At 62.8% G+C, this 115,343-nt stretch carries 101 protein-coding genes and 1 tRNA gene (2 of these 102 cut by a window edge); 60 read left to right on the plus strand and 42 right to left on the minus strand.

Features of this window, described 5'->3' with window-relative positions:
- From accC to ACP146_RS06505, 5 genes are all read right to left on the minus strand, one after another.
- Positions 1-892 carry the 5' portion of an acetyl-CoA carboxylase biotin carboxylase subunit gene (gene accC / locus ACP146_RS06485; RefSeq protein WP_422365952.1) on the minus strand. 452 nt of this gene lie to the left of the window's left edge, so only the first 892 of its 1,344 coding nucleotides appear in the window; it begins with the start codon at positions 890-892; the stop codon falls past the left edge of the window.
- Positions 893-906: 14 nt separating this feature from the next.
- On the minus strand, positions 907-1,353 hold the full coding sequence (accB, locus tag ACP146_RS06490; RefSeq protein WP_422365953.1) for an acetyl-CoA carboxylase biotin carboxyl carrier protein: 447 nt from the start codon (positions 1,351-1,353) through the stop codon (positions 907-909).
- Complete coding sequence (aroQ, locus tag ACP146_RS06495) at positions 1,353-1,811, minus strand: type II 3-dehydroquinate dehydratase (RefSeq protein WP_422365954.1); 459 nt, start codon at positions 1,809-1,811, stop codon at positions 1,353-1,355. The genes accB and aroQ overlap by 1 nt, the downstream gene beginning before the upstream one ends.
- A 142-nt stretch (positions 1,812-1,953) precedes the next feature.
- Positions 1,954-2,703 (minus strand): DsbA family protein, encoded by a 750-nt coding sequence (locus ACP146_RS06500; protein WP_422365955.1) that lies wholly within the window; start codon positions 2,701-2,703, stop codon positions 1,954-1,956.
- A 206-nt stretch (positions 2,704-2,909) separates the two neighbouring features.
- Positions 2,910-4,265, minus strand: a complete 1,356-nt coding sequence (locus ACP146_RS06505) for a M48 family metalloprotease (RefSeq protein ID WP_422365956.1) — start codon at positions 4,263-4,265, stop codon at positions 2,910-2,912.
- A gap of 148 nt (positions 4,266-4,413) precedes the next feature.
- Here ACP146_RS06505 and ACP146_RS06510 point away from each other — a divergent pair, with 148 nt between their 5' ends.
- On the plus strand, positions 4,414-5,919 hold the full coding sequence (locus tag ACP146_RS06510) for a gamma-glutamyltransferase (RefSeq protein ID WP_422365957.1): 1,506 nt from the start codon (positions 4,414-4,416) through the stop codon (positions 5,917-5,919).
- Between the two features lie 21 nt (positions 5,920-5,940).
- On the plus strand, positions 5,941-7,101 hold the full coding sequence (locus ACP146_RS06515) for a pyridoxal phosphate-dependent aminotransferase (RefSeq protein WP_422365958.1): 1,161 nt from the start codon (positions 5,941-5,943) through the stop codon (positions 7,099-7,101).
- A gap of 120 nt (positions 7,102-7,221) precedes the next feature.
- Here the strand turns inward: ACP146_RS06515 and ACP146_RS06520 are convergent.
- Positions 7,222-7,991, minus strand: a protein-coding gene (locus ACP146_RS06520; protein ID WP_422365355.1) for an IS5 family transposase whose coding sequence is annotated in 2 segments (ribosomal slippage) — positions 7,222-7,670 and positions 7,670-7,991 — 771 coding nt in all. Because the reading frame shifts where the segments join, the coding sequence is not laid out codon by codon here.
- Positions 7,992-8,070: 79 nt separating this feature from the next.
- Entirely contained in the window at positions 8,071-10,869 is a 2,799-nt protein-coding gene (locus ACP146_RS06525; protein ID WP_422365959.1) for an Rne/Rng family ribonuclease, read from the minus strand.
- Positions 10,870-11,525: 656 nt separating this feature from the next.
- Between ACP146_RS06525 and ACP146_RS06530 the strand changes: the two genes are divergently transcribed.
- From ACP146_RS06530 to ACP146_RS06545, 4 genes are all read left to right on the plus strand, one after another.
- The gene (locus ACP146_RS06530; RefSeq protein WP_422365960.1) at positions 11,526-12,839 is read left to right on the plus strand and encodes an N-acetylmuramoyl-L-alanine amidase; all 1,314 of its coding nucleotides are present in this window, start codon (positions 11,526-11,528) and stop codon (positions 12,837-12,839) included.
- A gap of 261 nt (positions 12,840-13,100) precedes the next feature.
- Complete coding sequence (locus ACP146_RS06535; RefSeq protein WP_422365961.1) at positions 13,101-15,527, plus strand: penicillin-binding protein 1A; 2,427 nt, start codon at positions 13,101-13,103, stop codon at positions 15,525-15,527.
- 51 nt (positions 15,528-15,578) lie between these two features.
- Positions 15,579-16,704, plus strand: a protein-coding gene (gene prfB, locus ACP146_RS06540) for a peptide chain release factor 2 (protein WP_422365962.1) whose coding sequence is annotated in 2 segments (ribosomal slippage) — positions 15,579-15,647 and positions 15,649-16,704 — 1,125 coding nt in all. Because the reading frame shifts where the segments join, the coding sequence is not laid out codon by codon here.
- A 322-nt stretch (positions 16,705-17,026) separates the two neighbouring features.
- Positions 17,027-18,346: a phenylacetate--CoA ligase family protein gene (locus tag ACP146_RS06545; protein ID WP_422365963.1), complete on the plus strand. Its 1,320-nt coding sequence runs from the start codon at positions 17,027-17,029 to the stop codon at positions 18,344-18,346.
- 29 nt (positions 18,347-18,375) lie between these two features.
- Here the strand turns inward: ACP146_RS06545 and ACP146_RS06550 are convergent, their stop codons facing one another.
- From ACP146_RS06550 to ACP146_RS06565, 4 genes are all read right to left on the minus strand, one after another.
- Entirely contained in the window at positions 18,376-19,311 is a 936-nt protein-coding gene (locus tag ACP146_RS06550) for a DMT family transporter (RefSeq protein WP_422365964.1), read from the minus strand.
- Positions 19,312-19,402: 91 nt separating this feature from the next.
- Entirely contained in the window at positions 19,403-20,230 is an 828-nt protein-coding gene (locus ACP146_RS06555) for a ferritin-like domain-containing protein (RefSeq protein WP_422365965.1), read from the minus strand.
- Positions 20,230-20,691 (minus strand): thioredoxin-dependent thiol peroxidase, encoded by a 462-nt coding sequence (gene bcp / locus ACP146_RS06560; RefSeq protein ID WP_422365966.1) that lies wholly within the window; start codon positions 20,689-20,691, stop codon positions 20,230-20,232. The genes ACP146_RS06555 and bcp overlap by 1 nt, the downstream gene beginning before the upstream one ends.
- Before the next feature lie 101 nt (positions 20,692-20,792).
- Positions 20,793-23,783, minus strand: coding sequence for a bifunctional [glutamine synthetase] adenylyltransferase/[glutamine synthetase]-adenylyl-L-tyrosine phosphorylase (locus ACP146_RS06565; RefSeq protein ID WP_422365967.1), 2,991 nt, complete (start codon positions 23,781-23,783; stop codon positions 20,793-20,795).
- Positions 23,784-23,859: 76 nt separating this feature from the next.
- Here ACP146_RS06565 and ACP146_RS06570 point away from each other — a divergent pair, with 76 nt between their 5' ends.
- From ACP146_RS06570 to ACP146_RS06580, 3 genes are read left to right on the plus strand one after another with little or no spacing between them, the layout of a single operon-like run.
- On the plus strand, positions 23,860-27,321 hold the full coding sequence (locus ACP146_RS06570) for an AsmA-like C-terminal domain-containing protein (RefSeq protein ID WP_422365968.1): 3,462 nt from the start codon (positions 23,860-23,862) through the stop codon (positions 27,319-27,321).
- Between the two features lie 60 nt (positions 27,322-27,381).
- A complete protein-coding gene (locus tag ACP146_RS06575; protein ID WP_422365969.1) occupies positions 27,382-28,461 on the plus strand; it encodes a bifunctional transcriptional activator/DNA repair enzyme AdaA in 1,080 nt (359 codons plus the stop codon).
- A complete protein-coding gene (locus ACP146_RS06580) occupies positions 28,462-29,226 on the plus strand; it encodes an isocitrate lyase/PEP mutase family protein (RefSeq protein WP_422365970.1) in 765 nt (254 codons plus the stop codon).
- 12 nt (positions 29,227-29,238) lie between these two features.
- On the opposite strand, the gene tyrS is transcribed toward ACP146_RS06580, so the two are convergent.
- Positions 29,239-30,492 (minus strand): tyrosine--tRNA ligase, encoded by a 1,254-nt coding sequence (gene tyrS, locus ACP146_RS06585; protein ID WP_422365971.1) that lies wholly within the window; start codon positions 30,490-30,492, stop codon positions 29,239-29,241.
- A gap of 193 nt (positions 30,493-30,685) precedes the next feature.
- Here tyrS and ACP146_RS06590 point away from each other — a divergent pair, with 193 nt between their 5' ends.
- On the plus strand, positions 30,686-31,795 hold the full coding sequence (locus ACP146_RS06590) for an anhydro-N-acetylmuramic acid kinase (RefSeq protein WP_422365972.1): 1,110 nt from the start codon (positions 30,686-30,688) through the stop codon (positions 31,793-31,795).
- A gap of 33 nt (positions 31,796-31,828) precedes the next feature.
- On the opposite strand, the gene ACP146_RS06595 is transcribed toward ACP146_RS06590, so the two are convergent.
- Positions 31,829-32,494, minus strand: a complete 666-nt coding sequence (locus ACP146_RS06595) for an alpha/beta hydrolase (RefSeq protein ID WP_422365973.1) — start codon at positions 32,492-32,494, stop codon at positions 31,829-31,831.
- A gap of 327 nt (positions 32,495-32,821) precedes the next feature.
- Between ACP146_RS06595 and cysE the strand changes: the two genes are divergently transcribed.
- The 6 genes from cysE to ACP146_RS06625 all read left to right on the plus strand — a co-directional run bounded on the left by cysE (position 32,822) and on the right by ACP146_RS06625 (position 38,445).
- A complete protein-coding gene (gene cysE / locus ACP146_RS06600) occupies positions 32,822-33,586 on the plus strand; it encodes a serine O-acetyltransferase (RefSeq protein WP_422365974.1) in 765 nt (254 codons plus the stop codon).
- A gap of 53 nt (positions 33,587-33,639) precedes the next feature.
- The gene (locus ACP146_RS06605; RefSeq protein ID WP_422365975.1) at positions 33,640-34,152 is read left to right on the plus strand and encodes an Rrf2 family transcriptional regulator; all 513 of its coding nucleotides are present in this window, start codon (positions 33,640-33,642) and stop codon (positions 34,150-34,152) included.
- A 14-nt stretch (positions 34,153-34,166) separates the two neighbouring features.
- Positions 34,167-35,276 (plus strand): cysteine desulfurase family protein, encoded by a 1,110-nt coding sequence (locus tag ACP146_RS06610; protein WP_422365976.1) that lies wholly within the window; start codon positions 34,167-34,169, stop codon positions 35,274-35,276.
- A 10-nt stretch (positions 35,277-35,286) separates the two neighbouring features.
- Positions 35,287-36,489, plus strand: coding sequence for an IscS subfamily cysteine desulfurase (locus tag ACP146_RS06615; RefSeq protein WP_422365977.1), 1,203 nt, complete (start codon positions 35,287-35,289; stop codon positions 36,487-36,489).
- Positions 36,490-36,536: 47 nt separating this feature from the next.
- A complete protein-coding gene (locus ACP146_RS06620; protein WP_422365978.1) occupies positions 36,537-36,866 on the plus strand; it encodes a ferredoxin family 2Fe-2S iron-sulfur cluster binding protein in 330 nt (109 codons plus the stop codon).
- 280 nt (positions 36,867-37,146) lie between these two features.
- A complete protein-coding gene (locus ACP146_RS06625; protein WP_422365979.1) occupies positions 37,147-38,445 on the plus strand; it encodes a hemolysin family protein in 1,299 nt (432 codons plus the stop codon).
- Positions 38,446-38,479: 34 nt separating this feature from the next.
- On the opposite strand, the gene ACP146_RS06630 is transcribed toward ACP146_RS06625, so the two are convergent.
- Positions 38,480-39,664, minus strand: a complete 1,185-nt coding sequence (locus ACP146_RS06630; protein WP_422365980.1) for a carboxymuconolactone decarboxylase family protein — start codon at positions 39,662-39,664, stop codon at positions 38,480-38,482.
- Positions 39,665-39,909: 245 nt separating this feature from the next.
- Here ACP146_RS06630 and ACP146_RS06635 point away from each other — a divergent pair, with 245 nt between their 5' ends.
- Complete coding sequence (locus tag ACP146_RS06635; protein WP_422365981.1) at positions 39,910-40,839, plus strand: LysR family transcriptional regulator; 930 nt, start codon at positions 39,910-39,912, stop codon at positions 40,837-40,839.
- 135 nt (positions 40,840-40,974) lie between these two features.
- Here the strand turns inward: ACP146_RS06635 and ACP146_RS06640 are convergent, their stop codons facing one another.
- A complete protein-coding gene (locus ACP146_RS06640) occupies positions 40,975-42,285 on the minus strand; it encodes an adenylate/guanylate cyclase domain-containing protein (protein WP_422365982.1) in 1,311 nt (436 codons plus the stop codon).
- 80 nt (positions 42,286-42,365) lie between these two features.
- Positions 42,366-42,839 carry a DUF302 domain-containing protein gene (locus ACP146_RS06645; RefSeq protein WP_422365983.1) on the minus strand — a complete coding sequence of 158 codons (474 nt, stop codon included), beginning with the start codon at positions 42,837-42,839 and terminating at the stop codon, positions 42,366-42,368.
- Positions 42,840-42,977: 138 nt separating this feature from the next.
- Between ACP146_RS06645 and ACP146_RS06650 the strand changes: the two genes are divergently transcribed.
- From ACP146_RS06650 to ACP146_RS06675, 6 genes are all read left to right on the plus strand, one after another.
- Positions 42,978-44,378: an alpha/beta fold hydrolase gene (locus ACP146_RS06650; RefSeq protein ID WP_422365984.1), complete on the plus strand. Its 1,401-nt coding sequence runs from the start codon at positions 42,978-42,980 to the stop codon at positions 44,376-44,378.
- Between the two features lie 81 nt (positions 44,379-44,459).
- Complete coding sequence (mnmA, locus tag ACP146_RS06655) at positions 44,460-45,626, plus strand: tRNA 2-thiouridine(34) synthase MnmA (RefSeq protein ID WP_422365985.1); 1,167 nt, start codon at positions 44,460-44,462, stop codon at positions 45,624-45,626.
- A gap of 31 nt (positions 45,627-45,657) precedes the next feature.
- A complete protein-coding gene (locus ACP146_RS06660) occupies positions 45,658-45,969 on the plus strand; it encodes an SCP2 sterol-binding domain-containing protein (protein WP_422365986.1) in 312 nt (103 codons plus the stop codon).
- A 215-nt stretch (positions 45,970-46,184) separates the two neighbouring features.
- Positions 46,185-46,261, plus strand: a tRNA-Met gene (locus tag ACP146_RS06665).
- Positions 46,262-46,583: 322 nt separating this feature from the next.
- Positions 46,584-46,973 carry a TIR domain-containing protein gene (locus ACP146_RS06670; protein WP_422365987.1) on the plus strand — a complete coding sequence of 130 codons (390 nt, stop codon included), beginning with the start codon at positions 46,584-46,586 and terminating at the stop codon, positions 46,971-46,973.
- A 25-nt stretch (positions 46,974-46,998) separates the two neighbouring features.
- Positions 46,999-47,769, plus strand: coding sequence for a caspase family protein (locus ACP146_RS06675; RefSeq protein ID WP_422365988.1), 771 nt, complete (start codon positions 46,999-47,001; stop codon positions 47,767-47,769).
- 166 nt (positions 47,770-47,935) lie between these two features.
- On the opposite strand, the gene ACP146_RS06680 is transcribed toward ACP146_RS06675, so the two are convergent.
- Positions 47,936-48,136 (minus strand): hypothetical protein, encoded by a 201-nt coding sequence (locus tag ACP146_RS06680; protein ID WP_422365989.1) that lies wholly within the window; start codon positions 48,134-48,136, stop codon positions 47,936-47,938.
- A 471-nt stretch (positions 48,137-48,607) separates the two neighbouring features.
- On the opposite strand from ACP146_RS06680, the gene xsc reads away from it, so the two are divergent.
- Together xsc and pta are read left to right on the plus strand one after the other, a co-directional pair.
- Positions 48,608-50,386, plus strand: a complete 1,779-nt coding sequence (gene xsc, locus ACP146_RS06685; protein ID WP_422365990.1) for a sulfoacetaldehyde acetyltransferase — start codon at positions 48,608-48,610, stop codon at positions 50,384-50,386.
- A gap of 17 nt (positions 50,387-50,403) precedes the next feature.
- Positions 50,404-51,402: a phosphate acetyltransferase gene (gene pta / locus ACP146_RS06690; protein ID WP_422365991.1), complete on the plus strand. Its 999-nt coding sequence runs from the start codon at positions 50,404-50,406 to the stop codon at positions 51,400-51,402.
- A gap of 72 nt (positions 51,403-51,474) precedes the next feature.
- On the opposite strand, the gene ACP146_RS06695 is transcribed toward pta, so the two are convergent.
- From ACP146_RS06695 to ACP146_RS06730, 8 genes are all read right to left on the minus strand, one after another.
- Positions 51,475-53,430: a PAS domain-containing sensor histidine kinase gene (locus tag ACP146_RS06695; protein ID WP_422365992.1), complete on the minus strand. Its 1,956-nt coding sequence runs from the start codon at positions 53,428-53,430 to the stop codon at positions 51,475-51,477.
- A 178-nt stretch (positions 53,431-53,608) separates the two neighbouring features.
- Positions 53,609-54,499, minus strand: coding sequence for a peptidoglycan-binding protein (locus ACP146_RS06700; RefSeq protein ID WP_422365993.1), 891 nt, complete (start codon positions 54,497-54,499; stop codon positions 53,609-53,611).
- Between the two features lie 68 nt (positions 54,500-54,567).
- Positions 54,568-54,909: a c-type cytochrome gene (locus ACP146_RS06705; protein WP_422365994.1), complete on the minus strand. Its 342-nt coding sequence runs from the start codon at positions 54,907-54,909 to the stop codon at positions 54,568-54,570.
- A 71-nt stretch (positions 54,910-54,980) separates the two neighbouring features.
- Positions 54,981-56,240 carry a PQQ-dependent sugar dehydrogenase gene (locus ACP146_RS06710; protein WP_422365995.1) on the minus strand — a complete coding sequence of 420 codons (1,260 nt, stop codon included), beginning with the start codon at positions 56,238-56,240 and terminating at the stop codon, positions 54,981-54,983.
- 243 nt (positions 56,241-56,483) lie between these two features.
- Positions 56,484-57,341, minus strand: a complete 858-nt coding sequence (locus ACP146_RS06715; RefSeq protein WP_422365996.1) for a hypothetical protein — start codon at positions 57,339-57,341, stop codon at positions 56,484-56,486.
- A gap of 117 nt (positions 57,342-57,458) precedes the next feature.
- Complete coding sequence (locus ACP146_RS06720; protein ID WP_422365997.1) at positions 57,459-58,358, minus strand: alpha/beta fold hydrolase; 900 nt, start codon at positions 58,356-58,358, stop codon at positions 57,459-57,461.
- Positions 58,359-58,495: 137 nt separating this feature from the next.
- Positions 58,496-58,933, minus strand: coding sequence for a YbaN family protein (locus ACP146_RS06725; protein ID WP_422365998.1), 438 nt, complete (start codon positions 58,931-58,933; stop codon positions 58,496-58,498).
- A gap of 142 nt (positions 58,934-59,075) precedes the next feature.
- Entirely contained in the window at positions 59,076-60,104 is a 1,029-nt protein-coding gene (locus ACP146_RS06730) for a hypothetical protein (protein WP_422365999.1), read from the minus strand.
- A 267-nt stretch (positions 60,105-60,371) separates the two neighbouring features.
- On the opposite strand from ACP146_RS06730, the gene ACP146_RS06735 reads away from it, so the two are divergent.
- On the plus strand, positions 60,372-61,079 hold the full coding sequence (locus tag ACP146_RS06735; protein WP_422366000.1) for a DUF3313 domain-containing protein: 708 nt from the start codon (positions 60,372-60,374) through the stop codon (positions 61,077-61,079).
- Positions 61,080-61,119: 40 nt separating this feature from the next.
- Here the strand turns inward: ACP146_RS06735 and ACP146_RS06740 are convergent, their stop codons facing one another.
- Positions 61,120-63,006 carry an SLC13 family permease gene (locus ACP146_RS06740; RefSeq protein WP_422366001.1) on the minus strand — a complete coding sequence of 629 codons (1,887 nt, stop codon included), beginning with the start codon at positions 63,004-63,006 and terminating at the stop codon, positions 61,120-61,122.
- Between the two features lie 255 nt (positions 63,007-63,261).
- Entirely contained in the window at positions 63,262-64,197 is a 936-nt protein-coding gene (locus tag ACP146_RS06745) for an aldose 1-epimerase (protein WP_422366002.1), read from the minus strand.
- Positions 64,198-64,621: 424 nt separating this feature from the next.
- Here ACP146_RS06745 and ACP146_RS06750 point away from each other — a divergent pair, with 424 nt between their 5' ends.
- On the plus strand, positions 64,622-66,220 hold the full coding sequence (locus tag ACP146_RS06750) for a flavin monoamine oxidase family protein (RefSeq protein ID WP_422366003.1): 1,599 nt from the start codon (positions 64,622-64,624) through the stop codon (positions 66,218-66,220).
- A 116-nt stretch (positions 66,221-66,336) separates the two neighbouring features.
- Positions 66,337-67,212: an SMP-30/gluconolactonase/LRE family protein gene (locus ACP146_RS06755; protein ID WP_422366004.1), complete on the plus strand. Its 876-nt coding sequence runs from the start codon at positions 66,337-66,339 to the stop codon at positions 67,210-67,212.
- A gap of 4 nt (positions 67,213-67,216) precedes the next feature.
- Here ACP146_RS06755 and ACP146_RS06760 read toward each other — a convergent pair whose 3' ends face one another.
- The 3 genes from ACP146_RS06760 to ACP146_RS06770 all read right to left on the minus strand — a co-directional run bounded on the left by ACP146_RS06760 (position 67,217) and on the right by ACP146_RS06770 (position 70,080).
- Positions 67,217-68,200 (minus strand): NAD(P)-dependent oxidoreductase, encoded by a 984-nt coding sequence (locus tag ACP146_RS06760; RefSeq protein WP_422366005.1) that lies wholly within the window; start codon positions 68,198-68,200, stop codon positions 67,217-67,219.
- Positions 68,201-68,264: 64 nt separating this feature from the next.
- A complete protein-coding gene (locus ACP146_RS06765) occupies positions 68,265-69,110 on the minus strand; it encodes a fumarylacetoacetate hydrolase family protein (RefSeq protein WP_422366006.1) in 846 nt (281 codons plus the stop codon).
- A gap of 31 nt (positions 69,111-69,141) precedes the next feature.
- Entirely contained in the window at positions 69,142-70,080 is a 939-nt protein-coding gene (locus ACP146_RS06770) for a 2-hydroxyacid dehydrogenase (protein ID WP_422366007.1), read from the minus strand.
- 323 nt (positions 70,081-70,403) lie between these two features.
- Between ACP146_RS06770 and denD the strand changes: the two genes are divergently transcribed.
- The 3 genes from denD to ACP146_RS06785 are packed head-to-tail and all read left to right on the plus strand — an operon-like array spanning position 70,404 to position 72,973.
- Entirely contained in the window at positions 70,404-71,384 is a 981-nt protein-coding gene (gene denD / locus ACP146_RS06775) for a D-erythronate dehydrogenase (protein WP_422366008.1), read from the plus strand.
- Positions 71,381-72,325, plus strand: coding sequence for a 2-dehydro-3-deoxygalactonokinase (locus ACP146_RS06780; RefSeq protein ID WP_422366009.1), 945 nt, complete (start codon positions 71,381-71,383; stop codon positions 72,323-72,325). The genes denD and ACP146_RS06780 overlap by 4 nt, the downstream gene beginning before the upstream one ends.
- Before the next feature lie 9 nt (positions 72,326-72,334).
- A complete protein-coding gene (locus ACP146_RS06785) occupies positions 72,335-72,973 on the plus strand; it encodes a 2-dehydro-3-deoxy-6-phosphogalactonate aldolase (RefSeq protein WP_422366010.1) in 639 nt (212 codons plus the stop codon).
- Positions 72,974-72,988: 15 nt separating this feature from the next.
- Here ACP146_RS06785 and ACP146_RS06790 read toward each other — a convergent pair whose 3' ends face one another.
- Together ACP146_RS06790 and ACP146_RS06795 are read right to left on the minus strand one after the other, a co-directional pair.
- A complete protein-coding gene (locus ACP146_RS06790; RefSeq protein WP_422366011.1) occupies positions 72,989-73,645 on the minus strand; it encodes a division plane positioning ATPase MipZ in 657 nt (218 codons plus the stop codon).
- 73 nt (positions 73,646-73,718) lie between these two features.
- On the minus strand, positions 73,719-75,308 hold the full coding sequence (locus tag ACP146_RS06795) for a CHAD domain-containing protein (protein WP_422366012.1): 1,590 nt from the start codon (positions 75,306-75,308) through the stop codon (positions 73,719-73,721).
- A 331-nt stretch (positions 75,309-75,639) separates the two neighbouring features.
- On the opposite strand from ACP146_RS06795, the gene ACP146_RS06800 reads away from it, so the two are divergent.
- The 3 genes from ACP146_RS06800 (at position 75,640) to ACP146_RS06810 (ending at position 78,794) form a co-directional block, all read left to right on the plus strand.
- Positions 75,640-76,149: a SixA phosphatase family protein gene (locus ACP146_RS06800; RefSeq protein WP_422366013.1), complete on the plus strand. Its 510-nt coding sequence runs from the start codon at positions 75,640-75,642 to the stop codon at positions 76,147-76,149.
- 111 nt (positions 76,150-76,260) lie between these two features.
- Complete coding sequence (locus ACP146_RS06805) at positions 76,261-78,027, plus strand: IlvD/Edd family dehydratase (protein WP_422369625.1); 1,767 nt, start codon at positions 76,261-76,263, stop codon at positions 78,025-78,027.
- 26 nt (positions 78,028-78,053) lie between these two features.
- A complete protein-coding gene (locus ACP146_RS06810) occupies positions 78,054-78,794 on the plus strand; it encodes an SDR family oxidoreductase (RefSeq protein WP_422366014.1) in 741 nt (246 codons plus the stop codon).
- Here ACP146_RS06810 and ACP146_RS06815 read toward each other — a convergent pair.
- The gene (locus tag ACP146_RS06815; protein ID WP_422366015.1) at positions 78,784-79,731 is read right to left on the minus strand and encodes a homocysteine S-methyltransferase family protein; all 948 of its coding nucleotides are present in this window, start codon (positions 79,729-79,731) and stop codon (positions 78,784-78,786) included. The genes ACP146_RS06810 and ACP146_RS06815 overlap by 11 nt on opposite strands.
- A 76-nt stretch (positions 79,732-79,807) precedes the next feature.
- Between ACP146_RS06815 and ACP146_RS06820 the strand changes: the two genes are divergently transcribed.
- Positions 79,808-80,473: a LysE family transporter gene (locus tag ACP146_RS06820; RefSeq protein WP_422366016.1), complete on the plus strand. Its 666-nt coding sequence runs from the start codon at positions 79,808-79,810 to the stop codon at positions 80,471-80,473.
- Positions 80,474-80,483: 10 nt separating this feature from the next.
- Here ACP146_RS06820 and ACP146_RS06825 read toward each other — a convergent pair whose 3' ends face one another.
- A complete protein-coding gene (locus tag ACP146_RS06825) occupies positions 80,484-81,383 on the minus strand; it encodes a DMT family transporter (RefSeq protein WP_422366017.1) in 900 nt (299 codons plus the stop codon).
- A gap of 415 nt (positions 81,384-81,798) precedes the next feature.
- Here ACP146_RS06825 and ACP146_RS06830 point away from each other — a divergent pair, with 415 nt between their 5' ends.
- The 9 genes from ACP146_RS06830 to ACP146_RS06870 all read left to right on the plus strand — a co-directional run bounded on the left by ACP146_RS06830 (position 81,799) and on the right by ACP146_RS06870 (position 91,758).
- Positions 81,799-82,866, plus strand: coding sequence for an ABC transporter ATP-binding protein (locus ACP146_RS06830; protein WP_422366018.1), 1,068 nt, complete (start codon positions 81,799-81,801; stop codon positions 82,864-82,866).
- Between the two features lie 83 nt (positions 82,867-82,949).
- On the plus strand, positions 82,950-84,266 hold the full coding sequence (locus ACP146_RS06835; RefSeq protein WP_422366019.1) for an ABC transporter substrate-binding protein: 1,317 nt from the start codon (positions 82,950-82,952) through the stop codon (positions 84,264-84,266).
- A 101-nt stretch (positions 84,267-84,367) separates the two neighbouring features.
- Entirely contained in the window at positions 84,368-85,360 is a 993-nt protein-coding gene (locus tag ACP146_RS06840) for a carbohydrate ABC transporter permease (RefSeq protein ID WP_422366020.1), read from the plus strand.
- Positions 85,353-86,288 (plus strand): carbohydrate ABC transporter permease, encoded by a 936-nt coding sequence (locus ACP146_RS06845; protein WP_422366021.1) that lies wholly within the window; start codon positions 85,353-85,355, stop codon positions 86,286-86,288. Before ACP146_RS06840 ends, ACP146_RS06845 begins: the two co-directional genes overlap by 8 nt.
- A gap of 36 nt (positions 86,289-86,324) precedes the next feature.
- Positions 86,325-86,861 (plus strand): GNAT family N-acetyltransferase, encoded by a 537-nt coding sequence (locus ACP146_RS06850; protein ID WP_422366022.1) that lies wholly within the window; start codon positions 86,325-86,327, stop codon positions 86,859-86,861.
- 77 nt (positions 86,862-86,938) lie between these two features.
- Positions 86,939-87,796 carry an N-formylglutamate amidohydrolase gene (locus tag ACP146_RS06855; protein WP_422366023.1) on the plus strand — a complete coding sequence of 286 codons (858 nt, stop codon included), beginning with the start codon at positions 86,939-86,941 and terminating at the stop codon, positions 87,794-87,796.
- A gap of 91 nt (positions 87,797-87,887) precedes the next feature.
- A complete protein-coding gene (locus ACP146_RS06860) occupies positions 87,888-89,441 on the plus strand; it encodes a Do family serine endopeptidase (protein ID WP_422366024.1) in 1,554 nt (517 codons plus the stop codon).
- A 255-nt stretch (positions 89,442-89,696) separates the two neighbouring features.
- Complete coding sequence (locus tag ACP146_RS06865) at positions 89,697-90,368, plus strand: winged helix-turn-helix domain-containing protein (RefSeq protein WP_422366025.1); 672 nt, start codon at positions 89,697-89,699, stop codon at positions 90,366-90,368.
- Entirely contained in the window at positions 90,361-91,758 is a 1,398-nt protein-coding gene (locus ACP146_RS06870; RefSeq protein WP_422366026.1) for an ATP-binding protein, read from the plus strand. The genes ACP146_RS06865 and ACP146_RS06870 overlap by 8 nt, the downstream gene beginning before the upstream one ends.
- A 73-nt stretch (positions 91,759-91,831) precedes the next feature.
- Here the strand turns inward: ACP146_RS06870 and ACP146_RS06875 are convergent, their stop codons facing one another.
- Together ACP146_RS06875 and ACP146_RS06880 are read right to left on the minus strand one after the other, a co-directional pair.
- Positions 91,832-92,623: a hydroxyacylglutathione hydrolase gene (locus ACP146_RS06875; protein WP_422366027.1), complete on the minus strand. Its 792-nt coding sequence runs from the start codon at positions 92,621-92,623 to the stop codon at positions 91,832-91,834.
- A gap of 98 nt (positions 92,624-92,721) precedes the next feature.
- Positions 92,722-93,108 carry a hypothetical protein gene (locus ACP146_RS06880; protein WP_422366028.1) on the minus strand — a complete coding sequence of 129 codons (387 nt, stop codon included), beginning with the start codon at positions 93,106-93,108 and terminating at the stop codon, positions 92,722-92,724.
- A 90-nt stretch (positions 93,109-93,198) separates the two neighbouring features.
- Between ACP146_RS06880 and ACP146_RS06885 the strand changes: the two genes are divergently transcribed.
- Positions 93,199-94,107: an isocitrate lyase/PEP mutase family protein gene (locus ACP146_RS06885; protein WP_422366029.1), complete on the plus strand. Its 909-nt coding sequence runs from the start codon at positions 93,199-93,201 to the stop codon at positions 94,105-94,107.
- On the opposite strand, the gene ACP146_RS06890 is transcribed toward ACP146_RS06885, so the two are convergent.
- On the minus strand, positions 94,108-95,754 hold the full coding sequence (locus ACP146_RS06890) for a DUF427 domain-containing protein (protein ID WP_422366030.1): 1,647 nt from the start codon (positions 95,752-95,754) through the stop codon (positions 94,108-94,110). It abuts the gene before it with no gap.
- Positions 95,755-96,011: 257 nt separating this feature from the next.
- On the opposite strand from ACP146_RS06890, the gene ACP146_RS06895 reads away from it, so the two are divergent.
- The 9 genes from ACP146_RS06895 (at position 96,012) to ACP146_RS06935 (ending at position 105,236) form a co-directional block, all read left to right on the plus strand.
- On the plus strand, positions 96,012-96,830 hold the full coding sequence (locus tag ACP146_RS06895; RefSeq protein WP_422366031.1) for a DeoR/GlpR family transcriptional regulator: 819 nt from the start codon (positions 96,012-96,014) through the stop codon (positions 96,828-96,830).
- A gap of 214 nt (positions 96,831-97,044) precedes the next feature.
- A complete protein-coding gene (glpD, locus tag ACP146_RS06900; RefSeq protein WP_422366032.1) occupies positions 97,045-98,568 on the plus strand; it encodes a glycerol-3-phosphate dehydrogenase in 1,524 nt (507 codons plus the stop codon).
- On the plus strand, positions 98,568-99,647 hold the full coding sequence (locus ACP146_RS06905; RefSeq protein ID WP_422366033.1) for an ABC transporter ATP-binding protein: 1,080 nt from the start codon (positions 98,568-98,570) through the stop codon (positions 99,645-99,647). The genes glpD and ACP146_RS06905 overlap by 1 nt, the downstream gene beginning before the upstream one ends.
- Positions 99,648-99,657: 10 nt before the next feature.
- Positions 99,658-100,731: an ABC transporter ATP-binding protein gene (locus ACP146_RS06910; protein ID WP_422366034.1), complete on the plus strand. Its 1,074-nt coding sequence runs from the start codon at positions 99,658-99,660 to the stop codon at positions 100,729-100,731.
- A 2-nt stretch (positions 100,732-100,733) separates the two neighbouring features.
- Complete coding sequence (locus tag ACP146_RS06915; RefSeq protein ID WP_422366035.1) at positions 100,734-101,597, plus strand: carbohydrate ABC transporter permease; 864 nt, start codon at positions 100,734-100,736, stop codon at positions 101,595-101,597.
- On the plus strand, positions 101,594-102,394 hold the full coding sequence (locus tag ACP146_RS06920; RefSeq protein WP_422366036.1) for a carbohydrate ABC transporter permease: 801 nt from the start codon (positions 101,594-101,596) through the stop codon (positions 102,392-102,394). The genes ACP146_RS06915 and ACP146_RS06920 overlap by 4 nt, the downstream gene beginning before the upstream one ends.
- 2 nt (positions 102,395-102,396) lie before the next feature.
- Positions 102,397-102,678: a DUF2160 domain-containing protein gene (locus tag ACP146_RS06925; protein WP_422366037.1), complete on the plus strand. Its 282-nt coding sequence runs from the start codon at positions 102,397-102,399 to the stop codon at positions 102,676-102,678.
- A 94-nt stretch (positions 102,679-102,772) separates the two neighbouring features.
- Positions 102,773-104,518 (plus strand): ABC transporter substrate-binding protein, encoded by a 1,746-nt coding sequence (locus tag ACP146_RS06930; protein ID WP_422366038.1) that lies wholly within the window; start codon positions 102,773-102,775, stop codon positions 104,516-104,518.
- Positions 104,519-104,738: 220 nt separating this feature from the next.
- On the plus strand, positions 104,739-105,236 hold the full coding sequence (locus ACP146_RS06935) for a fasciclin domain-containing protein (RefSeq protein ID WP_422366039.1): 498 nt from the start codon (positions 104,739-104,741) through the stop codon (positions 105,234-105,236).
- Between the two features lie 73 nt (positions 105,237-105,309).
- On the opposite strand, the gene ACP146_RS06940 is transcribed toward ACP146_RS06935, so the two are convergent.
- The gene (locus ACP146_RS06940; RefSeq protein WP_422366040.1) at positions 105,310-106,347 is read right to left on the minus strand and encodes a trypsin-like serine peptidase; all 1,038 of its coding nucleotides are present in this window, start codon (positions 106,345-106,347) and stop codon (positions 105,310-105,312) included.
- A gap of 216 nt (positions 106,348-106,563) precedes the next feature.
- Between ACP146_RS06940 and ACP146_RS06945 the strand changes: the two genes are divergently transcribed.
- On the plus strand, positions 106,564-107,073 hold the full coding sequence (locus ACP146_RS06945) for a hypothetical protein (protein WP_422366041.1): 510 nt from the start codon (positions 106,564-106,566) through the stop codon (positions 107,071-107,073).
- A gap of 357 nt (positions 107,074-107,430) precedes the next feature.
- Positions 107,431-108,264 carry an LOG family protein gene (locus ACP146_RS06950; protein WP_422366042.1) on the plus strand — a complete coding sequence of 278 codons (834 nt, stop codon included), beginning with the start codon at positions 107,431-107,433 and terminating at the stop codon, positions 108,262-108,264.
- A gap of 10 nt (positions 108,265-108,274) precedes the next feature.
- Here ACP146_RS06950 and ACP146_RS06955 read toward each other — a convergent pair whose 3' ends face one another.
- Positions 108,275-109,531 (minus strand): MFS transporter, encoded by a 1,257-nt coding sequence (locus ACP146_RS06955; RefSeq protein WP_422366043.1) that lies wholly within the window; start codon positions 109,529-109,531, stop codon positions 108,275-108,277.
- A 124-nt stretch (positions 109,532-109,655) separates the two neighbouring features.
- On the opposite strand from ACP146_RS06955, the gene ACP146_RS06960 reads away from it, so the two are divergent.
- The 3 genes from ACP146_RS06960 to ACP146_RS06970 all read left to right on the plus strand — a co-directional run bounded on the left by ACP146_RS06960 (position 109,656) and on the right by ACP146_RS06970 (position 111,629).
- Positions 109,656-110,528 carry a LysR family transcriptional regulator gene (locus ACP146_RS06960; RefSeq protein WP_422366044.1) on the plus strand — a complete coding sequence of 291 codons (873 nt, stop codon included), beginning with the start codon at positions 109,656-109,658 and terminating at the stop codon, positions 110,526-110,528.
- Positions 110,529-110,658: 130 nt separating this feature from the next.
- Positions 110,659-111,054 carry a rhodanese-like domain-containing protein gene (locus ACP146_RS06965; protein WP_422366045.1) on the plus strand — a complete coding sequence of 132 codons (396 nt, stop codon included), beginning with the start codon at positions 110,659-110,661 and terminating at the stop codon, positions 111,052-111,054.
- A complete protein-coding gene (locus ACP146_RS06970; RefSeq protein ID WP_422366046.1) occupies positions 111,051-111,629 on the plus strand; it encodes a DinB family protein in 579 nt (192 codons plus the stop codon). The genes ACP146_RS06965 and ACP146_RS06970 overlap by 4 nt, the downstream gene beginning before the upstream one ends.
- Here ACP146_RS06970 and ACP146_RS06975 read toward each other — a convergent pair.
- Positions 111,626-113,086, minus strand: coding sequence for a cryptochrome/photolyase family protein (locus ACP146_RS06975; protein WP_422366047.1), 1,461 nt, complete (start codon positions 113,084-113,086; stop codon positions 111,626-111,628). The genes ACP146_RS06970 and ACP146_RS06975 overlap by 4 nt on opposite strands.
- A 297-nt stretch (positions 113,087-113,383) precedes the next feature.
- Here ACP146_RS06975 and ACP146_RS06980 point away from each other — a divergent pair, with 297 nt between their 5' ends.
- Positions 113,384-113,872, plus strand: coding sequence for a fasciclin domain-containing protein (locus tag ACP146_RS06980; protein WP_422366048.1), 489 nt, complete (start codon positions 113,384-113,386; stop codon positions 113,870-113,872).
- Positions 113,873-113,997: 125 nt separating this feature from the next.
- On the opposite strand, the gene pdeM is transcribed toward ACP146_RS06980, so the two are convergent.
- Positions 113,998-114,681 carry a ligase-associated DNA damage response endonuclease PdeM gene (gene pdeM, locus ACP146_RS06985; protein ID WP_422366049.1) on the minus strand — a complete coding sequence of 228 codons (684 nt, stop codon included), beginning with the start codon at positions 114,679-114,681 and terminating at the stop codon, positions 113,998-114,000.
- 6 nt (positions 114,682-114,687) lie between these two features.
- Positions 114,688-115,343 carry the 3' portion of a LysR family transcriptional regulator gene (locus tag ACP146_RS06990; protein ID WP_422366050.1) on the minus strand. It continues 271 nt past the right edge of the window, so 656 of the gene's 927 nt are visible here — the last part of the coding sequence; the start codon falls outside the window, past its right edge — the gene reads right to left on this strand; its stop codon occupies positions 114,688-114,690.

Here is a 115,343-nt window from a genome sequence, read left to right on the forward strand (position 1 = left end):
TGGGATGCTCGACCTGAATCCGGGTGTTCATTTCGATGAAATAGAACTCGCCGTTCTCGTAAAGGAACTCGATGGTGCCGGCGCCGCGGTAGCCGAGATTGCGGATCGCTTCGGAGACCCTGTTGCCGATGGCCGAGCGTTCCTCGGCATTCAGCGCCGGCGACAGAGCTTCCTCAAGCAGCTTCTGATGGCGCCGCTGCAGCGAACAGTCGCGCTCGCCCAGGTGAATGGAGCCGCCTTGTCCGTCGGCCAGCAACTGCACCTCGATATGGCGCGGCTTGCCCAGGTACTTCTCCATGTAGACGATGTCGTTGCCGAAAGCGTTCTTGGCTTCGTTGCGCGCCAGGCGGTAGGCCTCTTCGACCTCGCCGGCGTTCTGGGCCACCTTCATGCCGCGCCCGCCGCCGCCGGCGGTCGCCTTGATCAGGACCGGATAGCCGATCTGGTCGCCGAGAGCCCGGGCCTCCTCCGCGGTGTCGACGGCACCGTCAGAGCCGGGAACCACCGGAATGCCCAGATCTTCCGCCGCTTTTTTCGCCGCCACCTTGTCGCCCATGAGACTGATGTGTTCAGGCGTGGGGCCGATGAAGACAAGGTCATGCTCTTCCACCATGGCGGCGAAGTCGGCGTTCTCCGACAGGAAGCCGACGCCCGGATGGATCGCCTCGGCGCCGGTGATGTTGGCGGCGGAGAGGATGGCGGGGATATTGAGATAACTGTCCTTGATGGGTGCCGGCCCGATGCAGACACTTTCGTCGGCGAGGCGCACATGCATGGCATCGGCATCGGCGGTCGAGTGAATGGCAACGGTCTGAATGCCCATCTCCCGACAGGCGCGGTGAATCCGAAGCGCGATCTCGCCGCGATTGGCGATCAGGATCTTTTCGAACATGGTCGGGCGGCGGCCTATTCGATTACCAGCAGCGGTTCACCGTATTCCACCGGCTGGCCGTCACTGGTCAGGATCTGGGTGACAGTGCCCGCGCGCGGAGCAGCCAGAGGGTTCATGACTTTCATCGCCTCGATGATCAGCAGCGTCTGGCCTTCGCTGACCTTGTCGCCAACCTTCACGAAGGGGGGCGAGCCCGGACTGCTGGCCAGATAGACGGTGCCGACCATGGGTGCGGTAACGGCACCGGCAGGCACCGCATCGCCGCCGGCGGCAGGGGCCGCTGCCACGGCTGCCGGCGCGCAGGGCGCTGCCGGCGGGGCCGCATAAGTGACGGCGCCGGCGCCCTTGGCCACACGGATACGATGATTGTTGATCTCGTACTCGATCTCGTTGAGGCCGGTTTCCTGCAGCAGGTCGGCAAGCTTGCGGACCAACTCCTCATTCACTTCAAACTTCGCCATTACGTCTCTTGCTGTGCGTTCAGGCGCAGCGCCAGAGCATCCAGGGCCATCAGGTAACCGTAGGACCCAAAGCCGCAGAGGACAGCGTCTGCTACCTTCGAAACATAGGAGTGGTGCCGAAAGGCCTCACGCCGGTGAATGTTGGATAGGTGAACCTCGATCACCGGCAAAGCGGAGGCCAGCAGAGCGTCCATGATTGCGATGGAGCTGTGCGAGTAGCCGCCGGGATTGATAATCAAGGCATCCTGGTCGTCGCGGGCAGCCTGAATCCAATCGATCAGCTCACCTTCGCTGTTCGATTGCCGGCATTCCACCGAGAGGCCCAGGCCTTCCCCATGCTTGCGGCTCTTCGCTTCGATATCCGAAAGGCTTTCCCGACCGTAGACATCGGGTTCGCGTTTACCAAGCATGTTCAGGTTTGGGCCGTTAAGGATGAGGACCTTTGGCGCCTTGGCCACCCGTGCTTCCCCAGTGATGAAGTCAAACAAGCGTTAACATAGGCAGCCGTTGCCGCGCAATCGCCTCTTCGCCCGCCAGGGCCGCGACGGGAAGGCGGCACGGACCGGATTCCGGTCTAGGGGATGGCTGCGTTGCCGCGGGTCAGCTTGCCTCGGCGCGGGCCTCGGCGACGAGATTGCGCAGACGCTCCAGACTCACCACGCCGGGGACCAGGGTATTGCCAACCACCATGGCGGGCGTGCCGTTGACGCCGATGGCCTCGGCCAGGGCGTAGTTGCGGCGCAAGGCCTCTTCGATCTCCGGCAACTGCAGATCCTGCTGCAGGCGCGCCATATCAAGGCCGGAGGCCTCGGCGATGGCCATGACCTCCGCCTCGCTCATCGAACCGCCCTTTTCCATCAGGGCGAAATGGAAAACCTCGTAGCGATTCTGCTTGGCCGCCGCCAGGGCGATGCGGGCCGCTTCGACCGATTCCTGGCTGAGGATGGGGTATTCCTTCATGACCAGACGGACATTCGGGTCCACGGCCACCAATTCCTGCAGAACTTCGGCCGCGCGCCGGCAGTAAGGGCAGCGATAGTCGAAGAACTCGACCACCGTGACATCGCCTTCGGGATTGCCGAGCACCGGCGAGAGGGGGTCTTCGATGAGGTTGCTGCGCTGTTCGATCAGGGCGACGCGCTGGCGTTCGGCCTCGGCCTCTTCCTGGCGCCGTTCATAGGCCTGCAGGGCCTCGACGATGACCTCGGGATGTTCCAGCAGGTACTCCCGCACGCGCTTTTGGAAAGCCTCGGTTTCAGCGGCGGAGACCTTTTCCGCCGCGTCCTGTGCCTGGGCGATGCCGCTGGTCGCAAAACCCATGGCCAGTGCCAGGGCGACAACCGCTGCCATGCCGGAAATTCTCTTAAAGATCAGTTCTCTAGAAAGCATCTCGCCCGATTCCTCTGAGGTTTACTGCACGCGTACTGAGGGCTTGAAAACCCGCACCGACTGTAATGCATGATGCCACAGTGATACCTGAAGTTACGGGATCCGGGCAAATCACGGGAAGTTCAGCCGCTGTATTGTTTTCGGGTCGTCTGGCGCCGGATGCGGGTTCACTCGGCGCGTTTCACCCGGCGTTCGGCCTCGTTCTTCAGGTCCTGGGCGCGCAACCACGAGGCGGAATTCTTTTCCAGCAGGCCGATAGCATGATCCGCGCGGTCCCTTGCTTCTGCAAAGCGGCCCCGGGCAAGAGCACCTTCGGCTAGCGCCAGGGCCGTCATGCCCTGATCGCCGAGACGGCCGTGGGCCACGGCGGCGAGGCGCCAGGCGCTGGGGTTGCTGGGCTCCTGACGCAGGGTTTCTGCGAGGTTGACCAGTGCCGCCCGGTCCATCTCGGGGTCATTCATCTGCACCTGGGCTTTGGCCAGGGCCTGTCGGATCTGGGGCGCATTCGGCAGCGCGTTGGCGGCCGCTTGATACTCGGGCAGCGCTTCAGCCACCCGCCCATGTTCAAGCAGCATCTGGCCCCTCAACTCACGGAAGTAGGGATCTTCGGGGTTTTCCGCCAGCAGGCCGTCGATTTCCACTAGTGCCTTGTCGATGTCCGGTACCCGGTAGTAGGCGATCGCACGGGCATAGCGCGCCGGCAGGCTGACGTCGTCCTCCGGATAGACGCGCAGAACCTGCGACAAGGGGCGCAGGAAGCCGATGAGCTTTGCCCGCATGCGGTCATGCATCATCGTCAATTCGGGCGTTGCGGGGAGGTCGGCAAAGGGCGATTCACTGACCGCATTCTCAAGAAACGTAATACGCTCCTGGGTCAGTGGGTGGGTCCGCAGATAGGGGTCCTGGTTGTCGGTCAGCAGCACTTCCTGACCCTCCAGTTTCTGCATGAATTCCAGCAGCCCCCGGGGGGACTGGCGGGTGGCTTTCAGCAGCGTTACGGCAGCCTGATCGGCGGCGCTTTCCTGGGTTCGGGTGTACTGCAGCAGTCCGCGCAGAGCAACGTCCTGCCCGCCGGAAATGACGGCGGCACCGACGCCGGGTTCGCCGGTCGCCAGGGCGGCGCCGAGGCCCAGCAGATACGTGGCGATCAGGGCGCCGCGGGTCTGCTCCAGCGCCGTACCTCGGGTGGCCAGATGACCGCCTGAAAGGTGGCCCGTTTCATGGGCGATCACACCGATCACCTGACCGGCGTGCTCGGCGTCCATGAGCAACCCGGTGTTGATGAACATGTTGAGGCCGCCCGCCACAAAAGCATTGAGTGCACGATCCTGAACGAGGTAAAGCCTGATGCCCTGAGGGCTGAGGCCGGCCGCCTGGAACAGTGGCGTTGAATAGGTGCGGATGATAGTTTCGATCTCCGCGTCGCGAATCAGCCGCAATCGGTCTGCTTCGGCCCGCTGCGGCAGCAGGGCGCCGAGCAGTAGAATGACAACCAACAGCAAAGGGATTGGCGGTTTGCGCACAGGTCTTTCCTCGCCTTTCATCATCATAACTAACCACCTCCGGCAGGCATTTCAACGGAAGCCATCCGCATCGGCTTTGAAGTTCGGCGGAGTCGCTGCCCTGAGCCTGACCTTGCTGGGGGCTTGTGAGGCTCCGCGGGAGCCGGGGGTGATTGCCACCGTAGAGGGTTTTGCCGGCCTAGTGGCGGGCGATGAGCCGCGCGCCGTGATTGTTGGGCGCGACATCCTCGGCAACGGCGGCTTGGCCGCCGATGCTGCCGTGGCCATGTACTTTACGATGGCCACCACCCTGCCGTCGCGCGTCGGCTTTGCCGGCAATGGCGTTTGCATCGCGCACAAGAGCGGTTTGGTGCGGAACGACGGGCAGGTTTCCACGGAGGTTATCGAGTTTCTGCCGGATCCTGCGGACCCGGCCCGCCTGCAGATGGCGGGGCCGCGCGCCATGGCCCTGCTTCACGCGCGCCATGGGCAGCAACGATGGCAGTTGCTGCTCAACGATGCCGAACGGTTGTCGCGGCTCGGCAACGGGGTCAGTCGCGCCTTCGCCAAGGACCTCTCAGCCGCCGCCTCTTTCGTCGCCGCCGACCCCGAGCTACGGCGGGTCTTTGCCAACAAAGCCGGGGAACTGGCGGGTGAGGGCGATCAGATCGTTCTGTCCGAGCTCTCGGGCCTCATCTCGGGCCTGCGCCGGCAGGGGGCCGGCTATCTCTACAGCGGCGCCTTTGCGACCCGCTTCGTCGAATCCGCCCAGGCGGCCGGCGCCGCGATCACCGTCGAGAGCCTGCGCCAGAGCAGCCCCGCGGTCCGTCCGCCTCTTGCCGTGCCCTTTGGCGACAACGTTGCCTACTTTCCGGCCAATGACGGTGGGGTCATGACCGCGCAGATGTGGGGCATGCTGACGGAGGTCCAAAGCTATGCCGGCCGTGGCCAGGTCCAGAAAGCTCATCTTCTGGCCGAAGCCAGCCAGCGTGCTTTTTCCCAGCGTGCCGCCTGGCTGGGTTCTGAAACCACGGCGGTTCCGGAGAACCTCGTGTCGGAGGATCATCTCGAAAAACTGTTCAGCGGCTACAGCGGCAGCCAGCATAACAAGCTTGCCTTGGCTCAGGGCGCGACCCTTAGGACTGTCTCCAATCCTTTCAGTGCGGGCTTCGTCGTCGCAGACAGTTGGAGTAACGCAGTCGCCTGCAGTTTTTCGATGAACGGATTGTTCGGGGCGGGCCGCATGGTTCCTGGAACCGGTGTCCTGCTGCCCAAAGAGGCGGCCCCCGGCGCCAACAACCTGACGGCCGGGATGGTGGCCAATCCCTTCAATGGTTCGGTCTACTACGCGGGCACGGCTTCAGGCGGTTTGGCGGCCCCGGCGGCCCTTACCCGGGTGATGCTGGAGAGCACCGGGCCGGAGGCCTCGGTCGAGGCGGCGCTGGACTTACCCAGGCTGATCAATGTGGCCGACCCGGATGTGACCTTCTACGAGCCCGACCTGCCGGCGGCTGTTCTTGCCGGGCTGCGCGAGCGTGGCCATGCCCTGCAGCCGGAACCGGAAGTGGGGCGCGCTAATGTCTTCAATTGTCCGCTCGGCCTTCGCATCGAGAACAGCAGTTGCCTGGTCGGCACCGATCGCCGCGGCTTCGGGCTCTCGGTCCGCGTTCAGTAGTCTTCGCAGCGGCGGATCGTTATGGCTCTCAAGGTAGCTGCGCGCGGCAACGTCCCTCCGTTTATCGTCATGGACGTCATGCGGGCGGCCAACGAACGCGAGGCGGCCGGCGGCGACGTTCTCCACCTGGAGGTCGGCCAGCCCGGCACGCCGGCCCCCGATGGGGTGCGGGCGGCGGCGCGGCGCGCGCTCGATGAAAACCTGATCGGCTACACCGACGCCATGGGCCTGCCCGGCCTGCGGCGGCGGATCGCCAGGCACTATTCAGACTGGTACGGCTGCGATCTCGACTATCGCCGGGTGATGGTCACCACCGGCTCCTCCGCCGGCTTCCTGCTGTCGTTTCTGGCGGCTTTCGAGCCCGGTGACCGGGTGGCCTTGGCGGCTCCGGGCTATCCGGCCTACCGCAATATCCTCGCCGCCCTCGGCGTCGAACCGGTATTGCTGCCGTCGGAGGCGGAACACCGGTTCCAGCCGACGCCCGAACTGCTCGAACGGCTTCCCGCGCCGCCCGATGGACTGATCCTGGCATCGCCCTCCAATCCGGCGGGGACCATGGTGGGGCAGGCCGAATTGCAGGCGCTGGTGGACTACTGTGCGGCCGCAGGCATCCGCCTGATCTCCGATGAGATCTATCACGGCATCTGCTTTGCCCAGCCTGGAATCACGGCGTTGTCGCTGAGCGAAGACGCGGTGATCATCAACAGTTTCTCAAAGTACTTCTCCATGACCGGCTGGCGGCTCGGCTGGATGGTGTTGCCGGAAGACCTGGTGCGCCCCATTGAGTGCCTGGCGCAGAACCTCTTTATCTCGGCGCCCAGTCTTTCGCAGATAGCCGGGGAGGCGGCATTCGACTGTGCCGCACAGCTCAACGGCTACGTCGATGCCTATGCGCGCAATCGCGCACTGCTGCTGAAGGAGCTTCCGAAAGCCGGCCTCGATCGTCTGGCACCGGCCGACGGCGCCTTTTACATCTATGCCGACGTCTCTGCCCTTACGGATGACAGCGAAGCGCTCTGCCGCCGTATGTTGGCGGAGATCGGCGTGGCGGCGACCCCGGGGACGGATTTCGATCCGGCCCGTGGGAACCGCTTTCTCAGATTCTCTTTCGCCGGCCGTGAAGCCGAGATGGCCGAAGCCGCCCGGCGCCTTCAGACCTGGCTACCCGGCGCCTGCGGCTGACGATTCCCTGGTGAAGCGGGGTCTGCCGACAATCCGCCGAGATCGTGAAAAGGGCCTCACCGCAAGCAGTGAGGCCCTTTTTGTTGTTCACAAGTTTTCAACGCCCAAAGGCGGTTTGGACTAGGTAGCGGACTCATAAGCTTCGCACCAGATTCTGACAGCGGCGATTTTGATGAAGGCGAGGAAGGCATGTGATGTCTTGTCGTATCGGGTTGCGATGCGCCGGAAGGATTTCTTGATACGGCCGATGAAGCGCTCGACCTTGTTGCGTTGACGATAGAGTTCCCGGTCGAATGGGATCGGTATCTTGCGGTCGGATTTGGAGGGGATCACCGCTTCCGCTCCCTTCTCCCAGATCAGGTTTCGAATGTGGTTGGCGTCGTATGCCTTGTCGGCCAGAACAGCCTGTCCGGGTTGCAAGTCCCCCAGCAGAAGCGGCGCCACCGGCCCGTCATGGGCCTGTCCCGGCGTCAGGTGGACCTTCAACGGTAGCCCCCATTCATTGACCAGAACGTGGATTTTTGTGGTCAGACCGCCACGTGAACGACCCATGCATCGTCGGGGATCGTTTTTTTGAGCGTGGCCCCGGCGTGATGCACGCGCACCGACGTGCCGTCGATCATCACCACATCGCCGTTGTGAGCATCCACCACCGCGTCCATGACCCGGTCCCAGACGCCGGCCCGGGTCCAGCGGCGGAAGCGGTTGTACACAGTGGTATAGGGGCCGTAGCGCCCGGGCAGGTCGCGCCACGGACAGCCGGTGCGCAACACGTAGAAGATGCCATTCAGAACCTGCCGGTCATCGCGCCGCTGCACACCCCTCACCTTGTTCGGCAGAATCGGTTGGATGAACCGCCATTCCAGCTCCGTAAGATCATAGCGTGACATGCTCTCCTCCGAACGCCAAACCAGACCATCACAGAATCACAAACCGCTGATCTTGAAAATAGATTTATGAGTGCACTACCTAGATGAAACGGTTCCACCAGCCGCGGCGCTTCGGCTCATCGCTGGTCTCGCCGCCGCCGGTCTGTGGTTCCAGGCTGCCGGGTGCGAGGGTCGCGCCCTCGCGCTCGCTATCTGCTCCGTCCTTGGCGGATGTCGGGCTCGCCGGCTCGATCACCACCTTCGGGTCATCGGCAAGAATGGCCTCGGGTTTCGCAGAAGCCGGCTTTTCGCCGTTGGTTTGCTCGGCTGGGCTCTGCTCTTCGTCCGCTTGCGCAGCCTCGTCTGACTTGCGGCTGCGGCCCCGTCCGCGGGCGGCACCCCCGCGACGGCCCCGGGTGCGTTTGGGCTTCTCGGCCGTATCCTCAGCGGCGCCTTCTTCCGCTGCGCTTTCAGCCGTCTCCGCCGCCGCGTCGCCGTCAGAGGCCTCTGCCGCTGCGGTATCATCCGCCTTGGCATCGCTTTTCCGGCTTCCGCGCCGCTGCCGCGGGCTGCGACGCCGCTTCGGCTTGTCCTCAGTCGCTTCCTCACCGCCGGCGGCTTCCTGGTTTTCCGAGGTCTCCGCCTCCTGAGACTCCGCGTTTTCATCCGCGTCGGTTCCGGCCGCTTCATCGGCAGCTTCGACAGTCTCGGTATCGCTGTCCTCGCCCCGGCGCCGTGACCGACGCCGCCCGCCGCGCTTGCCGCGGCGTTTGCGCTTGCGCTGGCGCTCGTCGTCCTGATCCTCAGCGGCGACTTCGCGACCCTCTGTGATCTCGTCGTCGTCACTGCTTTCCACGTTAGCCGCGGACTCTTCCACCGGCGGCTGTTCGTCATCCCGCTGACGGCGGCTGCGCCGACGGCGGCCGCGTTTGCGGTCCCCGTCCGAGCTGTCGGCCGTCCGGTCCTGCTGGGGGGGGCGCCGCCGTTCGGTCACCTCTCCATCACGCTCGATGATGAACGCATCAGTCGTCAGGTGATCGTCGGTTTCGATCGAGATGCGGAAGCCGTGGCGCTGCTCGATGGCGGCGAGATGATCGCGTTTCTTATTGAGAATATAAAGCGCCACACTGGTCGGCATGGTTGCGGTGATTTCCGCATCGCTTCCTCGCTGGCCTTCTTCTTCAAGGCGTCTGAGAACCTGCAATGCCAGGGATTCCACGGTGCGTATGCGTCCGGTCCCTCCGCAGTGCGGGCAGACCTCGGTGGAGCTTTCGAAGAGACTCGGGCGCATTCTCTGGCGCGACATCTCCAGCAGCCCGAAAGGCGAGATGCGGCCGAGCTGGATGCGCGCCCGGTCGCTGCGCAAAGCATCCTTCAGGCGCCGCTCAACCTCCCGGTTGCGCCGCGATTCCTCCATGTCGATGAAGTCGATCACGATCAGACCGGCGAGGTCGCGCAGCTTCAACTGCCGCCCGACCTCTTCAGCCGCTTCGAGATTGGTCTTGAGCGCGGTTTCCTCGATATGACGCTCCCGCGTCGCTCTGCCGGAGTTCACGTCGATCGCCACCAGTGCTTCGGTCTGATTGAGCACGAGATATCCGCCGGAGCGAAGCTGCACGGTGTTGGAGTGCATGGCATCCAACTGGCTTTCGACCTGGAAACGCTGGAACAGCGGTACTTCGCTGTCCTTGTATTGCTGAACCTTCTTGGCGTGGCTCGGTGTCAGGGACTTCATGAAGTCCTTGGCGGCCTTGTAGCTTTCCTCGCCATCGACCAGCACTTCTTCCATATCGCGGCTGTAGAGGTCGCGGATGCTGCGCTTGATCAGGTTCGCTTCTTCATAGATCAGCGCCGGGGCAGTCGACTGCAGAGTCGACTCGCGGATCGTGTTCCAGAGCCGCAGCAGATAGTCGTAGTCGCGGCGGATCTCCACCTTTGTGCGCTGGCTGCCGGCGGTTCGCACGATGACAGCGATACCTTCGGGAATCTCCAGCTCGCTCAGGACCTGCTTCAGCCGCCGGCGGTCGCTGGTGTTGCTGATCTTGCGGCTGATACCGCCCCCCTTGTTGGTGTTGGGCATCAGAACGCAGTAGCGGCCGGGAAGGGAGAGATAGCTGGTCAGCGCGGCACCCTTGTTGCCGCGCTCCTCCTTGGTGACCTGCACCAGAATCACTTGACGGCGCTTGATGACTTCCTGGATCTTATAGCGGCGCAACAGCTTGGCGCGGCGCTGGGCGGCCTCTTCGGCCTCATCGCCACCGACCTCGTCGACCTTTTGCTCGACTTCCACCTCTTCTGGGGCCGCACCTTCGGCTTTCGCATTCTCGCCCGCATCTTCCGGATCGGTGCCTTCCGAGTCGGCTGGGCCATCGGCATCCGCAGAGCCGTCGCCCGCCTCCGCAGCTTCGACTGCGGCATCGCCGGCCTCCGCCGACGCGTCCTCTGCGGCAGCATCGCCTTCGGCAAGGGCGTCTTCAGCGACAGCGCCTTCACTTTCGGCATCTGTCTCCGCGTCTTCGGTTGCGGCGCCGTTCTCTTCGGCGTCGGCCTCGACAGCGGGCTCCTCTTCGACCTCGACGTCGTCAGGGGCTTCGTCGGAAGGCTCGGACCGCAGCGCCGCCTCTTCGGCCAGCAGGGCCTCTCGGTCGGCGATGGGAATACGGTAATAGTCCGGATGGATTTCGCTGAACGGCAGGAAACCGTGGCGATTGCCGCCGTAGTCGACGAAGGCGGCCTGCAGAGAGGGCTCTACCCGCGTGATCTTCGCGAGATAGATATTTCCTTTAAGCTGCTTTCTTGAGGATGTTTCGAAGTCGAAGTCTTCGACGCGGTTGCCCGCCAGGACAACCACCCGCGTCTCTTCGGGGTGGCTGGAATCGATAAGTATACGTTTTGCCATTAAGGAACAACTCCGGAACGCGCAGCGCGGACCCTTCGGGAGCGGCATACCTGCCTCCCGGCCGCGGCGCGAAAGTCTTGGGAACTCGTTTGGTCGACATCTCTATCGTCTGGACCATCATGCGAACGAGCATTCTTTCGTTTTCGAGGTGATGGTGGTCGCCGATCTCAGTTTTGAGAGTCCGCGGTCATTTCCTCGATGGCCAGGGCGCATCCAGTCTTCAGATGGGGCCAGACCGTGAATTTGGGGGAGCCATGTCTTCGCTGTCGTCTGTTTTCGCGGATAAGACGTCTGCAAGACGGCGGCGACTACAGGGCTCTTTGTTTGCAATTCCAAGTTTACCGGCGCGGCCACCTTTCGATGACCGCTGCCCTTCTGCCACGCTGCTTTCTTGAGAAAGACCAGGAAGGCAATAAGAATCGCTATCTCAATGATATCAGGCCTTGTCTGGGCATGCCAGACCCTATTCGCAGTTGCACCCAAGGCCGATCAACGCAAACCCCGCGGTTGTCCCCCGCCCGTCGGGAGACCATCTTAGGGATATATGCCGGAAATCAAGGCGCCGGCCGGGCCCTAGCTTTGCTCTGGCCCAAGCCCGGCGCTTCGGATATATCTGGGGGCTATAACGCTATTAACCGCAAGATGTTGAAAGAGCTATGAAGTTTCGGCAGAGCTTGCTGGTCTTAGTCTGCCTGTTCCTTTCCGCCGGCCTTTCCGCGGGGCTCAGCTCGGCCTCGGCCATGCCGGAGATCACCGCGGCCCGCATCGGGGAGACCCCGGAGCGGACGCGTTTCGTGATGGAACTGAGCGACAGCGTCCCCTACAGGGTCTTTACCCTGCCGGATCCCTTCCGGGTGGTCATCGATCTTCCGGAGGTGGCCTGGACCGTCCCGGAGGGGCGTCAGCCGACCGCGCGGGGCCTCGTTACCGGCCTCCGGTTCGGGCTCTTTACGGCGGGCACCAGCCGGATTGTGCTCGACGTCAGCCAGCCGACCCATCTGCAGAAGGTCTTCGTGATTCCGCCCCGGGACGGCAAGCCCCTGCGGCTGGTGGTGGATCTGGAGCAAGTCAGCCGCGCGACCTATTTCGCCGCCGCCGGACAGGCGCCGACCGGCGGCTCCGGCAAAGCGCCAGCTGCCTCGGGCAGCAGCGGGCCCAAGGTCGCAACCTCTCCGCAGCCCCTAAGCGCCCCGGGGAGCGCCCCGGGTAGTCCCTCGGGCACCGCTGCACTGCCGCGGCTGAAGCCGAAACCCGGCGGCAGCAAGCCCGTCGATACCAGGCCGATCATTGTCATCGATCCGGGCCACGGCGGTGTCGATCCAGGGGCAATCGGCGTTTCCGGCGCCTATGAGAAGAATATCGCCCTGGATTACGGCCGCGCCCTCAAGCGGGCGCTGGCGGCAACCGGCCGCTATCGGGTCGTCGCCACCCGCGACCGGGATGTGTTCCTGAAGCTGCGGGAAAGGATTGCCCTGGCGCAAAGGGCCAATGGTGACCTCTTCATTTCCCTGCACGCCAATATCCATCGCTCCGGCAAGATACGCGGCGCCTCCGTCTACACCCTCTCGGAAACCGCATCGGATAAGGAGGCCGCGGCCATCGCCGCTGCGGAAAACGCGGCGGATGTGCTGGCGGGGGTCGATCTGACCGACCAGACCGGCGATGTCCGCGGCATTCTGATCGACCTGGCCCAGCGGGAAACCATGAATCTTTCGAAGAAATTCGCCAACGATCTGGTGGTCGAGGTCGGCAAGGACGTAAAGCTGCTGCGCAATACCCACCGGTTTGCGGGCTTTGCCGTGCTGAAATCGCCTACGATTCCCTCGGTTCTCTTCGAGATCGGCTATATGTCCAATCGCCAGGAAGAACGTCTTTTGCGTAGCAAAGCCCACCGAGATAAGGTAGTTGCTTCGATTATTCGCGCGATTGACGGATTTTTCAGCAAGCAGCGCACGGCCACGAGATCCTAGGCTTGATCATAGGCTTGCCACATTTCGGCACTAGGCTCGCAACCATCTGCAATGACTGGGATTTGATAACTAGGGGTTTAACGTCGGACGGTTTACATTCGAAATCGGACATGGCTGAGACCTCAGGGTTGAGGTTCCATAAAGCCTTTTGACGTAGCATGGCGCCTTCGCTTGCACCCCCTTGATCCGGGCCCGGGGCTTTATCCCTCCGGTAACGACGGCGCCGAACTGCTCTGACAGACAGCAAGATACGGTAAAGCATTGAGAATACTCGTTACTCTTTTCAGCTTGGCTCTGATCGTCGGCATCCTTGGGGTGGCCGGCGTCCTCTATGCTTTCTATCACTACGGGCGAGGGCTGCCCGAGTATGCGCAGTTGGCCGACTATGAGCCGCCCACGGTTACCCGCGTTCACGCCGGTGACGGGCGCCTGCTGGCCGAATATGCGATCGAGAAGCGGGTCTATGTACCGGTCAGCGCCATTCCACGCCGGGTCACCAATGCTTTCCTGTCGGCGGAAGACAAGAATTTCTACAGCCATCCGGGGGTCGATTTTCTTTCCGTCACCCGCGCCATTGTCACCAACATCGCGAACATGGGCTCCAGCCGGCGCCCGGTGGGGGCCTCGACCATTACCCAGCAGGTCGCCAAGAACTTCCTGCTGACCAACGAAGTCTCTTACGAACGGAAGATCAAAGAGGCCATTCTCGCCTTTCGGATCGAGCAGGCCTTCACCAAAGACACCATCCTGGAGCTCTATCTGAACGAGATTTATCTCGGCTTCGGGTCCTATGGGGTGGCGGCTGCGGCGCTGCGTTACTTCAACAAGTCTCTGGACGAGTTGACCGTCGCCGAAGCCGCTTACCTGGCGGCACTGCCCAAGGCGCCCAACAACTATCATCCCGTGCGTAAGTACGATGCCGCAGTGGCCCGCCGCAATTGGGTCATCGGCCGGATGCTCGAAGACGGGCGGATCGACGCGGCCCAGGCAGCGGCCGCCCGGGCGGAAGCCCTGGTGATCCGCAAGCCCGACGCCACGCAGGTGGTCGAGGCTGAATACTTTGCCGAGGAGACAAGGCGCGAACTGGCGCGACTTTACGGGGACGACGGTCTCTATACCGGCGGCCTTTCGGTGCGCACCACCCTCGATCCGCGGTTGCAGGACATTGCCAACCGCGCCCTGCGCGAAGGCCTGATCGCCTATGACCGGCGGCATGGCTGGCGCGGGCCGCTGCGCAGCGTCTCTCTGGACGACAACCCCGATGCCCGAACCCTGCTTGCCGAGATCGAAAGGCCCATCGGCATCGACGAGGATTGGCTGCTGGCCCTGGTCACGGCGACCGACGCGAAAAAAGCCGACCTTGCTCTGGCTGACGGCAGTACGGGCCGGCTTCCCATGGCGCAGCTCAATTGGGCGCGCGCCTGGAAAGAGGATCAGCGTTTCGGGGTGGCGCCGAAGAAACCATCCGATGTTCTGAAGGTCGGCGACATCGTGCTGGTCGAAGCAGTCACTGAAAACGACAAGGGTGAACCTTACGACCCGGGTACCTTCGGGTTGCGCCAAGTGCCGGATGTGGATGGGGCGATCGTGGCCCTGGACCCGCACACCGGCCGGGTTTTGGCCATGGCCGGTGGTTACTCGTTCGCCCGCAGCGAGTTCAACCGGGTGATGCAGGCCCGTCGCCAGCCGGGCTCGGCCTTCAAGCCCTTCGTCTATCTTGCCGGGCTGGACAGCGGTTTCACGCCGGCCACGCTGATCCTCGACGCCCCCTTCGTGCTGGATCAGGGGGGCGGCCTGGGCAAGTGGAAGCCGTCGAACTACAGCAACAAGTTCTACGGGCCGACACCGATGCGTGTCGGGATCGAAAAGTCGCGTAACCTGATGACCGTGCGGCTGGCGCAGACCATCGGCATGGAGAAGATCGTCGACTATGCGCGCCGCTTCGGCATCATCGAGAACATGGACCCGGTGCTCTCCATGTCGCTCGGGGCCGGTGAGACGACGCTGATGAAGGTGACCACCGCCTATGCCATGCTGGTGAACGGCGGCAAGCGGATCTCGCCGACACTGATCGACCGGGTGCAGGACCGCCACGGGCGAACCATCTATCGCCATGATCTGCGCGCCTGCGAGGTCTGCCTGGCCGAAAGCTGGGCGGATCAGCCGGCACCGGAACTGCCCGACGAGCGGGAGCAGGTGGCCGATCCGGCGAGTGCCTATCAGGTGGTCAGCATGCTGCAGGGTGTCGTGCAGCGCGGCACCGGGCGGCGCATCGCCGAGCTCGGATTTCCCCTTGCGGGCAAGACCGGCACCACCAACGACAACTTTGACACCTGGTTCGTCGGATTCAGCCCCGATCTGGCTGTGGGCGTCTTCGTCGGCTTCGACGAACCGCGCACCCTGGGCCGGACGGACACCGGCTCCAATGTCGCGGCGCCGCTGTTCAAGTCTTTCATGGCCGAGGCGCTCGCCGGACAGCCGACGATTCCCTTCCGCATTCCGCCGGGCATCCGCCTCGTGCGCTTGAACGCCGAGACCGGCCAGCTTGCCCGCCCCGGTGACGGCCGCACCTTCCTGGAGGCCTTTCAGCCGGGCAATGTCCCGACCGGGCGCCAACTGGTTCTCGACGGCGGCTACAACCCGCAGACGGGCAGCACTTCCGCCAGCGGCACCGGCGGGCTGTACTAGACCAGCCGAAGCGGATAAAACGGCGCCAGCAAACAAACCCGAGGAGTGCATATGCGCGCCGAAATCGAAGCGGTGGCCGACGAGATCCGTCAGGCTTTGGCCCTGCTGAGGAGGCATCTTTGACGTCGATACCGCAACCCTGCGCCTCGACGAACTGAACGCCGAAGCCGAAAACCCCGATCTTTGGAACGATGCCGACCGCGCCCAGAAGGTGATGCGTGAGCGCACTCACCTGGAACAGTCGCTGAAAGAGTTTCATGCGGCGGAGGGTGAGCTGGAGGATGGACTGACCCTCGCGGAACTCGGTGAAGCCGAGGATGACGAGGCCACCATCGACGAAGCCCAGGCGATGCTGACGACGCTTTCCGCCCGAACCGCCAAGATGCAGCTTGCCAGCCTTCTCTCCGGCGAGGCGGACAGCAACGACTGCTACCTGGAGGTCAATGCCGGGGCCGGCGGTACCGAGGCCCAGGACTGGGCCCAGATGCTGCTGCGCATGTATGTGCGCTGGGCGGAATCCCACGGCTACAAGATCGACTGGCTTGAAGAGAGCCCCGGCGAAGAAGCCGGGATCAAGTCGAGTTCAATCCAGGTCAAAGGGCCCAATGCTTACGGCTGGCTGAAAACCGAGTCCGGCGTGCATCGCCTGGTACGCATCTCGCCCTTTGATTCGCAGGCGCGGCGCCATACTTCCTTCGCCTCGGTCTGGGTTTATCCGGTGATCGACGATTCGATCGAAATCGAGGTTCTGGACAAGGACTTGCGGGTCGATACCTACCGCGCCTCGGGCGCCGGCGGCCAGCACGTCAACAAAACCGATTCGGCGGTGCGCATGACCCATATACCCACCGGTATCGTGGTGCAGTGCCAGAACGACCGTTCGCAGCACAAGAACCGCGCCCAGGCGATGTCCATGCTGCGGGCGCGGCTCTACGAGCATGAGTTGCAGAAGCGCGAATCCGAAGCCCAGGCGGAGGCCGAGGCGAAGACGGACATCGGTTGGGGCCACCAGATCCGCTCCTACGTTTTGCAGCCCTATCAGATGGTCAAGGATCTGCGGACTGCGGTTGAAAAAGGCAATGCCCAGGGCGTGCTGGACGGTGATATCGACGACTTTCTGGAGGCGTCCCTTGCTTCGAAGATCGATGGCGGCGTGGCGTCGGAAGCTGAAGCGTGATTTCTTAACCTCAAAGAGTCAGATCTCGCGCGCCCGGGAGCGGTTATAAAAAGGCAACAGGCGATGGGGCGACAGCACGACGGTGCAGGAGCGGCGGGAGGCGCAGACCGCTTTCCAGCCCTTTTTCGGGCGGGAGTCGGAGACTGAAGTGAAGACAACGCAGCCGGTTTGGCAGACCAGCACCTCCTTATGCGGGATGCGTTCTTTGCCGCTGTCCGTCAACCCGCATTAGACGGCACGCTTTTTCGGATTGGGGGGACGAAAAGTGCGTACTCCAAAGTCAACTGTTCCAGGGATTGTCAGTCCGGCGATTCCCGGGCGCATGGCCTCTCTTCTCCTGTCTCTGCTGTATCAACTGGATCAGACCCAGTGGCTCGACGAAGAGGTATTGTTTTCCCATCAAGCGCGGCAGCTTCAGTTGCTTTTTGGCCATGCGGGCAAGACGGTTCCTTTTTATCAGCGCCGCTTTGCGGAGGCCGGGCTTGATCCGACGGCACCAGTGACGCGCGAGACCCTCAATCGTCTGCCGATCCTGCGCCGCACCGATTTGCAGGGCGCGGGAAATGACATCAATACAACCGCCTTGCCGAAGTCTCACGGCAAGATCCATGAGGTCGAGACGTCCGGATCGACCGGACGGCCGGTGCGCCTCAACGCCTCCGAAGTGACCAACTTATTCTGGCGCGCCTGCGTGATGCGCGAGCATCTTTGGCAGGGCCGTGATCTTGGCGGCAAGCTTGCCGCCATTCGTAAAGCACGCGCTGGCGTTGCGATGCCGCCTCATGGCGCGAAAAGCGAGTTTTGGGGGCCGGCGTCGGGCTCCATTTACCCGACCGGTTCGGCAGTGCTGCTTAATGTGGCGAGCAGTATCGCCGACCAAGTGGATTGGTTGCAGCGGGAGGAACCGGATTATCTGATTTCTTTCCCCTCCAACCTGCTGGCCCTAGCGGATTACTGCCAAGACGGTGGTATTGGTCTACCCAGCTTGCGACAGATCATGACGGTGGGCGAGACCGTTACCCTGGAACTGAGGCAGAAGGTACAGGCCGTTTGGTCCGTTCCGCTGGTTGACTCCTACAGTTGCCAAGAAGCCGGCTACCTGGCGATCCAATGCCCGGACTCGAATGGTTATCATATTCAGTGTGAAAACGTTCTTCTCGAAGTATTGGATGAGGAGGGTAAGGCCTGCAGACCGGGTGAAGTCGGGCGTGTTCTGATCACCAGCCTACATAACTTTGCGACGCCGCTCATCCGATACGAGATCGGCGACTACGCAGAGGTAGGTGCCCCTTGTGCTTGCGGACGCGGCCTGCCGGTGATCACCCGGGTTCTGGGACGCTACCGCAATCGACTTGTGTTGCCCGATGGGCGTAAGGTCTTCCCGACCTTTGGATATCATGACGAAGTGCGTGCCATCACGAGTAAGATACGCGCATTCAGGTACATTCAGCGCAGTGTCGAGGTCATCGAAAAGCTGATGGTTGTTTCACACCGCCTGACGAATGAAGAAGAACAGGCACTCCGATCGTTGATCGTTAAGAACCTCGGTTTCGACTTCAAGATAGTCCTCAGTTATCACGAAAAGCTCTCGCCGGACGGTTCGGGCAAGTTCGAGGAATTTTTCTCGGAGGTTGCCGGCTAGATCGCTCTTTCAAAGGATACAGCCGGCCGCTAGCCGTTTTTGCGCGTCGCCAGATAAATCCCGGGCAGCACCATGACGGCGCCGAGCAGATGGTAGAACTGCAGCGCTTCGCCGAGCAGCAGATAGGCCAGGACGGCGTTGTAGAGCGGAATCATATACATCAGCAGGCCTGTCGGGCCGGCGCCCAGCGTCCGCTGAACCAGCGCATAGACCTGATAGGCACCAAAGGACGCGAAGAGCGCCAGGAAGCCGACGGTCAGGAAGCTCGTCGCGTTGAGCGGCGGCAGGTCGCCGCTCAAGCCTTCGGCAATGGTGAACGGCAGCAGGATCAGGACACCGCCCGCGCTGATGGCGGCAAAGCGCACCATCAGCGGCATGGCCGACGGCCGGTGGCGCAGCATGATCGAATAGACCGCCCAGGCGATCATGGCCGCCAGTACCCAGAGATCCCCGGCGGCAAAACTCAACTCCGCAAGGATTCTGAGGTCGCCGCGGCAGATGATGGCCAGTACCCCGGTCAGGGAAAGGGCGATCCCGAGGCTCTGCAGCGGCGAAACGGTTTCATGGTAGGCGAAACGGGCGATGACCACGATCAGGATCGGCGAGGCGGCATAGATCAGGCCGATGTTGGTGGCCGTGGTGGTATCGGCGCCGATGTAGACGAAGGCGCCGCAGACCCCCATGCCGAGGGCGCCGAGGATGAGCAGGTCCAGCCACTCCCGCCGCAGCGCCGCACGGTGCTGCCAGAGCGCGGTCGCGGTGAAGGGCATCAGCAGCAGGAGGGTGCAGAACCAGCGCCAGAAAGCGAGGGCGACCGGAGGAAAGAGGTCATGGGTTGCCCGGGCGGTCAGCATATTGGAGCAGAACAGCGCCGGGGCGATGAGCAGCAGGGCAAAGGCGATCTGCCGCTCGCTGAGCCCCAGCCATCGCGGCCCAGGCGATCCCTTGGTTTCTTCGCTAGCCATTGGTGATCAGGCGTAACCGCTTCGGCACCGACGGTCAAACGCAGCTCTGACAAGGCTGTCATGCAGCTTTAGGGGTCAGCCCTGAGGAGGATCAGGCGGATTCGAGCCGTGCGTAGAAATCAGCAGGCAGGCCGGCGGTATCCCTGGCGGCTTCATTGAAGGGCGGCTTCAATTGCCCGCGGAAGTGACGGCGCACGAGGTCCTGCCAGCTTTCCCTCGGGTCGAGGCCACGGCGTTCACAGAGATGATCGAACCATCGCTTGCCAATGGCGACGTGGCCGATTTCATCCTCATAGATGACCGTCAGAACGGCGGCGCTTTCGTGATCCTCGGCGGTCTGGAGCTTGGCGATCATGGCCGGGGTCACGTCCAGGCCGCGGGCCTCCAGCACCAGAGGCACGACCGCCAACCTGGCGAGCAGGTCGTGGGCGGTTTCTTCGGAAGCCTGCCACAGCCCGTCATGGGCCGGCAGTGCGCCGTAGTGTCCGCCGAGTTGCTCAAGCCGCTGGGCGAGCAGAAGATAGTGTTTGGCTTCCTCTTCGGCGACCAGCAGCCAATCGTCATAGAAAGCCCGCGGCAAGTCCTCGGCGGTGAAGCGGGCGATGATGTCGCAGGCCAGATCGATTGCATTCAACTCGATATGCGCCAGAGCATGGAGCAGGGCGATCCGGCCCGTCGTGCCGCGATTGATCTTGCGTTTGCGGACCTCCCCCGGGCGCTTCAGTTCGGGTTCCCTGGGACGCCCGGGCCGCTCCGGCGGGTTGCCCTGGCCGATGGCGGCGATCCGCCCGGCCTTCCAGTCCGCCGCCATGGCACTGGCGAGCGCCGCTTTCTGTGCCGGGTCGGTCTCTTGGAGAACGGCGACAGCGCGACCGGCCAAACCCAGCGGTGTGTCACCGTTCTCCAGCGAGGCCGGCACTAGAGCGCCTGGGCCGCTTCGAGAACCTCTTCGACATGGCCCTTGACCTTGACCTTGCGCCATTCGCCGCGAAGCACGCCTTTCTCATCGATCAGGAAGGTTGCCCGTTCGATACCCATGTACTTGCGGCCATACATCGATTTCTCGACCCAGGTGCCGAAGGCCTCGCAAACATCGCCGTCTTCATCGGAGATGAGGGTAAAGGGCAGATCATACTTGGCCTTGAACTTGTCATGCTTGGCGACCGTATCCTTGGAGACGCCGATGACCGTCGCGTCGACGGCCGAGAAGTCGGGCAGGGAGTCGCGAAAGCCGCAGGCTTCCTTGGTGCAGCCCGGCGTATCGTCCTTGGGATAAAAATACAGAATTACCTTCTTGCCCTTAAGATCCTTCAAGGCGACGCTTCCACCCCCATCGGTGGCTGCCTTGAAGGCTGGTGCTTTTTTTCCAACTTCGACCATGCCCAGTAATCTCCCGTCAGCTTTGCATCGAAACAACAGTTGCGTCGGCTAAAGATCGTGCTCTGCGGTGGAAGGTCAAGGCTGTCGTTACCGAATCCGTTCTAGCCGAGGGCGACAGTCTCCGGTTGCTGACCGCTGGGCGGCGCCGGGTCGTCGATCATCTCGACGAAGACGCTGTGCACCCAGTTCTGGGTTTCGACCAGATGGCGGCGCAGCTCGGCGAAGCCGGCCATACCAACGCTGCCGGCCAGGGCCGCCTGCAGGGCCGGTGAAAGGGTATCGGCGTCGAAGGCGGGGCCGACGGTGAGGCGCAGGGCCTCCTGCACCTGACGCAGGAAACGGGTGGCCTGGATCAAGGCTTCAGCTTTCGGCTTTTCGAGGACACCGGCGGCGGCCAGGGCGGCAAAAGCGTCCTGCGTTGCGGTTGCCAGCACCTCCGGATGCGCGGCCGCCTCGCGCAACTGCAGGTATTGGGCCAGAAACTCCAGATCGATCAGGCCGCCGCCGACGTACTTGACGCTCCACAGCGACTTTGCCGGCTTTTCCTTGTGGAGGCGCCGGCGCATGGCGGCGACATCGGCCAACAGGCTATCGTCCTGTCGTGGCTGAGTCAGCGTCTGCCGCAGGCAGTCCGTCACCCGTTCGCAGAAATCTGCCGGGCCCGCAATTACCCGGGCGCGGGTCAGGGCCATGTGCTCCCAGGTCCAGGCCTGTTCGGCGTAATAGCGGCGAAAGGCGGAAAGCGAGGTGGCGATAGGCCCGGCGTTACCGGAGGGCCTGAGGCGCATGTCGATCTCGTAGAGGGTTCCTTCGGCGGTCTGCGCGGTGACCGCGTTGATCAGGCGCTGGGCGAGGCGGGCATAATAGCGCGGCGGGTCCAGCGGCTTGGCGCCGTCCGATTGCTTGTGCTCGGGCGAGGGTTCGTAGAGCAGGATCAGATCAAGATCGGAGGAAACGGTCATCTCGCGCCCGCCCAGTTTGCCGAGAGCGATCAGCGCGAGGCCCGAGCCGCCAAGATGACCATGGTTGCGGGCCAGATCTTCGATAACCGGCTGGTAGAGCGCCCGCAGGGTCGCCGCCGCAATGTCGCTGAGGGCGCGGCCGCTGTCATCGACGTCGCCTTTGTGCCGCAGAATATGGACCCCGACCTGGAACCGCCGGTCGTTGGCCCAGCGGCGGGTCAGGTCCAGATGGTCCTGCAGGTCCTGGGCATCGGCCAGCACCTGTTGCAACTCCATCTCCAGCACCGCGCCGTCGGGCAGGGGGTCGAAGAAGTCGCCGGAGAGAACGGCTTCCAGAAGTGAAGGATTTTGCCTCAGCCGCTCCGCCAGCATGGGCGCGGAGCCCATAATCTCGGCCAAGAGCTCCAGCAGGCGGGGGTTGCTGCACAAGAGGGAGAAGATCTGCACTCCCGCCGGCAGTCCGGCCAGGAAGCTGTCGAACTTGATCAGGGCCTGGTCCGGCTCGCGGGTTTTTCCAAGCAGATCCAGAACCGTCGGCACCAGTTCGGTCAACATCTGGCGGCTGCGGTTCGAGCGCACGGCGCGGTAACGTCCGTGGTGCCAGCCGCTTACCAGGCTCCAGGCGCGACCGGGGTCGTCGAAACCCAGGTCCTGCAGGGTCGAGAGGGTCTCCGGGTCGGGCTGTCCGCCGGTGAAGACCAGGTTGCCGGGACTGGAGAGCGAGGGCGACTCTTCGAAGAGATGAGCGTAGTGATCTTCCACAAGACGCAGCCTGGCCAGCAGGTCCTCGCGGAACCGGGCCGGGTCCGCATAGCCCAGAAACACCGCAAGCTTGTCGACCGCCTCGTCATCCTGCGGGATCAGATGGGTTTGCTGATCTTCGATCATCTGAAGACGGTGCTCCAGACGGCGCAGGAAGTCATAGGCCTCGCACAGGCCTTCCGCCACCGAGGGCTCGATATGCCCGCTGGCGACCAGCGCGGCCAGCGCTTCCTTGGTCTTGGGCAGGCGTAGAGTCGGATCGCGGCCGCCCCAGATGAGCTGCTGGGTCTGGGCGAAGAATTCGATCTCGCGGATGCCGCCGCGCCCCAGCTTCACGTTATGGCCATTCACCGCGATCACGGAGCCGCCTTTGTGGGCATTGATCTGCCGCTTGATGGAGTGGACGTCCTGAATAGCCCAGAAGTCCAGATGTTTGCGCCAGACGAAGGGGCGCAGTTCGGCCAGGAAGCGCTGGCCCAGCTCGCGGTCGCCGGCGATGGGCCGCGCCTTGATCATGGCCGCGCGTTCCCAATTCTGTCCGAGGCTCTCGTAGTAGGTCATGGCGGCATTCAGACTGATCGCCAGCGGCATCGCGCTGGGGTCGGGCCTCAAGCGCAGGTCGGTGCGGAAGACGTAGCCCTCCGCCGTGTGCTCATCGAGAACGCGCATCAGGTCGCGGGTGAGGCGCACCATGCCCTGCTGAACCCCGCGACTGTGCCGGTAGTCGGTCTTCTCCGGATCGAAGATCACGATGAGATCGATGTCGGAGGAGTAGTTGAGTTCGCCGCCGCCCAGCTTGCCCATACCAATAACCGCAAGCCCGCAGTCTTCGGTGGCCGTCTCTCCGCCAGCCTTCAGGCCAAGCTCTCCGCGCGCCTCGGCCAGGCGCAGCAGGCCTTGAAGCGCTGCCTCGACCGCCGCCTCGGCAAATTCGGACAGCGCCTGGGTCACGGCGGAGACACCTGCTTGGCCGGTGATGTCCGTGTAGGCGATGGCAAAGGCGGCGCGGCGGCGCTGCTGACGCAGCAGCACCATCAATTCCGCTTGATCGCGGCAACCGGGAGCCTTGCTTTTGAGCTCTTCTCGGACTTTCCTGAGGACCCATTGCGGCCCATGGTTTAAAACATCGGGTAGGAGACCGATATCGGCTGTAAGGCATTGGCTGAGAAAGGGCGAATTCGAAAAGATCGATTCGAGAAGGCGGGACCCGGCAGGCGCCTGGTCGAGTTGCGTCAAAAAATCGTTGCCGGAAGCAGCCAACGCGCTTTCGGCCTTGCTGCGCCACCGCTCAAGCCAGGCTTCGCCGGATGACGGATGCAAGGCGCCCGGCAGTTCGGATGCCTCTGGCAGATAAGGGAGTTTAACCATCTCACAACACTCGCTCAGCGATCAGACTGCGGAAAGCGGTCCTGGCGGTCAAGGCCCGGATGCCCCGGAAGCGGGTGTGCAGGCGGCTTCGGCTGAGCGGGCCGGAAAGCCGCCGTCCGGGCGTGATGCGGGTCCGGGGCGGGACGATAAAGGCAAGCCCGGCGGGAAACGTGGTCGTTCGCGGGCCGGGCGCACCATGCGGGTCTGCGTAGAGGTTTTTGGCGGGCTTTTCGCCGCGATGGTCCTGATTATCGCCGTGGCGGTCTGGCGCTTTTCCGAAGGGCCGATCCAGATCAACTTTCTGAAGCCTTATCTGCAGCAGGCCTTCAGCGAAATCGACGGCAACACCATCGAAATCGGTGAAACCTTCCTTGTGTGGGACGACCGGTCTAGGGATATCGTCCTCCACGCCGCCGACATCGTGGTGCGCGATCCCGAGGGCAAGCGAATCGCCTCGCTGCCGGAAGTTGCCTTTGAGCTGAGCAGTACCGCGATGCTGCAGGGTACGGTTGCACCCAATCAGGTCGAAATCATCGCGCCGCGGATCCGTCTGCTGCGCTCTGCTGACGGCAAGATAAGCTTCGGCGGTGACGGCGGCCGGCTTGAGATCCCTGAGGGTGTGGAGGGCTCTCTCGAGGGGTTGGCAACGGGGGCGGGCCCGGAACAGGCCGGCGGCGACGAAGCGCTGATCCTGGGTGGCATGATTCAGGAACTGTTGTCGGAGCGTGCGGCGGACAATCCGCTTTCCTTTCTCGACGAGGTGCGCATCAGAGACGGTCAGGTTTTCGTCCGGGACGACCTTGCGGGCTTCTCCTGGACCGCACCGGCGGCCGACATCTCCCTGCGCCGCGATATTGCGGGCCTTGCCGGGGACGTGAGTCTCGGCTTCGTCGGTCAGCGCGACCCGGCGACGGTCGATGCCGCCTTCATATACGACAAGCAGGCGCGCATCGTCGACTTTGCCGCCGGGTTTTCGGATATCAGCCTGGAGTCTCTGGCGGCGGCTTTTCCGCAATTGGCGCCGGTTGGTGGCATCACTTCGCGCATCAGCGGGTCTCTGGCGACCTCGGTCTCGCTGGATGGCGAAGTTGGTCCGACCAGCTTCAACGTCCAGGGCCTGGCGGGCAACTTCACAATTCCCGGCATAGAGATGGCGCCGATTCCCGTGCGCGACCTCACCATGAAAGGCCGTTATGACGATGCCGCCAGCCGCTTCGATCTCGACGAAGCAAGAATAAGCCTCGGCAGCGACGGGGCGGCGGGGCCGGTTTTCAGCATCGCCGGTGTGTTCGATCATGATCCGCAGGCTGGCGGCGACTGGGCCATCGATGCCCAGGCCAAGCTGGAAGACGTGGCGCTGGCTGAGTTGTCGCGCTACTGGCCGGAGGCGGTTGCCCCGGATCCTCGGCCCTGGGTGGTTGAAAACATCGCCGGCGGCACGGTCTCGCTCGCTACCGCCGATGTTAAGATTGTGGTCCCTGACGGTGATTTTGACGCTGCCGACCTCGTCGAGTTGTCGGGTACCATGACCTACCGCGACCTTGAGGTTCACTATCTTCGGCCCTTGCCGCCGATCACCGGCATTGCGGGAACCGCGAAGTTTGACAAGAGCGCGCTGCGTTTCGATGCGGAGTCCGGTTCTCTGCTTTCCCTGGCCTTGGGCAAGTCCAAGGTCGAGATCACAGGGCTCGATACGGCTGACAAAGCGCGCAAGATCTACGAACAATTGGCCGTCGAGGTGAAGGCGGCCGGACCGGTATTCGAAACCTTGCGGATTCTGGAGCATCCCCGTCTGGACCTGATCTCCAAGCTCGGGTTTTCGGCCGAAGGCAGCGGCGGTGCGCTGACGGCCGATCTCGGGTTCCAGTTTCCTCTCATCAAGGACCTCAGTTTCGATGACCTGGGTTTCCAGGTCGACGCCCAGATACGCGACGCGGCCTTGCAAAATGTCCTCCTCGGCCAGACCATGACGGAGGGGCGGCTGGCGCTGCAGCTTGATGCCAATGGCATGGAGATCGCCGGACCTCTTACTCTGGGCGGGGTTCCCCTGACGATGCAGTGGAAAGAGAGTTTCCTGGCAGATCCGAAGTTCCGCACCGTGCTCGAGGCCGACATTCCTTCTGTCGACGATGCCGGCCGGGCCCGCTTCGGTTTGGATATCGGGGATATGCTGACGGGTCCCGTTGCAGCCCAGGTTTCGATGGTCGGTCTGGACGGCGGCTTCTCGACGCTGCAGGTGGCGGCCGATCTTTCGCGTGCCGAACTGGCGGTACCCGATATCCACTGGGAGAAGCCGGTCGGGACCGAAGGCAGCCTGCGTATGGCGGTCGATCTGGATAGCGGCGGTCCGGTCGCCTACCGCGACATTATCCTGCAGGCCGGGGACCTGATCGCCCGCGGTGAGGCGCGGCCCGGCCCGAACTACGAGGGCCTTGGCTGGATGCGCTTCGACCGCGTGGCCTTTGGCCGCAGCGACCTGCAGGATGTCGTTGTGGAACAGAGCGACGGCGGTTTCGCGGCGACCATCGGGCGCGGCATTCTGGATGCCGAGCCGTTTATCGCCAAGGACGAAACGCCGGAGGATCCGGCAGAGCGCCAGGCAGAGGCGTCGCAGGAGGCGGCGGCCGCAACGCCGCCGCGCAGCTTTGAGCCGCTTTCGGTCACGGCGCCCGATCTGGATCAGTTGTTCTTCGCTGAGAACAGGCGCCTGCAGCAGGTCAATCTTGAACTGGTGCGCAAGGAGAGCGGTTGGGAAACCATCCGCATTTCCGGCAGCATCCCCGAGCAGTACTGGTCACCGCGGGATCCGGAGGAGGCCGAGCGCGAGGGGGTCGACCCGGAGGCCGTGGTGTCCCTCGACCGGCGCTTCCTTCAACTTTCTTTGGCGCCTGACGCTTCCGGTAACGGCCTGCGGCTCTTAGCCAAGAGCGATGATCTCGGGGCGCTGCTGCGCGCGGTCAACATCGCAGACACCGTCGTCGGCGGCACCATTCAGGTGACGGGGTCGAGCGAGGGACCGTCGCCGACCCATCCCATCAAGGCCAAGGTGGTCGCGCGCGATTTCGTTATGGTGAAAGCGCCGGTGCTGGCCAAGCTGCTGACGGTTGCTTCCTTCACCGGTGTTGTGAATCTGCTGGCCGGCGAAGGGATTGGTTTCGACGGGATGGATGGTGAATTCCTGCTGGACGACGGCGTCGCGACGACGGAACTGATGCGGATCTATGGCGCTTCGCTTGGCTTGACCGCCAAGGGCCAGATCGATTTCAACAGAGATGAAATCGACTTGGTAGGCACTGTGGTGCCCGCCTATTCGATCAACAATTTTCTCAGCAATATACCGCTGATTGGATCGATCCTCACCGGCGGAGAGGGAGAGGGGCTGATCGCGGTGGTGTACGGCGTTGACGGGCCCGTCGACGACCCCAAGGTCAGCGTCAACCCGCTCTCAGCGCTGACCCCCGGCTTCCTGCGGGGAATCTTTACCGCCGAGCCCAATGCCGAAGGGGCGACCGCCGTGCCCGAGCGCATCGACCGCTAGGTCGGAAATAGATGCCCGATTTTCGGCGGCACGCCTCCTGCCGATGCGCTAGGTAAGCCAATGCTCTTCGAATTGCCCGACGACGATATCCTCTATGAAGCTTTGCTGGCCCGCGACGCGCGCTATGACGGCAGGGCCTTTGTCTGCGTCACCTCCACGGGCGTGTTCTGCCGTCTGAGCTGCCCGGCGCGCAATCCAAAGCGCGAGAACAGCATCTTCATGGACTCCGTCGCCGCCTGTATCGAGTCGGGTTTTCGGCCCTGCCGGCGATGCAAACCGCTTGGGTCCCTTGCAGAGATGGAGCCTCTGGTTTCCGACCTCATACAGCAGCTCGAACAGGACCCGGGGCGTCGCTGGCGGGAGGCCGACCTTGAGGCCCGCGGTTACGACCCTTCGACGGTGCGCCGCGCTTTCAAGCGTCACTTCGGCATCACTTTCCTGGAGATGGCGCGGGCCGGGCGCATACGCACGGCTGCCGGTACGCTCTCCGCGGGCTCGAACGTCATCGAAGCGCAGTTGGATGCGGGGTTTGATTCGGCCAGCGGTTTCAGAGCGGTCTTTGCCAAGACTCTTGGCCGCCCACCGTCCTCTTTCACCGGTGATGAGCATTTGAAGGCGGATTGGATCAAGACACCCCTGGGGCCGATGATCGCCGTAGCGGATCAACATGCGCTGCATCTGCTTGAGTTCTTCGACCGCAAGGCGCTGCCGCGGGAACTGGTGAGGCTGCAGAGCCTGACCGGTGCCGGTATCGGTATCGGACGGCTCTCCCCCACCGATCAGATAGAGGAGGAACTCGGCCTCTATTTCGATGGTGCCAAGGGCGGCTTCGCAGTGCCGCTGGCGCTTCCCGGCACGCCCTTCGAGCGTCTGGTCTGGCGGGCGCTGCAGGAGATTCCTTTGGGGGAAACGCGCAGCTATGCGGAGATGGCCAGGGCAATCGGCAAGCCTTCCGCCGTAAGGGCGATGGGGCGGGCGAACGGCGCCAATCAGTTTGCTATCGTCGTTCCCTGCCACAGGGTCGTTGCCGCCGATGGCGACCTTACAGGTTACGGCGGCGGCCTTTGGCGAAAACGCTGGCTGATCGACCATGAACGGCGTCTTGCCGCAACCCAATCCACTCTTAAGATCGAGGCTTAAATGAATCAGACCGAGAAGGCCGAAACCTTTCACCGCCTCCACGTTCCGGGCGACCCCTTGGTGCTTTACAACATCTGGGATGCCGGTACCGCCAAGGCCGCATCGGCGGCTGGTGCGAAGGCCGTTGCCACGGGCAGCTGGTCGGTCGCCGGCGCCCAGGGCTATGGCGACGGTGAGCAGATACCGCTCGATCTCGTCGAAACCCTTGCCGCAGGGATTGTCGCCTCTGTCGACCTACCTGTTTCCATCGACTTCGAAGGCGGTTACGCGGTGGCACCAGACAAGGTCGTGGCGAACGTTGCGCGGCTCATTGCCTGCGGGGTCGTCGGCATCAACTTCGAAGACCAAGTCGTCGGTGGAAGCGGGCTCCACGACATCGCCGCGCAGAGTGACCGGATTGCCGCCGTCCGCGCGGCGGCGGAGAAGGCCGGGGTAAACTTCTTCATCAATGCGCGGACCGATCTGTTCCTGAAGGCCAAACCCGACGCCCACGCCTCGCATCTTGAAGAAGCGCTGGAACGGGGCAAGGCTTACGCTGCCGCCGGCGCCAGCGGGTTCTTTGTGCCGGGGCTGATGGATGAGGGCCTGATCGGTCAGATCACCGGGGCCTGCAGTCTGCCGGTCAACGTCATGATGAAGAGCGGCGGACCTTCTCTTGAAAGCCTTTGCAGCCTGAAGGTCGCCAGGGTCAGTCATGGGCCCGGGCCCTTCGTCACCGCGATGAGCCGCTTCGAAGCAGCGACGAAGGAAGCGCTTACCGGCTAGAGCGGGTCCGGTTTAGGCCACCTTCAGTAGGACGTGCCGCTTCTTGCCGGCTGAGAGCTTGATAACGCCTTCAGGGTTGCAATCCGACAGCGAGACCGTCTGCTGCTCGTCCTTGATCTGAACGTCGTTGATACGGCCGCCGCCGCCTTTGATCAGACGCCGGGCTTCGCCGTTGCTGGCGGCCAGGCCGGCGCGGCGCAGCAGTTCATAGGCCGGAATACCGGCGGCGAGCTCGCTCTCGGGAATCTCGATGGTCGGCAGGCCTTCCGCGCTGCGGCCTTCTTCGAAGGTCTGCCGCGCGGTTTCCGCCGCTTCTTTGGCAGCGGCGCCACCCCGGCAGAGGCGCGTGGCCTCATCCGCCAGGATCTTCTTTGCGTCGTTGATCTCCGAGCCTTCGAGCGCCTCCAGGCGGGCGATCTCCTCCAGGGGCAACTCGGTGAACAGCCGCAGGAAGCGCCCGACGTCACCGTCCTCGGTGTTGCGCCAGTACTGCCAGTAGTCGTAGTTCGAAAGCCGGGTTTCGTTGAGCCAGATCGCGCCGGCGGCGGTCTTGCCCATCTTGGCGCCGGAGGCCGTGGTGATCAGCGGCGTGGTCAGACCGAAGAATTGACGCTGGTCGATACGGCGTCCCAACTCGACACCATTGACGATGTTGCCCCATTGATCGGAGCCGCCCATCTGCAACGTACAATCGTGGCGGCGGCCGAGTTCCAGGAAGTCGTAGGCCTGGAGAATCATGTAGTTGAATTCCAGGAACGTCAGCGGCTGCTCGCGGTCCAGGCGCAGCCGCACGCTGTCGAAAGTCAGCATGCGGTTGATGGTGAAATGCGGGCCGACATCGCGCAGAAAGTCGATGTATTCCAGCTTGTCCAGCCAGTCGGCATTGTTCGCCATGATGGCCCCGGTCGGGCCGTCGTCGAAGCTCAGCAGGTTTTCAAAGGCGCTGCGGATGCCGGCGATGTTGTCGTCGATCCGCTGAGGCGTGAGAAGCTGGCGGGACTCGTCCTTGCCCGAAGGGTCGCCGATCTTGGTCGTGCCGCCGCCCATCAGGGCGATCGGCTTGTGGCCGGTCTTCTGCAGCCAACGCAGCATCATGATCTGCACAAGCGATCCGATATGCAGGCTGTCGGCGGTGGCATCGAAGCCGATATAGGCGGTGATAAGACCCTTGGACGCCTGCTCGTCCAGCGCCTCCATATCCGTGCACTGGTGGATAAAGCCACGTTCCTGGAGAACGCGCAGAAGGTCGGAGCGGGGCGCCGTCATGGTCTTACCTATGCCTTAATCTTGCCTATACTTCGGACAGGTACTTCGGGTCGGCTTGGGCTCTGCCGGAGCCCCCGCCTTATTGGATCGTTATGATTTGCGGCGCTATAGTGCCGCGGGGGCTGGCCTTTAGCACAGTCCACCCGGTTTCACAATTTGCCCTGATGCGGGGCAGCCCTGCGGGGATCGACAGATGGCGGCGGAAAAGATGGTCTCAAACCCTTCAAATGACGGTTTGTCCTGGGCTCTGGGCCTGATGAGCGGGACCTCTCTGGACGGCATCGACGCAGCCCTGATCCGCAGTGACGGCCTGACACGGGTGGAGAGCGGTCATTTCCTTTCTTTACCTTATGACGGCGAACTGCGCCGGCAGTTGCGCTCGGTGCTCGGCGGGCAGGGGCCGGTAGAAGCGGTCGAGCGGGCGCTGACCTTGAGGCATGCGGAAGTGGTGGACAGCCTTCTGAAGACGGCCGGTCGTTCCCCCCGGGACATCCGGGTGATCGGCTTCCACGGCCACACCATCCTTCACCGTCCTGAAGAGCGGCGCACCTGGCAGATCGGCGACGGGTCCTTGTTGGCCTCTGAGACCGGGATCGATGTGGTCTCGGACATGCGCAGCCGCGACGTTTCCCTCGGCGGCGAGGGGGCCCCCCTGGTGCCGCTCTATCAGGCAGCCCTGGCGGCGGCCCTGCCGCGGCCTCTGGCGGTGGTCAACATCGGCGGCGTTGCCAACGTCACCTGGATCGGCGAAGGCAGGGACAGCGTCCTCGCCTTTGACACCGGGCCCGGCAATGCGCTGATCAACGACTGGGTGGAGGCTCACAGCGGCGAGCCGCTGGATCGCGACGGCGCCCTGGCCCGGGCCGGCGTTGTGGATGAGGGGCTCCTGGAAGATCTTCTGAACAACGCATACTTCGACCGGCAGCCGCCGAAGTCCCTGGACCGGGACGATTTTTCCACGGCGCCGGTCAAGGCGCTCTCCCTGGAGGACGGGGCTGCAACGCTGACCGCTTTCACGGCGGCCAGCATAGCCCGCTCGGCAGGCTACTTCCCACAGCCGGTCGGGCGTTGGCTGATTACCGGCGGTGGCCGCCACAATCCGGTTCTGATGGCCGCCCTGGCGGAGCGTCTTCAGGCGCCGGTCGACCCGGTCGAGGCGGTCGGTTGGCAGGGTGATGTGCTGGAGGCGCAGGCTTTCGGTTATCTGGCGCTGCGTTCGCTCGCCGGCCTGCCGCTGACACTGCCGGGCACGACCGGCGTGCGCGAAGCCGCGAGCGGCGGCCGCCATCACATCGCGGCCTGACGCCGCTTTCACGTTCGAAAAGGCCGCTGCAGGTCAGCCGGCGGCGGACTTGTCCGCATCCGCCGGCAGGGCCTTCCTGAGATAGTCGTCCACGTGGCTTTCCAGGATTTCCATCTCATTCTGAAAGAAGTGGCCGGCGCCGGGCACCACCCGATAGTCGATGGTGATGCCGCGCTGTGACGACAGCTTGGTCACCAGCTTGGCCACCGAAGGCTCCGGCACCACGTCGTCGGCATCGCCCTGAATGATCAGGCCCGATGAGGGACAGGGCGCCAGGAAGCTGAAATCATGCATGTTCGCCGGCGGGGCGACGGAGACGAAGCCGGTAATCTCCGGCCGGCGCATCAGCAACTGCATGCCGATCCAGGCGCCGAAAGAGAACCCGGTGATCCAGCAGGCACTCGCCCCCTGATTGTAAGCCTGCAGCCAATCAAGTGCGGAAGCGGCATCCGAGAGCTCACCCTCGCCGCGGTCGAAGCTGCCCTGGGAGCGCCCGACGCCGCGGAAATTGAAGCGCAGGACCGAGAAACCCTGGCGCACATAGGCATGAAAAAGGGTGTAGACGACCTTGTTGTTCATCGTGCCCCCATGCTGTGGATGGGGGTGCAGCATGAGGGCGATCGGCGCGTTCGCCTGCTTGCTGTGGTGGTAGCGTCCTTCAAGACGGCCTTCTGGCCCGTTGAAGATCACGTCAGGCATAGACCAAATATTCCCTATTTTTCTTCCACAAACGGCGCAGCGCCGGGTGCTTTGTTGCTTTTACGTCTCCCTGCAGCGCCCCCGAAGGACGCAGGCAGGCCGATCCGATAACCATACAATCGCCTAGGATAGTGCGGGTTTCAGGCGATATTGGCTTCGGCAACTCTCTGATATCGGGTCATTTCCTCTTGCGCAGAAACTTGACCAATTTACTCGGACTTATTATCTATCGGGGTGTTGCAGGTTCTGGTCGGATCGGCGCATCATCTGCCCACCAAGCCGCCCCGGGCGGCAAAGGGCCGCGATCATAGCACGATGGGCAAAGCCATGTTCAAGTCTCTGAGGACCGAAATCGACGCCACCATGCAGCGTGACCCTGCGGCACGCTCCCGACTTGAAGTGGTGCTTTGTTACCCCGGTTTCCAGGCCATCATGCTTTATCGTCTGTCGAGTGCCTGCTGGCGCCGCGGCTGGACCCTGGCCGGGCGCTGGCTCTCGGCGGTCGGGCGCATCCTGACCGGGATCGAAATCCACCCGGGTGCCATTATCGGCGAGCGTTTCTTTATTGATCACGGCATGGGCGTGGTGGTCGGCGAGACGGCGGAAATCGGCGACGACGTGACCCTCTACCAGGGTGTCACCCTGGGCGGTGTCGCCCCCAGTGTGGACAGCGACAGTCAGCGCAACACCAAGCGCCACCCGACCCTGCTGGACGGGGTTATCGTCGGCTCCGGCGCCCAGGTGCTGGGTCCAATCACCGTGGGCCGCTGTGCGCGTGTCGGCGCCAACGCAGTGGTGACCAAAGATGTTCAGGACTGCGCCACTGTCGTCGGCATCCCGGCCCGTGCGGTGCAGACACAGAAAACCCCTGAGGATACCAAGGCCCCCTTCGTCGCTTACGGCACGCCGACAGGCAATATTCCAGACCCCATCGCCCGCGCTCTCGACGGACTGCTTGACGAAGTTCAGAGCCTGCGCGCCCGGGTCAACGAGCTGGAAGAGGGCGGCGCCTCGAACTCGGGCACTGCCATCGCAAGCGATGGCGACGACCGGGATGTGAAAACTTCTGAGACAGCCGAAGGCAAGTGCTGATGCTCCTCCGATAGTCGGGGGAGGGGCCTGCGCCTCGGGAAAGGGATAGTCCGGTGAAACTCTCAACGAAGGGCCGCTACGCCGTCATGGCGCTCTGCGATCTTGCCAGTCACTCCGAAGACAAGCCGGTCGCGCTTGCCGATATCGCCGAGCGGCAGGAGATCTCTCTTTCCTATCTCGAGCAGCTCTTTGCAAAGCTGCGCCGCGGCGGTCTGGTCAAGTCGGTGCGCGGTCCGGGGGGTGGCTACCTGCTCGCCCACAAGGCGGCAGAGACCCGGATATCCGACATCATCCTCGCAGTTGATGAGCCGATCCGTGCGACCCGCTGCATGCCCGGCCAACCGGTCGGCTGCCGCGGTAATCAGAGCCGCTGTCAGACCCACGATCTCTGGGAGGAACTGGGCAACCAGATCTATCTCTACCTTTCCTCCGTGACGGTGGAGGATGTGGTCGCCCGGCGCCTGCTCGGCACCAGCGGCCTGATGCCGGAGCCCGGCTTCTCCGGTTGCGGGCTGAAAGGTGACGGCGAAAGCAAGCCGCCCGCCCTGGCGGAAGCCGGCGAGTAAGCCGATCCTTTCCCATGTCTTCCACAACAGCCTATCTCGACTATAACGCCACCGCCCCGCTGCGGCCCGAAGCGCGGGCTGCGATGCTGGAGGCTTTGACGGAGCCGGGTAATGCCTCCTCGGTGCATGGGCCCGGGCGCCGCGCCCGGCGGCTGGTCGAACAGGCGCGCGAACAGGTTGCCGCTCTTGCCGGCTGTGACCCGCGCTGGGTCATCTTCACCTCCGGCGGCACCGAGGCGAACAATCTGGCCCTGAAAGGTCTAGGCAGCGGTCCGCGGCTGGTGTCGGCGGGCGAGCACGATTCGGTTTTGCAGGCCGCGCCGGAGGCCGTGCGTCTAGCGCTGCGCCGTGATGGCCAGATCGACCTTGCCGCCCTGGAAGCGGCGCTCTCCGGCTGTCCCGAGGGCACGGTGGTCTCCGTCATGCTGGCGAACAACGAGACCGGCGCGATCCAGCCCATGGCGGCGGTTGTGGAACGGGCCCGTGCCGCCGGTGCGCTGGTTCACTGCGACGCGGTGCAGGGCGGCGGCAAGCTTGCCCTGGACATGGCCGCTCTTGGTGTTGACTGCATGACCCTCTCATCTCACAAGTTCGGCGGCCCGCCGGGGACCGGCGCGCTGCTGTGCCGTGACGGTCTTCCCCTCGCGCCCTTGATCGCGGGTGGTGGGCAGGAGGGCCGGCGCCGCGCGGGCACCGAGAACCTGCCGGGAATCGCCGGATTCGGGGCTGCTGCGGAAGCGGCGCAGCGTGACCTTCCGGAGATGGCGTCGCTCGCCGGCTTGCGAGACAGGCTGGAGGCCGGTGCCCGGGCGATCGCGCCGGATGTGAAAGTCTTCGGCAGCGAAAGCGAGCGTCTCGCCAATACCACTTGTCTGGCCGTTGCCGGCATGGCGGCGGAAACCCAGATCATGGCGCTTGACCTCGCCGGTGTTGCGGTCTCCGCCGGCGCTGCCTGCTCCTCCGGCAAGGTGCAGCCCTCTCATGTGCTGACCGCCATGGGGGCGAGCGCCGCCGAAGCCGCCTCGGCCATTCGTGTGAGCCTGGGATGGCAGAGCCGCGCCGAAGATGTCGACCGCTTTCTCGCGGCCTGGGGCGATCTCTATCGCCGCAGCCAAGCGGCTTGAGGAGGCGGGCATGACAGCAGGAGAAAGAGAGGGGCTGCCCAACCGGTCGATCCAGCCGGTCTATCTGGACAATCAGGCGACCACGCCGACCGACCCACGGGTGGTGGAGGCCATGCTGCCGTTCTTCACCGAACGCTTCGGCAATCCCCATTCCACCGCCCATGCCTATGGCTGGGACGCGGAAGAAGCCGTTGAGCGGGCGCGCGAAGACCTCGCAGCGCTGATCGGCGCTTCCGCGCGGGAGATCATCTTCACGTCCGGCGCGACGGAGTCGAACAACCTGGCAATCAAGGGGGCCGCCCGGTTCCATCGCGCCGCCCGTCCGAAAGTCGTGACCTTCGCGACAGAGCATAAGTGCGTGCTGGAAAGCTGCCGGCAGTTGGAGCGCGAGGGCTTCCAGGCCGCCTTCCTGCCGGTGCGGGCGGACGGCTTGATCGATCTGGACCTGCTCGCCGAGACCGTGGACGAAGAAACCGCCGTGGTCTCCGTCATGGCGGTGAACAACGAGATTGGCGTCATTCAGCCTCTTGCCGAAATCGGCGCCCTCTGCCGGGAAAGGGGCGCCTACTTTCATACCGATGCGGCCCAGGCGGTGGGCAAGATACCTCTGGACGTGAATGCCGAAGGCATCGACCTGCTGAGCATCTCCGGTCACAAGTTCCACGGTCCCAAGGGCATCGGCGCGCTCTATGTGCGGCGCCGTCCCCGGGTTCGCCTGGAAGCCATGATCGACGGCGGCGGGCAGGAGCGGGGCCTGCGCTCGGGTACCTTGGCGCCGCCGCTTTGCGTCGGTCTCGGGATGGCGGCGCGATTGGCAGCCGAGGAAATGGCTGAAGAGCAACAGCGTATTTCGGGCTTGAAGGCCCGGCTGCTAGAGGGCATTAGAGGCCGCCTGGACGGGGTTTTGCTGAACGGTGATGCCGAGCGGCGGGTCGCCGGCAATCTGAATCTGGCTTTCGAGGGCATCGATGCCGAGGCGCTGATGAAGGCCATGCCGTGCCTGGCGCTGTCGAGCGGGTCGGCCTGTACCTCCACCTCTGTGGAGCCGTCATATGTGTTGCGGGCGCTCGGCTTCTCGGAGGAACGGGCCCGCGCCTCGCTCAGAGTCGGGATCGGGCGCTTCACCAGCGAGGCCGATATCGATCTGGCGATTGAGGAGTTTGTAGACAAGGTTGGCGGTCTGCGCGCCAAGGGCAGCGCGGCGGCGGAGTAGGCGTCGGGGGGACGCCTGCAGCGACGGTAATTTGGGAGCAGAGTGTAATGCCGAAGTTGGTGTTTGTTGAGAAGGACGGTAACCGCAAGGAGGTCGACGCTCCGGTGGGCTTGTCGGTGATGGAAATCGCCCATCGCTTCGACGTCGATATCGAGGGTGCCTGCGAGGGCTCGCTCGCCTGTGCCACCTGTCATGTGATTGTTGAAGACGGCTGGTACCAGAAACTCGGCGAACCCTCGGAAGACGAAGAAGACATGCTCGATCTCGCCTTCGGCCTCAAACCCACCTCCCGTCTCGGCTGTCAGATCGTCATGAGCGACGAGCTCGACGGTCTGGAAGTCGCCCTGCCGAAAGAAGTGAACAACATGCTCGGCTGAGGCCGGGCGTCTGTTGAAAACACGACGCAACACTTCCGAGTTTCGCAAGACTGGTCCCTACTGGGAACAGCGGCAGCCGGCTTTACGTTGCGCTCCGTCGGCCTCCCGGATCGCTTCCAAGGGCGAAAGAATGCCATTCCGGAACCAACATTGCTTTTTGACCTGAAACACCTCTCCTGACCTGTGGGCAGCCATGGGCCGCTTCTGGCCATCAGTCCCGCCGTGGTAGGGTGACGGCGGTCTGTAGGGGCTCTCTCCTGTTTCGTTGGATTGGATGAACATGCTGTATCTTGAGATAGTCTTCGTGCTCCTGCTCATACTCATGAACGGCGTACTGGCGATGTCGGAGCTTGCCTTGGTGTCGTCCCGTAAGAGCCGGCTTGAGCACATGGCCGGCCTCGGCAACAAGGGCGCGCGCACTGCGCTTCTCCTGATCGAAGATCCGACCCGATTCCTTTCAACGATACAGATTGGCATAACGCTGGTCGGGATCCTCGCCGGCGCGGTCAGCGGCGCGACCTTCGCCGATCGGTTCGGCGATTGGCTCGAGACTTTTCCCTCCGTCGCACCGCACGGCGATACGATCGCCATCGGTCTGACAGTGATTTTGATCACTTACCTTTCCCTCATCGTCGGCGAACTGGTGCCCAAGCGTATCGCGCTGGCAAATCCGGAAAAGGTTGCTTCGCGCGTCGCCAGACGCATGAAGTTGCTGTCCCAATTGGCCGCTCCCGCAGTTTGGCTGCTCAAGGTCTCGACCGATGCGGTTCTACGCTTCATGAAGCTTTCCGCGATGCGCAAAGAGAGCGCAATCGAGGATGAGGTTAAGTCGTTGATTGCCGAAGGAACGCTCGCGGGCATCTTCGCACCCCAGGAGCGCGAGATGATCGATGGGGTGCTCCGCCTCGCCGACCGGCCTGTCCGGGTCATTATGACACCGCGCGCCGAGGTTTTGTGGATCGATGCGCAAGCCGATCACGAAACGCTGATGCGCGTGGCGGAAACGTCTCGCTTCTCACGCCTGCTCGTTTGCGATGGCTCAATCGACAAGGCGGTTGGCGTGGTTCACACCAAGGATCTTCTGCCGCTGGCGCTGAAGAATGAGCCCATTGCCCTGCAGTCCCTGATGGTACCGGCCCTCATCGTTCTCGAACGCCTCTCCGTCCTGAAGCTCATCGAACGGTTTCGCCTGGAAGGCGTGCACATGGCCGTCGTCGTCGACGAGTATGGGGTGACCGAGGGTGTCGCAACCTTGACCGATCTTCTGGAGTCGATTGCTGGTGACCTGCCGGAGGGGGGAGAAACCGCCAAGCTGCTCATCGTTCAACGCAGCGACGGAGCCTGGCTTGTCGACGGGACCTTGCCCATAGACGAGTTCGAGGACCGCGTCAGCCTGCGCGGTCTTCGAGAGCAGGGTGGCTTCGACACCGTTGCGGGTTTCATTTTGCAGCAGCTTGACCATTTGCCGACTGTCGGCGAGAGCTTTCTCTACCAGAATGCATGCTTCGAGGTCGTCGAGATGGATGGCCGGCGCATAGACAAGGTTCTCGTCCGGCTCGCCGCTGACGCTGAATTATAGGCGGGCTCTGCCGACAGTCACTCAGCCACACTCGTCAGTTTGAATCATGTTCGTGAAGAATACTGCCCGCTAACGCTAAGGCGCGCTCGACCTTCGGGTATCCAACATATGGAATTAGATTGAGAAGTGTCTCGATAACTTCATTCGGTGTCGCACCAACGTTCAACGCGGCCTCTATATGCACCCGAATTGGTATTTCGGAGGTCATGGCTCCGACCGACGCCATGCTGGCAATCGCTGTCAGCTCACGTACCTTTTTCGGCAAGCCGGGCCGTGAGAAAATATCGCCATAGGAATGGGTTACGATCATTCGTCCAATTTCCGGCGCGATATCTTCAAAACTTGCAACAATTGCCTGCCCCGTGCCGCCGGAGATAACGGACAAAGTGTCGGCTCCCCGCTTGAATCGCGCCGAATGGGCCTCTGATGGTTCGCTGGCGACAGTCTTTGCGGATTCAGAAAGCGAAACGACATTCGCATCGATGTTGCGGAACAACTCAACAATGGTGAAGAAACCGACCAGGGCGGTTGGGAAGCCGGTATAGACGGTCAGTTGAATCATCGATTCAGTGATTTCGTCCCGAGTTACGCCCTGGCGCAAAGCAGAAGTCACATAGTCTCTAAGCCACTGCTGATTGTTTCCGGCTGTTGCCAGCATCGAGATGACCGACAAATACTTTGTTCTCGCGTCAAGGCCGTCGCGTGTTAGCAACTCGCCGTGGACAAACTCGACCAACAGCTTGGCGAATACCGGCGACGTCTCAGCGAGCTCTCGAAAACGCTGTGGGCCGTTCTCACCATGAGTGGCAAGGTTTCGAAGCCCGCGCAGATGGCGCTCGGTGCCGTCCCTTTTACCGACTGGCACCGGAGGCACATGCTGGCCCCGTTCCTTCAGTACCTCCCGAATCACGGCGATGGTGTTGATCGCAGCCGGAAAACCACAGACGCCTATTGCAAGAAAGCAAAGCTCCACCAACACTTCGGGCTTGCCACCGACGTTCAGGAACCCGTTGACATGAAAGCGGGTGGGTAATGGATGGTTGCCCTGTATCATTAAAGAGGCAACCGTGAGAGCTTCGCGCGTAACCAGGTCAAGATTGGGGCGCGCCAAGACGTCGCCGTAGCCATACTCCACAACGAAGCGGGCGAAGTCTGGGGACGCCTCCTCCAATGTGTTGATCGGTGCATCAGAACCGCCCCCGCCGACTTCGCGCAGCACGGTGACTCCACGTCGGTAGCGTTCGCTCGTTCTCTGGACTTGATCCCGTGCGGACGCGAGCGCCCTGGAGCCGATAATGCAGCTTGCCGACCCTAGGCCGACGGCGCTCAGAAAAGCCCGCCGGCTGTCTTGTGACCATTTTCTCTTCGCCATGTGATGTTCCGCTGCCAGTGCGTTGTCGTTTGCGTTGCAGCGTTGTACTAAGACGCAGAAAATGAATTAAACGAATAAATTGGATCACCTTAATGAATGAAATTCAGTTAAACACGGTTGATCTCAACCTTCTTAAGGTGTTCAACGCGCTTCTTGAAACCGGCAGTACTGTGGGGGCTGCTAACAGGCTCTGCCTGACCCAATCGGCGGTCAGTCACGCCCTATCCCGTCTCCGTCATCTGTTTTCCCACAAGCTGTTTGTTCGTGAACACGGTGGTCTCACCGCAACCCCGTTTGCGCGCGAAGTTGCGCCCCGGATCCGTGCTCTCTTAGTGCAAGCAACGCAGATTGTTCATCTTGGGCATGATTTCGACCCAGCAACATCAACGCGAACTTTCGCCTTGGCGATGCCCGACTATGCGATGCTGACTGTGCTCCCAAATCTGAGAAACGCGCTGGTCGGTGGCGGACCCGGTATTGGGCTTGAAATTCACCAAACCGATGGCCTGAAGGTAATGGAAACCCTCGACCGTGGTGTCGTTAGCATGGCCATCGCAAACATTCCCATTGCGTCAGCTGACATCGAGACCATTCCCTTGTTCGAAGACAGTCTGCTCATTGCGGCGGCCGATGCACATCCCATCTGGAATGGCAGCCTCACCTTGTCGGCATACCTTGCTCAGGATCACCTTGATGTTGTTCGCAATCCCGCGGAACCCGGCCTAACGGATTCAGCTTTGGCTGCACACGATGCAACGCGATCAATCAAACTGAAGGTAGACACTTTTCTTGTCGTCCCTCAGCTCGTCGCCTCGTCTGGGTTGGTTGCCACCGAACCCTCTCGTGTGTTGAGCCAATTCAGCGATACGCTTGGCTATCGAACCGAGGTCCCACCTTTCAAAAGCCCGAGGTTTACAATCTCACTTGCTATACATAAGCGGATTTTGGGGGATCTCGGTTATGAATGGCTCGCAGATCAAGTGATCGCGCTGTTTCAGCCTGGGATATCGAGGTCGCAGTAAACCTCAGTTAACCCGGAAGAGCAGCGGTTCCATTGCCTGACTCCGGCCTGCGCCGATGTTTGGGAACTCTACAAATCAGCGCGACAACCGGGTGAGCGCTGCAGCTGGCATGCCATTCACGACGTGCTCCGGCTCTCAGCCGTCGAGCGTAAACAGTTCCTGCGGTTCGCGCACGCCGCGGAGTGCGTGAAAGCCCAGGGAGATCAGCCCGCCAGAATCTGCAGCGGCATTACCCTCGTCCGCAGCTTCTTTGAAGGTGCTGGAGATCAGAATGCTGCGTTCGAGCGGGCGGCAAAGCGTCTGTATGCGGCTTGCTTCATTGACCGCCGGTCCGACCACCGTGAAGTCGAGACGCTCGCTGGCGCCGATGTTGCCGTAGAGCACCTCGCCCAGATGCAGGGCCAGGCCGACGTCCATGATCGGCTTGCCTTCCTGCCTGCGGACCTCGTTGAAGACCGGAAAGGCGCGGCGCAGTTCCGCCGCAGCCCTCAGCGCCTCCCCACAGACTGCCGCTTCGTCGCGACCGGTCAGATCGAAGGTCGCGAGCAGACCGTCGCCCATGAACTTCAGGATCTGCCCGCCGTTGTTCTGCACCGGGCCCGCCATGGCTTCCAGGTAGTCGTCGAGCGTGGCGATGAGTTCGTCGCGGGGCAGGCTGTCGGTCAGCTTGGTGAAGCCGCGCAGATCGGAAAACCAGATGACGGCGCGGATCGCCTCGGCCGAGCCGCGCTCGATCTGCCCCGTCAGAACCCGGCGCCCGGCATCCCTGCCGAGATAGGTCTCCAGCACCGTGCTGGCGACGTCGTAGGTCAGGCGCGATTTCGCTGACAGCGCCAGGTAGGGAAGCATCTGGGCGACTTGATCGAGCTGCCCGTCGTCGAAGCCTTCCGGATGGTCGGTGGCACAGGAAAAGAAGATCCCGTCGAGAGCGCGGTCTGGATTGGTTGGGGCGCCGACTGTGTCTGCCGCTTTGCCGATTGCCTCCGCCTGGCCGAGATCGTAGGGCACCAGGAAGGCGGCATAGTCGACAAACCCCTCCGCGCGCAGCTCGCCGAACAAAATGAACTCCTCCGTATCGCCGCCGTCCAACCGCCGGCGGAGCGTTCGGAGGCCCCGGCTGCGCAGATAGTGGACCGGGCTCTTCAAGTAGATGTCATGACCAACGACAGCGCGTTCGCGCGGTATGTGCTCAACGGTGTCGTCGCCGGGCCGCCAGACGAAAGTGTGGGAACCATATCGGGGATGAAGCGTGTACATGCCCACCGATACCCGCTTCATCGGAAAGCCGCTGTCGAAGACTCTCTGGCAGAAGCCGGCAATCTGTTCGCCGAGCGGCAGGCCCTGCATGCCGCGTTCAACCAGCCAAAGGGCCAGTCCGTCGAGCTTCAGCACCGGCGCCGCTGCTGATTTCTCGCCTGATTGTTCACCGCTTTGTTCAAGGGTCATATCGTCCCGCCGCTGAGGCCTGAGCAAGGAACCTCAGGATACCGCGAATTCCCCGGAACGTCAGGCGGCGCGGCCCCCGGTTAGTCTCCTGCGGCCTGTGCCGCAATACGCGCAAAGATACCGTCGAGTTCCCCCGCCAGGTCTTTCAGCGCCGCGCCGCCGTCTTCATAAGGCGCGAAGACGGCGCTCGGCGTCTTGTAGCTGAGGCCGGCGGTGCCGTCGGCGTTCTCGGTGACATAAAACCGGATCGGTGCTTCGATGCCGGCGGCGAGGCTGGCCTCCAGCATCCGCACGGCAAAATCGGGCCGATAGACGCCGATCACCATGTTGCCGGGAATCGTTTTGTTCAGCGCCCGCTTGGCGCCGAGGGTGGCGCTGGCGCGACTGACGAGACCCATCTTGTTGTCGGCGATCGCCTGTTCCAGGCGCTCCACCAGCACTGGATAGCTGTGCGCTGTCTTCATGACCTTCCAGCCGGGCAACTCGGCGGCGGGGGCGAGCGCGGGGAAAGCGAGCAGAAGCGCAAACAAAGCGCTGGCCAGTCGTCGTCGCATGGGCGGCAGTCTCCTCAGGTCCTGGTCTTGTCAGGTCTTGGTCTTGCGGGAAGGCGCCGGCAAGTGTAGCGGCCCCCCGGATACCGACCGCCATAAATTTCCTGTGAATTGAACGCGCGGCGGCTATGCTCGCGCGCTATGACGGAACGCGATTCGAAGCTGCCGGTTCCGCGCAGCAACCCCTTGGATTGGAACCCTCTCGGTGCCCTGGTCATGCGGCCCTGGTACGACCGGCTGGCGCTGCATGCCGTCAGCCGCTGGTACCTGCCGTTGTCGCGGGCCTGGGCGGCTGCCCTGGCCCATCCGGATGACGAAGCGGCCTTTGCCGAGGCCTGCGGGCTGACGGCCTTCCCCGGTGGTCTGACCGGCAGCAGACTGCGCCGTGCCATCGCCAAGACCCGGCAGCGCGCACGCGATTACCGCAGCGCTGATGAGCGCTGGTTGGAGGCTCTCTTCGCCCCGGTTGCCCCCTCGGACAGTGTTTTGGTCGCCCGTGAACGAGCCCGTCTTGCCGCTGCCTCTGCCTTGATGGCGGCCAGGTCGGGCTTTACGCCGATCCGTCGGCGTGCCGCCCAGGTCCGCTGGCGGATGACATCACCCAACGACTTTGCGCCACCGCAAGACTGGCTGGGCAGTGCCGGCACCTGTATCGCTCCGCCAGCCGGGAAGGGATCGGCCGCGCCGCTGTCGCCGGTCGAGGTCTCTCATCCGGTGCCCGGTCCCTTCGGGCCGGAGCGCTGGCTGCGCTTCCCTTCGCCCGGTCTGCCCGACGATACCGCCTGGGCAAGGGTTTTCGAGCCGGCTGATGTCGAGAACCCGCCCAGCTTCATCAATCTGCACGGCATCGGGATGGAACTGGATTTCTGGTCCGGCGCCATCGACAGCACCGCCAGCCTGCTGCGCAAGGGACTGCGGGTGATCCGGCCGGAGGGCCCCTGGCATGGCCGCCGGCGGATCGCCGGCTGCTATGGGGGCGAACCGGCCATGGCCCTGGGGCCCGAAGGTTTCCTGAAGCTGTTCTCCTCCTGGGCCGCCGAGGCCGGCGTGATGACCGCCTGGGCGCGGCAGAACGGCAGCCGCCGGATTGCCATCGGCGGGGTTAGCCTGGGTGCTCTGACCAGCCAGTTGACCGCGGTGGCCGCGGGCGACTGGCCGGAGACCATGCGGCCCGATGCCCTGCTGCTGGTGGCGACCAGCGGCAACGCACTCGATGTCGCCATGACCGGCAGCCTGGCGCGCGCCGTTGACTATCCGGCGGCGCTCGCCCGGGCCGGCTGGTCGCCGGAAGACCTTGGCCGCTACGCCCCCCTTCTGGAACCCCGTGGCGTCCCGGCCATGCCGGCGGCGCGCATCGTGATGACCCTGGGGGAGGCCGATAGCGTGACCCCCTTCGACGGCGGGCTCGCCCTGGCGCGGCGCTGGGGGGTGCCGACCGATAATCTCTTCATCCGCCCTCAGGGCCATTTTTCCGTATCTCTGGACCTCAACCGGCAACCGCAGCCGCTCGACCGCATCGCCGCCATCCTGAAGGAAGAATAGGACTTCGATCCTTTTCGGGCGATATCCTGGTACCCCTGCCGCCCCTTGCGCTGGTGGCCGCTTTGCCTATAGTCCGGCCTCATGAATTCCATGGGTATAGACAAGGCGGTTGGGGCCACCCGGGTGGTGGTGGCGATGTCCGGCGGGGTGGATTCCTCGGTCACGGCGGCGCTTTTGCATGCCGAGGGCTATGACGTCGTCGGCATCACCCTGCAGCTCTATGATCACGGCGCGGCGGTGGCCAAGAAGGGTGCCTGCTGCGCCGGCCAGGACATCTATGACGCCCGCCGGGTGGCGGAGAACCTGGGCATTCCGCACTATGTGCTGGACTACGAGAGCCGCTTTCGTGATTCGGTGATGGAGGATTTCGCCGACAGCTACCTGCGCGGCGAGACGCCGATCCCCTGCGTGAGCTGCAACCAGACGGTCAAGTTCCGTGACCTGCTGGCGACGGCCCGCGATCTGGGGGCTGACTGCCTGGCCACCGGCCACTATGTGCAGCGCCGGATGGGGCCGGAGGGCGCCGAACTGCACCGCGCCGTCGACAAGCGCCGCGACCAGAGCTATTTCCTTTTCGCCACCACCCGCGAACAGCTGGACTTTCTGCGCTTCCCCCTGGGCGGGCTGGAGAAGGACCGGGTGCGGGCGGAGGCCGAGCGCCACGGCCTCGCCGTGGCCGACAAGCCGGACAGCCAGGACATCTGCTTCGTGCCCCAGGGCTCCTATGCCTCGGTGGTGCAGAAGCTGCGCCCCGGCGCCGCCGACCCCGGCGAGATCGTCCATGTCGACGGCCGCGTCATGGGCCGCCACGAGGGGATCATCCATTACACCATCGGCCAGCGCCGCGGCCTCGGCCTCGGCGGCGAGACCGAGCCGCTGTTCGTGGTCCGGCTGGAGCCGGAGGCGCGCCGCGTCATCGTCGGCCCCAAGGCGGCCCTGGCCCGGGACGCGGTGATCCTGCGCAGCCTCAACTGGCTGCCGGCGACGGAGATCCCAGCGGAGGGCAGGGCGGTCGCGGTAAAGCTGCGCTCGGTCAGCGAGCCGGCGCCGGCGCGGATCTTCATGCGGCACGACGGTGCTGCCGAAGTCGTGCTGGACGAACCGCAGTTCGGCATCGCCCCGGGCCAGGCAGCCGTCTGTTACGACGGCGAGCGGGTGCTCGGCGGCGGCTGGATCGTCGCGGCGGAAAGCCGGGCTAAAGCGGGCGTGCCGAACCGGGAAACGACAACTGCCGCTGCGGCGGTTTGAAAACAAAGACCCGTCGGAGGAGCGCCCAACCATGTCCCTGGAAAATCTGGTCGAGCAATTGAAGTCCCAGGCGGCGATGAATGCGCCGCTCGGCTACCGGGTGGTTTTCGACCTGGGCGACGACGGGGCCATCCTCTGGGACGGCACCGGCACCCCGGCGGAAATCGCGCCGGTCGACGGCACGGCCCCGGAGGCCGACACCACCCTGCGCTTCGGCCTGGACGACCTTGGCAAGCTGCTGGAGGGCAACCTCGACCCGACCCTGGCCTATATGACCGGCAAGCTGAAGATCGAGGGCTCCATGGGCGTCGCCATGAAGCTCGCTGCCATGCTGGGCGATTGAGGGCCTCTCGCCCTTCGAGACAGGCGCTGCGCGCCTTCCTCAGGGTGAGGCCTTGGAGCAGATGGCGTCGACCTCATCCTGACGAGGCGCAAAAGCGCCGTCTCGAAGGATGACCGCCGCCTGGGACCCTGCCGGCGGAGCCAATCGGCTTGACAGCGCAGGGGGGAGGCCATATATCGCAGCGCGGCGCCCGTGATAGGCTGCCGACACCCTATGGCGGGGTAGCTCAGCTGGTTAGAGCAGCGGAATCATAATCCGCGTGTCGGGGGTTCAAGTCCCTCCCCCGCTACCAAATGAAAGCGCTGTGAAATCAGTCGCTTAGAGCCTCAAGGGCCGGCCAATTTGCCGGCCCTTGTTGCATTCTTGTTTCCCGCCGAAAATCCGCAAAAATCCCGCGCTTTCCCGCAGCTGCCTGTGAAGAATGCAGCATTCGTGCAGCATTGAGGCGGGCGAATGTGCCCGATCTGTTCGAGGTTTGAGAGGCGGGCAGAGGAAGGTTCAGGCGAGCAGATCTGGTTCGTCCTCACCAAACCCGCCCATCCACAAGGTGTTCTCATGCTGGAGAGGTATGGTAACTTATTCTCTTAAGACGCGTACGGATCAAGGAACTACAGATGGCAGCGCGCAGGGCTTTTATTAGCTTCGATTATGATCACGATGAGGATCTAAGGGTAATGCTCGCGGGGCAGGCAAAGAATCCGGCTACACCGTTCGTGTTGCAAGACTGGTCAGTGAAGGAGCCGATGACAGGCGACTGGAAAGCCAAGGTCCGTTCCCGTATTCGGAGAACCGATCTGGCGATCGTTATTTGCGGACGGCATACGCACACCGCCACCGGAGTGGCGACTGAGCTTCAGATCAGCCGCGAGGAAAGAAAGCCCTATTTTCTGTTGTGGGGAAGGCCGAACTTGACATGTACCAAGCCGACGACGGCGCTTGGTTCGGACAAAGTCTACAAGTGGACGTGGGATAATCTCAGGGCGCTCATCGGCGGCGCCCGGTAGTCCGCACTGAGCGTAAGGATCGGTCATGAGGCGCGCCCTGCTTGTTGGGATCGATGAATATCCCGCTGGTTCTCTTCAAGGCTGTGTCAACGATACTAATCGTATGGCGTCAGTGCTTTCCACGCATGATGATGGATCGCGGAACTTCGATTGTCGTAGACTCGTTGCCTCGGCAGGAAGCGCGCCAATGCTGGTGACTAGGTCCATCTTGCGCCAAGCGATTGAAGACTTGTTTCGAGCTAAAGCCGATGTTGCCCTCCTGCATTTCTCTGGCCACGGTACCGTCAATGACCTAGACGGTTACCTCGTGACCCAAGACGCCGAAAAGTATGATGAAGGTGTTGCTATGAGTGAGGTGTTGCGGTTGGCAAGCAACTCTCAGGTTTCGGAGGTCGTGGTATTCCTTGATTGTTGTTATTCGGGGAACCTGGGCAATCCGCCGGACATTGATAATGCCCGGGCAGTGCTCCGCGAGGGCCTGTCTGTTCTCACGGCGAGTAGGGGAGATGAGCCGTCCGTTGAAGCTGGAGGAGGCGGCGTCTTCACTTCATTGGTTGTTGACGCGCTTAACGGGGGGGGCTGCCGATATTCTTGGAAATGTGACTGCGCCAGCAGTGTACTCTTATGTGGATGCTGCGCTAGGTGCATGGGAGCAGCGGCCGTTATTGAAGTCACATGTGTCGCGATTGGCTCCGCTTCGCCGTTGCAATCCCCCGATCGATCTTGGCACTTTGCGGAGGTTGCCCTCGCTTTTCCCACTGCCCGCCGAAGAACTTGCTCTCGATCCCTCATATGAGCCGACTTCTGAATCGCCAGACCCTGCCCATGTTGAGGATTTTAGAACCCTGCAGGGCCTTAGAGGATTACATCTCGTCGTCCCCTGTGGCTGCGAGCACATGTACGAAGCTGCGATGCAATCGAAGTCTTGTCAGCTAACTCCTTCTGGCCGTTACTATTGGCGATTAGCGAACGACGGCCGCATCTAGACAGCCCTTTCTGGCAACGATGTGCCTGAGATTTGCCGGATCTTCGAAGGCCTCGTGATCGAGAAGGTCAGGGTCTGCTAAAGCATCGGCCAGGGCGACCGAGGCACCATGCGGCGTGAGCTGATTATCATAGGCGATCGTTACGACCGACACCGGCGCGATGATGTGCATTGCCATTCCCGACATCTTGGCGCGCTGTGGCGCCTGCCGGACGGTCTATGAACGGGCGATCGCACCGCGGCTTCTAGGCAACATGGAAGAGGCGGGCGGCCTCAGAGCCTGGGAGCCGCTGCCGCTGCGATTTTAAGCTGCAATTACGATGACTGCGGGTTTGGGTTGCTGCCGGTGGTAGCGTTCCCCCGTTACCAACGAAAACAAGGCCTTGACCCGAGAGGGACAGGGCCTTGTTTGCATTTGGTGTTGTTATTGAGACTCCCTGCGCGTCGCTGGCTCCCTTGGCTCCATAGGGCTGGCTCAATTGGCTCTTGGGATTGGCCCCGCGGCTGCTCTATATCATAGGGCAGGCCAGGGCTGACGGCGCCTGAACTACAGATCTTGCGCTGATGAAGCGCGCGCCGCGCCCCGGTCTCAAAAACCGGGCAGTCGAGCCGCCGATGGGGCGTATCCAAGAACAAGGAATCTCAGAAAATGAAAATGACGACCGAAGAGGCTTTCGTGAAGGTTCTGCAGATGCATGGCATCGAGCACGCTTTCGGGATTATCGGTTCGGCCATGATGCCGATTTCCGACCTCTTCCCGGCGGCCGGAATCAAGTTCTGGGACTGCGCCCACGAAACCAGCGCCGGCATGATCGCCGACGGCTACACCCGCTCCACCGGCAAGATGTCCATGGCCATCGCCCAGAACGGGCCAGGCATCACCAACTTCGTGACGCCGATCAAGACTGCCTACTGGAACCACACGCCGATGCTGCTGGTGACGCCGCAGGCGGCCAACAAGACCATCGGCCAGGGCGGCTTCCAGGAGATCGAGCAGATGGCCCTCTTCGAGGACATGGTCTGCTACCAGGAAGAGGTCCGCGATCCCTCGCGCATTCCTGAAGTCCTGAACCGGGTGATCGAAAAGGCCTGGCGCGGCTGCGCGCCAGCGCAGATCAACGTGCCGCGTGACTTCTGGACTCAGGTGATCGACGTCGACCTGCCGCAGCGCGTGCAGTTCGAGCGGCCCTCCGGCGGCCGGGCGGCCATCGCCGAAGCGGCGCAGTTGCTGTCGAAAGCCAAATTCCCGGTGATCCTGAACGGCGCCGGTGTGGTCATCGGCGGCGCCATCGAGGCCTCAAAGGCCCTGGCGGAGCGTCTCGACGCGCCGGTCTGCTGCGGCTATCAGCACAACGACGCTTTCCCCGGCTCGCATCCGCTCTTCGCCGGCCCGCTCGGCTACAACGGCTCCAAGGCCGGGATGGAACTGATCGCCAAGGCCGACGTGGTGCTGGCGCTGGGCACGCGGCTCAATCCCTTCTCGACGCTGCCGGGCTACGGCATCGACTACTGGCCCAAGGACGCCAAGATCATCCAGGTCGACATCAACGCCGACCGTATCGGCCTCACCAAGAAGGTCACGGTCGGTATCCAGGGCGACGCCAAGGCGGTGGCTGAGCAGATCCTCGAACTGCTGGCGGCCAATGCCGGCGACCAGGACCGCACCCAGCGCAAGGAGACGATCGCCGAGACCAAGTCGCGCTGGCTGCAGACTCTGTCCTCCATGGACCACGAGGACGATGATCCGGGCACCAACTGGAACGAGCGTTCGCGCAAGCGCCAGCCGGAACACATGTCGCCGCGTATGGCCTGGCGCGCCATCCAGGCCGCCATGCCGCGCGATGCCATCATCTCCTCCGATATCGGCAACAACTGCGCCATCGGCAACGCTTATCCGACCTTCGAAGAGGGACGGAAGTATCTGGCGCCGGGTCTCTTCGGGCCCTGCGGTTACGGTTTCCCCTCGATCCTGGGGGCCAAGATCGGCCGCCCCGACGTGCCGGTGATCGGTTTTGCCGGTGACGGTGCCTTCGGCATCTCCATGAACGAGATGACCGCCTGTGGCCGCAACGACTGGCCGCCGATCACCATGGTGATCTTCCGCAATTACCAGTGGGGCGCGGAGAAGCGTAACACCACGCTGTGGTACGACGACAACTTCGTCGGCACCGAACTCAATCTCGGTGTCGAGTACGCCAAGATTGCCGAAGGCTGCGGCCTGAAAGGCGTGCAGGTCCGGACCATGGACGAGCTGACCGAGGCGCTGCGTGCCGCGGTGAAGGGCCAGATGGAAAACAACGAAACCACCTTCCTGGAAGTGGTTTTGAACCAGGAACTGGGCGAACCTTTCCGCCGCGACGCCATGAAGAAGCCCGTTGTGGTTGCCGGTATCAGCAAGGACGACATGCGCCCTCAGCAGGGGGCTTGAGCGGCCGGTAGCGGCCGATGAAACCCTTGGACGATCTTCTCGCTGCGGCGGTCAGGGCGCCGCAGCGCATCGTCCTGGCCGAGGGTGAGGACCCGCGGATCATCGAGGGCGCGGCCAAGGCCACGCGCGATGGTCTTGCGAAAATCGTGCTTCTCGGTAACCCGGGAGTAATCGCGGAAAGGCTCGCGTTGGTCGGAGCAAACCCGGCGGATTTCGACATCGTCGACCCCGCCGAGGCGGCTCAGACAGAAGCCTATGCAGCCGCCTACTTCGACCTTCGCAAACATAAGGGCATCGACCGCGGGGCCGCGCGCGCGGCCATGGCCGATCCCCTGAAGTTTGCGGCCATGATGGTTCGGCAGGGCGACGCGGCGGGCACCGTCGCGGGCGCGGTGGCGACCACTGCCGATACGGTGCGCACGGCCTTCCAAATCATCGGCCCGGCGCCGGGGGTGAAGACCGTCTCGAGCTTTTTCCTGATGCTGCTTTGCGAGCCCCACCACGCGAAGAAGGGCGCACTCGCCTTCGCAGACTGCGGATTGATCGTCGAGCCGAGTGTGGCGGAACTGGCGGAGATCGCGATATCTTCGGCGGATTCGTTCCGCGCTCTGATCGGAGAGGTGCCCCGTGTCGCCATGCTGTCGTTCTCGACCGACAGCAGTGCCAGCCATGCCCGCGTCGACCGCGTGATTGCCGCGGCCGATCTGGTCAAGTCGCAGCGGCCGGATCTGATCATCCATGGCGACATTCAGTTCGATGCCGCCTTCGTACCCGCGGTCGCCGCGTCAAAGGCCGTGGACTCGCCGCTTGAAGGGGAAGCCAATGTGATGGTTTTCCCAAACTTGGAGGCGGCCAATATCGGCTACAAAATTGCCCATCGTATCGGCGGCGCAGCGGCGATCGGCCCGATCCTGCAAGGCCTCGCCAAGCCGGCGAACGATCTCTCCCGGGGCTGTAGCGCCGAAGACGTCTATCACATCATCGGCGTCACCAGCGTGCAGGCGGCAACGCAGTAGCCAGCGATACCGTCTTTTCCAGCCTTTTTGGACCGTCAATTCTGCCGGGAGTTACAGTTCCGCGGGGGTGGGTTACTCAGCCGCGCTTTGCGATGGCGGCAGAGACGCCGGCTGCATGTCCCCATGCACGATGCGGATCGCGGGCAGACGCAGAGTCACGGTGGTGCCCTTGCCGCGTTTGCTTTTTACCTCGAGCGTGCCCTGATGCATCTCGATAAGGGCCTTGGTCAACGGCAGGCCAAGGCCGGTGCCTTCGTAGCGGCGATTCAGGTCGCTGTCGACCTGGCCGAATTTGCGCAATGCCTTGGGCACGTCTTCCGGCGCCATGCCGATGCCGCTGTCGGCAACCTGGAAGATGAAGCCGCTATCTGCCGCAGACTTGATCTTCAAGGTCACGAACCCGCTCTCCTCGGTAAACTTGATCGCGTTCGTCAAGAGGTTCAAAAGCGCCTGCTTCAGCTTGCGCTCGTCGACGAATATCGGCGGGAGCGGCTCTTCCTGGGTGAAGGTGAGGGCGACCCCTGCCTTGTCCGCGCGTTCTCTGACCACGCGCAAGACGGATTCGGCGACTTCCGCGGCGTCGACGACTTCTTCGTTCAACTCGCTGGCCCCGGCCTCGATCTTCGAGAGGTCGAGGATGTCGTTGATCAGGGACAGCAGGTGGTGCGCGGCGTCGTGAATGTCTGTCAGATACTCCTGCTGCTGACTGCTGGTGTCGGCCTTGGCTGTGACCAGCATGAGTTCCGAGAACCCGATGATGGCGTTCAGGGGGGTGCGCAGCTCGTGGCTCATATTGGCCAGGAACTCCGACTTGGTGCGGTTGGCTGCTTCGGCGAGTTCCTTGGCGCCGCGCAGTTTGTTGTGAAGCTCGATCTCGGCGGTGATATCGCGGCCCGTGCCGCGATAGCCGGTGAAATTGCCCTGCTCGTCGAAGGCCGGTGTTCCGCTGATCGCCAGCCAGACGACGGTCCCGTCCACCTTTTCTCTGGGGTGCGTGAAATTCCTGAACGGCTGATGGTTGGCCAGAGCCGTCAGATGCTCTTCCCATACCTTCTGCTCGACGCCTGGGATGCCGGTCTCCTGGCGTGTCTTGCCAAGCAACTCGCGCTCATCCACGCCGGTCACCTCGCTGAACCGTTCTGAGAAGAAAGAAAAGCGAAGATCCCGGTCCATTTCCCAGAACCAGTCGGAACTTGATTTGGCGAAGTCTTCGAAGCGTTGCTCCTGTTCGCGCAGGTCGCTGCGCCGCAGGTTGGCCAGCCGGTCAAGCAGCGCGTTCAGAGCGGTGACGGTTTCGCCAATCTCGGTGCGCGCGCCGGTCTGCAATTTGTAGGCGTCTGCATGGCTTGGGTCGGCGTGAGCGGCCATGAGATTCCTATGGATGGCCAAAACCGGTGACAGCACTTCCCGGCCCAGAACGGTGATGGTGGCGGCCGAAACAACGGCAGCCAGGATCAATACCAAGCCGCCGATCCTCAAAACGAAAGCCAAGAGCTCGGCGTCAATGGTCTGAGTGCCGATACGGGCCGAGACGATGTAAGGCAGACCAAGGTGGTCGCTTGGCCAGAGAATGGCGTAGAAGCCAAGTTGTTCTCGGAAACGCCGCTGGACCGTCCCGCCATCGCCGCCTTTACGCGACAGCGTGTTTGTCTTCCGCGCAGGGCTGGCCGACGATGGTCTGATATCAGGAACCAGGACAACGGGATCGCCCATGGCCTCCAGCATGCGGCCTTGCGCGTCGAAGACGGCGAGCCCGCTTACACCGATGTTCTGAAAGGCCGGCCAGTTTCGGTTCAGCGTCAGCGCCAGGTCTTCGCCCTCATGCAGGTTCAGGGTCAACTGCGTTATTGTCAGCACGTCTTTTTCGAGATTGTCGTAGAGACTGCTGCGGAGATTCAGATAGGAGGGGATCAGGATGGCGGCTTCAACCAGCAGGAAGCTCAGGCAGACGAACAGCGCGATCCGTCGGCTGAGCCGGGATCTGAGAAGGCTGAAACTCTGAGCCACCGATCGGAGCCGGGCGGTCATGCCGGAAGGTTCCTGTTGCGGGGGAGACGCCCGCCAACCCTAGGTCGATTGCATTCAGTTTTGGTTAATTCGGGAGTCGACGCGGGTTAATCCTTTGAACCGCGGACGGCAATCATCGGGTGATTATTGCGCCGAGAATCGCCTTCCGAGGGCGTCGGTCGCGGCGGGATCGTTTGCCTCAGTTGCTTCGAAAGCCGCCGAATCCCAGTCGTTTAGCCTGGTCGAAGTCGTCAAGGGCCGTCTCGCGGTCGCCCATCAGTTCATGGGCCGTGCCCCGATTTGAGTATGCACCGGCAAAGCCCGCATCGAGAAAGATCGCGACATCGAACCTGATGATGGCTGCCTCGTAGTCGGCGGCGGCCAGAAGCTGCCGGCCTTCCTGATTGAACTGCCGGGCCAGCTCCGTGCGGGTAAGGCTGCCGTCGGCCAGGGCTTGGCGGTGCGGTTGCAGCGCCGCGTCTATCCTTGCTTGGCGCTCGGCTGCCGGATCGATTTCGTCGCGGACTTGCTCATCCGTATCTACTGCGGAGGACTCTGCCCTTTCGTTTTCCTGGACGGATGTGGCCGGCGGCAGAGCAGCGACCTGCGGCTTCAGTTTGGGTGGCGCCGGCGGCGGCGGCACGATCACTTTCCCGGTCTCGACAGGCTCCGGCGCATCGGGTTCGGTCGTCTCGAGGGTGCCTCCGTCCGGCGGGTTTGAAACCGTTGTTTCGGGTTCAATGGCGGCCGCCGGTTCGGGCACAGGCTCCACCGGGTTTCGAAGGGCGGCAAAGGCGGCGGCGACGCCGCGCAACTCGGTGAGAAGGGCTTGGTTGGCTTCCGGATCACCGGGCAGGGAGGCGAAGTCCTGGTAACGGCCGATTGCCGCCAGCGTGGCGTCGTCAACGACGCCGTCGACGGCGCCGGGGTCAAACCCCAGGTCCCGCAACAAAGACTCCAGCTCCTGCAACTCGGGATCCGTCAGCCCCGGTTCCGTTGCGGCCAGACCATTGACGCTCGCAGCCGCCAGGAACAAGAGGATTGCAAGGCTGACGGCCCGGGCGGCGGTGTGATGCAGGAATCCGTGCATCCGGTCATTTTAGTTGATTTGCCTCGCCGCGCCAGCGCGCGAAAGGCGCAGGATTCTGCGGCTTGCGGCTACTCCGGCAGTGTGGCCGTGATCTTAATGGACGCATACCAGGCGGCTAGGTCGGCCATGTCCTCGTCGCTCAGGGTTTCGGCAACCACCGACATGATCTCATGGGTCCGTTTGCCGGAGCGGAAGGCTTTCAACTGCGTGATCAGATAGATCTCGTTCTCTCCGGCGATATGGGGCGCGATGGGGATTTTGGCGATACCGTCGAGGCCATGGCAGGTCTGGCATTGCCGGGCCTTCTGGCGTCCGGCCTCGGCGTCGGCGCCGAGAACCTCTGTGGGCAGGGCGCTTGCCGCAAGGGCGAACAGCCCCGTCAGCAGAAAAGTCGATCGGATCGGATGCATGGGCAAGGTCGCTGCTGTGTTGCGGGTGCGGCGGCCGGGCCGGATTTCCCGGCCGCCATGATCCTGCCAGCCTATTCGCTGCTGTAGGAGATGCGATAGAGCGCACCGACGAGGTCGTCGGAAACCAGAAGCGACCCGTCACGCAGCTGTTTCACGTCGACCGGGCGGCCGAGGTATTCGCCGTTCTCGTCGATCCAGCCTTCTGCGAAGGGCATGCTCTCACCCACCGAGCCGTCCGCGTTCACCGCTGTGAACATCACCCGGGCGCCGACCGGCGTGGTGCGGTTCCAGGAGCCATGCTGCGCCGAGAAGATGCCGCCGCGGTATTGCGCCGGGAACATCCTGCCGGTGTAGAAGTGCATGCCGAGATCGGCGGCATGGGCAATCATATCGACCGCGGGGAACACCAGATCGGCAGGCGGCTCGGAACCGAGGTACTCGTTGGTGCGGGTGTCGCCGCCGCCATACCAGGGAAAGCCGAAGTGCTGGCCCTTGGCGGTCTGCCGGTTCAGTTCGCCCGGCGGAATGTCGTCACCCATGCCGTCAACCTGATTGTCGGTGAACCAAAGCTCGCCGTTGGCCGGATTGAAGTCCAGGCCGACCGAATTACGCACCCCGTAGGTGTAGACCTCGCGATCCGTGCCGTCGCGATTCATGCGGATGATGCCGCCGATACCGGTTTGGTTATAGAGGTCCATCTTTTCCGGCGCGAAAACATTGAAGGGTTGGCCGAGTGTGATGTAGAGCTTGTCGTCCGGGCCGATAACACAGACCCGCGCGGTGTGATTGTAGCTCTCTTCCTCCACTGGAATCAGATCGCCCTTGGCTACCACGTTGAAGGCGGCGACATCAGGGCTTTCATAGAAGAACTCCGCAGCCGGATAGACCAGAACCCGGTTCTGCTCGGCGATGTAGAGAAAGCCGTCTTTTGAGAAACAGGGGCCGTTGGGAATGGCCAGGTCGATGGAGGGCGCAAAGCGCTTCACCTCGTCGGCGACCCGGTCCTTGTTGCGGTCGGTTACCGACCAGACGTCCGTTTTGCGGGTGCCGACAAAGGTGACGATGCCTTGGGGCCCGACCGCCATATGGCGGGCATCGGGAACCACTGCATAGAGATCGATCTTAAAACCGGGTGGCATCTTGATGCGTTTCAAGGTCTCGCGGATGGCCGCAGCGTTGTCGCCGCCCTGTTCCACGAAGGTGAACTCCGTCACGCCGGTTTGTTTGAAGCCGCTCAGCTTTTCCAGGTTGCTCTGGGCAAAAGCCGGCAGGGCGACGAGCGTCGCGGCGACCGAAAGGGCAAGGGATTTGGCGGGCATGGCTCTGAACATAATGAGACTCCTCCCGTGATTTTTCTTGTTTGTGCTTTAAGCCTAGCCGGACCAGCCGACCATAGGTAGTAGGACCATACTACGCGGCGGGGTCAACCGGACGACGAAACTGCAGGAAAAACCTCACCTTGGGACTGTGTTCTTCTTGAGAGTTTGCTGATTGGTCTGTTTGTAAAACCAGAGCGGACGGCAAAGAGGGCCCCGCGTCTGACGCGGGACCCCTTCTTTGGCTATGCGGCGATGTTATCGGGCAAGGCGGCGCTGGGCTGCCGGGGGCGGGCAGTCGTAGGGACAGCCGCCGTTGGCCTTGAAGGCCTTCGGCTTCGCACCCGGGACGGCGACAACAGCGCGTTCGCGGTGGCGCAGACGCTGGGCTTTCTGCGGCAGGACCGCTTTCACCGCCGGTGCCTTGATCTGCGGACCGCTGCCGACGGCAAAGCTGTTTTGCAGCTGAAACCGTACGCGGGTCATCGGCCGCATGTCGTTGTTGTCGGCGTGGCTGTCGTAGTAGAGGAACGGCAGACCGGAGAAGGGGTCGCTGGCAACGCAACTGCCGTAGTATTCCGTCCGGCTGTCCATCACCTCGTCCAAGCTGATGTAGACCGGGCCCGAATAACCCGGACCGTCGACGGCATCGATGCCGATGGCGACGACGGTATCGAAGTCCCAGGGTTCCTGCTCCAAGGCCTGTTGCCAGGTGTTCTGGTTGACGGGGACGTCGCCGGGGCTCACCAGCTCGAAGTCGAAGTTGAAGACGTCGTCTCCGCGCACCCTGATTCCGGCTTCATTGACCCGGTAACCGACCGGGCAGTTCACCGAAAAGCTCAACTTGATGTACTTGTTGAAGGGCGCGCCGACGGGGTTGTACCCGCCGTCACCGACGTAGTTGAAACCCATCTGGCCGGTGAAGCCTGAGACCTGCTTCAACTGGACGAAATTGTTGTTGCCCCCACCGGGAACGGCGACGGCTTCGGCACCGTTGAAGGGTCCGGCCTGGCCGGCAGTGGCGGAAGAGAGCAGAACGGCAAGGGCGGCAAAGGCTGCCTTCGGCGCTGAGAAACGATTCTTGGTCATGTACTTATTGTTTATGTACTGGGTCATAGCGGTATCCTTTGGTCATGGACCGCGCCCAATTGCGGCGGCTTGTCCCCATGGGTCGGGGCCGCCTTCGCTTCGGTTCAGTGATAATTTGTGGTAGGGGCGCCTGCGCGCGTCGGCTCAGTCCTGAAGCAGGAAGGGCAGCAAGCCTTGCAGTGTGCCGTCCGGGTCTTCTTCCGGGCCGAAATGGCCGGAGTCCGTTGATGATCCGGTGACGTTTTCCGCCCAGTCGCGCCAGATGCCCAGGGGATCGCCGGTCTTGGCCGGAAAGCCGGCCTGACCCCAGACGAAGTGCAGGGGAGCGGCGATTTTCCGGCCCGCGGCGCGCTCGGCCTCGTCGTCGGCCCGGTCGCAGGTGGCGCCGGCGCGGTAGTCCTCGCAGAACGCATGAAGCCGATCCGGGTCGCCGTAGGCGCTGCGGTAAAGCGCCAGAGCCCGGGGGTCGAAGACCTTCAGGGACTTGTCCCGGGTCCAGGATGCCAGGGTGTGGTCGAGATAGTATTCGGCATGGCTGGCGATCAGCCGCTCCGGCAGGGGGGTGGGCTGGGCCAGGAAAGGCCAATGGTAGGCCTTGAGCGCCATTTCGGAAGAGAATGCCTCCCACATGATCAGGGTCGGTACCACCTCGATGATGGCGAGGCGTTCGACGGCGGCCGGATGATCGAAAGCCAGGCGATAGCTGACACGCGCGCCGCGGTCGTGCCCGACAAGCCGAAAGGTCCGGTGGCCAAGGCCCTGCATCAGCGCGACGACATCTTCGGCCATGCGGCGCTTGGAATAGCTCCGATGTTCGGCCTCGTCCGCCGGTATGCCGCTCTGCCCATAGCCGCGCAGGTCCGGCAGCACGCAGGTGAAGTGCTTTGCCAGGGTCGGGGCGATGCGATGCCAGGTGGCGTTACACTGAGGGTAGCCGTGCAGCAGGACCAGGGGTGGTCCGGAACCGCCGATGCGAAAGTAGATTTCGGTTCCTGCGCCGGCGGCCCGGCCCTCCGTGAAACCCGGAAACAAATCGTCTGTCATGATCCTCACTGTCCGCTGGGTGCCATCGCTCTCGATTGCAAGCTAGCGCCCCGCGACAACAGCGCTCAAGCCATTAGTACCGCTTGGCAAAGAAAGCGCCGCAAGCGATGCATATGGGCGAGGGAGCGGTGAGGGTGTCAGGGGGTCCGTGACGGCCGGGTGCCGACGTAGATCGCGCCGATCAGGATAAGGGCGAGCCCGATCATCGTCGCAAGGAGCGAAGACGACACGAAAACCAGAATTCCTGCTGCCAGGATCATGCCCAGAAAGGCGGCCTTCTTGGACTTCGTTCGAATCACGCCGTGAGTCAGAAAATCTTCCACAGACCGGCCGACCACCGGCCAGGCGAAAATCTTCTGCTGCATGGCTGGGCAGCTTTTTGCGAAACAGGCGGCCGCGCCGATCCAGAAAATAGTCGTTGGGAGAACTGGCAGAGCCAATCCGACGAGGCCGACCAGGAACAGACAGTAGCCGATACCGCTCCAGGCCCAGTTGGCACGGCTGCGCACCGCCGCCTCGGCGGTCTTGCCGCCGGTGAGGCTGTCTCTGCGCTCTGTTGCCGTCTCGCCGCTCATTGTCTCGAATCCTTTGCTCCGGACGCGATTTGTCCTGGCGCCAAGTCCTTGAATGGAGATAGGGCAGCCACCGCTACTTTGCCAATCGTTTATTTCAATAGTGTTGATCCGCCGGGCCGCTTCTCGAAAACTGGCGGATTCCCTAGCTATTGGGCATCACCGAAGTCTGCTGTCCGGGCACAGGAGTGCTTCGTTTGGCAGTGTTTTTCTGGGCCTTGTACTCGATAAGGGGCGGCAGCGGCTCCATGAAAGGGCGGACTTTTGCGTCGGGGTCGACCCAGACCCGCACAGCGCTTTTCTCCGCGACGGCGTGTTCCAGGCTTCTGTAGAGCGGACAATCGGGGCTGGAGGCCACGCTGAATCCGATAATCACCGGTGCCTCGAAGCGGTCTTCAATCTTCAAGCTGTAACCGATCCGGGGTGAAAGGTACCAACCTGGATCGATTGAGGCGCGCTCGACGATTCTGCCCTCCAAGATATCGCCGCTTTGCACACGCGGCTTGGCTTGTGCGTTCGGGCTCGTTTTCTGGAAACCGTTCATCAGGCGGTAGCGCCGCCACAAGGCCGCTCCGCCGATTGCGATGGTCAGGGCGAAAGCCAGGGCCAGTTCCGGCATCTCGGGCAACAGCACCCGATCCGTGTAAGGCGGCTCCAATACGAGGAGCGTTTCCTCGGGCCCGCCGGCAGGCGACTGCAGTACCTCAAAGACAAGAGACGGCAGAAAAGCCAGGCCGGCGAAAATGAAGATCAACCAGAGCGTGACCGGAGAGACAATCAACTGTTCGACGGCGCGCTGCAGGCCGATTTCGCGACCCTCCAGGCGCAGTCCTTCTTCATCCAGAAGGTGGAAGCGGAAGATATTGCGGAAGCTCTGCGCTTTCGGTGCGGCACCGGTATCCGTTTCGATGGTCAGTACGGCGTCTCTTGAAACCTCGCGGTCCTCGGTGGGGGCACTCTTCAGATAATAGCGGGTCCCGGCATAGGTCTCGCCGAGGAACAGGCAGCAGCGCAGGCCGCCGTGGCGGGTGCTGGCCCGCACCGCCCAGTCACCGAACATCAGGCCGACGAGTCCCAGAAAAACGCCGCATAGAACGGTAATGATGCCAAGGGCGAACAGGACGTCGGCACCGCCGACAGCCCAGGTCTGTTGCAGGGCCTCCGGAAGGGCCATCCCGAGCACTGATTGTGAGCCCTTATTTAGGAAGTAAAGAAATACGAGACTTGGCAAAAAGGCTGCCGGAAACCTGATCCAGTACATTTTCCACCCCGTTTGAAGCCCTTTCCAAGGGGGGCGGGTTTCACTTTTCCCGTGTCCCCCACGTCTCTCAGTCGCGGGGACTGCGGGATCGGTTCACCGAGAGGTGTTTTTTTACACTTAGGGATTGCCAAGGCCCGTCGGCGGGCCGCATCGTGGGTGGCAGGAAAGGGAGGCGATTCGATGTATCGTTGTGTGGTGGTGACGATGTTGATGGCTCTGACCGCAGGCTGTGCCGTCGGCCCGGCCAAAGAGCCGACCATGAGTTCCGCCATTTTGCCGGCTGAGATTCGGGACGACCTCCAGCCGGGGCGCGCGGACTTTGCGCCGGACCTTGTCTACATTGCGCAGCCGGCTTCGGAAGTCCGCTACGACAAGATTCTGTTGGATCCCTTGCTCTATTTCGCACCCCTGGAGCAGATGCGCCTGGTGTCACCCGGCGACCGACAGATTCTGATGAACAATTTCTATCTGCTCCTCAGCCGGGAGTTGGAGAAGGACTTTACGCTGGTGCGTTTTCCCGAACCCGGTGCCGCCCGGGTCCAGTTCGCAGTCCTGCCGGTTACCGCCGATGCCGTCGCCCTTGACACTGTCTCCACCGTGACGCCTGGCAGTGGTGATGATGCCGTTGTTCGGGACTTGCTAGCGAGCCCGCTGCTGAAAGGCCGGGAGTTCATCGTTGAGGCGGAGTGGACAGATTCCCAGAGCGGCGCGGTTCTCGGCGCCACGGTTGATCGTCACTTCGGCCGCAAGGCGATCGATCCGGATGCTTTGACAAGCTGGACCGATGTCAACGAACTGCTGCAGGACTACGCCGTGCTGATCCGCTACCGCTTGTGTCAGTATCGCGGTGCAGCCGACTGCGGCACACTGCCGGCGGTGCTTCGCTGACGGTACGGCGTCGCGCTATCAGCTTTTTCCGCGGCGATGGTTACTGGCTGGGCAGGTCGTAGTACCAGGGTGCGAAGAGACTGAAGGCGATCCAGACCAGCAGGATCAGCGGCAGCCCCACCCGGACGAAATCCATGAAACGATAGTTGCCCGGGGTCATCACTACGAGGTTGGTCTGGTAGCCGATGGGGGATGCGAAGGAGCAGTTTGAGGCAAAGATGACCGCCACCGCAAAGGGCTCTACGGGCAGGTTCAGGGCATAGGCGAGATCGACGGCTATTGGGGTGAAGAGAACCGCTGTCGCCTTTGTGCTCAAGAGATTGGAGAGCAGTGCCAGCAGCAGGAAAAAGGCGGAGAGGATCTGCGCCGGCGTGGCGCCGCTGAGCGCGGCCATCATGGAATCGGCCAGGAACTGCGCGCCGCCGGTCGCCTGCATCGCGGCGCCGAGGGCCAGCGCCATGGCGATGGTGAGCACGATCTTTCGGTCCAGAACCCTGAGAGCATCTCCCAGCGACAATATCCTGGTGGCGATCATTGCGGTGGCGCCGCAGAAGGCGGCCAGGGCGATGGGCAGCAGGCCGCTGGCGGAAGCGGCGATGACGCCGAGAAAGATGATCGCCGCGCTGCGCTGATGCTGCGGCGTCACCAGGGGCTGGCGTGACCATTCCATGAGCACGACGCTGCGTTCTCCGCGCAGGCGGTCGACGTCTTCCGGCCGCCCCTGAATCAGCAGGACATCGCCGTCCTTTAGCGGAATGCGGGTGATGCGTTCGCGCAGCATCCGGCTGCGGCGCTCGATACCCAGCACGATGCAGTGATGCTTGTAGCGGAACCCTACCTCTTCCAGCGTATGGCCGACGATTTGTGAATCCGGCCGAACCATGACTTCCGCCTGCACCTGGCCGCCGGCCAGCCAGGGCGCTTTGCGCTCCTCGCCCGAGGTGTCGGCGGCAGTCTGAAGGTCGTAGGCGCCGGCGACCAGTTCGGGATGCAGCAACTCCGGTTCGCCCTGTCCCAGCGCCGAAAGCGCAGATCGGGTTGCGGCGATCACCACAAGGTCGTTCACCTCGAGAACCACATCTTCAAACGGCGGCAGGACCGCCCGCTCGCCGCGCTGGATCATCAGGATGGTGATGTCCGGCAGCGCCGGGAAGATGCCGCCGACCGGTGTCAGGCCGACGAGCCGCGATCCCTCGGTCACCGACACCTGAGCCACGAAATGCCGGCCCTGTTCTTCGTGGCCGCCCTGTTCCGCCGGGCGGTCGGGCAGCAGGCGGGGCGCCACCAGCAGCAGATAGACGAGGCCGCAGGTGGCCATCATCAGCCCGGGAACGGTGAAGTCGAAAAAGCCGAAGGCCTCTTCACCCAGATCATCCAACTCCAGCGAAACCAGCAGGTTGGTCGAGGAACCGATCAGTGTGGTCATGCCGCCCAGGACCGAGGCGTAGCTCAGCAACATCATGTAGCGGCTCGGTGACTGCCGGAAACGCTTGGTCAGGCTCTGCATGATGGGGATAAACAGCACCACCACCGGGATGTTGTTCAGCACGGCGCTGAAGGCCATGACCACCAGTAGCATCAGGGTAACCGCGAAAAAGGGATTCGACTTCGTCCAATGAATGACCGCATTGGCCGCCAGGTCGAGCACACCTGTGCGCGTCAATCCCTCGCCCAGCACCAGGAGGGCGAGGACCGCGATGAGCGCCGGATTTGCGAAGCCCGAGAACAACTGACGCAGATCCAACCGGTCGTTGCCGTCCGGCCCGACGACCGGGAAGAAATGAAAGAACAGCACCAGCAGGGCAATGGTGGTGAGCGACGTCAGCTCGATCGACACCGCTTCCGTAGCCAGCAGCGCAAGCACAACGACAACGACAATGAAGAGAAAGCCCATCTGGAAGGGCGCCAGGAAGTCGGCAGGATTCATGGCTGCTGTGCCTTCTGGATCGCGAATAGCTGTGCGACCGGGGTGATGTAGTAGTGGACCTGCACCGGCGGGCGAATCCTTTCATTTCCTGCACTTGGGAGTTTACTTGAAAATACTGATACAGCGAGGTCTTGTGTGGCACTGCACAAAATTCGCCACAGCGGTCGCGCGACACCCCCTGATGCGCTTGAGCAGTGGGCGATCAACAAACGAGGAGTTCTCAGGACTGGCAGGCTGCCGAATCTGTCTGAGGAGTTACTGGGGTTCCAGTTCCGGTGCGTAGCGCACCTTGGCGGTAAAGCGCTCGCCGGGCGCCAGTATGCGCAGGCCGCTGTCCCCGCGCCCTTCTGCCGCCTGGTTGATGGCATCGGTCATGGCCGAGACGGGCTCGACGCAAAAGAAGTCCTCACCCGGCGGGGTGAAGATCACCAAGAAGCCGAGGGAGGCACCGGACTGAATGGTCATCTTGGCGCGCCATTCCGGCCATTCGATGACGGCCTTGCCATCAAACCCGGTGAAAACGTTGTCCAGTTGTGTGCTGCTCACTTCGATACCGGCGCCGGGGTTTAAGCCGTCCGGCGGTGCGATCATCAGGGTGGGCATGACTTCGTCGTCACTCTCCCACATCTGGCCGACGTTGGCGGTGAGGCGGCATAGCGGTGTGCGCGGAAAGTAGGGATGCAGCCCCAGCCCGGCCGGCATACGCTCAAAGCCCTCGTTGGATACGGAGATTTCGATAAGAAGATCCTGCTTGCTGAGCTCAAAGCGCTGTTCGGCGCGATAACCTGAGGGCCATGCGTTTTCGCCGCCCTCAAGGTCTTCAAACACCAGGGTCGCAGTCGCTGCGCTCTGCGCTTCTACCCGCCAACGATTCTGCCAGCCGTGACCGTGAATGGAGTGCTGTTCCGGCGGAAAGTTCAGGGGAAGCTGGAAAACCCGGCCGTCGAATTCGAAGCGGCCGTTCCGAATGCGGTTCGAATAGGGAACCAGAGGAAAACAGGCCGCGTCGGTGGGCGGAAATCCGCTGCCCGCCGGCGCCGGGCGCATCCAGTTGAGCGCGCCGCCCTGCCCATGCCATCGAAAGGCGGTAATGCAGCCGCCGTCCAATGACAGCTCCAGTTCGGCCTGCTCCGCCCGCAGAGTCAGGCGATCGTCAGTCCTTGTCTTGATTTCCGGGTTATCGCCCGACATAGCGCTGCTCCCTCAGCCCCATCTTTGTCTGTCCGTTCCCCAGGCGCTCTCTGGGAACAAAAACTCTGTCAGGGACATGATCCCCGGGCAAGAAGTTACACGCCATTGCCATCGAACGGCGCAAGTTTGTCTGCAGGCAGATCTATCTTCGGTGTTGGCGTGCCACCTCCAACCCGTGGGCTCTCTTTCGGATTAGCCCCGGGTTGCCGTCACCCCCTGTCCTATCTTCTGGTAATGCTGTGCTTTGGCGGAAGCCCGGAATCCTGGATTGGTTTCGCCGGGTGCCCTAGATTTGTTTCGGGGTTTGCTGCGGTCGGTCCGCGGTGCCCCTGCGGCGCCGGGGGGTTCGCCATCCTTGTCCTTTCCATGACTGTCCGGGTTCTCAAGCCCGTCGGGACAGTTTTGCAAAACGAAGGGGGGCGAGATGCCGACCACAGCATCCGACATCGTCTATGACTGTATCGTATTGGGCGCCGGTATCAGCGGCGTGACCGCGGCGCGCGACCTGCAGGCTGCCGGCTTGAAGGTACTAATACTCGAAGGTTCCAGCCGCATCGGCGGGCGCATGTATTCCCGCCGCGACATCGTCAAGAAAAGCGGCAAGCCGGTGCCTGTCGAAGGCGGTGCTGAGTACATCCACGTGCCGGAGCAGGAACGCTACAAGGAATTCTGGCAGGAGGTACGCAAGCACGGCTTCACGACCTCGCCGTTCCACAAGTGCGGCATGGGCATCTTGAAGATACCGCGCAACCGCATGTACTTCAGCCCCTGGAAACGGACCAAGATGCTGGCGGAGGTGATCGTCCAGCCGGAGTTCTGGTCGCTGCCCGACGCCTTGCAGAAAATCCAGGAGTTCGATGCCGAAACCAGAGCGGACATAACGGCGGAAAGCTTTATCAAGCGCTACGCGGCGAAGGAAGGGCTCTCCAAGCGCGGCCTGGCGCTGCTGGAATACACGCTCTCCGCCCATACCCCGGGACCGTTGAATGAAATCTCCATCGCAGGGCTGAAGACGGACGCCATCGTCGATCAGTTGATGGAGCGTAAGGAACTGCGCATGGAACACGGTGCCGCCAAGCCCTTCGGGCTCTGCGGTTTCGATACCCTGCCCGGCAAGATCGCCGAGGAGTTCCGCAAGGCCGGCGGGAAGATTGAAAAGAGCCGGACGGGCTCGACCAGCCGAAAGGTCGTCGCGGTGGAACGCCTGGCCGGCGGCGGGATCAAGGTGATTACCGCAGGCGGACAGGTTTTTGTCGGAAAGACGGCGGTCTGCACCTTCTCTGCCGGTATGTTGAACCCGGAAAGCGGAGAGGGGGACGCCATTTTCGGATCCCTGCTGACGGCGCCGAAGCGCGAGGCTCTGGGTCTTGTGCGCATGGGGGCCATAACCAAGTTCAGCTTGGAGTTCAAGGAACGGGTCTGGGTCGACGACAACGGCGAATCGGCCGGTCACATGGCGGTCTTGAGCAATCCCGGCGGCAAGGCGCGTACCTTTTTCTCATCTTTCCCGAAAGAACATCACGGCCCCCATGTTCTGACCGGTCTGTTGATGAACCAGGACCATGACCAGATTGCCGAGATGGACGACGACGCGGTCATCGCGCACGTTTTCGAGGCCTTGGGAAAGATCTATGGCCGCAATCGGCGTTGGACCCAAAAAGCCGTGCTGGTCGGCAAGACCGGCCGCGGCGGTACGTTCAAACCCAATTTTCTGCGGCAGGATTGGTCTAAGGACCCCTTTGCCAAGGGCGGCAACTCCTACCTGGCCCATGCGCCGCAGCGTCCGGGACGGATGCTTGCAAAGCAGGCGCGTGAAGCCTTGAAGGACCCGCGCGACACGTTGCCGCTGTTCTGGGCCGGCGAGGCGGTTGCCCCGGCTTTTGATCGCCGCTATCAGCCCTTGGCGGTGCATGGCGCCTACATCTCCGGGCGCCGCGTTGCCGAAGATGTCCTGCATTATCTGCAGGTGGACGGCGGCGATGCCAACGGTTTCGGACGCTATTACCGGACGAAGTATCTGTAGAAAGGAAACACTGAGTATTTAGACGTCCCGGACAGGCGCCATAAAGTGTTTTCGGCCAAGGCTTTTCCGCTTTAATCTAGCGCTCGCAGAATTCGAAACCGGGACGGAGTACGGGGATGTCGGAGGTGAAGTGCCTTTGGCCCGCTGGGGCGACCCTGGGGGAGGGACCGCTCTGGTCTCCTGGCGAGGGTGCCCTCTATTGGGTGGATATCAAGGCGCCGGCTCTACATCGCTACCGTCTCGCTGACGGCGACACGACATCCTGGGTGATGCCGGAGCGCATTGGTTGGGTTATTGAGCGCGCGAACGGCGAGGGACTGGTTGCCGGCTTCAAGGATCGCGGCTTTGTCTTCCTGACCCCGGGCAGTATGGCCGTCGAAGCGATCGGCCAGCCGGAACCGGACTACCCTGACAACCGCTTCAACGATGCCAAGGCGGATTCAAAGGGTCGGATCTGGGCCGGCACCATGGACGACAACGAACGTGAAGCGAGCGGCAGTCTCTACCGTCTCGACCCCGACCTCGACTGGCAGCGGGCCGACAAGGACTATGTGGTCACCAATGGTCCGGCGTTCAGCCCCGATCAACGGCGCCTCTATCACACCGATACTTTTGAGGGCACCATCTACGCCTTTGACCTCTCCGACGACGGCAGGCTCTCCGGCAAGCGCGTCTTTGCTCAGATTCCCGAAGGCGATGGTTATCCCGACGGCATGACCTGTGATGCCGAGGGCGGGCTCTGGGTGGCGCACTGGGGCGGCTGGCGCATCAGCCGTTTCAAACCAAACGGCACCTTGGACAGGGTGATCGAGATGCCGGTCGGACAGGTGACGAGCTGCGCGTTTGGCGGCGAGAATCTCGACCGGTTCTTTGTCACTTCGGCGGCGATCGGCCTCAGCGATGCCGACTTGGCGGAACAGCCGCTGGCCGGCGGCCTCTTCGAAGTCGAAGTCGGCACCACCGGCCTGCCGCCCGGACAGTTCGGCGGTTAGAAGGCTATTTCTTCTTCGCGCTGCGTTTCTTTTTTGCGGCTTTCTTGGTGCCGGCTTTCTTGCCGGCTGCGGCCTTCGCCGGTTTCTCTGCGAGGTCCAGGCCGTTGAAGTTGGCGATTGCATCGGCCAGCATCGGCATATGCTGGTCGCCGCGGCCCATGGCCAGGGCCATGGCATAGTCCTGCTGCACCGCTGAGGAAACGATGGTGGTCAGCTTCTCGGCATTCACCATCTGGTTATAGTAGCTGATGTCTTTCAGACAGTTGGCGAGGGTAAACTCGTGCGCCTTGGGATCGCGCCCGATAACCCATTTGCTGACGTTCTGGAAAAAGCCGCTGTTCATCCCGCCTGCGGAAACCACTTCGTAGAGCTTCTCCAGCGGCACCCCGGTCTTCTTCGCCGCCGTGTAGGCTTCGGCAAAGGTCGCCGAGAAGCTCAGGGAAATGAAGTTGTTGATCAACTTGATCTTATGTCCTGCGCCCACGGGCCCGATATGGATGATGTTTTCAGCCCAGGTTTCGATGATCGGCCTGACTTCCTTCAGGGTTTTCGCGTCGGCCCCTATCATCGTGTTCAGTTTTCCGAGTTCGGCCTCTTTGGGCGAGCGCCCGAGCGGCGCGTCGATCAGGCGCACGCCGAGTGGCTTCAACTCGGCCGCCAGGGCGAGGGTCGAATTCGGGTCGGCGGTTGAGCAGTCGACGACGATGAGGCCCTTGTGGGCACCTGCCTTGATGCCGTCGCGGCGGCGAATCAGATCCTCGACCTGCAGCGAGGAGGTGACGCAGATAAAGATGACGTCGCAGCTTTTCGCCATGGCCGCCGGGCTCTTGGCTTCCTTGGCGCCCCGCTTCACAAGGTCCCTTACCGGCGCCTTGTTGCGGTGGCCCATGATCGAGAGGGGATAGCCTTTTTCGACGATGTTCTTGGCCATGCCGTGGCCCATCAGGCCGACGCCGATAAATCCGACTCGCTGTTTTTGATCGCTCACGCTCATGTTTCTCCAGATTTCGGGTTGCTACGGCTGTGCAGCCGACTGCCCTTGGTCGATTACTCTAGTCGCCGGCAACGACGTGCTGACGCTGCTCGCCGAGACCTTCGATGCCCAACTGCATGCTGTCGCCGGGATTCAGATAGGTCGGCGGGTTCTGGCCCATGCCAACGCCCGGCGGCGTTCCGGTGGTGATGATGTCGCCGCTTTGAAGAGACATGAACTGGCTGACGTAGCTGATCAGATGTGCCACAGGAAAGACCATGGTCTTGGTACTGCCGTCCTGGTAGCGGTGACCATTTACTTCCAGCCAAATGAGCAGGTTTTGCGGGTCGGGCACCTCGTCGGTCGTGACCAGCCAGGGGCCGACCGGGCCAAAGGTGTCAGCGCTTTTGCCCTTTACCCACTGTCCTGTGCCTTCGAGCTGATAGGCCCGCTCCGAGACGTCGTTGACGATGCAGTAACCGGCGACGTGGTTCAAAGCATCGGCTTCCTCGATGTATTTACCGGGCGTGCCGATGACCACCGCCAATTCGACTTCCCAATCGGTCTTTTCTGAGCCGCGCGGGATCTCCACGTTGTCGTTGGGTCCGCAGATGCAGGAAACGGCCTTGGTGAAAATCACCGGCTCCCGCGGCACATCGACACCGGATTCCTTGGCGTGGTCGGCATAGTTCAACCCGATGGCGATGAATTTGCCGACTTGGCCGACGCAGGGACCGATACGCGGTGTTCCGTCGACGGCGGGCAGTTGCTCGACATCCAGAGTCTTCAGTTTTTCAAGGCTTTCGGGCAGCAGTGTTGCGCCGGCCAGATCGTCTATCTCACCCGAAAGATCGCGGATCACGCCCTTTCGGTCCATTGCGCCCGGTTTTTCCTGACCCGGCGCGCCATAGCGCAGCAGTTTCATAACTTTCTCCCTAAACTTGGCTTTCGCCGTCTTATCGAACCGGTGTCAGAACCGCTTGGCCGGCGAAATGCGCCCGTAAATTCTTTACCACCAAATCGCCCATGGCGTGTCGGGTTTCGACCGTTGCACTGGCCGCATGGGGTTGCAGAACGACCTGGTCCATGGCGAGGAGCGCTTTCGGCACCTTGGGCTCTTCCTCAAAAACGTCGAGGCCTGCGGCGCCCAGGCGGCCATCCTGCAAGGCCGAAACCAGTTCGGGTTCGTCGACGACGCTGCCGCGGGCAACGTTGATCAGTGTCCCTTCCGGTCCCAGGGCCTCCATGACGGCTCGATTGACGATTTTGTTGGTGGCCTCTCCGCCGGGGCAGATCGCCACCAGATAATCGCTGTCCTGCGCCATCTCGACAAGGTTGTCGAAGAAACGGTAGGGCACGTCGTCCTGCTTGCTTCGGCCGTGATAGCTGATCTCCATACCGAAGACCGCTGCCTTCTCGGCAATGTTCTTGCCGATACGGCCAAGCCCCAGGATTCCCATCTTTCTGTTCCGGATACTGCGGGTCAGCGCCATATTGCTCTTCAGCCACTTGCCGGAGCGGACATAGCGGTCGCCTTCGCAGATCCGCCGCGATGTCGCGAGCAGAAGGGCGATCGCCATATTTGCCACGTCATCGTTCAGCACGTCCGGAGTATTGGTGACGATGACATTGCGCGCTGCAGCATGGTCCAGATCTATGGAATCGGTTCCAACGCCGTAGCAACCGATAATCTCAAGCTTCGGCAACGCATCGATCAGCGCGGCGGAGGCACCCAGATGCCCGTTGGTGCCGATGGCTCGGGCGCGCGGTGCGGCTTTCGCCAGCAGGGCATCGCGGTCCGACGTTTCCCAGAGGCGGTGGACAATGAAGTCCTCGTCCAATGCTTCCATGACATGCGGCATCATCGGGCCGACCAAAACAAGCTCCGGCTTCACTGCTTTCTCCGTATTTCTGGGCGCCGTGGGGCGTGAGGGCTTCGCGCTCTGGCGGGTCTGTCATATTGTGCCGCTGCCGATTGCCGGACAGGGCCTGTATGATCAATAGCAAACCTTCCGCGCAGCGCCAAGCTGGCTCATGGAAGTCTTTTGGGAGGCCCGGGTTTGGGAGCGGGGTTTGGGAGCGGGGTTTGGGAGCGGGGTTTTGTTCGTTCGTTGCGCGAGGGCGATGCGAAGGCCACTATCGGCGCGTCGGTGGAATCCGCCGGATTCCAATCGCCAAACAAGCAAGAGAGCCAAACAAACAAGAGAAAGGGGGCGGTGTGAAGGTTGTTATAACAGGAGGGGCCGGGTTTGTCGGTCTGCGCCTTGCCGAGGCGCTCATGCAACGCGGCCAACTGACGGCCCCCGGCGGATCCCAGGAACCCATCGACTCCCTGTTGCTGTTTGATGTCAATGAGCCCGCCGAGCGCCCATCCTGGGCCGACGAAAGGGTGGTTTTCCAAAGCGGCGATATTGCCGACGCGCAGACCGTCGCGGCGCTCATCGACCGCGACGATATCTCGGTTTTCCACTTGGCCTCGGTGGTAAGCGGGTGCGGAGAGTTGGATTTCGACCTTGCGATGAGGGTGAACCTGCACGGCGGACTGAACGTCTTTGAGGCTTGCCGGGCCCGGGACGGCCTGCCGCGGGTCGTTTTCGCCAGTTCGATTGCGGTTTTCGGCGGCGCCGGGATGCCAGCGGTTGTCGGCGATCACGTAAAGCAGACACCCCAGACAACCTACGGTATGACCAAGACAATCTGTGAACTGCTGGTCAACGACTACACGCGCAAGGGCTTCTTCGATGGCCGCTCCGCCCGCCTGCCGACCGTCATCGTGCGCCCCGGCAAGCCGAACCAGGCGGCCTCCAGTTTCGTCTCCGGTCTATTCCGCGAACCGCTAAACGGCGAGGTCTGCCGCATTCCGGTGGCGCCGGAAACGGTGATGCCGGTGCTGGGCTATCGCTCGATCGTCGGCGGGTTTATAGCGCTCCACGAAGCCGAAGGCGACGCCCTGGGAGACGACCGGGCGGTCAGCCTGCCGAGCTTCACGGTCAGCGTGGAAGAGATGGTCGCCGCGCTGCGGCGCGTCGCCGGCAATCGCCATCTGGGTGATATCGTTTTCGAGCCGGACCCCTTTATCGAAGCGATCTGCGCCACCTGGCCGCAGGACGCGTCCTACGAGCGGGCGACGGCCCTGGGCCTGCCCAGGGACGCCAGCCTGGATGTGATCGTCGAGAACTATATCGAGGATTATCTGTGACCACTGCCGCAGGATCGCGTCCTGTCATTGCGGCCGACGTCATTGCGGTCGACTGGGGAACGTCCTCGTTTCGGGCCTATGCCCTCGGCCCCGAGGGAGAGGTCGAGGAGCGGCGCGAGTCGCCGCGCGGTATCCTGCGGGTGGAAGCGGGCGACTATGCCGAGGCGCTGTCCGCGGAGATCGGGGATTGGCTGCAGGCGCGTTCCGGCGCCCTGGTGATCATGAGCGGCATGATCGGCAGCCGGCAGGGCTGGATGGAAGTGCCCTATTGCCCCTGTCCCTGCGATCTGGCGGGGCTTGCAGCCAAGCTTGAACGGCTTGACTGGCCCGAAGCCGAGGTCTGGATTGCGCCGGGGCTGAGCGACCGCAACATCGCCGGGCTGCCTGACGTTATGCGCGGCGAGGAAGTGCAGGTTTTCGGGGCCCTGGCCGAACTGCCCGAAGGCAGCGGCCTGGTCTGTCTGCCGGGCACCCACAGCAAGTGGGTGACGCTGGAGGCAGGCGCCATTACCGGCTTTGCCACCTACATGACCGGCGAGGTCTACGATGTGCTTCAGGCGCACTCGATCCTCGGCCGTCTGATGACCGACGATACGGTCGGTCCTGACGACTGGTTTCTTCAAGGTGTGGGGCAGGGCGCCGCCGACACAGCTCTGCTGCGCCTCCTGTTTTCCGTGCGCAGCCGGGTCTTGAGCGCCGAGATGCCCGAATGCGCCGCCCGTGCCTATCTGTCCGGCCTGTTGATCGGGCACGAAGTGGCTGCCGCTCTTCGGGCGCATGATGGCGCCGGGGATGTGATACTGCTTGGTGCGCCCAAGCTGGCAAAGCTCTACGAGACTGCATTAAGCAGCCTGGGCTGCGATGCGAAACTGATCGGCGCCGATGCCGTCGCGCAGGGCCTGTTCCAGCTCGCGCAAAGGCTCCCCGGCAAGGCGGCATAGGATGAGGCGATGAAGGATCTGAGTGACTGGATGGAGACGATGCCGCTGGTGGCGATCCTGCGCGGCGTCAGGCCCGAAGAAGTGGTTGCCATCGGTGAGGCATTGGTCGCAGAGGGGCTCGGCATGATTGAGGTGCCGCTGAACTCGCCGCGTCCCTTCGACAGCATTGCCGCCTTGGCAAAGGCCTGCGGCGGCGACGCGCTGGTCGGCGCCGGGACGGTGCTTGATCCGGCCGATGTGGATCGCGTGGCAGAGGCGGGCGGACGGCTGATCGTTACTCCCAACGCGGGTGAGGCGGTGGTGAAGAGGGCCAAGGCCCTGAACCTCTATGCGATGCCCGGTTTCGCAACGCCCACCGAAGGACTTGCCATGGTTGCAGCCGGTGCCGACGCGGTGAAACTCTTTCCCGCCGAAGCCAATCCGCCGCCGGTGGTCAAAGCCATGCGTGCGGTGTTTCCTCCCGATCTGCCGGTCTTGGCCGTGGGCTCCATCACACCGGAAAAGATCGAGGGCTACTGGGCCGCCGGTGCGCGGGGCTTCGGCCTGGGCGGCAGCCTCTACAAGCCCGGCGACGATGCGCCGACGGTTGCCGGGCGGGTTGCCGGCTTCAGGGCGGCCGTCGAAAAAGCGCGGAGAGTTGCTGCCTGACCGAGCGGCAGGGCCTTATCGGCTGGCCGCGAGTACACTGATCTCGGGGTCGCTGTTCTCGATGTAGCGCAGCAGCGGTGCCCAGTCGTCGCGCAGCTCGTCATACTGCTTGCCGGGCAGATCGAAGATGCTGAGGCCCTGGCCGGCGACTTCGGTGTAGATCGTGCGGTGGCGCAGGCGGCCGACACCCTTGAAGCCGACACCGACCATGAAGCTGTCGAGCTGCGCCGCGGAGCGGGTGCCGAGCTGTACCCGGTTGCGCACCACGGCGACCGCGGCCTTGCTCTTGCGGATCGGCTTCAGGCTTTCGAGCTTCTTCAGAAAATCGCCGGTCGCCGCCACGTCGAAGCCGGACGGCAGTACCGGTACGACAATGACATCCGCCAGACGCAGCATATCGTCGATCTTGCCCATCTTCATGGCCGCCGGCAGGTCGATGACGAGCCGGTCCACGTTCTTCGGCATCTTCTCGGCACCGCTGTGCCAGTCGATCGCCCTGATCGCTGCGGCTCCTTCCGGCCGCGCTTTGGCCCAGCCCAGAGAACTGCCCTGTTTGTCGACGTCGGCCAGTGCGGTCCGCAGCCCGGAATTGGCGAAGGCCGCGGCCAGATGGGTGGCGACCGTGGTTTTACCGCAGCCGCCCTTGGGATTTGCGACGAGGATGGTGATCATATCTCAGATCCGAAGGAGAGGCTGAACCTTGGGCTATTTTGCCTGGCTCTGATCAGCTCGCCGAAAGACGGCCTCATTTGAGCTTCTTGGTCCAGAATGGGTCGGTTTTGGCGAAGGCCTTCCAGTTCTGCCGCATCTCCGGCTCGAAACTAAGGACGCCATAGGCATACCATCCGATCACCTTGCCGGCGGCCTGCTGCAGGCCGGCCGGACGGCGCCCGGCGCCGGGGCCCGTCAGCTCGGCGAGCAGGGTCTCGGCGACGGCGACATCGTTCAGGTGACCCAGGCTCTCCTGCAGACCACGCATGGCTTTCAGGTACGGCTTCTCCGTCTTGGCCGCGTAGAGTGAGCGGAAGAACTCAGTCGTGTAGCGCATCTTCTTAACCGCGAGCCTTACCTCGTGGCGCTTCTCTATGGAAAGCTTGTCGAAGTTCCGGCCCAGCTTCAGGGTCTTTCGATGCCGCTTGGTGAGCAGCTTGTTTGCCAGGGTGATCAACGGCTGATCGAGCCAGACCGCTTGCGCCGGCGTCAGCGCCGCGCAATGCCAGGAGCGGTCCTCCAGCCAACCGCCGAGGCGCAGCAGGAAGCGTGTATAGCGCGGGTCGCTCAAGGTCTCCCGAACCTGGTCATAAGCTTCGTCACGGCGCCGCTCGGCGGCCTTGCGCAGCACCGCGAGGTCTTCGTCCTCGGGTCGCTCCTTCTCAAGAGGGGACAGCAGCTCGGCCAGGAAAACATCCCAGTCACGGGCGGGGCCCAGGCTTGCCAAGGCCCAGCGCGCCTCGCCGTTCAGCCAGGTGTAGTGATCTTCCGGCAGCAGTTCGCGAAACACCGAGAGTGCGGAACGGAAGCGGCGCAGGCCGACGCGCAACTGATGCACGCCCTCCGGATCGCTGCCGTCGAAAGCGGCCGCCTCGTTGGCTGTCCAGTGCAGAAGGCAGGTCTCCAAAACCGCCGCCAGGGCATTGTCGGTCTTGGTTTGCGGCTTCAGGTCCAGCGGCTTGGCCGTGTGCCAGGCAGGCCGCCGGCCCGTCGCCAAGGCGTAACCGCGCGCCGACTTGCTGCGGGTTTCCAGCTGTGTCGGCGCGATATCCTGAAGCGCCAGGGCCAGATCGAAAAGTGCCCGGGGTGTCCCTTCGACCAACTCCAGTTCGATCTCCGAAAGCGGCTGCTCCGCGCCGGCAGCCTCGATCACGCCGCGGTCGAAGGCCGCTTCGATGACTTTCAGGCGGCCCAGAGAGTCGGTGCCGTTCACCTTCAGGACCTCACGATGAACCCGGGTGGTGAAGATCGGCCGCAGTTCGCCTGGCAGGATCAATCCCAGGGCGGCGCGGATCTCCGGATCGTCGATGACGTCGAGCTGCGGTTCCGCTGTGGGCACCTCGCCCTCCCACTCCCCGCGGCTGAACAGACCGGCTGCCGTGTCGTCGCCGGTCTTTACGGTTTGGATGAAGCGCGTGCCGTCGCGGCGAATGCGGAAAGCGAGCCCGCGCTTGCGCAAACGCAGATCCGCCGTGTCGTAGTAGGTGTTTTCGAGCTGTTTGATTTTTGGCGTCGCAGCATCGTCGCTGCGGAACGGCGGTGCCTGCCACAGTCGCTCTAAGGTTTCCGGGTCTGCCGCGAGTTTAAGCTCGACTTCGGTTCCTGCTGAAACATCCCGTGCCATCAGGTTTCTTCAACGCTCCCTGTTTGTGCCTGCGATTCCTGAGATGGGGGCTGGGCCGGAAACAACAAGGACGGCACGCTCCCGCGTGCTCGGGCAATTTCGACACTCCCAGCTTCAGCGTCGGTTCCGACCATTCGCCTGCCTTGATGCCGGCAGGCTGCGTCCCTGTGTGCCAACGGCTCTGCCTCACCGCCAGGGCGAAGTCAGGCTCGATTGGTTCTTGTTCTACCTATACAATCGCGGGAAACAGCTTGCGGCTGCAACCCAAAAAGAACGGGGTTGAGGTCTTATCTCAATAATACTGACGTATTGTTTAGCTGCGAAGGGCTCCATGCCGCATCTTCTGTTGCTGCGCCATGCCAAGTCGGACTGGTCGGACCCGGCCTTGGCGGATTTCGACCGTCCGCTGGCGCAGCGGGGGCGGCGGGCGGCGCCTTTGCTCGGACGCTTCATTGCAGAAAAGAAGTGGCGGCCGGATCTCGTGCTCTGTTCCAGCGCGCTGCGGGCACGCCAGACCCTGGATCTGGTGCTGCCGGAACTGCCGGTCGGGCCGCAGGTCCGTTTTCTGAGATCACTCTATCTGGCCCCGCCAAGCCGCATGCTTTCCCTGTTGCACCGTCAGCCTGCCGCGACGGGCAGCATCATGGTCGTCGCCCACAATCCGGGCATGGAGCATTTGGCCTTCCAACTGCTGGGCGGGACGCCGCCGCCGGCCGCCCGGAAGATGGCCGAAAAGTTTCCGACGGCCGCCCTGGCGCACTTCAAGGTCTCTTCCTGGAGTGGTCTGGGGGGCACACCAGCTGATCTGAAGGACTTTGTCCGTCCGAAGGACTTGGCGTAGTCTGAGCAGCAGGAAGAGCCCGCCGCAAAGGCGGTGCAGCACGGCATGGGGCCTGATAGCCTTGCGCCGAAAGACGAATCTGGAGGAAGAACCCCTGTGAAAATTGCCGAAATGGACCGCCGTCTGCGCAGCCAGAGCTGGTTCAACGACCGGGACAACCCCGGTATGACCGCGCTTTATCTCGAACGCTATCTGAACTACGGCCTGACGCAGGAGGAGTTGACTTCCGGCAAGCCGGTGATCGGCATTGCACAGACCGGCAGCGATCTTTCGCCCTGCAACCGCATTCACGTGGAACTGGCGGCGCGCATGCGCGATGGCATCCGCGATGCGGGCGGCATCGCATTCGAGTTTCCGGTCCATCCGATTCAGGAAACCGGCCGCCGTCCGACGGCAGCCCTAGACCGCAATCTCGCATACCTCGGTCTTGTCGAGATTCTGCACGGTTATCCGCTGGATGGTGTGATCCTGACCACCGGCTGCGACAAGACCACGCCTGCCTGCCTGATGGCGGCGGCGACGGTGGATATGCCCGCCATCGCCATGAACGGCGGGCCGATGCTGAACGGCTGGTGGAACGGGCGGCGCGTCGGCTCCGGCACCATTGTCTGGGAAGCCCGCAAACGTCTGGCCGCCGGGGAAATCGACTATGACGGGTTCATCGCCCTGGTGGCCGCTTCCACGCCCAGCGCCGGGCACTGCAACACCATGGGCACGGCCTCGTCGATGAACTCCCTGGCCGAGGCCCTGGGCATGATGCTGCCGGGGGCGGCGGCGATCCCGGCGCCCTACCGCGAGCGCGGCCAAATGGCTTACGAGACCGGGCGCCGCATCGTCGGCATGGTCTGGGAGGAACTGACCCCTTCCAAGATCATGACCCGCGAGGCTTTTCTGAACGCCATCGCGGTGAACTCGGCAATCGGCGGCTCGACGAACTGCCCGCCGCATATCACCGCCATCGCCCGGCACATGGGCGTCGAACTGAACATCGAGGACTGGCAGACCCATGGCCATGAGATCCCGCTGCTGGTGAACCTGCAGCCGGCCGGGGAATACCTGGGTGAGGACTACTACCGCGCCGGTGGCGTGCCCGCGGTGATCGGTGAGTTGATCCGTGCCGGCAAGATTAATACGGATGCCATGACCGCCGCCGGCCAGACCATCGGCGACCTGCACAGCGATCGCATCGCCAGCGACGCCGAGGTCATCCGTCCCTACGACAAGCCCTTGATGGAGGAGGCCGGCTTTGTCGTGCTGTCGGGCAACCTGTTCGACGCTGCGGTCATGAAGACCTCGGTCATCTCTGCGGAGTTTCGCGAGCGCTACCTCTCGACGCCCGGACAGGAGAATGCCTTCGAAGGACGGGCCATCGTCTTTGAGGGGCCGGAGGACTATCACGACAGGATCAACGATCCGTCCCTGGAGATTGACGAGACCTGTCTGCTGTTCATCCGCGGGGCCGGGCCCATCGGCTATCCCGGCTCGGCGGAGGTGGTGAACATGCAGCCGCCCGACGCGCTCATCAAAGCCGGGATTTCCGAGCTGCCGACCGTCGGCGACGGACGCCAGAGCGGTACCTCGGGCAGCCCCTCCATTCTCAATGCTTCACCGGAATCGGCGGCGCGGTCGGGTCTTGCCATTATCGAGACCGGGGACCGTGTGCGGGTCGATCTCAATAGTCGGCGTGTCGATCTGCTGTTGAGCGAAGAGGAAATCGACGCGCGCTGGAAGGCCTACAAGGCGCCGGAGCTGGAAAATCAGACGCCCTGGCAGGAAATCTATCGCGGCATGGTGGGCCAACTCTCCACTGGTGGCTGCCTGGAGCCGGCCGTGCATTACCAGCAGGTGGTGAAGGCCATACCCAGGCACTCGCACTAGCGCCGCTACAGAAAAGGAAGAGTAGGATGGGGGATCGTCTGGCCGGAAAAACGGCGCTGGTTACCGCGGCGGCGCAAGGCATCGGCCGCGCGACCGCCCTTGCCTTTGCCGCCGAGGGGGCGGCGGTGATGGCAACCGACATCAACGTCGACCGGCTGGAGGAACTGGGCGGCACGCCGGGTATTTCAACCCGCCGTCTGGACGTGACCGACACTCAGGCGATCCACAGTCTGGCGGCGGAGATGCCGCCGCTCGACGTGCTTTGCAACGTCGCCGGCTTTGTCCACCACGGATCGATCCTGGACTGCCCGGAAGACGACTGGGATTTTTCCTTCGATCTGAATGTGAAGTCCATGTACCGCACGATCTCCGCCTTCCTGCCGCCGATGCTCGATGCCGGGGGCGGCTCGGTCATCAACATGGCATCGGTGGCATCATCCATGCGCGGTATCGCCAACCGCTGCGTCTACGGCACCAGCAAGGCGGCGGTGATCGGCCTCACCAAGTCGGTAGCCGCCGATTTCATCGGTCAGGGTCTGCGCTGCAACTGCATCTGCCCTGGCACGATCGAGTCCCCGTCGCTTGAAGACCGTATCGCTGCCTTCGATGATCCGGTGGAGGCGCGCAAGGCCTTCATCGCGCGGCAACCCCTGGGCCGCCTCGGCACGGCAGAGGAGATTGCCGCCATGGCGGTCTATCTGGCTTCCGATGAGTCGGGTTACACGACCGGCGCGGCGATGGTGGTCGACGGCGGCTTCACGCTCTAGACTGAACGAACCTATCCCGGGCGCGCGCAGCGGCCTGAATGTGTTCGACGGAAAGGCCGCAGCAGGCGCCGATGATCCGGGTGCCCTGGTGCAACCAGTCGAGAAAGAACGCTTCCATGCGTTGCGGTTCGATGACGTCGATGAAACGCCAGTCCGGCATCTCGAAGTAACCGCCGTCGGGATAGGCCATCAGGGCGCCGTCGAAGGTCTTTCGGGTTTCGGCCTGTGCTTCGGCGATGAGGTCGGCGCCGCTGTGCATGCAGCCGGCGGCATCGACCCCGGCAGCGGGCAGAAGGTCGGTCACCGCAGAGAGCGGCAAATCCTCATGCTGCAGAAAACTGATCATCCGGCCCTTGCGATCGCGCCGGGCGCTGAGGCCGAACCAAAGCGGCAGCCCAGTGGCCTGTGCGGCCTCCAGCGCAAGCTTCGCCCGCTGCGGATGATACATCATCTCCAGGATGATCAGTTCCGCGCCGGATGCCTTCAGGATCTGCGCTACCTCGTGAAAGGCATCCGAAAGCTGGCTGTCGCTCGGCAGTTTGCGGAGGTCGGACTTGGCCGTGCCCTCGGCAATCGGGATCATGTGGGAGAGGGAGCCCGCAACCACCACCGCCCGGCCATCCGGTGCCGTGTCGCGCGCGTGCAGGGCCGCCTCGACGGCGCGGCGATTGATCTCCGCCACCTGGTCGCCATAGCCGGCCCCGGAGAGCATCAGGCGCGAGGAGGCAAAGGTGTTGGCGGTGATCACCTCGGCCCCGACGGCGATGTAGTCCCGGTGAATGTCACTCAGCAGCCGGTCGTTCCCCAAGGTCGCCACGCCGCACCAGGCGGCCGGATCCATGTCGATGCCGCGGCGCTGCAACTCCGTGCCCGTGGCGCCGTCGAGGATCACCACCTCGCCGTCATCAAGACGTTTCTTCAGTTTGCTGTAGGGCATGGTCTTTGTTCGGGGACTCCCAGATCCGGGCGGGCTCATCTATTCTGATGCCGTCACCATCTTGGAGGGCGCGCCCTTGTCTGGCATCTCTTTTTTCAGCAGTTCCTTCGGTTCGGTCGAAAACCTTTACGCGGCGGCCTTTATCGCCGGTGTCTGGGCTGTCACGGTCCTCAGCCCCGGACCGAACCTGCTGGCGACCCTCCACGCCACAGCCCAGGGCGGCGCGCGGGCCGGGGTGACGACTGCCGCCGGCATCGGCTTCGGCACGGCAATCTGGGCCGGGCTCAGCCTTGCTGGTCTGGCGGTGCTCTTTGAGACCTTCACCTGGGCCTACACTCTGGTGAAGCTGGTCGGTGCGGCTTATCTCATCGTCGTGGGTCTGAAACTGCTGTTCCAGCGCCGCACGGCGGCGGCGCCAAGTCAATTGACAGCGCCCAAGGGCGGCGGGTTGCGCCGCGCCTTTGTTTTCGGTTTGGCGACCGATCTGGCAAATCCCAAGGCTGCGGCTTTCTTCGTCTCACTTTTCGCGGTCTCGATCCCCGCCGGCAGTCCGCTGGTCTTTCAGTTCGCCGTCTGTCTGCTGGTGGTCGCCATCGCCGTAGCCTGGTACGCCCTGGCGGCGCTGATCTTTGCACGGCCCCGGGTCGCGGCGGCCTACGGGCGGGCGCGGCGCTGGGTCGAGCGTATAACGGGCGCGCTTTTCGTTGGGGCAGGCCTGCGTCTGGCGACCGAGCGCTCCTGAAAGAAGAGGTTCAGGTAGAGCCTTTCACCCGGCGTTCGCGGTACAGCAGGTAGAGGCCGCTGCCCAAAACAACAGCCGCGCCGCTCAGGGTCCAGGAATCGGGCAGGTCGCCGAACACCAGAAAGCCGAGCAGGATCATGGGCACGATCTGGGTGTAGTTGAAGGGCGCCAGGATCGGTGCCGGTGCCATGCGGTGCGCGATGATCAGCATCCAGTGACCGAACCCGCCGAGGGCGCCGATGAGGGCCATGAGCAGCCAGCCGGTCAGATCCGGCGCCTGCCAGACAAACGGCATGACGGGGGTCACCAGCAGCGTGCCCACCAGGGCCGTGTAGAACTGTGTCGTTATCACCGAGTCGACGCCTGCCAGCTTGCGGGTGGTGATCTGGTAGAGCGCGATGGCGATGGCGGTAAAGAGCGCGAGTCCCGCGGCCCAGTGAATGAGCCCGATATCCGGGCGCACCACGATCAAGACGCCGACAAAGCCGATGAAGATCGCGGCCCAGCGCCGTGGGCCGATTTTCTCGCCCAGCAAAGGCACGGAAAAGAGAGCGACCAGCAAGGGAACCGAAAAGAAGATCGCCGACGTCTCCGCCAACTGCAGATACTGCAGTGCGACAAAGTTGCTGCAGGTTCCGAAGAACAGCAGAAGGGAGCGGAAAATCTGAGTGCCGAGCCGCTTGGTGCGCAGCATTGCGAAGCCGTGGCGCGGCCAGAAGAGGATCAAGGCAAAAACGCAGTGTCCGGTGTAGCGCGCCCAGACCACCTGTTCGGTCGGATAGAACTGCACAAGATACTTCGCCGTCGCATCCAGCCCCGCAAAAACGGTGAAGGCGGCAACCATGAGGGCAATGCCCTGCAGCGGCGCATTCACCAGCGGCTGGATATGAAGGTCTTTGGACGTCTGCATCGAATGTCCGGGGCTGCCTCGTTTGATCAGCCGGTCCGGATCGCAGGAGACCGTACCCAGCGCGGCAGATCATGCTAGCGGCGCATTCGATGGGGCGACAGCCCCATCTCCGCAGGTCTCCCATGTCGAACTGTGGGACCCGGGTCCTGGAGACTCTGCGACACTGCCCTGCAAGACCGCTCCTCACGGGCCCCGGCTCTCTGGCCTGACGGCGGCCATCGTGATTACTATGTCTTGCTCGTGAGAGACGAGTTCAAAGGCCTCGTACCCTTTCTGCGGGTTTTTGGGCGGAACGGCGGGCAGGTTGGCGGGAAACGCCAAGATCACAATGGACGCGATTACGTATACGATGTATGTTGATTGCTAATGAAAGGACAAAGCCCGGAATCATGGGCTTTCGATAGGGGGAGGCTTTATGGCCGACGTCGAGATTTGCGAAGTTCGCAAGTCGTTTGGCGCCACGGAGATCTTGCACGGGGTGGATATCACCATCCCGGACAAGTCCTTTACGGTTCTTGTCGGCCCTTCGGGCTGCGGCAAGTCGACTCTGCTGCGCATGATTGCCGGCCTGGAGAAGGTCACTTCCGGCGAAATCATCATCGAAGGGCAGGTGGTCAACGAGGTGCCGCCCAAGCAGCGCGATATTGCCATGGTGTTTCAGAACTATGCGCTCTATCCGCATATGAAGGTGTTCGACAACATGGCCTTCTCGCTGAAGCTGGCGAAGGTCGATCCCGAGGTGATCGAGGAAGCGGTGCACCGCGCCGCCGGCATCCTGAACCTGGAAGAATATCTCGACCGCTTTCCGCGCCAGCTTTCCGGCGGGCAGCGTCAGCGGGTGGCCATGGGCCGCGCCATCGTCCGCGACCCTCGGGTGTTTCTCTTCGACGAGCCGCTGTCCAATCTGGACGCCAAGCTACGGGTACAGATGCGCACCGAAATTCGCGAGCTGCACCAACGTCTTCAAACGACGACGGTCTATGTCACCCATGATCAGATTGAGGCCATGACCATGGCCGATCAGATCGTGGTCATGCACGACGGCATCGTCGAACAGATCGGCGCGCCGCTGGAACTCTATGACAATCCCGCGAACGTCTTCGTCGCCGGCTTCATCGGCTCACCGGCCATGAACTTTCTGCCCGGTGCGGTCGAGCGTGGCGGGCAGGCCAAAGTGACCATGAGCGACGGAACGGCTCTGCCCCTGGCCGACGCGGCGCCGGCCGGCGACGGCCAGCCGGTGGTCTACGGGGTTCGTCCCGAACACCTGGATCTGGTCTCCGAGAAAGACGGTTTTGCCGCCGAAGTGGTGGTGGTGGAGCCCATGGGATCTGAAACCCAGGTCCTGGTACGCCTGGACGGCCGGGAGATAACCGCCGCCTTCCGCGAGCGTCACGAATTTCACCCGGGTCAGCAGATTCATCTGCGGCCTAATCTAAGCAAGGTACATCTTTTCAGTCAGGATTCCGGCGAGAGGCTTTAGACCCAGCAGCCGGGCTCCTTTATTGCCGTGTCGAAAATCATAGTCAGAACGCCAAAACAAAAAAAGGAATGGGAGGAGTAGCCATGGACAAGAAGTTCACACGCAGATCGATCCTCAAGGCCACAGCGGCGACGGTCGCCGGTGCGGCTGTTGTCAGCAGCGATCTTCTGGATTGGGGCAGCGCCTGGGCGGCGGACTCGCCCTTTAAGCCGGAGGACGGCGCCAAGCTGCAGGTCCTGCGCTGGAAGCGGTTCATTCAATCCGAAGAAGATGCTTTCATGGAACTGGTGGCGGCTTTCACCAAGGCCACCGGCATCGAAGTCGAAGTGCTGAACGAGTCCATGGATGATGTGCAGCCCAAGTCTTCGGTCGCGGTCAATGTGGGCTCCGGTCCCGACCTGATCTGGGGCCTCTATTCGCTGCCGCATCTCTTCCCCAACAAGTGCACCGACCTGACCGACGTGGCCGACTATCTCGGCGGCAAGTACGGCGGCTGGGTGCCCGCGGCGGAGACCTACGGCAAGAGCGGCGACAAGTGGATCGGCATTCCGATGTGCTTCGGCGGCAACTACATCAACTACCGCAACTCCGCCATCGAGAAGGCCGGCTTCAAGGAAGTGCCGCAGGATCTGGAAGGCTTCCTGGCCCTCTGCGAGGCTATGAAGGGCGGCGGCCTGCCCGCCGGTATGGCGCTTGGCCATGCCACCGGCGATGCCAATGCCTGGGTGCACTGGGCGCTGTGGTCGCATGGCGCGGCGATGGTCGACGAGAACGACAAGGTCATCCTCAACAGCCCGGAATCCGTGACCGCCTGCGAGTATGTGAAGAAGCTCTACGATGCCTTCATTCCCGGCACCGCGTCGTGGAACGACGGCTCCAACAACAAGGCCTTCCTGGCCGGTGAAGTCGGCCTCACCAACAACGGCATCTCGATCTATCAGAAAGCCCTGGTCGACGGCCTCGACGTTAAGGACGACATGGACCATGCCTACTATCCGGTCGGTCCGGTCGGCGTGCCGACGGAGTTCCACATCGCCTATCCGATCCTGGTGCCGACCTATTCGAAGTTCCCGAACGCCGCCAAGGCCTTCGTGACCTTCCTGATGGAGGCCGAGCAGTACAACCGCTGGCTCGAAGGGTCGGTGGCCTATCTGACCCACTCGCTGAACGCCTTCAACAGCAATCCGATCTGGACGTCCGATCCGAAGCGCGAGATCTTTGCGGAAGCGGCCAACCGCACTTTTGTGGCAGGCTACAAGGGCTCGGTCGGTCAGAAGGCGGCCTCGGCGATTTCCGAGTTCATCGTGGTCGACATGTTTGCCAATACGGCAACCGGTCAGATGTCGCCCAAGGACGCCGTCGCCGATGCGACCAAGAAGGCAAGGCGGATCTACCGCTAAACGAGACGGGCCGGCTTGGTCATAGGCTGCCACAGCAGGATGCTCGGGCGGTTTATGTGCCAGGCCGGCTCCCCCTCGCTTGATGCCGGGAAAGGCTAGGAATGGCGGAATCGACGCTTCGAAGTGGATCGGCCGTGGTGCTGACGCCGGGTCTCTGGACCCGTCTGAACAACAACCGGAACTGGCTGGGGTTCTGGTTCATGCTGCCGGCGGCAGCGATCCTGGTGCTGTTCCTGACCTATCCCCTGGGCCTTGGGGTCTGGCTCTCCCTGACCGATGCCAGTATCGGCAATCCGGGAAAATTCATCGGCATCCTGAACTTCTACGAGAAAGAGTGCTATGGGCCCGACGACTGTGAAATCTACGGCCTGTTCGGCGATCATGTTTTCTGGCAGTCGGTCTGGCAGACGATTTTCTATACGACTTTTGCCAGCGTAGTTAAGTTTGCCGTCGGTCTTTACCTGGCGCTACTGCTGAACAACCATCTGCCCTTCAAGGCGCTGCTGCGGGCCGTCATTCTGCTGCCCTTCATCGTGCCCACCGTGCTTTCGGCGCTGGCCTTCTGGTGGATCTACGACGCGCAGTTCTCGATCATCTCCTGGAGCCTGACCAAGCTCGGCCTCATCGATCAATACATCGACTTTCTGGGCGATCCCTGGAATGCGCGCTGGTCGCTGATCTTCGCCAATATCTGGCGCGGCGTGCCCTTTGTCGCCATTACCCTGCTGGCCGGGCTACAGACCGTGCCGCCCTCGCTCTACGAAGCGGCGACCCTGGACGGCGCCAACCGCTGGCAGATGTTCCGTCATGTCACCTTTCCGATGCTGACGCCGATCATCGCGGTGGTGATGACCTTCTCTGTGCTCTTCACCTTCACCGACTTCCAACTGATCTGGGCAATCACCCGCGGCGGTCCCGCCAACGCCACCCACCTGATGGCGACGCTCAGCTACCAGCGCGCCATTCTGGGCGGCAACATGGGGGAGGGTGCGGCGATCTCGACAGCGATGATTCCCTTCCTTCTGGCCGCCATCATGGTGTCCTGGTTCGGTCTGCAGAGACGCAAGTGGCAGCAGGGAGAGACCGATGACTGAAGGCGCCAAACAACAGGCCAGGATGCGGGCCAAAAGCGCTGCTGCCGCTGCCAAGGCCTCGGCCAAGGACGACGCGGAAGGCATGGACTTCCTGATGACCCGCCGCACCAAGTGGGTGACGATCTACATACCGCTCTCGGTCATCGTCTTCATCCTGTTGTTTCCCTTTTACTGGATGACGCTGACGGCGCTGAAGCCCAATGCCGAACTTCTGGACATGGAAACCACCAGTCCGCTCTGGGTGGCGGCGCCGACGCTGTCGCATATCTTCCATGTGATTTTCGAAACCGATTATCCGGTTTGGATGTGGAACACCATGATGGTTTCGGTGGTGGCAACCTTCATCTCGCTGGTGGCCTCCGTACTGGCCGCCTATGCCATCGTGCGCATCCGTTACAAGGGATCGCAGTGGGTTGGTGGGCTGATCTTCCTCGCTTATCTGGTGCCGCCCTCGATTCTGTTCATTCCGCTCTCGGTCATCGTGCATGCCTACGGCTTGTTCGATACGCCCATGGCGTTGATCCTGACCTATCCGACGATCCTCATTCCTTTCTCCACCTGGCTCCTGATGGGCTATTTCAAGACCATCCCCTATGAGTTGGAGGAATGCGCCCTGATCGACGGGGCGAGCCGTACCCAGATTCTGCTGAAGATCGTGCTGCCCCTGGCGGTGCCGGGCCTGATTTCCGCCGGCATCTTCTCCTTCACGCTGTGCTGGAACGAATTCATCTACGCCCTGACCTTCATCTCCACCACCTCCAACAAGACGGTGCCGGTGGCCATGCTGTCGGAGTTCGTGGACGGCGATATCTATCGCTGGGGCTCGCTCATGGCCGGGGCCCTGCTGGGCTCGTTGCCGGTGGCGATTCTTTACTCCTTCTTCGTTGAGCATTATGTCTCTTCGATGACCGGCGCGGTGAAGGAGTAGCGGCTCTCCCGCCCGGCCTCACGACGGGAGGTCTAGATGATTATCAGGGAAGCAGGCGAAGGCGACCTGCCCGCAGTGCTGGACATCCACCGTCAGGCCTTCGGTCAAGAAGAAGAGGCCGCGCTTGTCGAGGCCATCGTGAGAGATCCCAGTGCAGAGCCGGTGCTTTCCCTCATCGCGGTCGAGGATGACCGGCCCGTCGGGCACATCCTGTTTTCGCAGGTGGGTCTCACTGAGTCTGCAACGCCCGTTTCCGCCGCGATCCTGGCGCCTCTGGCGGTCGTGCCCGCGGCCCAGAGCCGGGGTATCGGCGGCAAGCTGATCGAAGAGGGTGTGGCGCGGCTGGCCGCTTCCGGTGTCGATCTGGTTTTCGTGCTGGGCTATCCCGACTATTACGGCCGCCATGGCTTTGCGGCCGCGGGCCCGCAGGGCCTGGATGCGCCTTATCCCATTGCGCAGGAACACACCGATGCCTGGATGGTGCGGGACCTCGGCAAGGGCCTGGTCGGGACTGTGCGCGGCAAGGTCGCCTGCTGCGACGCGTTGGACCACCCGGCACTCTGGATCGAGTAGGGAAAAGAAAGCTCCCTTCACCTGCGCGACGACGCTAGATTGGAGCCCCTGTTTCCCATCAGACTTGGAGTTTTGGGATGTCCGTCCCTTCGTCCGAAGCAAAACTGCGCCTTGTCGCCCCCCGGGCGGAACCGGTGCCGGTGGTCTTCGACAGCCCGCACAGCGGCAAGGCCTATCCGGCGGATTTCGGCAGCATCGCGCCCATGGCGGTGCTCAGGCGTTCGGAAGATGCCTTCGTTGACGAACTTTACAGCGCGGCGCCGGATCACGGCGCACCGCTGATCGCGGCGGAGTTTCCGCGCATCTATATCGATCCGAACCGCGACCTCGTCGATCTGGATCCGGCAATGCTGGATGGCCCCTGGGCGGAGCCGGTGGTGCCGAGCCGCAAGACCGAACTCGGCGTCGGTCTGATCTGGCGGCTGATGCCGCCGGATGCGCAGATCTACGACCGCCTGCTCAGCGTTGCCGAGGTACAGCGCCGGATCGACACCTGCTGGCGGCCCTATCATGCCGCCGTGGCCGGGGCGATCGACGACGCCCATGGCCGTTTCGGCGAGGTCTGGCACATCAACTGTCACTCCATGCCGGCCATGGGCAACAGCGGCACCGAGGACGGGCCGGTGGCGCGCGCGGAATTCGTGCTCGGTGATCGCGACGGCACGACCTGCGATCCCGCCTTTACCGCTTTCGTCGCCGACCAGCTCAGAGATCTCGGCTATCAGGTGAAGCTCAACGAGCCCTATAAGGGGGTGGAACTGGTGCGCCGCTACTCCGATCCCGCGAAGGGCCGCCACAGCCTGCAGGTGGAAATCAACCGCAAGCTCTACATGGATGAAGAGCGTATCGAGCGGAATGGCGGGTTTTCAACGCTCAAGGCGAACATGGACCGGCTTATCGCTGCAATCTGCGCTTATGCCCGGGACCGGGCCTAACATGAACAAGAGTTAATCCCGCGGCAAGGCGACGGTAACGCCCGGCCCCCACGTCCTCAGCAGCTTTTGAACCTGCTGAGGAGATAGCATTATGGTTCCCGTTTGGGCCCAAATCCCTGGGTTTCCGCGCCAAACCGAAGGCCTGGCTTCGGGGGCACGGCGCTCTCCCCTGACGCTGATGGCCGTGGCGGGTCTCTCTCTCGCCCTTATCGCCGGCTCCATAAATCCCGCCGACGCCCGGCCGGCACCGGCAAGCTTCGCCGATCTGGTCGAAGACGTGGCGCCGGCGGTGGTGAACATCGCCGTGGTTCAGCGCGGTGAAGTCAGGGCCCAGGGACCGCGGTCGATGCCGGATGACCTGCCCTTCGGAAACGATCCCAACCTGCGTGAATTCTTCGAAAGGTTCTTTGGACCCGGTGGCCGCCCCGACGGCAACCAGGCCGAGCCTCGGCGCCCGCGCCAGGGGGCGGGTTCCGGCTTCATCATCGATGCCGAGGGCTACGTCGTGACCAACAACCACGTGATCGATGGAGCCGATGAGATCACGGTCACCCTGAAGGACGGTGCGTCCTACGAGGCGGAGCTGATCGGTGCCGATCCCCGCACCGATCTTGCCTTGTTGAAAGTCGATGCGGAAGGACCCCTGCCGTTCGTCGAGTTCGGTGAGTCGGACGGCCTGCGCCCGGGTGACTGGGTAGTTGCAGTCGGCAGCCCCTTCGGTCTCGGCGGCTCGGTAACCGCCGGTATCGTGTCGGCACGCGGCCGAGACCTGCCCGGCGGCAGTCTGATCGACTTCATACAGATTGACGCGCCGATCAACCGTGGGAACTCCGGCGGCCCGACCTTCGACACGGAAGGCGCGGTTATCGGTGTGAACACGGCGATCTATTCGCCCAACGGTGGCAGCGTGGGTATCGGCTTTGCCATTCCCTCCAACCTCGCCAGCCGGATCGTCGACGACCTGCGGGACGACGGCAAGGTCGAGCGGGGCTGGCTGGGCGTCCGTATCCAGCCGGTTACGCCCGACATCGCCGAAGGATTCGGCATGGCTGCTGCCGAAGGCGCCTTGGTTGCCGCCGTCGAGCCGGACAGCCCGGCGGCGAAGGCCGGTCTGCGCGCCGGGGACGTGGTCACGGCCTGGGACGGCAAAACCGTCGTCCGGGTGAAGGACCTGAGCCAGTTGGTGGCCGAGACCCCGGTGGACAAGGCCACGTCGATGCAGGTCTGGCGCGACCGGGAGCCTTTGGAACTGACGGTCGTCACCGGCGCGGTGCCGGGTGAGGAGCAGGTCTCCGGTTTACCGGGCCCGCAGTCCGGGGCCGCGGAAGACCCCGCTGAAGCCGAGCTTGGCGATACCGGTGTGACGGTGACGTCCCTCGACGAGGAAGCGCGTGAAACCCTGGGGCTGACGGAGTCCGACAGCGGTGTTGTCATCGTCGATATCGCCCCGGACAGCCCGGCCGCCCGGAGCGGGCTGCAGCGCGGCGACGTGATCCGCAGCATCACCCTGGAACCGGTAAAGACGCCGTCGGAGGCTGTGGACCGCATCGAGGCTTTGCAGGAAGCCGGCGAATCGGTTGCGACGATCAAAGCTGTGCGCCGTGGCAGTGAGAGCTTCTTCGCTCTGCGTTTGTCCCAGGCATAAGACTATCGCAACAGGTTCGGGCCGCCGCTCTCCTTGAAGTTGCCTTCGGCAGCTTCAGCGGCCCGGAGCTGCTCTCGGTGGGACACGTAGTCCCGCAGGCGAGGAGCGCCCCAAACGATCGGGGCGCTCCTTTGCCGTTCAGGCCTGTCGGCCGGCCGCGGGGGTTGCGGCGGGCAGGCTGGGAAAGGCATAACCCTAATGACGATCTGCAAAGACTCCGAAATCTCGTGGACACGGCGTGAGAGACAGACCGCGATGCGTGTTTTGATTGTCGAAGACGACGGCGAAACGGCGGGTTATATCGCCAAGGGCCTCCGGGAAGCCGGCTATGCGGCGGAAATTGCCGTAGACGGGAAGGAGGGACTGCTGCGCGCCGCCAGTGAGGACTTCGACCTGGCGATCGTCGATCGCATGTTGCCGAAGGTCGACGGGATCTCGGTGGTCGAAACCCTCCGGGGCACGGGCAGCAGCCTGCCGATCCTCTTTCTTTCCGCCATGGGGGGCGTCGATGACCGGGTAAAGGGCCTGCGCGCCGGTGGAGACGACTATCTGGTAAAACCCTTTGCCTTCTCGGAGCTTCTGGCCCGAATAGAGGCTCTGCTGCGGCGGCCCGCCGAGGGCAAGGCGGAAACCGGCCTGCGCCTCGCGGACTTGGAGATCGATTTGTTGTCGCGCCAGGTGCGGCGCGGCGGCCAGGTGATCGACCTGCAGCCCCGCGAGTTCAAGATCCTGGAGTATCTGATGCGCCACGCCGGTCAGGTGGTGACGCGCACAATGCTGCTGGAAAATGTCTGGAACTATCACTTCGACCCGCAGACCAATGTGGTTGACGTCCACATTTCCCGCCTGCGTCAGAAGATCGACAAGGAATTCGACAAGGCATTGCTGCATACCGTGCGCGGTTCGGGGTACTCGCTTCGTGAATAGGGCCAGCCTGCTCCAGTCGCGTATTTTTCGGCTGGTTCTGGTCTATCTCTGTTTCTTCACCCTGGCTGTCCTTCTGCTGACTGGTGCGATTTTCTGGGCAACCTCCAGCAGCGTCTCCCGCCAGACCGACTCGACCATCGACGCCGAGATCAGGGGACTGGCGGAGCAATTCTCCCAGCGCGGCACCCCCGGCCTTATTGCCGCCCTTCAGCGCCGAACCGTCGCCGCGGCGCAAACCCGCGGCCTTTACCTGCTGATGGGGCCGGATAACCGCGTCCTGGCGGGCAACCTCAGCCGCTGGCCCGATGAACCGGCGGACAGCGAGGGTTGGCTGACCTTCCGTCTGGAGTTTCCGGAAGTCGAAGGCGGCGGCGTGAATTTCGGGCGGGCGCGAACCTTCAACCTGCGCGGCGGCCTTCGCCTGCTTGTCGGCCATGACGTAAGGGAGCGGGACCGTGTTGCGGTGCTGATCCGCGAGATCCTGGCCTGGAGCCTTTTGGCGATCTTCGGCATCTCCCTGCTTGGCGGCCTGCTGATGAGCCGCGTCTTGTTGGGACGTATCGAAACGATCAACCGTACCAGCCGCGACATCATGGCCGGCGACCTGACCCGCCGGGTGCCGGTCAGCGGACGCGAGGACGAATTCGACCAGCTTGCCAAGAACCTCAATGCCATGCTCGACCAGATCGAAAGACTGTTGGGGGGCATGCGGCAGGTCAGCGACAACATCGCCCATGATCTGCGCAGCCCCCTGGCGCGGCTGCGCAGCGGCCTCGAACTGGCATTGATCGAAGACCCCGGGTCTGACGGCTATCGGGATGCGATCGCCAAGGCGATCCGCGAGGCCGACAGTCTGTTGAAGACCTTCACAGCACTGCTGAGCATCGCCCAGGCGGAAGCTGGGGCATCGCGGGATCGCTTTGCGAGTGTGGATCTGCAGGATCTTATCCAGGACGTGGTGGAGTTGTACGATCCCCTGACCGAGGAACTGGGGATCACGCTGGAAGTGCGGCCGCTCCAGGCGGTTCGGCGGACAGGCGACCGGGATCTGCTGTTCCAGGCCCTGGTCAACCTGCTGGATAATGCCATCAAGTTTTCAGGAGCCGGCGGGCGCATTGAAATTGGCGTCGAGAGACAGGACGGAACAGCCATTCTCTCCGTCAGCGACCGTGGACCGGGCATTCCCGAGGACCAGCGCGAAGAGGTTCTGAAGCGGTTTGTCAGGCTGGAACAAAGCCGCTCGACGTCGGGCAGCGGCTTGGGCCTCAGCCTTGTCCAGGCCGTCGCGCATCTGCATGACGGCGAACTGCTGCTAGAAGACAATGCGCCCGGCCTGCGGGCCAGCCTCCGTCTGCCCGTCGGGCCATCCGAAGGCGGCGGCTCACGCTGATACCAGAATCCTGGTCTCGGAAACGATAGCCGGTGCCTTCACGATGACCGGCTGTTCCGATCCCTGAACCTCGCTACCAGCTGTTGCGCAGCTCGCGCAGCTTCAGGAAGACCTCCTTGGCACTCGGCGTTTCGGACAGATCGGGAAAGACCTCGCGCAGTCTGGCGATAACCGTCGGGCTCTGCAGGCGGAAGAAGGTGTTGATCGTTTTCTCCTGCCCCAGTGTGGAGATCAGGGCCGCATCGGGGTCCTGGTCGTCGACCTGGCGCAGCAGAGCCTCGGCGTCGCTGTTGTCCGGCTCGCGGTCGAGCGTAAAACGCAGGTTGTTGGCAATGTAATCATGGCCGGGGTAGATCTGCGTCGCGTCGGGCAGTTTGGAAAGCTGCTCGGCGAAGGTGTGATAAAGCTCGTTGGGATGACCGCCGTTATGGCAGTTGCCGGCACCGGCATTGAAAAGCGTGTCACCGCAGAACAGGGCGGGTTGTTCGGTCCGTGACAGCAGACAGACGTGGCTCATGGTGTGGCCGGGGGTATCGAGAACCTCAAGATCGACAGTGCTGCCGACCTTGACGACGTCACCGGCGGCAAGCCCCTGGTCCATACCGGGAATGCGGTTCTTGGCGTTCTGGTGCGCCAGGATCTTTGCACCGGTCGCCGCCACCACCGGCTTGTTGCCGCCGATATGGTCGCCGTGCTCATGGGTGTTGAGGATCTGGGTGATTTCCCAGCCGCGCTCTTTCGCTTTCGCCAGGCACTTCTTGTGGTCAAGCGGATCGATCGCCAGGGCTTCGCCGCTTGCCGGACAGGCAATCAGGTAGTTGAAATTGCGGTAGGCATTCCCGGTCCAGATCTGCTCAACGATCATCTTTTGCTCCTCTTGGGGCCGGCCCATTGCTGCTTGGCCGGTTCGGCGTCAGCATAGGCCATCGCGCGCCGCCGCACCATCGCGCCGGGGTTAAAAGCCTAGCGAATGAGTTGCAGCATGCTGCGAAAGTCGTCGCTGTCGGCGCGCTCCAGCCACTCGAAGACCACCATCTCGGCAGTCACGGCTGTGATGGCCTGGCCGGCCAGCGCTTCAACAGTTGGACGCTCCGCGGCCGGCAGACAGTCAAGGACAAGAAAAAGGTGAAGCCTTTCTCTCAGCGCGTCTTCGATCTCCGGGCGCGCCAGGCTGGTGCTGACCACCTGGTCGCGGCCCTGCTCGAGGGCAGTGGTGGCGGCGAAGCCTTCGGCCGTGCTGCGGGGCACATGAAGACGCTCCGCAGCAGCGCTCAGGAGTGATTGCGCCTCCGTCGGGTCCTCTGGGTCAGCGGCGGTAAGAAGGGTCGAGCGCCCTGCCGAAAGCAGCATGGGGATTTCATCCGTATCGAGACTGACTGCTGAGAGAAGACTAGCCTATTGGCCGCTCTCGCCAATATGTTTCCTTTCGGAAACTTCATTATGGCGAGTCTCGAAAAGAAGGTGATGGTGATGGGGATCGATGGTTCCGGTGAAAAGGCCGTGGACAGGCTGCGCAAGATTCTGGCGAAACCCGGGTTGACGCAGATGCCCTGCTGTTTCGATGCGCTTTCGGCCAGGCTGATCGAGCGGGCCGGATTTCCGGTCACCTTCATGAGCGGTTTTGCCGTTTCTGCCGCGCGCCTAGGGTTGCCGGACACCGGGTTGATTTCCTATGGCGAGATGCTCGACCAGGGGCGCAACATCTGCGCCGCCACCGGAATCCCGGTGATCGGCGACGGGGACACCGGCTACGGCAACGCGGTGAACGTAAAGCGCACGGTGGCCGGCTATGCCCAAGCCGGGTTTGCCGCCGTGATGATCGAAGACCAGGTTTGGCCCAAGCGCTGCGGCCATACCCGGGGCAAGGCGGTGGTCGATCACGCCGAAGCGATGGCCAGGGTGCAGGCTGCCGTCGACGCGCGCAACGAAGGGGCCGACATCCTGATTCTCGCCCGGACCGACGCCCGCGGCACCGACGGTCTCGACGAGGCCCTGCGCCGCGTCGAAGGTTTTCAGCGCCTGGGTGCGGACATCCTCTTCCTGGAAGCGCCGAAGTCGGAGGCTGAGATGCGCGCCTTTTGCAGTGCCGTCGACCGTCCGACCCTGGCCAACCTGGTGGAGCAGGGCGAAACCCCGCTACTGGCTCCGGCGGCGCTGGAGGAGATTGGCTACAAGCTGGCGGCCTATCCGCTGACCCTTCTCTCCGTTGCCATGCGGGCGATGGAGGAGGCGCTGGCGACTTTCAAAGATGGCCGTCATCCGGAAGCCCTGCTGACCTTTGCCGAGCTGCGCCAGCGTGTCGGCTTCGAGGACTATTACAGCGAAGAGGAACGCTACGCCGGCGGGTGACTACTCACCGGCTGCCGGGCTCAATTCGGGCAGGGTAAAGACCTCGATCTCTTCAGCGACGCCGCGCAGACGGTGGTGCCCCAGGGATACGAGTTCGTCTGACACGACACGCTCGAAGTCTTCTGAGATCAGCAGGGTGACGCCCAGTTCCTTGGTCAGGCTGTCGATCCGCGCGGCCTCGTTGGTTGCCGGGCCGATGACGGTGAAGTCGAGGCGGCTCGACCCGCCGATATTGCCATAGGTCAAGTCGCCCAGATGCAGCGCCAAGCCGAAGCGCAGGGGCGCCCGGCCTTCTTCGGCCAGATCGGCATTCACCTCGTGCATTCTGGCGAGGGCATCTCTTGCCGCTTCCAATGCTTCACAGCCGGCAGTCTGCCCGCAGAACATCTCCTTGCCTTCTTTCGAGGTGCCCGTCTTCTCCATCGGGAAGATGGCCAGCATGCCGTCGCCGATAAACTTCAGAACCTCGCCGCCGCGGTCCAGAACGGCCCCGGCCATGGCCTCGAAGAAGCGGTTGATGAGGTCCAGGTAGTCGTCCCTAGACACGCTGTCGGCCAGAGCGGTCGAACCGCGCAGGTCGCAGTACCAGATGACCGCCGGGATGTTCTCGCCGTCGCCGCGCTTGATCAGTCCGTTCAGCACCCGCTGGCCGGTGTAGGCGCCGAGATAGGTATCCAGCAGCGTGCGGGACATCCGGTGCATGGCATGCACTTCCAGCAGGCGGCTGAGGATCGGCAGGACCTCGTGGATCTGGCCGAGGTGCTCGGTAGTGAATCCGCCGACACGGTCGGTCGCCAGAGTCAGGATATTGATCTTGCCGTTGGAAAACCGCATCGGCATGGCGACGTAGTCCGTACAGCCGGCTTCGACCAGATCGCTCAGGATCGGATAGTCCAGAGTCGGGTTCGGCCCTTCCAGGCGGCGGCGGATGCCGCCGGCGCCCTCGAAGATCGGCATCAGGGGGCTTTTCAGATAGGCCTCGGACTGCAGGCCGTAGTGCGGAAAGTCGCGCTCGTCCACCACCGTTTCGCCGCGGCGCCAGACAAAGGCATTGCTGGCCATCTGCGGATGCAGGGTGGGGATGATGACGTTCATCCGTGAAACGCCGAAGCCGGCTTCGGCCAGTTGTCTGCCGAGACGGTCCAGCAGTTCGGCCGAGGAGGTTGCTTCCCAAGCTTCGCGCAGCATCCAGGCGGCCAGCGGATTGCTGTACTCCGTCAGGCTCTCGCCCGGATCGATTTCGACTTCCCGGTCCTCTTCGAACCAGGCATCCATCTGATTCCAGTAAAAGGCGATGTAGCCGCGTATGCCCAAGGCCTCTTCGATCGGGTCCTCATAGCTCCAGGCCGCGTTCTCGGCTGATTTGTCGCCGACCTTCACGGTCCAGTAGTTGGCGGTTCCCTTGAACGGACAGTAGGTGCGGTGATCGCTTGGCTCGAGAAACTGCATGGCGATGTCTTCGCGCGGGACGTAGTAGATCGCCGGCAGCCGGGTCTCATACAGAATCAGGGCGCGGCGGCTGTCGGCGATGATCTCGCCGTTGAAAACCACCTTCACATGCTTGCCGCTTGGCTCGATACCAATGCGGTAATCGCTGGAATCGAGGGTTTCCGGCAGTTTGGGGGCGAGGGGGGCGGCCTCTTGCATAGATCTCTGGAACCTTCCGGATAGCCGGGCCGCGGCGGTGGCTCGCGCCGGCTGGATGATGGGTTGCAATCAATATAGGGGCTTCCCGCCGCCCTTTCACGCGCTCAGATAGGGGAGGGACCGGAACACACAGGGGTGTGATACCGATGAAAAAGTGAGCGGTTTCATTGATCTAACAGGATCTATCGCCTGAGGTTCGGATTTTCGGTTCCGAAAATATCATTGAACGCTTATGCTGAGGCCATGAGAGGGTGGAAATGAGCGAACCGGCTGGGAACGCGGAAGCGGGCGCGGCGCAGGACGAACCCGTTGAGCTGAACCAGCGGCAGGAACGGATCATCGATCTGGTCCGCGAGCGCGGTTTCGTGGCGATCGAGGCTTTGGCCGAACATTTTGAAGTGACGCCGCAGACCGTGCGCCGGGACATCAATCAGCTTTGCGACCAGGGCCTGCTGCGCCGCTATCATGGCGGCGCCGGTCTGCCGTCGTCTGTGGAGAACCTCGCCTATCGGACCCGCCAGGTTCTGAACCGCGGGCAGAAGGCCAGCATCGCCTCGATCGTGGCGGCGGCGGTGCCCGACAACGCGTCGCTGTTCATCAATATCGGGACGACCACGGAGGAGGTGGCGAAGGCCCTCATCGACCATCGAGGCCTCCGTGTTATCACCAATAATCTTAATGTTGCCAATATGTTGGCGGCAAAGCCGGACTTCGAAGTCATTGTCGCCGGCGGCTTGGTGCGGAGCCGCGACCGGGGTATCGTGGGGGAGGCGACCCTGGACACCATTCAGCAGTTCAAGGTCGACATCGGGATCATCGGCATCTCGGGAATCGACGACGACGGTTCGCTTCTCGACTTCGACTATCGCGAGGTGAGGGTGGCGCAGGCGATCATCCGGAATTCGCGCCGCGTGTTCCTGGCGACGGACCACACCAAGTTCGGCCGCAACGCCCTCGTACGACTGGGCCACATGCATGAAATCGACGCGCTGTTCACCGACCGCCGGCCCTCCGAGACGATGCAGGACATCCTCGCGGAAGCCGACGTCGAGCTGCATATCGCCGATCCGGACTAGCGCCCGAACCAGCGCAACGACCCTTGGCCCAGCCAAGGGTTGGGCTCATGCCCTGCCGGGGCCCGAAAGTTCGGAAATTTTCGTTTTCGAATATTTTCGATTGTCAGGCCGCGGTGATCTGGCCTATGGTTTCCAGAAGCAATCAAGCGCAAGCCGTTCAGGCTGCAAACTCTCCCATTCAAGGGAGAGGTGTTGGGGAGGGTCTTAGTCGGTCATGACCGAGACAGTCGACATTCTTGTCGTTGGCGGTGGCATTAATGGGGCCGGGATTGCGCGCGATGCAGCCGGCCGCGGACTCTCCGTCCTGCTCTGTGAAAAGAACGATCTCGGCAGCGCGACCTCTTCGGCCAGCACCAAGCTGATCCACGGCGGCCTGCGCTATCTCGAATACTACGAATTCCGTTTGGTGCGCGAGGCGCTGATCGAGCGTGAAGTGCTGTTGCGGGCGGCCCCGCACATCATCTGGCCGCTGCGCTTCGTGCTGCCGCACAATAAGGGACTGCGGCCGGCCTGGCTGATCCGTCTCGGCCTCTTCCTCTACGATCATCTCGGCGGCCGTAAGCTGTTGCCGGGGTCCAAGGGCGTCGACTTGCGCCGCCACGTCGCGGGTGAGCCGCTGGTGCCCGAGTTGCAGAAAGGTTTCATCTATTCCGACTGCTGGGTACAGGACTCGCGCCTGGTGGCGCTGAATGCGCTGGATGCCCAGGAGCACGGCGCCGAGGTGCTGACCCGCGTCGAGTGCGTCTCCGCCCGGCGCCAGGACGATCGCTGGCAAGTGGTGCTGCGCGACCTTAGAAATGGCGAGAAGCGTGAACTGACGGCGCGGGCCCTGGTCAATGCGGCGGGTCCCTGGACTGCCGAGTTCATCGAGCAGCGCGCTGGCTTGAACAAGGCACAGTCGCTGCGTCTGGTGAAAGGCTCCCACATTGTCGTGCGCAAGATGTTCGAGCACGACTATCCCTATATTTTCCAGAATCCGGACGGGCGCATCATCTTCGCCATTCCCTACGAGCAGGACTACACCCTGATCGGCACCACCGATGTGGATTACAAGGACGATCCCGCCGAGGTCGCCATCTCCGAAGAGGAGACCGAATACCTCTGCTCCGCGGTGAACGTCTACTTCAAGAAACAGATATCGCCGGCGGATGTGGTCTGGACGTATTCCGGGGTTCGCCCGCTTTATGACGATGCGGCCTCCAGCGCCTCCTCGGCCACGCGCGACTACGTGCTGGAGCTGGACCACGGGGAGGGACGGGCGCCCCTGCTGTCGATTTTCGGCGGCAAGATCACCACCTTCCGCAAGCTCTCCGAACACGCCATGCAGAAGCTGGCCGAGGCATTGGGGCCGCTGGGCGACCCCTGGACCGCCGATGCAGCCTTGCCGGGCGGCAATATTGCCGATGCCGACTTCGACGGCTACCTGCGGCGTTTCAAGCAGGCGCGGCCCTGGCTGCCGGCGGATCTCGCCTGGCGCTATGTGCGCAACTACGGCACCCGGGCGGAGCGCATCACCGCCGGTGCCGCTTCCCTGGCCGATCTTGGTGAGGATTTCGGTGACGGCCTGCATGCGGCGGAGATCGACTACCTGCGCCAGCATGAATGGGTCGAATCCGCTGATGACTTTCTTTGGCGCCGGTCGAAAATGGGCCTGCACACCTCGGATCAGACAAAGCAGAAGCTCGAGGCCTGGATGGAGAGCCATCACGGGGATACGAGCCGGCAGGAGTCCGCCTGATGACCTTGACGCTTCAGAACGTGAGCAAGCGCGTCGGTGCGGAGATGCACATCAGCGACGTTAGTCTGACGCTCGACACCGGCTCCTTGAACGTGCTTCTGGGGCCGACGCTCTCCGGCAAGACCTCTCTCATGCGCCTGATGGCCGGCCTCGACAAACCCACCGAGGGCGACATCCTGGTCGACGGCAAGTCGGTTGTCGGTATGGCGGTGCAGAAGCGCAACGTCGCCATGGTCTACCAGCAGTTCATCAACTATCCGACACTGACGGTCTATGAGAACATCGCCTCGCCGATGCGGGTGGCCGGCGTCGACAAGGCGACTCTCGATAGCAAGGTACGGGAAGCCGCCGACCTGCTGAAGCTCGGTGACTTCCTCAAGCGCACGCCGCTGGAGCTGTCGGGCGGCCAGCAGCAGCGCACCGCCCTGGCACGGGCCCTGGTAAAGGGCGCCGATCTGGTATTGCTGGACGAGCCTCTGGCAAACCTGGACTACAAGCTGCGCGAGGAACTGCGCGTCGAATTGCCGAAGATCTTCGCCGCAACCGGTGCGGTTTTCGTCTACGCGACGACCGAGCCTCATGAAGCCCTGCTGCTGGGCGGCAAGACGGCGACCCTCTGTGAGGGCCGGGTGACGCAGTTCGGCCCGACGATCGAGGTTTACAACCGCCCGGCGGACCTGATGACCGCGCGAACCTTTTCCGATCCGCCGATGAACCTGGTCCCCATGACCAAGACCCAGGGATCGATGAGTTTTGCCGGCAAGGCGGTGCCGGTGCCGCCTTCGGCACAGGATCTCGCGGACGGTGCCTACAAGGTCGGCATCCGCCCCCATCACCTGCTGCTGCATCGCCCGGCGGGCGCGGCGCTCGAAGTGACCGGCGCCGTGTCGACCACGGAGATCACCGGCTCCGAGAGTTTCATTCATGTCGAGAGCGAGGGCGAGCGCTGGGTGGCTCTGACACACGGCGTTCACCGTGTCGAGGTCGGCGATCACATTCCGGTCTATCTCGATCCGGCTTCCTTCTTCATTTTCGATGGCGCTGAGCGACTGGTTGCTGCGCCCTCGGGTAAGCTGTGAGGGCAGGGCCATGGCACAGATATCCCTCGACGAACTTGCCCACTCCTACATGCCGAACCCGCAGAGCGAAGCGGACTTTGCGCTGAAGCAGATCGACCACGTTTGGCAGGACGGTGGCGCCTATGCGCTGTTGGGGCCCTCGGGCTGTGGCAAGACCACCTTGTTGAATATCATCTCCGGTCTCCTGGTGCCCTCGCGCGGGCGCATCCTGTTTGGCGACCAGGACGTTACGGCTCTGGCGCCGGAACAACGCAATATCGCCCAGGTGTTCCAGTTCCCGGTGATCTACGACACCATGACGGTGGCCGAGAACCTGGCCTTCCCCCTGGTCAACCGAAAGGTGCCCAAGGCGGAGATCGAGAAGCGGGTTCAGAGCACCATCGCCATGCTGGATCTTGGCGACAAGGCGAACCGCAAAGCGCAGGGGCTGACCGCCGACGAGAAACAAAAGATCTCATTGGGGCGCGGCCTGGTGCGCTACGACGTGAACGCCATCCTGTTCGACGAGCCGCTGACCGTCATCGATCCGCACATGAAGTGGCAGCTCCGCACCCAGTTGAAGGAACTGCACCACGAGTTCGGCCACACCATGATCTATGTGACCCACGACCAGACCGAGGCGCTGACCTTCGCCGACAAGGTGGTGGTGATGTACGAGGGCGAGGTGGTGCAGATCGGCACGCCCGAAGAACTCTTCGACGAGCCGGCCCATACCTTCGTCGGTTACTTCATCGGCTCTCCCGGCATGAACGTTCTGCCCTGTGAGGTCGAAGGTGACCGGCTCCGTCTCGGCGGCCGCGAGATCATGCTGCAGCGCCGCTACCCGACGCTTAGCGGGAAGATTGAAATGGGGGTCCGGCCGGAATTTGTCGGCTTGAAAGCCAAGGGCGAGGGGCTGCCGATCTCAATCTCGGCGGTGGAGGACATCGGCCGCTTCAAGATCGTCCGCGCCAGGATCGAAGGGCAGAGTTTCGATGCGGTGCTGCCGGAGGGAACGGAAATCCCCGCCGAGGCTTCGGCGGTGATCGACCCGCGCCGCATCAACATCTACCAGGATTCCCATATCGTGCGGGGAGCGGCCTGATCATGCAGAAGACGCTGAACAACAAAGCCTGGTTCATGGTTCTGCCGGTGCTGCTGATCGTAGCGCTGAATGCCGTCGTGCCGCTGATGACCGTCGTCAACTACTCGGTGCAGGACACTTTCGGCAACAACGTCTTTTTCTTTGAGGGAACCCGCTGGTTCAGCGAAGTGATGGCTTCGGAGCGCTTCCATGGCGCGCTGATGCGACAGCTTTTTTTCACTGGCACGATCCTGGCGATTGAGATTCCGCTGGGTGTGGCAATCGCCCTGGCCATGCCGCGTTCCGGCTTCTGGGCCTCGGTCTGCCTGGTGTTGATGGCCCTGCCGTTGCTGATTCCCTGGAACGTGGTCGGCGCGATGTGGAACATCTACGCGCTGCCCGATATCGGCCTGCTGGGCTTCGGCCTTAACTGGCTCGGCATTCCCTACGACTTCACGCAGCAGCCGGTCTCTGCCTGGTTCACGGTCATCCTGATGGACGTTTGGCACTGGACTTCGCTGGTGGTGCTGCTGGCCTACGCCGGTCTGCAGTCCATCGACGACAATTACTACCGCGCGGCGCAGATCGACGGCGCCTCGCGCTGGGCGGTGTTCCGCTACATTCAGTTGCCGAAGATGAAGCACGTTCTGACCATCGCTGTGCTGCTGCGCTTTATGGACAGCTTCATGATCTATACCGAGCCCTTCGTGCTTACCGGCGGCGGCCCGGGCAACACCACAACGGTGTTGTCCATCGACCTGGTGAAAGCCGCGCTGGGCGAGTTTAATCTGGGTGTCGCTTCGGCCATGAGCATCATCTACTTCCTGATGACGCTGCTGGTCTGCTGGCTGTTCTACACAATCACCATGCAGGGAGAGCAGAAATGACCCGTCTCCGCTGGCTGGTGCCGACGCTCTACATCGTTTTTCTGATGCTGCCGATCTATTGGCTGCTGAACATGTCGTTCAAGACGACCAACGAAATTCTCGGCGGCTTCTCCTGGTTCCCGGCCGATTTCACCGTCGACAGCTACGTCGAGATTCTGACCGATCCCACCTGGTACAGCGGCTATATCAACTCCATCATCTACGTTGGGCTGAACACGGTGATCTCGGTATCCTTCGCGCTGCCGGCCGCCTATGCGTTCTCGCGCTACCGCTTCCTGGGCGACAAGCATCTGTTCTTCTGGCTGCTCACCAACCGCATGGCGCCGCCGGCGGTCTTTGCGCTGCCGTTCCTGCAGCTTTATTCGTCGCTCGGACTGTTCGACACGCATATTGCGGTGGCCCTGGCCCACTGCCTGTTCAACATTCCTTTGGCGGTCTGGATTCTGGAAGGCTTCATGTCCGGCGTGCCGAAGGAGATCGACGAGACGGCATACCTCGACGGCTATTCATTCCCGCGCTTTTTCACCAAGATCTTCATGCCTCTGATCGGCAGCGGTATTGGCGTCACGGCCTTCTTCTGCTTCATGTTTTCCTGGGTGGAGATGCTGCTGGCGAAGTCGCTGACCGCGGTGGATGCAAAGCCGATCGCCGCGGTGATGACCCGAACGGCGAGTACCTCCGGCTATGAACTCGGTTTGCTGGCCGCGGCCGGCGTACTGACCATTATTCCCGGCGCGATCGTTATCTACTTCGTGCGTAACTACATCGCCAAGGGCTTTGCGATGGGGAGGGTTTGAGCATGGGTCTCTCATGGATGGCCTGGACTTGGCAGACTGGCGCTTTCTTCGGCGTGATTGCGCTGCTGCTGATCGGCATGAGTCTCTGGGAAATGAAGGATCCCGGCGGCAATCCGCGCCGTGGCGTACTCGGTCTCGACACGACGCGCGGCGACCGCCTGTTCATCACGCTGCTGGGCAGCGCGTACATCAATCTGGCCTGGCTGGCGATCCTGGGTCCCGGTCTGGGTTGGGCCATGGTGCTGTGCCTGGTCTATGCGGTGCTGGTATTCCGCTACGTCTAGGGGGCTTGGCACAGTTTTTTGGAGGAATGCGGTGGTCCCCGCAGAAGGGGCCGCAGCAGAGCGTAAACGACAGAAACCTTAGGGAGGACGACGAATGAGAAAATACCTCTTAGCAACCGCGACAGGGTTATCCCTGGCGCTCGCTGGCGGGACCGCGTTTGCGGACGGCCACGAGGGCATGGGCGCGGCCAAGAAATGGATCGAGGAGGAGTTCCAGCCCTCGACCCTTTCCATGGACGAGCAGATGGCCGAAATGGAATGGTTCATGAAGGCCGCCGAACCTTTCAAGGGGATGGAGATCAACGTGCTGTCGGAGACGATTCCGACACACAGCTATGAATCCGAAACTCTGACCAAGGCCTTCGAGGAGATCACCGGCATCAAGGTGAACCATCAACTCCTCGGTGAGGGCGAGGTGGTTCAGGCCGTCCAGACCCAGATGCAGACGCGGCGTAACCTTTACGACGCCTACATCAACGATTCGGATCTGATCGGCACCCATTCGCGGCTGCAGCTTGCCTACAACCTGACGGACTTCATGGAAGGCGAAGGCAAGGACGTGACCAACCCGGGTCTCGATCTCGACGACTTCATGGGTGCGTCTTTCACTACCGGACCGGACGGCAAGCTCTACCAGCTACCTGACCAGCAGTTCGCAAACCTCTATTGGTTCCGCAAAGACTGGTTCGACAAGCCCGAACTGCAGGCGCAGTTCAAGGAGCGTTACGGTTACGACCTGGGTGTGCCGGTCAACTGGTCGGCCTATGAGGACATCGCCGAATTCTTCAGCGTTCATGTGAAGGAAATCGACGGTGTCCGCGTCTATGGCCACATGGATTACGGCAAGCGTGCGCCCGACCTCGGCTGGCGCATGACCGATGCCTGGCTGTCGATGGCCGGTGCCGGCTCGACCGGCCTGCCCAACGGCGTGCCGATCGACGAATGGGGCATCCGCATGGAAGCGGGTTCCTGCAACCCGCAGGGTGCCTCGGTGGCGCGCGGTGGCGGCACCAACGGTCCGGCCGCCGTCTATGCCATCCGCAAGTGGGATGAATGGCTGCGTCAGTACGCACCGCCGGGTGCGGCCAGCTACGACTTCTATCAGTCGTTGCCGGCACTCAGCCAGGGCAATGTCGCCCAGCAGATCTTCTGGTACACGGCTTTCACCGCTTCGATGGTGGCGCCGAAATCCGAAGGCAACAACACCGTCGACGATGCCGGCAAGCCGCTCTGGCGGATGGCGCCGAGCCCTCACGGCCCTTACTGGCAGGACGGGCAGAAGCTCGGCTATCAGGATGCCGGTTCCTGGACGATCCTGCAGTCGACCCCGCTCGACCGTGCCAAGGCGGCTTGGCTCTATGCCCAGTTCGTCGTCTCCAAGACCGTTGACGTGAAGAAGAGCCATGTCGGCCTCACCTTCATTCGCGACAGCACGGTCCGGCACGAAAGCTTCACCGAGCGGGCGCCGAACCTGGGCGGTCTGGTCGAGTTCTACCGTTCGCCCGATCGTGTGCTGTGGTCGCCGACCGGCGTCAACGTGCCCGACTATCCCAAGCTGGCTCAGCTCTGGTGGCAGAACATCGGCGACGTCAACTCCGGTGCCTTCACGCCGCAGGAAGCCATGGATCGTCTCGCCGGTGAGATGGACCAGGTAATGGCCCGCATGCAGGCGGCCGACGAGCAGGCCAATGTCTACGGCGGCTGCGGCCCGCGTCTGAATGACGAGATGGACGCTTCGGCTTGGCTGGGCAAGGCCGACGGGCCGAAGGCCAAGCTGGCCAACGAGAAGCCGAAGGGCGAGACCATCGCTTATGAAGAAATCATCAAGCGCTGGCAGTAAGCCTGCGGTCTGATCTTCGCCGATGGCCGAGAGGTCACGGCGGGGATCAAGAGATCGAAACCACTATTGGGGCGGCTTTATGCCGCCCCTCTTTTTTGCGCAGTTGCTAATCTTCAACTTTCTCGCAAAATCTTGTGAACCAACCTGCCTTCAGCTTCGTAAAGAATTGCGTCGGTCATTGAGCCGATACAAAAACCCAAAGAGAATTTGGAGGACAAGAATGCGTCGTACCCCATTCGTGGGCCGGCTCATGATGCTCTGCGCCACCGTTCTGGTTGTCGCAGCCTGTGCATCACGGGGGGCTGAAACCCAAAAGGATATCGTCGACATTGCTGCTGGTGATGATCGCTTCTCGACCCTGGTTGCCGCAGTACAGGCGGCTGATTTGGTCGACACCTTGAAGAGCAAAGGTCCCTTTACGGTCTTTGCGCCGACCAACGATGCCTTCGCCAAGCTGCCGGCCGGCACGGTGGAGAACCTGTTGAAGCCGGAGAACAAGGACCAGCTTGTTGCGGTGCTGACTTACCACGTTCTGGCGGGTAAGACGCTGTCCAAGGACATTGCCGGCAAGACTCTCTCCGTCGCGACGGTTCAGGGTTCCACCGTCGATATCGACGCAACCTCTGGCGTCAAAGTCGACAACGCCAACGTCATCATTGCCGACATCATTGCATCCAACGGTGTGATTCACGCCATCGACACGGTGATCCTGCCCTAGTTTCGGGATCGGCGACTGATTTGGCCCGGCATCTCAAAGCAGAGATGCCGGGCTTTTCGGTTTAAGGCGCTCGCTAACGGCTTGGCGTGTTCCGGGCCTTGGCGATCAGGCTCGCCAGAAAGGCGATGTCGGCCGTGGAGCGGGGCGGCAGGTTGTTGTCCCGCAGATAACGACGCATGGCATCGCTCAAGTTCTGTTCGGCGGTGTCGTACCCCAAAGCCTCAAGAAATGCTGCGGTGGAAGCCGTAGGGTTTCTGCGTATCGGGCTGCCCGCCGTCGGTGGGGACGGCCGGCCCATCAGATTACCCTGCTGGGTCAGGGCGGCACGGCTGGCGAGCGCGCCGCTCCCGGCCGTGCGCACGTAGTAATCAGCCACAACGTGCAGAGCCCCGTCGGAAATCACGAAGGGCGGCAGCGCGAGTTCGTTGGGGGTCGCTTCGCAGAGATTGATCAGGCCCGTGTCGCCGGCCTTGCAGCCGAAGTGAAGCGAGATCGAGTGCGGCCAATCAAGGCGGTAGCCGGCGCGCAGAAAAACGGCACTCCCGCGTGCTTCCGCAGCCTTCAGGGTAGCGTTTTCCCACTGCATCCCCAACCAGCCGCTGCGCTCGCCGATCGGCTCACTCAGGATCAGCACGGCCCAGTTGTTGGTCAGGTTCGCCAGGTTGATGCCGCCGCCGGGGCTGTAGCCGGGGGCTGTGAAAAAGCGGGTCACCTTTGAATCGGCCAGGAACCTGTCCTGCTGATAGGCGGTGATGAAATGCAGCTCCTGCGGCCGCCACCAGCGTCCATCGCGCTTGGAATAGAGGCATTGGGCCTGGGTCAGCACCTGCCGGGGGCCGACCATGATGCCGTTGCAAAAGCCGGTCCCGGCAAGGTTCACCCGGCCCAGAGCACTCCAGGGATACTCATGAGCATCGGCTTGGAAGCGGCCCTCGAGGGCGCGTGCCTCTCCGGCAGGCTCTCCAGCAGCAGGCTCGAAAGTTTGCGGCTCCGGCTGTTGCTTGGCAGCGCAGGCCTGGAGCAGCAGCGCCAGGCCACAGGCCAGAATCAAGCTTCCGCCGCGCCTGCCCGGGGATCGTGTCTGATCGGGACGGATGTCACCTGTCGTCATGTATGTCTCTCCACTTCGGTGAGGCGCTTTGCTCGACGCTCTCATGCATCTAGGCTCTCCATCCACAGCCGTTTTATAGCCCATTTCGTTCGCTGGCGCGCGGGTCTTCTCATTGCTGGCTCGGCGGTGGCGGTGGCCCGTTTCGTCCCGCCGTGCCATACTTGATAACGGTCGAATGCCTGTGATATTCCCCGGTATTTTTTGGGAGGTTTCCAAATGATTTTGCTGCTGCCGCGCCTTATGACGGCTGCCCTGATTCTCACAGTCTTTGCCGCGACGGCGCAGGCGCAAAGCGATACGCCGGCGCCTGCCGGGCCCAGCGGCGGACCCTTGGCCGGTGTTTCCGTTCTTCAGTTGGTCGTGGCGCCTCTCAGTGCCGATTCGGCGACCTGTGGCCTGGAGGCAGGGCTCGTCGAAGAGTCGTTTCAGCAGCCGCTCAAGCTGGAGAACATCGGCCTTCAGAAGTCGGCCCACGTCCGGATCATCGTGAAGGCCACGTCGGTTGTCTATCAGGACAACGTCTGCATCTCGAACATCGAGGCCGTGGCGGTTCAAAACACCCGCTACTTCGATCGAAAGACCGAAACCGAGCGCGCCGGCCAGGTTCTGCTGTGGAGCGAATCCGGCCTCTTCGTCACCGACCAGCGCGATCATGTCGTTCTGACCAATATCGGGTTCCGTGACCTGGCCCGCTCTTTCATCCGCAAATGGAAGATCGATCAGTAGGCGGCAACACCAAAACGCAGAGTGTCGAGCGAAATTACAACCTTAGGGTTGTAACATCAGCTGCTTCGCGCTAGGGTTTCTTACAAAGTGGCAGAAGAGCTCTCCTGATCGGTGCTCTCTTCCCCAAAGCAAGCTTCCCTTTACCTGCCCCCGCCTTCCTCCCCGGCGGGGGTTTTTCCTTTCCGGGATGCTCCCTGGTTGAGAGGGGCGGTTCGGGGACTCTGTGTAGGGTGGCGCGCGCCGGGGGGAGTCAGGAAGGGCGCTTTGCACAAGCCGGTTGTAATAGGCCTTGCGGCGCCGGATGACTGCGATAGCCTGACATCACGTTATTTGGGGACCAGGAAAGAGTAGCAGTCCATGACCGACAAAACGGATCAAGCGCCGGAGGACCAGGCGCCGGGAAAGGCGTACCGCAATCTCGAGTTCTTGGAGAGCGCCTCGGCCCGCGCTTTGCGCATTCTCTCGGAGTACATAGAGCCCAACAGCCGCTTCTCCCATTACAAGATCGAAGACACCATTATTTTCTTCGGTTCGGCCCGAATCCTTTCACGCGAAGAGGCCGAAGCTGGTCTGAAGACCGCTAAGGCCGAGGGCGGCGATGTTGCCGCCGCCGAACGCAAGCTTGAGATGTCGCGCTATTATGAGGATACCCGCGAACTGGCGCGCCGGCTGACCGAGTGGTCCAAGGGCCTGACGCAGGATGACCGCCGTTTCGTGGTCTGCAGTGGCGGCGGGCCGGGGATCATGGAGGCGGCGAACCGTGGCGCTTCCGAGGCCAAAGGCCTGAACGTCGGCCTCAACATCTCGTTGCCGATGGAACAGAACGACAATCCCTACATCAGCCGGGAACTGAACTTCGAGTTCCACTACTTTTTCATGCGCAAGTTCTGGTTCGCCTACCTTGCCAAGGCGGTGGTCGTGATGCCCGGCGGCTTCGGCACCCTGGACGAGCTGTTCGAACTCCTGACCCTGGTGCAGACCGACAAGATCCGAAAGCACATGCCGGTGGTGCTGTTCGGCAGCCAGTATTGGGCGGACGTGATCAATCTCGAAGCCCTGGAACGCTACGGCACCATCAGCGCAGAGGATCTGGAGCTGTTCTTCCGCACCGACTCGGTCGATGAAGCCTATGATTTCATCACCGATCAGCTTCAGTCCTATGCGCTCGATATTCCGGGGCCCAGGCTTTAGGTCACGCCGTTCAGGAATACTGCCTTGCGGCGCCGGGCCGGAGGTCCAGTTCGCTGACGCCGAGGTGGAGGCCCGCCGCGAGAACGCCGAGCAGGATCGAGGCGTACCAGATCGCATCGTAGTCTCCAAAACTATCGAAGTAGGCGCCGCCGATCCAAACGCCGGCAAATCCCCCGAGCTGATGGCTTAGGAAGACGAGACCGAAGAGGGTGCCCATGGCACGCGGCCCAAACATCGTCAGCACGAGAGCGCTGGTGAGCGGCACGGTCGAGAGCCAGAGAATGCCCATCGCCATGGCGAAGATCATCACCGAGAGCGGGGTCGGGGGCTGGGAGATGAAGAGAACCAGGACGATAGAACGCAGGCCGTAGATTGCCGCAAGCACATAGGGCTTGGGAAAGATGGTGCCCAGGCGTGAAGCCAGGAGGGTGCCGGCGATGTTGGCCAGCCCCACGACCGCCAGCGCCTGCAGACCGAAGGCCCGCAGTTCTTCCGGCGACATGGCCGTGCCGACGCAAAAGTACTCGACGTAGTTCGGCAGGTGCGCGGTGATGAAGGCAAGATGAAAGCCGCAGACAAAGAAGCCGAGGCTCAGCAGCAGGTAGCTGGGTTGGCGCAGCGCATGACGCAGAGTCCGGGTGAGCGGGACCGTCGGGGTCTCTGCCGACAGCTGTGCGGCGGTCTGCAAGCGCGGGATGCAGATTGCCATGAAAGCCAGCATGCAGGCGACAATGGTCATCACGATGCGCCAGTCGAACAACTCGATAAGCTGGGAAACCGCGAGCGGGAGTATGACCTGTCCAACCGAACCCAGGGCGGATGTGAGCCCGAGGTAGGCGCTGCGCTTTTCCGGCGGTGCGGCGCGGCCGACAACGGTCAGCACGATGCCGAAGGCGGTGCCTGATATCCCCATGCCGACGAGCAGGCCGGCACCGATATGCTGGGCGAGAGGCGTGCTTCCCGTGACGCAGATGGCCAGGCCGAGGGCGTAACAGCCCAATCCCAACCAGAGCGCCAAGCGGTCTCCCCACCTGTCGGCAATGGCTCCGAAGGCCGGTTGCGCCAGGCCCCAGACCAGGTTCTGGATGGCGATGGCCAGTGAAAACACTTCAATGCGGCCGCCGAAGAGATCCCTGGAGACAGGCTCGACAATTCCGCCGAAGACCAAGCGGATTCCGAAGGACAGCGCCAGAACGATACCGCCGGCAATCACGATCGTCATCGCATCGCGGGTTTCTTGACCTCTTGCTGTGGTGCTGATCGTCATCGGCCTTCCGCCTTGCCATTGCGTGATAGTGGGCGGTGTCGCGCCCGCATTGACCAGGAGGTTAGCGGCTGCCTATACTTTTGAATAACGAAAATATATAAACTGCTACTTCAGGAAAATTGAAGTGATAGCAAGCTTCGACATCGATGCACTGCGGGCCATTGTGATGGCGACGGATCTGCATAGTTTCGCCAGTGCCGCCGTCCAGCTCGGGCGCTCGCAGTCGGCCATCAGCATGCAGCTCAAGAAGCTTGAGCAACAGGTCGGCACGCAGCTTTTTGTGCGCAAGGGACGGGGCTTAGTGCCGACGGAAGCGGGGGAGGCGCTGGTTGCCTACGCCCGCCGCATCGTAGCCCTCAATGACGAGGCGGCGACAACGCTCGGGGTTGCGGTGAGCAAGGCGACGGTGCGCCTGGGCCTGCCCCAGGACTTCTTCGAGGATGTGATGCCGGCGACTTTGACGGCGTTCTCGCGGACTCACCGCGATGCCCATGTCGAGGTGCAGGCAGGCCCCAACCACTTGCTTGCCGACGAGGTTGCTGCGGGGCGTCTCGACGTGGCGATCACGCTCTGCAAACCTCGGGCGGGTGCACAAGGAGAGCTGCTTTGCAGGCTCCCGATGCGGTGGATTGCGCATCGGTCTCACGCGAAGCTGGTCGAAGAGGCCCCACTTCCTCTGGTTCTTTTCAGTCATCCCTGCCACTTCCGCGAGGCGGCCCTGACGTCGCTCGACAGGCAAAGGCGGCGCTGGCGTGTGGCGGTTACGACACCCAGTCTGCCCGGCATCTGGGCGTCCTTGCGAACCAAGCTGGGAATCGCTGTCCGGACGGTGCATGGCTTGCCCAAGGATATGGTCTGCATACATCGGGATGCGGGTCTGCCGGATCTGCCGCAGATCGAACTGAGGATGCTGCAGGGATCGCAGACGTCGGCGGTCGCGCGCGATCTCGTCGCGATCTTGAAGCGGGAAACGATTGCACTGGTTGGCGGCGGTTGACCTGGGGTTTGTTTTAAACCAGGGATCAACAGTGCCTGAAGGGACGGGCGGGCGGCAAGATCATGGACGAAACAGGAAGGGAATTGCACTATTGAGGCGGTGCGATCAAAACGGGAGAGAGGAGGCAGCGATGGTCCTGAAGAAAGGTTTCAAATCCCTGCTTGCAGAAGCCAACGCAGTCATTGATGCAGCCTCGGTCCAGGATGCCCAGGATATGCTGGGCGATGCCGACGTTTCCTTCATCGACCTGCGTGAGCGCGAGGAGTTGGCCCAGGGGACGATCCCCGGTGCGGCCCATGTACCGCGCGGCCTGCTGGAGTTTGTCGCCGATCCTGAAAGCCCGATGCACAATCCGGCCTTTGATCCTGACAGGCAGCTTGTGGTTTTCTGTGCCTCCGGTGGCCGCTCGGCCCTGGCGGCCAAGACTCTGAAGGATATGGGCTTCCCGCGCGTGGTGAATCTGATCGGCGGCTTTCAGGCCTGGGCTGAAGCCGAGGCGCCGGTTGAGCCGCCCCAGGGCGGATGAAGGCGCAAGACTACCTCTTGGCACAGGCCCGCAACAACGCCTGGTCCAACCACCGTCTCCTGGCCGCCTGTTCCGGCTTGCGGCAGGAGACCTTCACGGCTTCGCTCGGCGGTTTTTTCGGCAGTCTGCGGGCGACCCTGAACCACATCCTCGTCGTCGACTGGTACTATGTGGATGCGCTGGAAGGAGGCAGCCTGGGAGCAGCGGCATGGCGCGACGAAGAACCTTGCGCCACCGTCGCCGACCTGCAGCGCGAACAAGCTGCCGTCGACCGACGCTTGATTGCCTTCTGCGCGTCTCTCGATGACTCTGCCATGGTGGCAGCCGTCCGTCTGATCCGCGCCGCCGGCGACAGGATCGAGCGGGCCGACCGTGTGCTGCTGCATCTCTTCCAGCACCAGATCCATCATCGCGGCCAAGCGCACGGCCTGCTCTCGGCAGCTTCCGTCGCGCCACCGCAACTCGACGAGTACTTCCTGAACCAGGACAGCGATCTGCGACAGAGTGAGTTGAAGACACTCGGCTGGACCGAAGCAGAACTCTGGGCCGACTGGGGGCCGCCGGAGTCCGTCTAAGCCGTCTTTTTGATCGTCTCGTAGCCGGCCAAAGCGCGCTCCCGCGCGGCTTTGTGATCGACCATCGGCTTTGGATAGGTTTCGCCAAGCGTGATGCCGGCGCTTTCCAGAACGTCAGGCGGTGCTTCCCAGGGTTTGTTCAGATAGGCGTCAGGCAGGTCTGCGATTTCCGGGACCCAGCGCCTGATGTAATCGCCTTTTGGATCGAATTTCTCGCCCTGGGTGATCGGATTGAAAATGCGGAAGTAGGGGGAGGCATCGGCGCCGGAGCCGGCGACCCACTGCCAGCCGGCGGCGTTGTTCGCCAGGTCGGCGTCGACCAGGGTGTCCCAGAACCATGCCTCGCCACGCTGCCAGGGAATCAGCAGATGCTTGATCAGGAAAGAAGCGGTGATCATGCGGACCCGATTGTGCATCCAACCCGTATGCCAGAGTTCACGCATACCGGCGTCGACGATGGGGTAACCGGTCCTGCCGCGGCACCAGGCGGTGTAAGCCTTTTCGTCGTCACGCCAGGGAAAGCTGTCGTACTCAGGCTTCCAGGAGGTCTCCGGAAATTCCGGCCAGTGATAGAGCAGGACGTGGGAGAAGTCGCGCCAGGCAAGCTGACGCAGATAAGACAGGCCCGCGGACTCGCTGAGCCCGTCGCGGGCGATCGCGTGCTTCACGGTATGCCAGACCTGCCGCGGTGAAATCTCTCCCCAATGCAAGTGGGGGGAGAGGCGGGAAGTGCCCCTTATCGATGGGTTGTCCCGCTTGTTCTTGTAGTTTGCGGCGGCCTCGTCCAGGAAGCTGCCGAGGCCGGAGGCGGCGCCGGCTTCGCCGGGCTGCCAGGTTTCCCGAAGGCCCCCGGCCCAGTCCGGCTTTGTCGGCAGCAGTGCCCAGGCGTCCAGCTCGTCACTCGCCTGCCCGGCGAAGCCGTCGACCTTCTTTGGCGCGGGAAGTGGAGCGGTCGGTTCGGGCGCGGCAAGCAGCGCTTTCCAGAACGGTGTGAAAACTTTGTAGGGCCCACCTTGGCCGGTTTTGATCTCCCAGGGTTCGGACAGCAGGCTGCCGTTGAAACTCTCCACCGTGAGGCCGCGTTCCTTCAGCTCGGCCTTCAGCTTTTTGTCTCGCGCGATGGCGAGAGGCTCGTAGCAGCGGTTCCAATAGACGGCTGTTGCGCCGGTTTCGCCTGCCAGGTCAGGCAGGATCGCCGCTGCCTCGCCACGGCGCAGGCAAAGAGCGGCGCCGCGCTTCTTCAGATCGCGGCCAAGCGCCTGTAGTGAGTGGTGCAGCCACCAGCGTCCGGCGCCACCGGGTTGCCAACTGCCGGCGGTATCGTCATCCAGGATGTAAAGTGGGACTACCTTGCCGCCGGCCTCACAGGCGGCGGCGAGCGCCGGGTTGTCGGCCAGACGCAGGTCCTGGCGGAACCAGACGATCCGAATGTCGTGCAACTTGCTGGTCTTCATCATTGCTCAGTCATGCTGGAAAGGCTGCCCGGAAACAAGAGGGGCTGTGTCTTTTCTGGGGCGGATGATGACGCGTTTTCGCTCAGCACCGAAAATGCTTGTACGCCGACAAAGCCTTAGCCGATCACTTTCCGAAGCTTAATTTTTCTTCATGCGATCAGCGGCTTGACGCGGGTGATCGGGGCCCTATTTCGCCATTCAAGCGAAGGGTAAAGGAAACCGGCATCAGCGGTTCGGCTGACTTGAACAGCCGCTGCCCTCGTCTCAGCAAGACAACGCACTCATGGAGGAGGCATTCTCATGAAAACCCTTTCGCGCGCTTTTTTCGCGGCTGTTGTTGCCGCGCCCCTGGCCCTTTCCGCGGTTGCCGCCAAGGCGGCGGACATCGTTGACACCGCCGTATCCGCCGGTCAGTTCAACACCCTTGTGGCTGCCGTCGAGGCCGCTGGTCTTGTCGAGACCCTGAAGGGCGATGGGCCTTTCACGGTCTTCGCGCCGACCGATGAGGCCTTCGCCAAGCTGCCGGCAGGCACGGTCGAGAACCTGTTGAAGCCGGAAAACAAGGACCAGCTTGTGGCCATCCTCACTTATCACGTCGTTTCCGGTAAGGTGATGTCCGGCGACATCGCCGGCAAGATGACCGAGGCCATGACCGTGCAGGGCAGTGAGTTGACCATCGATGCCATGAAGGACGGCGTTACGGTTGAAGAGGCCCAGGTAATCCAGGCTGACATCGAAACCTCCAATGGTGTCATCCACGTCATCGATACCGTGGTTCTGCCCCAGTAAAGACGGGGCAAAGACCGGGTAAGGACTGAGCGAAGAGCTTCAAGTCCCCAAGCCAATCCGCAGCTGTCCGTTCCCCCGTTGGCTGCGGGTCCCAAGCGGCCGCTTCCATGCAGGAGGCGGCCGCTTTATTCGCAGAGCGCGTCGCGAGGGAAGGCGAAGACCTGCCTGCGCCCCAGCAGGGTGACCTGAAATCTCTTTTGCAGCAGCCCGGCAATAGCAGGATCGAGAACATTGAGGCCGCCGGTATAGGCGCCGAAAGCGGGCAGGATGAGCCGCCGGCCGTCGGTCACGAAACAGGGTGCGGAGATTCGCTTGTTGCGCACCCGGACCGCCGCCTTGGGATGAAAGTGACCGGAGACTTCGCCGGCACCGGCCTCCGGTTCGGCTTCGTGGCGGAAGACGAGCGCCCCTTCGGTCCACTCGGCGGCGATACTGCCGCCCAGGTGCTGGGGCGGCGCGGGGTCGTGGTTTCCGGCAATCCAGATCCAGTCGCAACGGGCCGTTAAGGCCTGCAGCCTGACGGCGATCTGTTCCGGCAGGCGATCGGCTGCCTCCTGGTCGTGAAAGGAGTCGCCCAGGCAGATCAGGCGCTTCACATCGTGCTGCGCCAGCAAAGTCTCCAGCTTGTCGAGGGTGGCCGCCGTATCGTAGGGCGGCAGGAACTGTCCGCGCGCCGCGAAAGCCGAACCTTTTTCGAAGTGCAGGTCGGCCACCACGGCCAGGCGCCGTTCCGGCCACCACAGCGCCCCCGAAAGGTCGGCGATCAAGGGCACGCCATTTACGCTCAGCCGCTCCGCCTGATGTTTCATGGCTGTCTACTCACCGGGGACAAAGCGCGTCCACTGCGGGTTCTCTGCGCAATAGGCCATGGCGGCCTCTCCGGCCATCTCGGCCAGCGTGTCGATTAGTTCGCGCCTTGCCATGTTGGCGTAGGCGCAGCGCACCTTCAGAACCCGCAAGGGCTGCTCGGCGGGAAGCACGGCCAGTTCGCCCGCTTCAATCTCTTCGGCAACGGCAATGGCCGGTATGGCCGCGATGCCCATCCGCTGTTTCAGCATCTGCACGATGGTCCCAAGCGAGTTCGCCGAATGCCGGCTCGCCGCACTCAACTGGGTTTCGCCCAGGTAGGCCTCGGTCATGGGGAACAGGGGGGAGGTGCGCGGGTAGTGAATGATCGGCAGCCTTTTCAGGTCTTCGACCCGGTAGGTCTTGCGGCCGGGCGCGATGAGGTCGCGGTGGGCGATCCAGCGAATTTCATAGTGGACAGTGAACAGTTTGGAAACCTGAACCGTCGGCGGGGCGTTGGAAAGAAAGGCGACGTCCACCGAGCCGGCTTCGATATGCTGGGCCAACTGGTGGTCGGAGGCGCTGATGACATCGCAGATCAGGTTCGGAAAACGCTGCGCGAGCGTATCGAAGAGCCTGGGAGCCAGCGTCATCACCGACAAGGAAGCCGCCGCGATCCGCAGAC

It is taken from the genome of Pelagibius sp., from assembly GCF_965249265.1.
Lineage (GTDB): Bacteria > Pseudomonadota > Alphaproteobacteria > Kiloniellales > Kiloniellaceae > Pelagibius.

Coding starts and splice junctions, on each gene's coding strand:
- accB (WP_422365953.1), bottom strand. CDS start 1,353: ATGGCGAAGTTTGAAGTGAATGAGGAGTTGGTCCGCAAGCTTGCCGAC.
- ACP146_RS06500 (WP_422365955.1), bottom strand. CDS start 2,703: ATGGCAGCGGTTGTCGCCCTGGCACTGGCCATGGGTTTTGCGACCAGC.
- ACP146_RS06515 (WP_422365958.1), top strand. CDS start 5,941: ATGGCTCTCAAGGTAGCTGCGCGCGGCAACGTCCCTCCGTTTATCGTC.
- ACP146_RS06525 (WP_422365959.1), bottom strand. CDS start 10,869: ATGGCAAAACGTATACTTATCGATTCCAGCCACCCCGAAGAGACGCGG.
- ACP146_RS06530 (WP_422365960.1), top strand. CDS start 11,526: ATGAAGTTTCGGCAGAGCTTGCTGGTCTTAGTCTGCCTGTTCCTTTCC.
- ACP146_RS06545 (WP_422365963.1), top strand. CDS start 17,027: ATGGCCTCTCTTCTCCTGTCTCTGCTGTATCAACTGGATCAGACCCAG.
- ACP146_RS06550 (WP_422365964.1), bottom strand. CDS start 19,311: ATGGCTAGCGAAGAAACCAAGGGATCGCCTGGGCCGCGATGGCTGGGG.
- bcp (WP_422365966.1), bottom strand. CDS start 20,691: ATGGTCGAAGTTGGAAAAAAAGCACCAGCCTTCAAGGCAGCCACCGAT.
- ACP146_RS06565 (WP_422365967.1), bottom strand. CDS start 23,783: ATGGTTAAACTCCCTTATCTGCCAGAGGCATCCGAACTGCCGGGCGCC.
- ACP146_RS06575 (WP_422365969.1), top strand. CDS start 27,382: ATGCTCTTCGAATTGCCCGACGACGATATCCTCTATGAAGCTTTGCTG.
- ACP146_RS06580 (WP_422365970.1), top strand. CDS start 28,462: ATGAATCAGACCGAGAAGGCCGAAACCTTTCACCGCCTCCACGTTCCG.
- tyrS (WP_422365971.1), bottom strand. CDS start 30,492: ATGACGGCGCCCCGCTCCGACCTTCTGCGCGTTCTCCAGGAACGTGGC.
- ACP146_RS06590 (WP_422365972.1), top strand. CDS start 30,686: ATGGCGGCGGAAAAGATGGTCTCAAACCCTTCAAATGACGGTTTGTCC.
- ACP146_RS06595 (WP_422365973.1), bottom strand. CDS start 32,494: ATGCCTGACGTGATCTTCAACGGGCCAGAAGGCCGTCTTGAAGGACGC.
- cysE (WP_422365974.1), top strand. CDS start 32,822: ATGTTCAAGTCTCTGAGGACCGAAATCGACGCCACCATGCAGCGTGAC.
- ACP146_RS06610 (WP_422365976.1), top strand. CDS start 34,167: ATGTCTTCCACAACAGCCTATCTCGACTATAACGCCACCGCCCCGCTG.
- ACP146_RS06615 (WP_422365977.1), top strand. CDS start 35,287: ATGACAGCAGGAGAAAGAGAGGGGCTGCCCAACCGGTCGATCCAGCCG.
- ACP146_RS06620 (WP_422365978.1), top strand. CDS start 36,537: ATGCCGAAGTTGGTGTTTGTTGAGAAGGACGGTAACCGCAAGGAGGTC.
- ACP146_RS06625 (WP_422365979.1), top strand. CDS start 37,147: ATGCTGTATCTTGAGATAGTCTTCGTGCTCCTGCTCATACTCATGAAC.
- ACP146_RS06635 (WP_422365981.1), top strand. CDS start 39,910: ATGAATGAAATTCAGTTAAACACGGTTGATCTCAACCTTCTTAAGGTG.
- ACP146_RS06640 (WP_422365982.1), bottom strand. CDS start 42,285: ATGACCCTTGAACAAAGCGGTGAACAATCAGGCGAGAAATCAGCAGCG.
- ACP146_RS06645 (WP_422365983.1), bottom strand. CDS start 42,839: ATGCGACGACGACTGGCCAGCGCTTTGTTTGCGCTTCTGCTCGCTTTC.
- ACP146_RS06650 (WP_422365984.1), top strand. CDS start 42,978: ATGACGGAACGCGATTCGAAGCTGCCGGTTCCGCGCAGCAACCCCTTG.
- mnmA (WP_422365985.1), top strand. CDS start 44,460: ATGAATTCCATGGGTATAGACAAGGCGGTTGGGGCCACCCGGGTGGTG.
- ACP146_RS06660 (WP_422365986.1), top strand. CDS start 45,658: ATGTCCCTGGAAAATCTGGTCGAGCAATTGAAGTCCCAGGCGGCGATG.
- ACP146_RS06670 (WP_422365987.1), top strand. CDS start 46,584: ATGGCAGCGCGCAGGGCTTTTATTAGCTTCGATTATGATCACGATGAG.
- ACP146_RS06675 (WP_422365988.1), top strand. CDS start 46,999: ATGAGGCGCGCCCTGCTTGTTGGGATCGATGAATATCCCGCTGGTTCT.
- ACP146_RS06680 (WP_422365989.1), bottom strand. CDS start 48,136: ATGGCAATGCACATCATCGCGCCGGTGTCGGTCGTAACGATCGCCTAT.
- xsc (WP_422365990.1), top strand. CDS start 48,608: ATGAAAATGACGACCGAAGAGGCTTTCGTGAAGGTTCTGCAGATGCAT.
- pta (WP_422365991.1), top strand. CDS start 50,404: ATGAAACCCTTGGACGATCTTCTCGCTGCGGCGGTCAGGGCGCCGCAG.
- ACP146_RS06695 (WP_422365992.1), bottom strand. CDS start 53,430: ATGACCGCCCGGCTCCGATCGGTGGCTCAGAGTTTCAGCCTTCTCAGA.
- ACP146_RS06700 (WP_422365993.1), bottom strand. CDS start 54,499: ATGCACGGATTCCTGCATCACACCGCCGCCCGGGCCGTCAGCCTTGCA.
- ACP146_RS06705 (WP_422365994.1), bottom strand. CDS start 54,909: ATGCATCCGATCCGATCGACTTTTCTGCTGACGGGGCTGTTCGCCCTT.
- ACP146_RS06710 (WP_422365995.1), bottom strand. CDS start 56,240: ATGTTCAGAGCCATGCCCGCCAAATCCCTTGCCCTTTCGGTCGCCGCG.
- ACP146_RS06715 (WP_422365996.1), bottom strand. CDS start 57,341: ATGACCCAGTACATAAACAATAAGTACATGACCAAGAATCGTTTCTCA.
- ACP146_RS06720 (WP_422365997.1), bottom strand. CDS start 58,358: ATGACAGACGATTTGTTTCCGGGTTTCACGGAGGGCCGGGCCGCCGGC.
- ACP146_RS06725 (WP_422365998.1), bottom strand. CDS start 58,933: ATGAGCGGCGAGACGGCAACAGAGCGCAGAGACAGCCTCACCGGCGGC.
- ACP146_RS06730 (WP_422365999.1), bottom strand. CDS start 60,104: ATGGCCCTTCCGGAGGCCCTGCAACAGACCTGGGCTGTCGGCGGTGCC.
- ACP146_RS06735 (WP_422366000.1), top strand. CDS start 60,372: ATGTATCGTTGTGTGGTGGTGACGATGTTGATGGCTCTGACCGCAGGC.
- ACP146_RS06740 (WP_422366001.1), bottom strand. CDS start 63,006: ATGAATCCTGCCGACTTCCTGGCGCCCTTCCAGATGGGCTTTCTCTTC.
- ACP146_RS06745 (WP_422366002.1), bottom strand. CDS start 64,197: ATGTCGGGCGATAACCCGGAAATCAAGACAAGGACTGACGATCGCCTG.
- ACP146_RS06750 (WP_422366003.1), top strand. CDS start 64,622: ATGCCGACCACAGCATCCGACATCGTCTATGACTGTATCGTATTGGGC.
- ACP146_RS06755 (WP_422366004.1), top strand. CDS start 66,337: ATGTCGGAGGTGAAGTGCCTTTGGCCCGCTGGGGCGACCCTGGGGGAG.
- ACP146_RS06765 (WP_422366006.1), bottom strand. CDS start 69,110: ATGAAACTGCTGCGCTATGGCGCGCCGGGTCAGGAAAAACCGGGCGCA.
- ACP146_RS06785 (WP_422366010.1), top strand. CDS start 72,335: ATGAAGGATCTGAGTGACTGGATGGAGACGATGCCGCTGGTGGCGATC.
- ACP146_RS06790 (WP_422366011.1), bottom strand. CDS start 73,645: ATGATCACCATCCTCGTCGCAAATCCCAAGGGCGGCTGCGGTAAAACC.
- ACP146_RS06795 (WP_422366012.1), bottom strand. CDS start 75,308: ATGGCACGGGATGTTTCAGCAGGAACCGAAGTCGAGCTTAAACTCGCG.
- ACP146_RS06800 (WP_422366013.1), top strand. CDS start 75,640: ATGCCGCATCTTCTGTTGCTGCGCCATGCCAAGTCGGACTGGTCGGAC.
- ACP146_RS06805 (WP_422369625.1), top strand. CDS start 76,261: ATGGACCGCCGTCTGCGCAGCCAGAGCTGGTTCAACGACCGGGACAAC.
- ACP146_RS06810 (WP_422366014.1), top strand. CDS start 78,054: ATGGGGGATCGTCTGGCCGGAAAAACGGCGCTGGTTACCGCGGCGGCG.
- ACP146_RS06815 (WP_422366015.1), bottom strand. CDS start 79,731: ATGCCCTACAGCAAACTGAAGAAACGTCTTGATGACGGCGAGGTGGTG.
- ACP146_RS06825 (WP_422366017.1), bottom strand. CDS start 81,383: ATGCAGACGTCCAAAGACCTTCATATCCAGCCGCTGGTGAATGCGCCG.
- ACP146_RS06830 (WP_422366018.1), top strand. CDS start 81,799: ATGGCCGACGTCGAGATTTGCGAAGTTCGCAAGTCGTTTGGCGCCACG.
- ACP146_RS06835 (WP_422366019.1), top strand. CDS start 82,950: ATGGACAAGAAGTTCACACGCAGATCGATCCTCAAGGCCACAGCGGCG.
- ACP146_RS06840 (WP_422366020.1), top strand. CDS start 84,368: ATGGCGGAATCGACGCTTCGAAGTGGATCGGCCGTGGTGCTGACGCCG.
- ACP146_RS06845 (WP_422366021.1), top strand. CDS start 85,353: ATGACTGAAGGCGCCAAACAACAGGCCAGGATGCGGGCCAAAAGCGCT.
- ACP146_RS06850 (WP_422366022.1), top strand. CDS start 86,325: ATGATTATCAGGGAAGCAGGCGAAGGCGACCTGCCCGCAGTGCTGGAC.
- ACP146_RS06855 (WP_422366023.1), top strand. CDS start 86,939: ATGTCCGTCCCTTCGTCCGAAGCAAAACTGCGCCTTGTCGCCCCCCGG.
- ACP146_RS06860 (WP_422366024.1), top strand. CDS start 87,888: ATGGTTCCCGTTTGGGCCCAAATCCCTGGGTTTCCGCGCCAAACCGAA.
- ACP146_RS06865 (WP_422366025.1), top strand. CDS start 89,697: ATGCGTGTTTTGATTGTCGAAGACGACGGCGAAACGGCGGGTTATATC.
- ACP146_RS06875 (WP_422366027.1), bottom strand. CDS start 92,623: ATGATCGTTGAGCAGATCTGGACCGGGAATGCCTACCGCAATTTCAAC.
- ACP146_RS06880 (WP_422366028.1), bottom strand. CDS start 93,108: ATGCTGCTTTCGGCAGGGCGCTCGACCCTTCTTACCGCCGCTGACCCA.
- ACP146_RS06885 (WP_422366029.1), top strand. CDS start 93,199: ATGGCGAGTCTCGAAAAGAAGGTGATGGTGATGGGGATCGATGGTTCC.
- ACP146_RS06890 (WP_422366030.1), bottom strand. CDS start 95,754: ATGCAAGAGGCCGCCCCCCTCGCCCCCAAACTGCCGGAAACCCTCGAT.
- ACP146_RS06895 (WP_422366031.1), top strand. CDS start 96,012: ATGAGCGAACCGGCTGGGAACGCGGAAGCGGGCGCGGCGCAGGACGAA.
- glpD (WP_422366032.1), top strand. CDS start 97,045: ATGACCGAGACAGTCGACATTCTTGTCGTTGGCGGTGGCATTAATGGG.
- ACP146_RS06905 (WP_422366033.1), top strand. CDS start 98,568: ATGACCTTGACGCTTCAGAACGTGAGCAAGCGCGTCGGTGCGGAGATG.
- ACP146_RS06910 (WP_422366034.1), top strand. CDS start 99,658: ATGGCACAGATATCCCTCGACGAACTTGCCCACTCCTACATGCCGAAC.
- ACP146_RS06915 (WP_422366035.1), top strand. CDS start 100,734: ATGCAGAAGACGCTGAACAACAAAGCCTGGTTCATGGTTCTGCCGGTG.
- ACP146_RS06920 (WP_422366036.1), top strand. CDS start 101,594: ATGACCCGTCTCCGCTGGCTGGTGCCGACGCTCTACATCGTTTTTCTG.
- ACP146_RS06925 (WP_422366037.1), top strand. CDS start 102,397: ATGGGTCTCTCATGGATGGCCTGGACTTGGCAGACTGGCGCTTTCTTC.
- ACP146_RS06930 (WP_422366038.1), top strand. CDS start 102,773: ATGAGAAAATACCTCTTAGCAACCGCGACAGGGTTATCCCTGGCGCTC.
- ACP146_RS06935 (WP_422366039.1), top strand. CDS start 104,739: ATGCGTCGTACCCCATTCGTGGGCCGGCTCATGATGCTCTGCGCCACC.
- ACP146_RS06940 (WP_422366040.1), bottom strand. CDS start 106,347: ATGACGACAGGTGACATCCGTCCCGATCAGACACGATCCCCGGGCAGG.
- ACP146_RS06945 (WP_422366041.1), top strand. CDS start 106,564: ATGATTTTGCTGCTGCCGCGCCTTATGACGGCTGCCCTGATTCTCACA.
- ACP146_RS06950 (WP_422366042.1), top strand. CDS start 107,431: ATGACCGACAAAACGGATCAAGCGCCGGAGGACCAGGCGCCGGGAAAG.
- ACP146_RS06955 (WP_422366043.1), bottom strand. CDS start 109,531: ATGACGATCAGCACCACAGCAAGAGGTCAAGAAACCCGCGATGCGATG.
- ACP146_RS06965 (WP_422366045.1), top strand. CDS start 110,659: ATGGTCCTGAAGAAAGGTTTCAAATCCCTGCTTGCAGAAGCCAACGCA.
- ACP146_RS06970 (WP_422366046.1), top strand. CDS start 111,051: ATGAAGGCGCAAGACTACCTCTTGGCACAGGCCCGCAACAACGCCTGG.
- ACP146_RS06975 (WP_422366047.1), bottom strand. CDS start 113,086: ATGATGAAGACCAGCAAGTTGCACGACATTCGGATCGTCTGGTTCCGC.
- ACP146_RS06980 (WP_422366048.1), top strand. CDS start 113,384: ATGAAAACCCTTTCGCGCGCTTTTTTCGCGGCTGTTGTTGCCGCGCCC.
- pdeM (WP_422366049.1), bottom strand. CDS start 114,681: ATGAAACATCAGGCGGAGCGGCTGAGCGTAAATGGCGTGCCCTTGATC.